The 115343-nt window shown below is 60.2% G+C and carries 92 protein-coding genes and 3 pseudogenes (2 of these 95 running past the window's edge); 40 read left to right on the top strand and 55 right to left on the bottom strand.

Going from position 1 to position 115343, the window contains the following annotated elements; all coding sequences use genetic code 11:
• From KW838_RS21085 to KW838_RS21065, 5 genes are all read left to right on the top strand, one after another.
• Window positions 1–689 carry the 3' portion of a sulfotransferase gene (locus tag KW838_RS21085; protein ID WP_218503403.1) on the top strand. Its footprint begins 481 nt before the window's first position, so 689 of the gene's 1170 nt are visible here — the last part of the coding sequence; the start codon falls outside the window, past its left edge; its stop codon occupies window positions 687–689.
• Between the two features lie 37 nt (window positions 690–726).
• Window positions 727–1515, top strand: a complete 789-nt coding sequence (locus KW838_RS21080; RefSeq protein WP_218503401.1) for an SDR family oxidoreductase — start codon at window positions 727–729, stop codon at window positions 1513–1515.
• 11 nt (window positions 1516–1526) lie between these two features.
• Complete coding sequence (locus tag KW838_RS21075; RefSeq protein ID WP_218503392.1) at window positions 1527–2501, top strand: acetyltransferase; 975 nt, start codon at window positions 1527–1529, stop codon at window positions 2499–2501.
• Between the two features lie 191 nt (window positions 2502–2692).
• Entirely contained in the window at window positions 2693–3511 is an 819-nt protein-coding gene (locus KW838_RS21070; RefSeq protein ID WP_218503390.1) for a DUF2092 domain-containing protein, read from the top strand.
• A 16-nt stretch (window positions 3512–3527) separates the two neighbouring features.
• Window positions 3528–4301: a hypothetical protein gene (locus tag KW838_RS21065; RefSeq protein WP_218503388.1), complete on the top strand. Its 774-nt coding sequence runs from the start codon at window positions 3528–3530 to the stop codon at window positions 4299–4301.
• 33 nt (window positions 4302–4334) lie between these two features.
• On the opposite strand, the gene acs is transcribed toward KW838_RS21065, so the two are convergent.
• The 9 genes and pseudogenes from acs to KW838_RS21025 form a co-directional block, all read right to left on the bottom strand.
• Window positions 4335–6290, bottom strand: a complete 1956-nt coding sequence (gene acs / locus KW838_RS21060) for an acetate--CoA ligase (protein ID WP_218503386.1) — start codon at window positions 6288–6290, stop codon at window positions 4335–4337.
• A 77-nt stretch (window positions 6291–6367) separates the two neighbouring features.
• Window positions 6368–7117 (bottom strand): methyl-accepting chemotaxis protein, encoded by a 750-nt coding sequence (locus KW838_RS29955; RefSeq protein ID WP_371317883.1) that lies wholly within the window; start codon window positions 7115–7117, stop codon window positions 6368–6370.
• A gap of 108 nt (window positions 7118–7225) precedes the next feature.
• Window positions 7226–8251: pseudogene (locus KW838_RS29950) on the bottom strand (cache domain-containing protein); the annotation flags it as partial.
• A gap of 175 nt (window positions 8252–8426) precedes the next feature.
• Window positions 8427–9947 (bottom strand): aldehyde dehydrogenase family protein, encoded by a 1521-nt coding sequence (locus tag KW838_RS21050; RefSeq protein WP_126045830.1) that lies wholly within the window; start codon window positions 9945–9947, stop codon window positions 8427–8429.
• A 75-nt stretch (window positions 9948–10022) separates the two neighbouring features.
• Window positions 10023–10850, bottom strand: a complete 828-nt coding sequence (gene phnX, locus KW838_RS21045) for a phosphonoacetaldehyde hydrolase (protein WP_218503382.1) — start codon at window positions 10848–10850, stop codon at window positions 10023–10025.
• 39 nt (window positions 10851–10889) lie between these two features.
• On the bottom strand, window positions 10890–12230 hold the full coding sequence (locus KW838_RS21040) for an MFS transporter (RefSeq protein ID WP_218503373.1): 1341 nt from the start codon (window positions 12228–12230) through the stop codon (window positions 10890–10892).
• Between the two features lie 272 nt (window positions 12231–12502).
• A complete protein-coding gene (locus KW838_RS21035) occupies window positions 12503–13669 on the bottom strand; it encodes a 2-aminoethylphosphonate--pyruvate transaminase (RefSeq protein ID WP_102700010.1) in 1167 nt (388 codons plus the stop codon).
• A gap of 256 nt (window positions 13670–13925) precedes the next feature.
• Window positions 13926–15317, bottom strand: coding sequence for an FAD-dependent oxidoreductase (locus tag KW838_RS21030; protein ID WP_007970215.1), 1392 nt, complete (start codon window positions 15315–15317; stop codon window positions 13926–13928).
• A 46-nt stretch (window positions 15318–15363) separates the two neighbouring features.
• Window positions 15364–15714, bottom strand: a complete 351-nt coding sequence (locus KW838_RS21025) for a RidA family protein (RefSeq protein WP_218503371.1) — start codon at window positions 15712–15714, stop codon at window positions 15364–15366.
• Window positions 15715–15837: 123 nt separating this feature from the next.
• Here KW838_RS21025 and KW838_RS21020 point away from each other — a divergent pair, with 123 nt between their 5' ends.
• Together KW838_RS21020 and KW838_RS21015 are read left to right on the top strand one after the other, a co-directional pair.
• Window positions 15838–16713, top strand: coding sequence for a LysR substrate-binding domain-containing protein (locus KW838_RS21020; protein WP_218503369.1), 876 nt, complete (start codon window positions 15838–15840; stop codon window positions 16711–16713).
• A 182-nt stretch (window positions 16714–16895) separates the two neighbouring features.
• On the top strand, window positions 16896–18797 hold the full coding sequence (locus KW838_RS21015; RefSeq protein WP_218503366.1) for a potassium transporter Kup: 1902 nt from the start codon (window positions 16896–16898) through the stop codon (window positions 18795–18797).
• A 90-nt stretch (window positions 18798–18887) separates the two neighbouring features.
• On the opposite strand, the gene KW838_RS21010 is transcribed toward KW838_RS21015, so the two are convergent.
• The 4 genes from KW838_RS21010 to KW838_RS20995 all read right to left on the bottom strand — a co-directional run bounded on the left by KW838_RS21010 (window position 18888) and on the right by KW838_RS20995 (window position 24223).
• Window positions 18888–21104: a DUF3604 domain-containing protein gene (locus tag KW838_RS21010; protein WP_218503356.1), complete on the bottom strand. Its 2217-nt coding sequence runs from the start codon at window positions 21102–21104 to the stop codon at window positions 18888–18890.
• Between the two features lie 39 nt (window positions 21105–21143).
• Window positions 21144–22142 (bottom strand): HupE/UreJ family protein, encoded by a 999-nt coding sequence (locus KW838_RS21005; RefSeq protein WP_218503345.1) that lies wholly within the window; start codon window positions 22140–22142, stop codon window positions 21144–21146.
• On the bottom strand, window positions 22142–23050 hold the full coding sequence (locus KW838_RS21000; protein WP_218503343.1) for a peptidyl-prolyl cis-trans isomerase: 909 nt from the start codon (window positions 23048–23050) through the stop codon (window positions 22142–22144). Before KW838_RS21000 ends, KW838_RS21005 begins: the two co-directional genes overlap by 1 nt.
• Window positions 23051–23191: 141 nt before the next feature.
• Complete coding sequence (locus KW838_RS20995) at window positions 23192–24223, bottom strand: AraC family transcriptional regulator (RefSeq protein ID WP_218503340.1); 1032 nt, start codon at window positions 24221–24223, stop codon at window positions 23192–23194.
• Window positions 24224–24351: 128 nt separating this feature from the next.
• Here KW838_RS20995 and KW838_RS20990 point away from each other — a divergent pair, with 128 nt between their 5' ends.
• From KW838_RS20990 to KW838_RS20960, 7 genes are all read left to right on the top strand, one after another.
• Window positions 24352–25980 carry a 3-(methylthio)propionyl-CoA ligase gene (locus KW838_RS20990; protein ID WP_095966225.1) on the top strand — a complete coding sequence of 543 codons (1629 nt, stop codon included), beginning with the start codon at window positions 24352–24354 and terminating at the stop codon, window positions 25978–25980.
• Between the two features lie 37 nt (window positions 25981–26017).
• Window positions 26018–28678, top strand: a complete 2661-nt coding sequence (locus KW838_RS20985) for a LuxR C-terminal-related transcriptional regulator (RefSeq protein WP_218503338.1) — start codon at window positions 26018–26020, stop codon at window positions 28676–28678.
• A gap of 541 nt (window positions 28679–29219) precedes the next feature.
• Window positions 29220–30383 carry an acetyl-CoA acetyltransferase gene (locus tag KW838_RS20980; RefSeq protein ID WP_218503328.1) on the top strand — a complete coding sequence of 388 codons (1164 nt, stop codon included), beginning with the start codon at window positions 29220–29222 and terminating at the stop codon, window positions 30381–30383.
• A 63-nt stretch (window positions 30384–30446) separates the two neighbouring features.
• Entirely contained in the window at window positions 30447–32276 is a 1830-nt protein-coding gene (locus tag KW838_RS20975) for a DUF1302 domain-containing protein (protein WP_218503326.1), read from the top strand.
• Between the two features lie 31 nt (window positions 32277–32307).
• Window positions 32308–33669 (top strand): DUF1329 domain-containing protein, encoded by a 1362-nt coding sequence (locus tag KW838_RS20970; RefSeq protein WP_218503323.1) that lies wholly within the window; start codon window positions 32308–32310, stop codon window positions 33667–33669.
• 76 nt (window positions 33670–33745) lie between these two features.
• Entirely contained in the window at window positions 33746–34822 is a 1077-nt protein-coding gene (locus KW838_RS20965) for a YCF48-related protein (protein WP_218503321.1), read from the top strand.
• 36 nt (window positions 34823–34858) lie between these two features.
• On the top strand, window positions 34859–37294 hold the full coding sequence (locus tag KW838_RS20960) for an RND family transporter (RefSeq protein ID WP_218503319.1): 2436 nt from the start codon (window positions 34859–34861) through the stop codon (window positions 37292–37294).
• A gap of 914 nt (window positions 37295–38208) precedes the next feature.
• On the opposite strand, the gene KW838_RS20955 is transcribed toward KW838_RS20960, so the two are convergent.
• The 10 genes from KW838_RS20955 to KW838_RS20910 all read right to left on the bottom strand — a co-directional run bounded on the left by KW838_RS20955 (window position 38209) and on the right by KW838_RS20910 (window position 50020).
• A complete protein-coding gene (locus KW838_RS20955; protein ID WP_218503317.1) occupies window positions 38209–39480 on the bottom strand; it encodes an anaerobic sulfatase maturase in 1272 nt (423 codons plus the stop codon).
• On the bottom strand, window positions 39480–40313 hold the full coding sequence (locus tag KW838_RS20950; protein WP_218503314.1) for an SDR family NAD(P)-dependent oxidoreductase: 834 nt from the start codon (window positions 40311–40313) through the stop codon (window positions 39480–39482). The genes KW838_RS20955 and KW838_RS20950 overlap by 1 nt, the downstream gene beginning before the upstream one ends.
• 26 nt (window positions 40314–40339) lie before the next feature.
• Window positions 40340–42703, bottom strand: a complete 2364-nt coding sequence (locus KW838_RS20945) for an arylsulfatase (protein WP_218503312.1) — start codon at window positions 42701–42703, stop codon at window positions 40340–40342.
• A 71-nt stretch (window positions 42704–42774) separates the two neighbouring features.
• Window positions 42775–43251, bottom strand: a complete 477-nt coding sequence (locus KW838_RS20940) for a 2,4'-dihydroxyacetophenone dioxygenase family protein (protein WP_095966183.1) — start codon at window positions 43249–43251, stop codon at window positions 42775–42777.
• Window positions 43252–43371: 120 nt separating this feature from the next.
• On the bottom strand, window positions 43372–43773 hold the full coding sequence (locus KW838_RS20935; protein WP_218503311.1) for a hypothetical protein: 402 nt from the start codon (window positions 43771–43773) through the stop codon (window positions 43372–43374).
• Window positions 43774–43803: 30 nt separating this feature from the next.
• Entirely contained in the window at window positions 43804–44598 is a 795-nt protein-coding gene (locus KW838_RS20930; RefSeq protein WP_218503310.1) for an SDR family oxidoreductase, read from the bottom strand.
• Between the two features lie 32 nt (window positions 44599–44630).
• Window positions 44631–45869, bottom strand: a complete 1239-nt coding sequence (locus KW838_RS20925; protein ID WP_218503309.1) for a thiolase family protein — start codon at window positions 45867–45869, stop codon at window positions 44631–44633.
• A gap of 94 nt (window positions 45870–45963) precedes the next feature.
• Entirely contained in the window at window positions 45964–47520 is a 1557-nt protein-coding gene (locus tag KW838_RS20920) for an AMP-binding protein (RefSeq protein WP_218503308.1), read from the bottom strand.
• Window positions 47521–47541: 21 nt separating this feature from the next.
• Entirely contained in the window at window positions 47542–48675 is a 1134-nt protein-coding gene (locus tag KW838_RS20915; protein ID WP_218503307.1) for a trans-acting enoyl reductase family protein, read from the bottom strand.
• 61 nt (window positions 48676–48736) lie between these two features.
• Entirely contained in the window at window positions 48737–50020 is a 1284-nt protein-coding gene (locus KW838_RS20910; protein ID WP_218503306.1) for an acyl-CoA dehydrogenase family protein, read from the bottom strand.
• 118 nt (window positions 50021–50138) lie between these two features.
• On the opposite strand from KW838_RS20910, the gene KW838_RS20905 reads away from it, so the two are divergent.
• On the top strand, window positions 50139–51032 hold the full coding sequence (locus KW838_RS20905) for an AraC family transcriptional regulator (protein ID WP_256358925.1): 894 nt from the start codon (window positions 50139–50141) through the stop codon (window positions 51030–51032).
• Between the two features lie 6 nt (window positions 51033–51038).
• Here the strand turns inward: KW838_RS20905 and KW838_RS20900 are convergent, their stop codons facing one another.
• On the bottom strand, window positions 51039–51209 hold the full coding sequence (locus KW838_RS20900) for a hypothetical protein (RefSeq protein ID WP_158248446.1): 171 nt from the start codon (window positions 51207–51209) through the stop codon (window positions 51039–51041).
• A gap of 311 nt (window positions 51210–51520) precedes the next feature.
• Complete coding sequence (locus KW838_RS20895) at window positions 51521–52126, bottom strand: class I SAM-dependent methyltransferase (protein ID WP_218503303.1); 606 nt, start codon at window positions 52124–52126, stop codon at window positions 51521–51523.
• A gap of 894 nt (window positions 52127–53020) precedes the next feature.
• Between KW838_RS20895 and KW838_RS20890 the strand changes: the two genes are divergently transcribed.
• A complete protein-coding gene (locus tag KW838_RS20890) occupies window positions 53021–53845 on the top strand; it encodes an HNH endonuclease (protein WP_218503293.1) in 825 nt (274 codons plus the stop codon).
• 43 nt (window positions 53846–53888) lie between these two features.
• The gene (locus tag KW838_RS20885; protein ID WP_146025374.1) at window positions 53889–54620 is read left to right on the top strand and encodes a hypothetical protein; all 732 of its coding nucleotides are present in this window, start codon (window positions 53889–53891) and stop codon (window positions 54618–54620) included.
• Between the two features lie 262 nt (window positions 54621–54882).
• Here KW838_RS20885 and KW838_RS20880 read toward each other — a convergent pair whose 3' ends face one another.
• Window positions 54883–56100 (bottom strand): DUF3422 domain-containing protein, encoded by a 1218-nt coding sequence (locus KW838_RS20880; protein WP_218503280.1) that lies wholly within the window; start codon window positions 56098–56100, stop codon window positions 54883–54885.
• Between the two features lie 320 nt (window positions 56101–56420).
• Window positions 56421–57236, bottom strand: a complete 816-nt coding sequence (locus tag KW838_RS20875; protein WP_256358924.1) for a PaaX family transcriptional regulator C-terminal domain-containing protein — start codon at window positions 57234–57236, stop codon at window positions 56421–56423.
• 128 nt (window positions 57237–57364) lie between these two features.
• Between KW838_RS20875 and KW838_RS20870 the strand changes: the two genes are divergently transcribed.
• Both KW838_RS20870 and menE read left to right on the top strand, forming a co-directional pair.
• Window positions 57365–59029 (top strand): isovaleryl-CoA dehydrogenase, encoded by a 1665-nt coding sequence (locus tag KW838_RS20870; protein WP_218503279.1) that lies wholly within the window; start codon window positions 57365–57367, stop codon window positions 59027–59029.
• Window positions 59030–59061: 32 nt separating this feature from the next.
• Window positions 59062–60564 (top strand): o-succinylbenzoate--CoA ligase, encoded by a 1503-nt coding sequence (gene menE / locus KW838_RS20865; protein WP_218503270.1) that lies wholly within the window; start codon window positions 59062–59064, stop codon window positions 60562–60564.
• An 88-nt stretch (window positions 60565–60652) separates the two neighbouring features.
• Here the strand turns inward: menE and KW838_RS20860 are convergent, their stop codons facing one another.
• Complete coding sequence (locus KW838_RS20860; protein ID WP_218503268.1) at window positions 60653–61099, bottom strand: hypothetical protein; 447 nt, start codon at window positions 61097–61099, stop codon at window positions 60653–60655.
• 263 nt (window positions 61100–61362) lie between these two features.
• On the opposite strand from KW838_RS20860, the gene KW838_RS20855 reads away from it, so the two are divergent.
• On the top strand, window positions 61363–62442 hold the full coding sequence (locus KW838_RS20855) for an HAD family phosphatase (RefSeq protein WP_218503265.1): 1080 nt from the start codon (window positions 61363–61365) through the stop codon (window positions 62440–62442).
• A gap of 176 nt (window positions 62443–62618) precedes the next feature.
• Here KW838_RS20855 and ctlX read toward each other — a convergent pair whose 3' ends face one another.
• The 6 genes from ctlX to KW838_RS20825 form a co-directional block, all read right to left on the bottom strand.
• The gene (gene ctlX, locus KW838_RS20850) at window positions 62619–63557 is read right to left on the bottom strand and encodes a citrulline utilization hydrolase CtlX (protein ID WP_218503263.1); all 939 of its coding nucleotides are present in this window, start codon (window positions 63555–63557) and stop codon (window positions 62619–62621) included.
• Window positions 63558–63974: 417 nt separating this feature from the next.
• Window positions 63975–64454: an Lrp/AsnC family transcriptional regulator gene (locus KW838_RS20845; RefSeq protein WP_007974731.1), complete on the bottom strand. Its 480-nt coding sequence runs from the start codon at window positions 64452–64454 to the stop codon at window positions 63975–63977.
• Window positions 64455–64466: 12 nt separating this feature from the next.
• Window positions 64467–65228 (bottom strand): ABC transporter ATP-binding protein, encoded by a 762-nt coding sequence (locus KW838_RS20840; protein WP_007986657.1) that lies wholly within the window; start codon window positions 65226–65228, stop codon window positions 64467–64469.
• Between the two features lie 56 nt (window positions 65229–65284).
• Window positions 65285–65995 carry an ABC transporter permease gene (locus KW838_RS20835; RefSeq protein WP_102700408.1) on the bottom strand — a complete coding sequence of 237 codons (711 nt, stop codon included), beginning with the start codon at window positions 65993–65995 and terminating at the stop codon, window positions 65285–65287.
• On the bottom strand, window positions 65992–66717 hold the full coding sequence (locus KW838_RS20830) for an ABC transporter permease (protein WP_102700409.1): 726 nt from the start codon (window positions 66715–66717) through the stop codon (window positions 65992–65994). Before KW838_RS20830 ends, KW838_RS20835 begins: the two co-directional genes overlap by 4 nt.
• Window positions 66718–66776: 59 nt before the next feature.
• On the bottom strand, window positions 66777–67556 hold the full coding sequence (locus tag KW838_RS20825; RefSeq protein WP_102700410.1) for a transporter substrate-binding domain-containing protein: 780 nt from the start codon (window positions 67554–67556) through the stop codon (window positions 66777–66779).
• A 565-nt stretch (window positions 67557–68121) separates the two neighbouring features.
• Between KW838_RS20825 and KW838_RS20820 the strand changes: the two genes are divergently transcribed.
• Window positions 68122–69168 carry an ornithine cyclodeaminase gene (locus tag KW838_RS20820; RefSeq protein WP_218503260.1) on the top strand — a complete coding sequence of 349 codons (1047 nt, stop codon included), beginning with the start codon at window positions 68122–68124 and terminating at the stop codon, window positions 69166–69168.
• A gap of 59 nt (window positions 69169–69227) precedes the next feature.
• Here the strand turns inward: KW838_RS20820 and KW838_RS20815 are convergent, their stop codons facing one another.
• Both KW838_RS20815 and KW838_RS20810 read right to left on the bottom strand, forming a co-directional pair.
• Entirely contained in the window at window positions 69228–69827 is a 600-nt protein-coding gene (locus tag KW838_RS20815; protein ID WP_218503258.1) for a carboxymuconolactone decarboxylase family protein, read from the bottom strand.
• A gap of 12 nt (window positions 69828–69839) precedes the next feature.
• Complete coding sequence (locus tag KW838_RS20810; protein ID WP_218503255.1) at window positions 69840–71168, bottom strand: aspartate aminotransferase family protein; 1329 nt, start codon at window positions 71166–71168, stop codon at window positions 69840–69842.
• Between the two features lie 358 nt (window positions 71169–71526).
• On the opposite strand from KW838_RS20810, the gene glnH reads away from it, so the two are divergent.
• The 5 genes from glnH to KW838_RS20785 all read left to right on the top strand — a co-directional run bounded on the left by glnH (window position 71527) and on the right by KW838_RS20785 (window position 75832).
• The gene (gene glnH / locus KW838_RS20805) at window positions 71527–72270 is read left to right on the top strand and encodes a glutamine ABC transporter substrate-binding protein GlnH (RefSeq protein ID WP_217835222.1); all 744 of its coding nucleotides are present in this window, start codon (window positions 71527–71529) and stop codon (window positions 72268–72270) included.
• A gap of 34 nt (window positions 72271–72304) precedes the next feature.
• Window positions 72305–72961, top strand: coding sequence for a glutamine ABC transporter permease GlnP (gene glnP, locus KW838_RS20800; protein ID WP_102700415.1), 657 nt, complete (start codon window positions 72305–72307; stop codon window positions 72959–72961).
• Window positions 72958–73680 (top strand): glutamine ABC transporter ATP-binding protein GlnQ, encoded by a 723-nt coding sequence (gene glnQ / locus KW838_RS20795; RefSeq protein ID WP_102700416.1) that lies wholly within the window; start codon window positions 72958–72960, stop codon window positions 73678–73680. Before glnP ends, glnQ begins: the two co-directional genes overlap by 4 nt.
• A gap of 9 nt (window positions 73681–73689) precedes the next feature.
• Window positions 73690–74739, top strand: a complete 1050-nt coding sequence (locus tag KW838_RS20790) for a C45 family peptidase (protein ID WP_218503252.1) — start codon at window positions 73690–73692, stop codon at window positions 74737–74739.
• 187 nt (window positions 74740–74926) lie between these two features.
• The gene (locus KW838_RS20785) at window positions 74927–75832 is read left to right on the top strand and encodes a MurR/RpiR family transcriptional regulator (RefSeq protein ID WP_102700418.1); all 906 of its coding nucleotides are present in this window, start codon (window positions 74927–74929) and stop codon (window positions 75830–75832) included.
• Between the two features lie 46 nt (window positions 75833–75878).
• Here the strand turns inward: KW838_RS20785 and KW838_RS20780 are convergent, their stop codons facing one another.
• Both KW838_RS20780 and KW838_RS20775 read right to left on the bottom strand, forming a co-directional pair.
• The gene (locus KW838_RS20780; RefSeq protein WP_102700419.1) at window positions 75879–76805 is read right to left on the bottom strand and encodes a LysR family transcriptional regulator; all 927 of its coding nucleotides are present in this window, start codon (window positions 76803–76805) and stop codon (window positions 75879–75881) included.
• Entirely contained in the window at window positions 76802–77776 is a 975-nt protein-coding gene (locus KW838_RS20775) for a quinone oxidoreductase (protein WP_218503485.1), read from the bottom strand. The genes KW838_RS20780 and KW838_RS20775 overlap by 4 nt, the downstream gene beginning before the upstream one ends.
• Before the next feature lie 389 nt (window positions 77777–78165).
• Between KW838_RS20775 and KW838_RS20770 the strand changes: the two genes are divergently transcribed.
• Window positions 78166–78642: a hemerythrin domain-containing protein gene (locus KW838_RS20770; protein ID WP_218503243.1), complete on the top strand. Its 477-nt coding sequence runs from the start codon at window positions 78166–78168 to the stop codon at window positions 78640–78642.
• A 266-nt stretch (window positions 78643–78908) separates the two neighbouring features.
• On the opposite strand, the gene KW838_RS20765 is transcribed toward KW838_RS20770, so the two are convergent.
• The 7 genes and pseudogenes from KW838_RS20765 to KW838_RS20740 form a co-directional block, all read right to left on the bottom strand.
• Entirely contained in the window at window positions 78909–80066 is a 1158-nt protein-coding gene (locus tag KW838_RS20765; protein WP_218473835.1) for an MFS transporter, read from the bottom strand.
• Between the two features lie 15 nt (window positions 80067–80081).
• Window positions 80082–80453 (bottom strand): ethanolamine utilization protein EutQ, encoded by a 372-nt coding sequence (locus tag KW838_RS20760; RefSeq protein WP_218473837.1) that lies wholly within the window; start codon window positions 80451–80453, stop codon window positions 80082–80084.
• On the bottom strand, window positions 80450–81778 hold the full coding sequence (locus KW838_RS20755; RefSeq protein WP_256358923.1) for an FAD-binding oxidoreductase: 1329 nt from the start codon (window positions 81776–81778) through the stop codon (window positions 80450–80452). The genes KW838_RS20760 and KW838_RS20755 overlap by 4 nt, the downstream gene beginning before the upstream one ends.
• Before the next feature lie 10 nt (window positions 81779–81788).
• Window positions 81789–82961: an FAD-dependent oxidoreductase gene (locus KW838_RS20750; protein WP_256358929.1), complete on the bottom strand. Its 1173-nt coding sequence runs from the start codon at window positions 82959–82961 to the stop codon at window positions 81789–81791.
• Between the two features lie 51 nt (window positions 82962–83012).
• A pseudogene (locus tag KW838_RS29605) lies at window positions 83013–83174 on the bottom strand (rubredoxin); the annotation flags it as partial.
• A gap of 12 nt (window positions 83175–83186) precedes the next feature.
• Window positions 83187–84632: an aldehyde dehydrogenase family protein gene (locus KW838_RS20745; RefSeq protein ID WP_218503238.1), complete on the bottom strand. Its 1446-nt coding sequence runs from the start codon at window positions 84630–84632 to the stop codon at window positions 83187–83189.
• Between the two features lie 10 nt (window positions 84633–84642).
• Window positions 84643–85833, bottom strand: coding sequence for an aromatic ring-hydroxylating dioxygenase subunit alpha (locus tag KW838_RS20740; RefSeq protein WP_218503236.1), 1191 nt, complete (start codon window positions 85831–85833; stop codon window positions 84643–84645).
• A 406-nt stretch (window positions 85834–86239) separates the two neighbouring features.
• Here KW838_RS20740 and KW838_RS20735 point away from each other — a divergent pair, with 406 nt between their 5' ends.
• Window positions 86240–87940: a BCCT family transporter gene (locus KW838_RS20735; protein WP_218503225.1), complete on the top strand. Its 1701-nt coding sequence runs from the start codon at window positions 86240–86242 to the stop codon at window positions 87938–87940.
• A 100-nt stretch (window positions 87941–88040) separates the two neighbouring features.
• On the opposite strand, the gene KW838_RS20730 is transcribed toward KW838_RS20735, so the two are convergent.
• The 5 genes from KW838_RS20730 to KW838_RS20710 form a co-directional block, all read right to left on the bottom strand.
• On the bottom strand, window positions 88041–88949 hold the full coding sequence (locus tag KW838_RS20730; protein ID WP_218503215.1) for a LysR substrate-binding domain-containing protein: 909 nt from the start codon (window positions 88947–88949) through the stop codon (window positions 88041–88043).
• A gap of 426 nt (window positions 88950–89375) precedes the next feature.
• Window positions 89376–90962 (bottom strand): GMC family oxidoreductase, encoded by a 1587-nt coding sequence (locus tag KW838_RS20725; RefSeq protein ID WP_007974772.1) that lies wholly within the window; start codon window positions 90960–90962, stop codon window positions 89376–89378.
• Between the two features lie 153 nt (window positions 90963–91115).
• On the bottom strand, window positions 91116–91937 hold the full coding sequence (locus KW838_RS20720) for a sugar phosphate isomerase/epimerase (RefSeq protein ID WP_256358922.1): 822 nt from the start codon (window positions 91935–91937) through the stop codon (window positions 91116–91118).
• 275 nt (window positions 91938–92212) lie between these two features.
• Window positions 92213–93253 carry a glycoside hydrolase family 3 N-terminal domain-containing protein gene (locus KW838_RS20715; RefSeq protein WP_218503204.1) on the bottom strand — a complete coding sequence of 347 codons (1041 nt, stop codon included), beginning with the start codon at window positions 93251–93253 and terminating at the stop codon, window positions 92213–92215.
• A 60-nt stretch (window positions 93254–93313) separates the two neighbouring features.
• A complete protein-coding gene (locus tag KW838_RS20710; RefSeq protein ID WP_218503201.1) occupies window positions 93314–94483 on the bottom strand; it encodes a Gfo/Idh/MocA family protein in 1170 nt (389 codons plus the stop codon).
• A gap of 544 nt (window positions 94484–95027) precedes the next feature.
• Here KW838_RS20710 and KW838_RS20705 point away from each other — a divergent pair.
• Window positions 95028–95894 (top strand): XRE family transcriptional regulator, encoded by an 867-nt coding sequence (locus KW838_RS20705; protein ID WP_218484848.1) that lies wholly within the window; start codon window positions 95028–95030, stop codon window positions 95892–95894.
• Window positions 95895–95990: 96 nt separating this feature from the next.
• Here KW838_RS20705 and KW838_RS20700 read toward each other — a convergent pair whose 3' ends face one another.
• Entirely contained in the window at window positions 95991–97163 is a 1173-nt protein-coding gene (locus KW838_RS20700) for a thiamine pyrophosphate-dependent enzyme (RefSeq protein ID WP_256358921.1), read from the bottom strand.
• A 529-nt stretch (window positions 97164–97692) separates the two neighbouring features.
• Between KW838_RS20700 and KW838_RS20695 the strand changes: the two genes are divergently transcribed.
• From KW838_RS20695 to KW838_RS20675, 5 genes are all read left to right on the top strand, one after another.
• Complete coding sequence (locus KW838_RS20695) at window positions 97693–98853, top strand: PotD/PotF family extracellular solute-binding protein (RefSeq protein ID WP_007974786.1); 1161 nt, start codon at window positions 97693–97695, stop codon at window positions 98851–98853.
• Window positions 98854–98970: 117 nt separating this feature from the next.
• Entirely contained in the window at window positions 98971–99906 is a 936-nt protein-coding gene (locus KW838_RS20690; protein WP_007974788.1) for an ABC transporter permease, read from the top strand.
• A 28-nt stretch (window positions 99907–99934) separates the two neighbouring features.
• Window positions 99935–100726 (top strand): ABC transporter permease, encoded by a 792-nt coding sequence (locus KW838_RS20685; protein ID WP_218503198.1) that lies wholly within the window; start codon window positions 99935–99937, stop codon window positions 100724–100726.
• Between the two features lie 5 nt (window positions 100727–100731).
• Window positions 100732–101811 (top strand): ABC transporter ATP-binding protein, encoded by a 1080-nt coding sequence (locus tag KW838_RS20680; RefSeq protein WP_007974792.1) that lies wholly within the window; start codon window positions 100732–100734, stop codon window positions 101809–101811.
• 127 nt (window positions 101812–101938) lie between these two features.
• Window positions 101939–103534: a GMC family oxidoreductase gene (locus tag KW838_RS20675; protein WP_007974795.1), complete on the top strand. Its 1596-nt coding sequence runs from the start codon at window positions 101939–101941 to the stop codon at window positions 103532–103534.
• A 667-nt stretch (window positions 103535–104201) separates the two neighbouring features.
• Here KW838_RS20675 and hisD read toward each other — a convergent pair.
• Window positions 104202–105485 (bottom strand): histidinol dehydrogenase, encoded by a 1284-nt coding sequence (gene hisD, locus KW838_RS20670; RefSeq protein WP_102699585.1) that lies wholly within the window; start codon window positions 105483–105485, stop codon window positions 104202–104204.
• Between the two features lie 397 nt (window positions 105486–105882).
• On the opposite strand from hisD, the gene KW838_RS20665 reads away from it, so the two are divergent.
• The 3 genes from KW838_RS20665 to KW838_RS20655 are packed head-to-tail and all read left to right on the top strand — an operon-like array spanning window position 105883 to window position 110020.
• Complete coding sequence (locus KW838_RS20665; protein WP_102699584.1) at window positions 105883–106608, top strand: ThuA domain-containing protein; 726 nt, start codon at window positions 105883–105885, stop codon at window positions 106606–106608.
• Window positions 106605–108392: a thiamine pyrophosphate-binding protein gene (locus tag KW838_RS20660; RefSeq protein WP_218503195.1), complete on the top strand. Its 1788-nt coding sequence runs from the start codon at window positions 106605–106607 to the stop codon at window positions 108390–108392. Before KW838_RS20665 ends, KW838_RS20660 begins: the two co-directional genes overlap by 4 nt.
• Window positions 108393–108409: 17 nt before the next feature.
• Window positions 108410–110020 (top strand): FAD-dependent oxidoreductase, encoded by a 1611-nt coding sequence (locus tag KW838_RS20655; protein ID WP_218503192.1) that lies wholly within the window; start codon window positions 108410–108412, stop codon window positions 110018–110020.
• A 67-nt stretch (window positions 110021–110087) separates the two neighbouring features.
• On the opposite strand, the gene KW838_RS20650 is transcribed toward KW838_RS20655, so the two are convergent.
• Together KW838_RS20650 and KW838_RS20645 are read right to left on the bottom strand one after the other, a co-directional pair.
• Window positions 110088–111182: a LacI family DNA-binding transcriptional regulator gene (locus KW838_RS20650; protein WP_218503482.1), complete on the bottom strand. Its 1095-nt coding sequence runs from the start codon at window positions 111180–111182 to the stop codon at window positions 110088–110090.
• Window positions 111183–111243: 61 nt separating this feature from the next.
• Window positions 111244–112371: an MFS transporter gene (locus KW838_RS20645; protein WP_102699580.1), complete on the bottom strand. Its 1128-nt coding sequence runs from the start codon at window positions 112369–112371 to the stop codon at window positions 111244–111246.
• Window positions 112372–112672: 301 nt separating this feature from the next.
• Here KW838_RS20645 and KW838_RS20640 point away from each other — a divergent pair, with 301 nt between their 5' ends.
• Window positions 112673–113944, top strand: a complete 1272-nt coding sequence (locus tag KW838_RS20640; RefSeq protein WP_218503190.1) for an MFS transporter — start codon at window positions 112673–112675, stop codon at window positions 113942–113944.
• Here the strand turns inward: KW838_RS20640 and KW838_RS20635 are convergent.
• Window positions 113941–114129: pseudogene (locus KW838_RS20635) on the bottom strand (hypothetical protein); the annotation flags it as partial. The gene KW838_RS20640 and the pseudogene KW838_RS20635 overlap by 4 nt on opposite strands.
• 106 nt (window positions 114130–114235) lie before the next feature.
• On the opposite strand from KW838_RS20635, the gene KW838_RS20630 reads away from it, so the two are divergent.
• Both KW838_RS20630 and dmeF read left to right on the top strand, forming a co-directional pair.
• A complete protein-coding gene (locus KW838_RS20630) occupies window positions 114236–114511 on the top strand; it encodes a metal/formaldehyde-sensitive transcriptional repressor (RefSeq protein WP_007974809.1) in 276 nt (91 codons plus the stop codon).
• Between the two features lie 19 nt (window positions 114512–114530).
• Window positions 114531–115343: the 5' portion of a CDF family Co(II)/Ni(II) efflux transporter DmeF gene (gene dmeF / locus KW838_RS20625; protein ID WP_218503188.1), read on the top strand. The gene runs 141 nt beyond the window's last position; only the first 813 of its 954 coding nucleotides appear in the window; the start codon lies at window positions 114531–114533; the stop codon falls past the right edge of the window.

Genomic DNA, 115343 nt, shown 5'->3' with positions numbered 1-115343 from the left:
ACGCCGAGCAGCCCGATGAAGAGTTCATGCTGATGGAACACTCGTTCCTGTGTGCCATGGACTCCTACGTCAATGTACCGAGCTATACCGCCTGGCTTGACGCTCAGGACCAGACGCAGGTCTATCGGTACCTCAAGCGAACCCTGCAGTTCCTGCAATGGCAGCAGGCACGTCGCGGCATCGAGCCTGGCCGTCGCTGGCTGCTCAAAAGCCCGCAGCACCTGCATACCCTGGAGCTGCTGTTCGAGGTTTTTCCAAAGGCGCAGGTCGTTCTCACCCACCGCGAACCCGCCAGGACCATTCCTTCGCTGGCCAGCTTTATCCATACCCTGTGGTTGCTCTACAGCGACGAGGCGGATGCCGAGGCCGTAGGAGAGCAGTGGAACCGCCGTATGGCACGTGCGTTGCGCCATGGGATGGCCGTCCGCGAGCGTATGCCCCCGGAGCGTTTCCTTGATGTGCACTTCGAAGACACCGTGGCCGAGCCGCAGGCTGTCGTCGAAAGGATCTATCAGTTTGCCGGCCTCCAATTGACGCCGCAGACCCGGTCCGCCATGGCGCAATGGCTGCAGGCAAACGGGCGTGAAAAGCGTGCGGTTCATCACTACAGCCCCGGCCAGTTCGGCCTCAGCGAAGAGATTTTGCAACGAGACTATGCCGAGTACCGGACCCGGCATATTCAAGCCTGAAACCCGTACAGCTCATAACAACAAGAGGAATCTCCCCATGCTGTTGAAAGACAAGGTCGTGATGGTCTCGGGTGTCGGCCCCGGGCTGGGTATCAAGCTGGCCATGGAGGCCGCACGCGAAGGTGCGCGCGCCGTTGCCATCGGGGCGCGGGACAAGGCGCGGCTGCTCGAGGCGCAACAACGTATCCTGGCGCTCACCCACACCTGCGAGGTGTTGTGTGTACCCACGGACATTACCGATGTCGATGCCTGTCAGCGTTTCGCCGCAAACACCCTGGAACAATTCGGGCGTATCGATGCGCTGATCAACAGCGCCTTCTCCCACGGCGGCTTCCAGTCCGTGGAGGAGGGCGACAACGCGCCATTGCGCGAGGCCCTGGAGGTCAATCTGCTGGGCTCGCTGAACATGAGCCGCGCCGTGCTGGCGCCCATGCGCACCCAGGGCACCGGCGCCATTGTCATGATCAATACCCTGGGGGTCCGCAAGCCTTACCAGGGGGGTGCCGCCTATGCTGCCTCGAAAAGTGCACTGGCTGCGACGGTGCGCTACCTGGCGACCGAGCAGGCGGTGCATGGCCTGCGGGTCAACGGCCTGGCGTGCGGCTGGATGTGGGGCGAGCCGGTCCAGGCCCTGGTCCGCCAGACCGCCGCCGCCCGGGGCGTCAGTGAGGAACAGGTGCGTGCCGAACTCAGTGCCGGGATCCCGGGTGGGCGCATGCGCACCGATGACGAGTGCGCACGCGCCGCGCTGTTCCTTGCATCGGACTACGCCAGTGCAATCAATGGCGCGCAACTGGATGCCAACGGCGGCGAAATGATGTGCTGAGGAACAGACAGATGATTGATCACTGCGCCTTTAATGGCGATGCGGATGGCCTCTGTGCGCTGCAGCAATTGCGCCTGGCCGGGGAACTGGAGCGCGAGGTGCGCTTGATCAGCGGGGTCAAGCGCGATATCGAACTGCTGCGCCGGGTCACGGCCGCTCATGGCGAGCGGGTCACCGTGCTGGATGTGGCCCACGAGCAGAATCGCGAGGATACCCGGCGTTTACTCGACGCCGGTGCCCGGGTGCGCTATTTCGATCACCACTATGCGGGTGACCTGCCGCGACACCCGGCATTCGAGTCATTTATCGATACGGCGGCCCATGTGTGTACCAGCATCCTGGTGGACAACTACCTCTCGGGACGAGAGCACCGCTGGGCGGTGGTCGCCGCCTTTGGTGATGGCCTGGCCGGTCCGGCGCGTGCGCTGGCCGAACGACACGGGTTGAATACGGAGGAGGTGGTGGCGCTGGAAGAACTGGGTCAGTTGTTGAACTACAACGCCTACGGCGACAGCCTGGAGGACCTGCATTTCGATCCGTTGGCCCTGGCCGGCGAACTGTTGCCGTACCGCGATCCAATGGACTTCATCCGCGACAGCGCGAGTTTCATCACCCTGAAAGAGGGGCACGCCGCCGACATGGCGGCAGCCGCTGACCTGGTGCCGTGGCGTGAGGGCAACGGTGCGCGGCTCTATCGCTTGCCGCCGAAGCCATGGGCGCGACGGGTCAGCGGGGTGCTGGCCAATCAATTGGCGGCACAGGCTCCGCACCTGGCCATTGGTCTGCTCAGTGCCAAGGCCAATGGCGAATGGGGGTTCAGCCTTCGTGTACCTGACGGCAGCGAACAGACGGCGGATGCGTTCTGCCGTCAGTTCCCGACGGGGGGTGGACGCAAGCGTGCAGCCGGCATCAACCGTTTGGCCGAGTCGGATCTGCCCGCGTTTGCAGAGCGCTTGCTTGCCGGTTATTCGTCTGGATGTTGCTGAGGTTGCAGAGACAGTCCGGCATGGATGCCGGATTTCACCTGCAGATTGACGCGCAGTAGCCTTTGCGCGGGTTTCTGAGCGGATTTGTTCAAACTATTTTCCCGAATGCATGGCAATCGCCCTGTAACTGAGCTTTGCTACTGAGTCTGACGACGCGCGATCGACCCGCTGTTTTCCGTGGAGAACAATCGATGCCTACCTTCCAAACGCCTGTCCGGTTGTTCTGTTTCGGTCTAGCCATTGGTCTGTTCGCGATACCCCTGCACGCCGCACAAGCTCCCTCTGCCAATCCGCCTGCGGTGCAACTGGAACCCAAGGCATTGGAGGTTCTAAAGGCAATGAGTGCCAGGCTCGCGGGCACTCAGGGCATGAGTTTCAAAGCCGTCACGACCTACGAAAAACCCAGCCGGTTAGGGCCTCCCCTGGCCTATGGCACGGTGGACCTGGTCAATGTGCAACGACCGGATCGCCTTCGTGTGTTGACGTCCGGCGACGGTCCGGCCACCGAGTTTTACTACGACGGTAAAAAAGCCTATGCCTTCGAACGTAAAGGCGACTTGCTGGCCCAGGCGGACGCGCCGCCTACCATTGATGCGACCCTGGAGGCCGCGTACCAGCGTGCCGCGATCTATTTTCCGTTTACCGACGTGATCGTCGCCGATCCCTACAAGGATTTGTCCCGGGACCTGCGCGTGGCGTTTTACATCGGCCAAAGCACGGTGGTCGGTGATACCACCACCGATGTGATCGCCTATACCAGCGACAGCGTGTTCGTGCAGGCGTGGATCGGCGTGCAGGACAAGCTGCCACGCCGGTTGCGCGCCGTGTTTCTCGATGATCCGACACGATCCCGGCATCAAGTCGATTTCAGTGACTGGAAGCTCCAGTCGGCGATGCCTGCCGATTTTTTCAGGCCTGACCACATCGAAACGGCCCACCGCATTCAGTTTGCCCCACCGCCCGATCTTCGTGCCCCGCAGGGGGTAAAAGAACCCGTGGCGAAACCCTGAACAAGGAGACTGATCCATGAACAGATCTACCTTGAAATTCGCCGGCCTGCTTGTCGCGCTGCTCACCTGCAACCAGGCAGCGGCCTGGTCCCACGCTTCCGGCTTCGGGCGCACTTACGGAGGAGGGGGCTCATGGAGTCATTCGGGTGAATACGGCTCGGCTTCGGGCGGGGGCGGCAGTTGGAGTGGCGAAACCAATCGCGGCGGCTCGGCTTCCGGAGGTGATGGGAGCTGGAGCGGCACAGGCTATCGCGGCGGCACGGCGTCCGGCGGCGAGGGCTCCTGGCACGGCACGGGCGCGGAAGGTGGAACGGCGTCGGGTGGCGAAGGTGCCTGGCATGCGCAAGGTGAAAATGGCGCTACCGCCGCCGGCTATCACGCGGATGGCTATGGCACGACGGCTTACCGCCCCCCCGTTTATGGCACAACCGCCTACCGTGCCGTGCCTTACGGGACCGCTTACTACCATCCGCCAACCGCTGTGATTGCCAGCAGTGGCTGCTACAACTGTGGCTATAACGAGGGCGTCAATCCGGCAGCCGCCGCTGCGGCCGGCGTGGTCGTCGGTGAAGCAGCCGCGACGGTCGCCAACCAGAACGCCAGCTATAACGCCGGCATGGTGGCTTCCGCACCACCGACAATGCCCATGGGCGCGACGTACGCCTCACTGCCCCCGGGCTGTGGCTTGATAAGTTTCTCCAATACCACGTATTACCAGTGCGGCAACGCCTGGTTGCGACCGTCCTTTGGTGCCAACGGGGTTTATTACACTGTCGTGCCGATGCCTTGAGTGCCGGGGGGCTCATGGATGGGGCCCGAACTGTCAGGCGACGCTCATGCTGCGGTGCGTGTTGATCAGGTTCAGCACGACGCCCGGATCCGCCAGGGTGGAGATATCCCCCAACCCTTCGTATTCGGCCGCCGCAATCTTGCGCAGAATCCGCCGCATGATCTTGCCCGAACGGGTCTTGGGCAGCCCCGGCGCCCACTGAATCACATCCGGCGAGGCAATCGGCCCGATCTCCTTGCGCACCCAGTTCTTCAGTTCCAGGCGCAGCTGCTCGTTCGGCTCCTCACCATTTTTCAGGGTGACGTAGACATAAATGCCCTGGCCCTTGATGTCGTGCGGCACACCGACCACCGCCGCTTCGGCGACTTTCGGGTGCGCGACCATCGCGCTTTCGATCTCGGCGGTGCCCATGCGGTGGCCGGAGACGTTGAGCACGTCGTCCACGCGACCGGTGATCCAGTAGTAACCATCGGCATCGCGACGGGCGCCGTCACCGGTGAAGTACATGCCGCGGAAGGTCTTGAAGTAGGTGTCGACGAAGCGGTCGTGGTCGCCATACAGCGTGCGCGCCTGGCCCGGCCACGAATCGAGAATCACCAGGTTGCCCTCGGCCTCGCCTTCGATGATGTTGCCCAGGTTGTCCACCAGGGCCGGCACCACGCCGAAGAACGGACGCGCCGCCGAGCCCGGCTTGAGGGCATGGGCGCCCGGCAGCGGGCTCATCATGTTGCCGCCGGTTTCGGTCTGCCACCAGGTGTCGACGATCGGGCAACGGGACTTGCCGACGTTCTTGTAGTACCAGTCCCAGGCTTCCGGGTTGATCGGCTCGCCCACCGAACCCAACAGGCGCAGGCTGCTGCCATCGGCGCCTTCAACGGCGGCGGTGCCCGAGGCCATCATGGCGCGGATCGCGGTCGGCGCCGTGTAAAGGATGTTGACCTGGTGCTTGTCGACGATCTTCGCCACCCGGGTGATGTCCGGGTAGTTCGGCACGCCTTCGAACAGCAGGGTGGTGGCGCCGTTGGCCAGCGGGCCGTAGACGATGTAGCTGTGCCCGGTCACCCAGCCGACGTCGGCGGTGCACCAGTAGATCTCGCCCGGGCGGTAGTCGAACACGCGCTCGTGGGTCATGGCGGCGTACAGCAGGTAGCCGCCGGTGGTGTGCTGCACGCCCTTGGGCTTGCCGGTGGAACCCGAGGTGTAAAGGATGAACAGCGCCTCTTCGGCGCCCATCTCTTTCGGCGCGCACACGGTGCCGGCCACTTTCATCAGGTCCTCGAACCAGATGTCGCGATGCTGGTTCCACTTGATGTCGCCACCGGTGCGCTTGCACACGATGACTTTCTGGATGCTGCTGGTTTCCGGGTTGGTCAGCGCGTCGTCGACGTTGGCCTTGAGCGGGATCTTCTTGCCGGCACGAATGCCTTCGTCGGCGGTGATCACCACTTTGGATTTGCAGTCGATGATGCGACCGGCCAGGGCTTCCTGCGAGAAGCCGCCGAACACCACCGAGTGAATCGCGCCGATGCGGGTACAGGCCAGCATGGCGACCACGGCTTCGGGGATCATCGGCATGTAGATGGTCACCACGTCGCCGCGGTGCACGTCCTGACCACGCAGGGCGTTGGCGAACTTGCAGACTTGCTCGTGCAGTTCGCGGTAAGTGATGTTGCGGCTTTCGGCAGGGTCGTCGCCCTCCCAGATGATCGCGACCTGGTCGCCACGCTCGGCCAGATGACGGTCCAGGCAGTTGTAGGACACGTTCAGGGTGCCGTCGGCGAACCACTTGATGTCGACATGGTGGTCATCGAAGGAAGTCTGCTTCACCGTGGTGAAAGGCTTGATCCAGTCGAGGCGCTTGGCTTGCTCGCGCCAGAAGCCGTCGGGGTTGACGACCGACTGCTGGTACATGGCCTTGTAGGTCGCCTCGTCGGTCAGCGTGTTGGCCAGAACCTCGGGACGAACGGGATACAGGGAAGCCGCACTCATCTTTCTTACCTCGGTGGAATAGTTGTTTTTGTGATCTGTTACGGGTTTGCAGCTCAAGCATTCGGGCAAATGCACATTCAAATCCGGAAGCGACTCAGTAGTTTGTCTTGCTGGCCGACGTGCTCCACCATGGCTGAGCATTGGCGAGCCTGCTTGTCCGCGCTGCCGGAGACTTCAATACTGATATCGCGGATATTGGTGGTGTTGCGGTTGATTTCTTCGGTCGTGGCGCTTTGTTCTTCAGCGGCCGCGGCAATCTGCAGGTTCATGTCATTGATGCGGTAAATGGCTTCGCGTATGCGTTCGAGGGTGTCATTGGCGGCGTTGGCATCCCCGGCCGTTTTGCTGGCCGTGTCTCGGCTCTGCTGCATGCGTGCCTGGGCATGTTTTACCCCGGTCTGCAGCTGGTCGATCATCTCGCGTATTTCCTGGGTGGATTGCTGGGTGCGCGAGGCCAGGGAGCGCACCTCATCGGCCACGACCGCAAACCCGCGTCCCGATTCGCCGGCACGGGCTGCTTCGATGGCGGCATTGAGGGCGAGCAGATTGGTCTGGTCAGCGATGCTGGTGATGACCGCCACAATGGATTCAATGCTTTGACTGAGGGTGGACAAGTCATTGATCGCATGACCGGTGGCGTCCATCTCCTCGGCCAAGCGCTTGATGGCCCCGGTAGACCGGGAAACCAGAGCGACGCCGTCAGCGGTTTCTTCGTTAGCGGCAATGGCTGCTTCGGCAGCGGTTTGTGCGTTGCGCGCGACGTCCTCGGCGGTCGAGGCCATCTCGGTCATGGCGGTGGCCAGTTGATCCAGTTCCTGCAATTGCACCTGGACGCGGTTGGCGGCCTGATCCGCTTCGTTTGAGGTTGCGGTGGTGCTCTCGCGGACCTGTTGCGAGCTGTTTTTCACGTCGCCGATGAGCGCCTTGAGGTTGTGCAGGAACTGGTTGAACTCCCCGGCGACCAGGGCAATTTCATCATTGCCGACCACGGGCAGCTGGCGAGTCAGGTCGCCTTCACCGCGATTGATGTCGGCCAGCGAGTCTTTCAGTTGTTCCAGCGGCCGCAGCAGTCGCCTGACCAGCAGGCCCAACACCAACAGGCTGAGCAGCACGCCCAGGCCGGTACCGATCACGGCCCGCCAACTCAGGGTATGGGCGGCGGCCATGACGATGTCCTGGTCCAGGACCACGCCGATGTACCAATCCATCCCCTTGAGATCGGAGAGGGGAATGAAGGACACCAGGAGCGACTTCCCATCGCTGCGCACCTCTTGAAGCTGACCGTCGAGGGGCAGGGCGCTCCCGGCAAAGAGCTGACTGTAGGGCTTGCCGTTCAGTTCGGCGTCCGGGTGGGAAATGATGTTGCCGCTTTTGCTGAGCAGGAACGCATAACCGGCCCCGCCGAAATCCAGGGTATTGATGGCATCGGCCACCGTGGTCAGGCGGATGTCACCGCCAAACACCCCGAGCAGCTGTCCCGCGTCGCTGATCCGGGCGACGGCCGAGATCAGGATTTCACCCGTGGTGGAGTCCTTGTAGGGTTCGGTCAGGACGGCTTGGCTGCGGGTCTTTCCCGTCGCATACCAGGGACGGGTGCGACCGTCATAGTCGGGTTTCGGATTCCACGCCGCCGAGTTCTTGATGGGCTTTCCATCAGCCTCAAGGGCACCGAACACCAGCTTGAATTCGTCTTTCAGAATGGGCGAATCGATGATGCGTTGGGTCGTTTGCACACTGTATTGGCGATCGATCGCCTGGGAGGCCAGGTCCATCAGATGAAGCTTGCCGTTCAGCCAGTTCTCGATCTGACGTGCCACCGCATTGCTCGATTCGGCAATGCTCGCCTCGACCTGGTGACGCAAAATGCTACGGATCTGCTCGACCTGAACCAGCGATAGAAGACTGGTGGTCACCAACAGCACACAAGCAGCCACAAGGCTCACCTTGTAACGGATTTTCATCGAGGGCTCCAAAGGGGCGATCAAGGGGAACAGAAAAGTCTCAGGTCAGTGAGGACGCCTTCGCGAGCAAGCCCGCTCCCACAGGGGGGAATGTGGACACAAGTCCAATGTGGGAGCGGGCTTGCTCGCGAAGGCGGTAGAAAGGGCGACACGGAAATCAGTGTCGCCCTCGATTTTAGAAGAAACCCAACGGATTGATGTCGTAGCTCACCAGCAGGTTTTTGGTCTGCTGATAGTGGTCGAGCATCATCTTGTGGGTTTCACGGCCGACGCCGGACTTCTTGTAGCCGCCGAACGCGGCGTGCGCCGGGTACAGGTGGTAGCAGTTGGTCCATACACGACCGGCCTTGATGGCGCGGCCCATGCGGTAGGCGCGGTTGATGTCGCGGGTCCAGAGGCCGGCGCCGAGGCCGAACTCGGTATCGTTGGCGATGGCCAGGGCTTCGGCTTCGTCCTTGAAGGTGGTGATGCTCACCACCGGGCCAAAGATTTCTTCCTGGAACACGCGCATCTTGTTGGTGCCCTTGAGCAGCGTCGGCTGGATGTAATACCCGCTCGCCAGGTTGCCCTCGAGTTTTTCCACCTTGCCGCCGGTCAACAGTTCGGCCCCTTCGCCCTTGGCGATTTCCAGGTACGAAAGGATCTTGTCGAATTGCTGCTCGGACGCCTGGGCGCCGACCATGGTGTCGGTGTCCAGCGGATCGCCGCGTTTGATTTGCAGGACTTTCTTCATCACGACGGCCATGAACTCGTCGTAGATCGACTCCTGCACCAGCGCACGGGACGGGCAGGTGCAGACTTCGCCCTGGTTGAAGAACGCCAGCACCAGGCCTTCGGCGGCTTTCTCGATGAAGGACGGTTCGGCCTTCATGATGTCTTCGAAGAAGATGTTCGGCGACTTGCCGCCCAGTTCCACGGTGGACGGAATGATGTTTTCCGCTGCGCATTTCATGATGTGCGAGCCGACCGGGGTCGAGCCGGTGAAGGCGATCTTGGCGATGCGTTTGCTGGTGGCCAGGGCTTCGCCGGCTTCTTTGCCGAAGCCTTGCACGATGTTCAGCACGCCTGGTGGCAGCAGGTCGCCGATCAGTTCGACCAGCACGGTGATGCCCAGCGGGGTTTGCTCGGCGGGTTTGAGCACCACGCAGTTACCGGCAGCCAGGGCCGGGGCGAGTTTCCAGGCGGCCATCAGGATCGGGAAGTTCCACGGGATGATCTGCCCGACCACGCCCAACGGCTCATGGAAGTGATAGGCCGCAGTGTGTTCGTTGATTTCAGCGGAGCTGCCTTCCTGGGCGCGGATGCAACCGGCGTAGTAGCGGAAGTGGTCCACCGCCAGCGGGATGTCGGCGTTCAACGTTTCACGCACGGCCTTGCCGTTGTCCCAGGTTTCGGTGACGGCCAGCAGTTCGAGGTTCTGCTCGATGCGGTCGGCGATTTTCAGCAGCGCCAGGGAGCGGTCCTGCACCGAGGTCTTGCCCCAGGCGTCGGCAGCGGCGTGGGCAGCGTCCAGGGCCTTGTCGATGTCTTCGGCCGTGGAGCGGGGGAATTCGGCAATCGGTTGGCCATTCACCGGCGAGGTGGTGGTGAAGTACTGACCTTTGACCGGCGCGACGAACTCGCCGCCGATGTAGTTGCCGTAGCGGGACTTGAAGGAAACGATGGCACCGGCAGTGCCTGGGTGGGCGTAGTTCATGATCGGGTTCTCTTGTTGTTTTGGGGTGTGACCGCCCACAGGACGGTCACTGTCAGGTGCGCAAGCCGTGCAGGGTCAGGAACCCTGAGGGGTTTCGCCACGAGCCAGGCGCGCATTGATGTCTTCAATGACGGCCGGTAGATCGATGATGGTGTCGATCAGGTAGTGCGGGCGCGAACCTTCGAACATCCTGGTGATGCGGGCGCGCTCTTCGGCCAGCTTGTCCGAAGGCAGGTCCCTGAACTGGTCATAGGTCAGCCCCAGTGCGTTGCCGGAGCAGGTCAATGCGACCGTCCACATGCCGGCACTGCGGCCTTCAAGGATGCCTGGCCAGGTGTCGTCGACCTTGACGCAGGCGGCCACATCGCTGATGCCCAGAGCGATCACGTTGGCCAGGGCCTGGGCCGGGTGCGGACGGCCATTGGGTACTTCGTCAGTGGCCACGACGTGGTCGGCGACGTAGCCGTTCTTGCGCGCCAGCTCGACGACTTTCTCCATGACCACGGCCGGGTAACCCGAGCACGAACCGATTTTCAGACCCTTGTCGCGCAAGGCATCGATCGTATCCAGGGCACCTGGAATCAGCGCCGAGTGCAGGGCGATCTTCTCGATCTGCAAGGGCATGAAGCGCTCATAGAGGGCGGTGACATCGTCATCCGTCGGCAGGCGTCCGAAGGCTGCCTGGTAACGTGCGGCGATCTGCGGCTCGTTGCACAACGTGCGGATGTGGTCCCACTTGCCCATGCCCATCGGACCCCGGGCTTCTGCCAGGGAGACCGCTACGCCAAACTCGGCGAAGGCTTCGACAAAAATCTGCGTGGGTGCAAAGGAACCGAAATCAACGACGGTGCCCGCCCAGTCCAGAACCACGGCTTGCAGTTGGGAAGGTTGTTTGTATTGCATGATGATTGCTCCAGGGAAAGGTGAGTGGGTAGTACGAATTCAAGGCGTGGTGCCGACAATGACCGGTTGTACCGGGGTCGATACCAACATCGGGTTTTCCAGTGTTTTCGGCCGGCTGTTCCAGAACGGCACCAGCATCAGGCTGGCCAGGAGTGCGGCGCCGGTGAACACCAGGAACACGGTGATGGTGTCGAAGTAACCCGGCAGCAGGCCGCCAAGGACCGCACCCACCGAACCGCAGCCGTTGACGAAGCCCGCGGCGGAGGCAGCCCCGTCCTTGCTGCCGAAGTCGATGGCCGCCGAGCCGCTGATCATCGAGTCCGGTCCGTAAAGCGTCAGGCCCATCATGAACAGCAGACCGACCACCATGTACAGACTGCCGCTTTGCATGGCGGGAACGAACAGGCCCAGGCAGACAGTGAGGACCACCAGGCTGAGCACGCAGGCCGGTATGCGGCGAGCGCCGAAGTATTTGTCTGAGGCGATACCGATGAGGATGGGGCCTACCAGACCCGCCAGTTCAAACGAGGTGGGGACGATGGCGGACGCTACCTTGCCGATCTCGGGCATGCGTTCGTAGATGATCACCGGGCCCCACAGCAGAATGGCGTAGCGCGCCGGCTTGAGCATGAAATAGGCAAGGCCGAGCACCAGCACGGTGCGATTTTTCATCACGGTCCGTATGCCGGCCCACATGCTTTCGCGGGGCACCACGACGTTGCTGACCGGTTCGATCTCGATTTCGACAGCAGGCAGGCCTACGTCTTCCGGACGGTTGCGTTGCAGTAAATAAAACAACACCGCCACCACCAGCACGACAACGGCACTGCTGATGAACGCGATGCGCCAGTCGTGATAGGCCTGATAAGCCCACCAGCCGGCAAACGGCGTGGCCACCAGACCGCCAAAGGCGTACGAGGTGCTCCAGTAACCGAGTACGCGGCCACGCTCACTGGTACTGAAGAAACTCCCGACGTTCTTGCACAGGCCCGACCAACCGGTGGATTGGGCGAAGCCCTGCACCAGCATGCAGGAGACGAAGATCGGTAGCGTGGCGTAGGTCCCCATCAGGAGCGCCGCCGCCGCCGAAATGACCAGGCCGCTGAGGACCACCACCCTTGGGCCGAAACGGTCGGAGAAGTTGCCCCACAGGAACTGGCCCACGGCATAGGCCGTCAGGTACAGGGCATCGAGGTTGGCCATCACGGCCTTTTCGAGCATGAAGTCCGGGTCTTCGCCAATGCCAAGCTTGGCCACGGAAAACGCTTTGCGGGTGAAGTAGAAGGCGGCATACGCCACCCAGGTGATCAGGAAAATCTGCACGCGCCAACGCTGGAGGGATTTCCAGCCGGTGGCGAGAGGGCTTGTCGTGTTGTTCATGGTGTACTGATCCCGTATGTGGTGCCAGACAGCGCAAATTGGTCGGTTTTTGTTTTTGTTTTCGGTGCACAAGTCTGTCCATTCGCACGACATCGACAGATGAACATGCGAATGGCATCAGGCTTTGATTCATGAATTACGCGATCGCTGACTCCTGCCCGGCGCTGCCGAGCGGTACGTCATCGAATCCATGGTTTAAAAAAAGACCCCTGCCCAAAGGTGCTACCCATTGCACCTTCGCTCGAATCGGCAGAGACCTTTAAAGGGGTCGATCAGGCCGCGGGCTTGAACATGTCCACGTCCATGGCGACCAGGCTGTCCGCGATTGCGCGGAGCAACTGGTGGACGATGTATTCGTCGATCTGGCCGATGCAGCCGATGCGGAAACTCTCGGCAACGGTCAACTTGCCGGGGTAGATGATGAACTGACGGGCCTTGAGTTCTTCGTAGAAGCGCGTGAAATCGAAGTTGGGATGTTCAGGGCTGAAGAACGTGGTGATGATCGGCGACAGCCAACGGTCTTCCAGCAGCGTCTTGAAACCCAGTTCGCGCATGCCGGCAACCAGCACGTCGCGGTTGCGGGTGTAGCGTGCCAACCGGCCGTGCACGCCACCTTCGTCGCTGTGCTGTTCCAGTGCCTTGTGGAACGCCACCACACTGTGGGTCGGCGGAGTGAAGCGCCATTGGCCGGTGCGCTCCATGTAGGCCCATTGCTCGAAGAGATCGAGGGACAGCGAGTTGGCGCGGCCTTTGGCGGCTTCCAGCACGGAACGGCGGATGATCACGAAACCGAAGCCCGGGATACCCTCGATACACTTGTTGGCGGAGGACACCACCACGTCGAAGGCTATTTCGTTCACCGTCAGCGGCACGGCACCGAAGGAACTCATGGCATCGATGATCAGGCTCTTGCCGTGGGCCTTCACCACATCGGCGATTTCACGCAGCGGGTTGAGGATCCCGGAGCTGGTTTCGCAATGGACGACGAAGACGTTGGTGATGTCAGGGTTGGCCTTGAGCAGGGCGTCCACTTCTTCGGGCTGGGGCGGCAGGTAATCGCCCTTGTCCAGGGTAATGAACGCGCGACCGAGGTATTCCAGGGTCTTGGTGGCGCGCTGACCGTAGGCGCCGTTCATCAGCACCAGGGCTTTGCCGTCACGCGGGATGGCGGTGGCCAGGGCGGCCTCGACCGAGTAGCTGCCGCTGCCTTGCAGTGGCACGCAGGCGAAGCTGTCATCCTCTACGCCAGCCATGCCCAGCAGTTTCTGGCGAACTTCAGCGGTGACCTGATTGAAGGCACCGTCCCATGATCCCCAGTCGCGCAGCATGGCTTCCTTGGTCGCTTTGGAAGTGGTCAGCGGGCCCGGGGTCAGCAGGTAGGGTTCACCCAGGGCTGGGGTTGCCAGTGGCTGGGTAGTCGGGAATTCGGCTTTGGTCATGATCTTCTCCGGCGGTGTTGTTTTTGTGGGGGAGTGATGCATGGGTTGATAAAACCATCTGGCAAGAAATAACTGAAATCGATTTATCACATGTCACAAACAAGCTGAGCTTATAAGTGGCGATGCACTTGTCCGGAGCTGGTGCAGTTCGCTGCACGCATGAATTGACAGGAAGCGGATTAACCCCGCGCGGTGCATGACCGGGCGGGGTTTTTCTGTGGGGCAACGTGAAATTTCGCCTGGAGGGCGAGGCGATTTACCCCTTGTCCGCCTTGCCGGCGGCTGCCGCGAATTTCGCCAGACGCACGTCAAGTCGACGGGGAGGCCGGTTGTGGTCTTCAGCATGCTCCTTGCGTCGAATGGCGTTACGCACCATCAATGAACCCAGATAGCGGACCGGCTCCGGCGGGAAATGCCCAAGGGGACCTTGGACCAGTGGCGAGCGCGTCCAGGGGTTGTCCACCCCGAGCACCAGCGACGACAGGATCTGCCCACCCATGTGGCACGGACCCACGCCGCTGCCGGAATAGCCGAAGCCATAGAAGACGTTGCCGCTCGCGCCCATGCGGCCGAAGAAAGGCAGGCCAGTGACCGAGCGATCGGAGGGGCCGTTCCAGGTGGCGGCGATACCGACGTCGGCAAAGTCCGGAAAGAACTCCGTCAGCGTGTTGCGCAACAGCCCTGCGTAGGGCGATGGCTGGTCGAACACGGGCAGGATGCGACCGCCGTAGGCAAAGGTGTTCCCCCCTTTGCCGAGCATGATCCGGCCGTCCGGGGTGTTGTGGTAGTAGTGCACGAAAATCCGCGAGTCGAGCACGGTGACCCCGCTGGTCAGGCCGATCCGCTCGAGCAAGTCCGGTCGCGGCTCGGTGATGATCATGTCGCTGGAGACAATGGCCACCGAACGCGAGAACTGTGGAAAGGCGCGGGCCATCCAGGCGTTCATCGCCAGCACGACCCGGTCGCAGGTCACTTTGCCGTTCGGCGTATTGACGCTGGCGGGCATGCCTTCTTCCAGGCCGGTCATCGGCGTGCCCTCGTAAATCCGTACGCCCAGTTCCAGTGCCACCCGGCGCAGCCCACGGACCAGCTTGCCCGGTTGCACACTGGCAGCCGCCGGCGAGAACCAGCCCTCGATGTGCCGGGCCGAGCCGGCCATGCGTTGCACGTCAGGTAGCGCACATTTGGCAAAAGAGTTGATGCCATGGCGCTCCAGCGCCGCGATCACCCCGTCGGTCGAGCCGACCTGGGCACGGTTGGTCGCCGTATAGAGCGTGCCGTCGAGACGGTAATCGGCATCCACCGCGTACTTTTCGCAAAAGGTGCCGATGGCGTAGATGCTCTGCTCCGACTCCTTGACCAGGCGTATCGCCTCCTTGACGCCGAACAAGCGCTCCAGGGTGAAGTACTTGGCCGACCATGACAGCGCGCAGCCGCCATTGCGCCCACTGGCGCCGGCACCGCAGATGTCGGCTTCGACGATGACCACGTCCAGCTCGGGATTCTGTTCCTTGAGCATGATGGCGGTCCACAGACCGGTATAGCCGCCGCCGACGATGCAGACGTCGGCGCGGGTGTTCTGTTGCAGCGCAGGGCAGGGCGCAGCGGGTTGATTCTTCAGGGCCTGGTCCAGCCAGTAGGGGCGCATGGGGTCATCTCCGTTGGATCGGTTCGAGGCAGGGTTGAGGACACAATCAGCCGCACGCGGCGACCACGATCATTTCCACGCGCCAACCGGGGTCGATCAGCTGCGCCAGGGTGCAAGCGCGTGTGGGGGCATGGCCTTCAGGGAAAAACTCATCCCAGACCCGGTTCAGCCCTTCATAGTCTTCGCGATGGGCGAGCAGGATGCGCACCGAAAGCACCCGCTCGCGGTGGCTGCCGGCACTCAGCAAAAGCTGCTCGATAGCGGCCAACACCTCGCGGGTCTGCGCTTCGATATCACCCTGCAGGTCCGTGGCAACCTGGCCACCGATATAAAGATGGTTGTCGTACCGAACCATGTCCGAACGGCGTTTTGTCGCAGCGAAACGTTCAATTTCCATAGGGCATTCCTGGAGGGATACGAGGGACGGCACTTGTGAAAATCATGCTTGCAGTTCACTGTTCATAAATAAAATCGATTTATCGTATGAACGAATAAGCTGAACCTATAGCAAGGTGTGCCAATGACGATTTCCCATACCCAACTCAAGGCGTTTCACGCCGTCGCCATGAATGGCAGCTTCACCCGGGCGGCCGAGCAACTCTGCCTGTCGCAACCTGCGGTATCCGACCAGGTGCGCAAGCTCGAGGATTATTACGGGGTGATGGTGTTCTACCGCGACAAGCGCCTGGTGCGCCTGACGGAAGTGGGCGAGCGCCTGTTCGGCCTGACCCAGCGCCTGTTCGATATCAGTGTCGATGCCCACGACATGCTCACGGACTACCGCACCCTGTCGACCGGGACCCTGAACCTTGCCGTGGATGCGCCGGTGCACGTCCTGCCCTATGTCTCACGCTTCTGCAGCCGTTACCCCGGCATCGATGTGAAGATCGAAACCGCCAATACCGATGAGGTCCTGCAGCGGTTGTTCAGTCACCAGGCCGACATCGCTCTGCTGGGGCGCGACATCGAAGACGATCGCTTGATGACACTGCACCTGCGCAGCGATCCCATGCTGGCCTTCGTCGCCCAGGACCATCCCTGGGCGCAACGAGCGTCTATCTGCCTGGCCGACCTGCACGACACGCCCATGGTCCTGCGCGAGCAGGGCTCGGTCACGCGCTTATCCCTGGAGGAGGAGATGGCAGCGGCGGGCCTGCACATCCGCAAGGCCATCGAAGTGGAGGGGCGTGAAGCCGCGCGCGAGGCGGTGGCGATCGGCATGGGCGTCGGGGTCGTCTCGGCCGCCGAACTGGGCTCGGATTCACGGCTTCGCGGCTTGCCGATCGTTGACTGCCGGCGGCATTTCACCGAGACATTGGTGTGCCTGCGCGCGCAGAGCACGCGGCGCATCTTGACGACCTTTTTCGACATGGTTCGAGAAGGGCTGGGCGAGTGAGGTTTATCGTTCGATCGCGCCGTTTAATTTTTACGCTTTCTTTACGGTAGGCGGTTTTGCCCCCAACGATACTGGCCGCGTTTTTTCAGACCATCCATGCGTCTGCATTTCCAATGACGCTGGCACTGGATTGCCCAAGGATGGCGTGAACTGTCTCCCCCGCAATTTGAGAGAAGCGACCCTTGAGTGAAAATGTAACCGGCGTGCATGCAGATTCCCGATCCAAAACCTCAGGAGCGGGCTTGCTCGTCGCCGCCGTTGGTGTGGTCTACGGGGACATTGGCACCAGCCCCCTCTACACGCTGAAAGAAGTCTTTTCCGGCCACTACGGGGTTCAGGTCAATCACGACGGGGTGCTTGGCATTCTGTCGTTGATCTTCTGGTCGCTGATCTGGGTGGTCTCGATCAAATACGTGTTGTTCATCCTGCGTGCCAACAATCAGGGCGAAGGCGGCATCATGGCGTTGACGGCGTTAGCCCGCCGCGCGGCAGCACCTTATCCGCACATGAGCAAGGTACTGGTACTGCTCGGCCTGTTTGGTGCGGCACTTTTTTACGGGGACAGCATGATTACCCCGGCCATTTCGGTGCTCTCTGCGGTTGAAGGACTACAGTTGGCGTTTGACGGGATCGAGCACTGGGTCGTGCCCTTGTCAGTGATCGTGCTGGTGGCGCTGTTCTTGATACAAAAACATGGCACGGCTCGGATCGGCATCCTGTTCGGTCCGGTCATGGTGCTGTGGTTCGTGGTGTTGGGTGCGCTGGGGATCTACGGGATTTTGCAGCGCCCGGAAGTTTTGCAAGCGCTCAACCCTGTTTGGGCCGTACGGTTCTTCGTGGTTCATCCGGGAATGGGTGTGGCGATTCTGGGGGCTGTCGTGTTGGCATTGACCGGTGCTGAAGCACTGTATGCCGACATGGGCCACTTTGGTCGAAAGCCGATTTCCCGTGCCTGGTTCATGCTCGTACTGCCCGGTTTGGCGCTCAATTACTTTGGCCAGGGCGCGTTGATCCTGGGAAACCCGGAGGCGGTGCGTAACCCGTTCTATTTGCTGGCGCCTGACTGGGCACTGCTGCCGATGGTCGCGCTCTCCACACTGGCCACCATCATCGCTTCACAAGCCGTGATTTCCGGGGCTTTCTCCCTGACTCGCCAGGCCATTCAGTTGGGCTACATTCCGCGCATGTTTATCCAGCACACCTCCAGTCAGGAGCAGGGGCAGATTTACATCGGCACGGTTAACTGGGCACTGATGGTCGGTGTCGTTCTGCTGGTCATCGGTTTCGAGTCGTCCAGTGCATTGGCCGCAGCCTATGGCGTCGCGGTGACGGGGACCATGCTGATCACCACGATCCTGTCTTCGGCAGTCGTCCTGCTCCTATGGAAAACGCCGCGCTGGCTGGCCATTCCCATGCTGCTCGGCTTCTTGCTCGTAGACAGTCTGTATTTCGCGGCCAATGCGCCGAAGATCTTCCAGGGCGGTGCGTTCCCGGTGATCGCCGGGATTGGTCTGTTCATTTTGATGACGACCTGGAAGCGCGGCAGAAAAATTATTGTCGAGCGGCTGGATGAAACGGCGCTGCCACTACCGCTGTTCATCAGCAGCATCCGTACGCAACCGCCCCATCGCGTACAAGGCACGGCGGTGTTCCTGACGGCCAGGACCGATGCTGTTCCTCATGCGCTGCTGCACAACCTGCTGCATAACCAGGTTTTGCATGAGCAAGTGGTATTGCTGACAGTAGTGTCTGAAGACAGCCCTCGTGTGAGTGCGGAACGGCGGTTCGAGGTTGAGGCCTATGGTGAAGGCTTCTTCCGGGTCAGTCTGCACTTTGGTTTTATCGAGGAGCCTGATGTGCCCTTGGCCTTGAGTCTCTGTCATTTGACCGAACTGGACTTCAGTCCGATGCGCACGACCTATTTCCTAAGCCGGGAAACGGTGATCCCGACCAAACGAATCGGTATGGCCCGTTGGCGAGAAAGCCTGTTCGCATTTTTGCTGAAAAATGCCAATAGCAATCTGAAGTACTTCAAGTTGCCACTGAATCGGGTAATAGAACTGGGCACACAGGTTGAGATGTAAAGAGTCATCGGATGGCCTTTTGGGGCTGCGGTCCTTTCGCGGCAATCTGCTGGCACCGATGCGTGCAGAACATCGGTGCCAGCCCCGGCGCTACTTGACCGCTTCAACCTCATAATTCACATAACCGAATTCGTTGCTGCGAGCCGCCACGTACTTGCCGTTCTGCTCGAACACCGTGGCCTCGAAAGGCGAGCCGCCGAGTGTTGTCAGCAGGTGCCCGTCCTTGATTTCATATTTGGCCGGTACGCCGAACTGACCGCCATGCAGCATGTTCAGGTATTCCCCCTCAGCGGGCGGCTTGCCATCGACGCTGGCGACCAGGCGTTGGCCGTCGGTGCCATAGACGATTTCGAATGTCTGGCCGGTGACGGTGTTGCGCACCTTGATGGTTTTGCCCACCACGAAGGTTTGCAACTGCTCGTTGGTGAGCGCTTTGGCGCCTTCGGTTTTCAGTTGATCGATGGTTTTGCCGCCAGCGACAGTCTTGCTGTCCTCGGCTGTCGGCGTGTACCAGATCGGTGAGGTCCACGCGCGTTCCTGGACGGTGGGCGAGACGTCGCCCGGTGGCGGTACTTGCAGCTTGGCCGCGTCATAGGTGCTCCAGCGCGGGGTCGGGATCTGTAGTGCGCGGGCGTAGTAGAACGCGTGCTGGGCCGGATCGAAGTCCGGATCGACCCAGACTTTTTTCAGCTCGGTGGCACCGATGGTATTGTTGTAGGTCGCCTTGGACACATCGACTGTCGAGCCCACTGGAGGGACTTTGCCGGTGACCGGATCCGGTTGGCGATCACCGGCCCAGGCGACGTCGTAGACCTTCTCGAAGGTCTGGCCGTTTTTGGTCCAGCCCTTGATGATCTGGATGCGGTCGAGGTTGCCATCGTCGGCATCCTTGACCGCCCATACCACGAAGGACGGTGCCTGTTTACCCGGTTTTGCCGGCAAGTCGCCGCCCATGGGAACGCCCTTGGCGTAGGCGGCATGCACCCAGTCTTTTTCGTTCCACAGACTGCTGTCGAAGCCCCAGCCACCAAACATGCGCACGGGGATGCGCACGCCGCTGGTGCCGTACACCTCTTTACGCTTCATGGCATCGAAGATCGATTCACGGGTGTTTTCTTCCGCCCAGACACCGGCAAGACCGGAGGTGCTGGTTTGCAGGGCGATCATGCCCGAGTTCTGTTTGCCGGAAAGCCGCGCCGCCGGGGTGCTGTCGGTGAAACCATGGGAGCCGAAGTTGTTGCTCTGCGAATAGGGAATCACCCCGTTGTGCGAATCGCTGGCGCCGACCACGCCCATCTTGTACGGGTTGTAGCCGCGGGCTTCCTGCATGGCCATGCCGTTTTGCCAGGCTTGCCTGATGTAGCTGCCGTTGAGTTTGGAGGTGCTGTTGTCGATGCCGATCAGGAAACTCATGATTTCATAATTGGCAAATTCGTCGGTTGGCGACAGTTCCGGGTGGGTTTCGGAAGTGCCCTTGACCTGGTGAATCTCCGTGAGCGATTCATTGCGCATCCGCGTTTCGGCCCACGCCGCATCGATGGGGCGGCCACGGTCATCGACGTCCACCGGAAACATCAGGCCGTTGCTGAGGTTGGCGTTGTGGGAGATCGCCAGTATTTCGTTGCCCTTTTTCCGTTGATCGTCCATCCAGCTCCACAAGTCCTCGGGTTTGCTCGAGTCGAGGGCCGTGAAGGGCAGGTCCGGCACCTTCTTCGAATCACGGAAAAACACGTTGCGGTGCATGTTCTGATTGTTCGGTGCCGAGGTCCATTCATAGGCGACGAAGGTGGTGAACTTGCCGGGCTTGTAGTACTTGTCGGCGATGGCGATGTTCTGCTGCCAGATGTTGCCAGCCACCTTCGGATCAATCAGTTCCTTGATGGGGTTGTTCAAGCTGCCGGCGATCCACTTGAACACCCGGTTGAAATCCGCCGGCGTCTTGGCAATCAGTTTTTGCGCGATGGGCAGTTTGCTGAAGTCTGATTTCGGATCGTTGGCCAGGGCGATCACGCCCACGTATTCCGAATGATCGGTCACGCCATGGAAATCCAGCGGTCGACCTTTGAGCTGCACTTCAAACCCCATCGGATGCTTGACCGGCATGCCAAGCGAGTATTGGTAGGCCTGCTCGGGATCGACCTGATGGTTGCCGATCAGGTAGGCATCGATCGACCAGGAACTGTGCGAGTGCGTCTGGCCAAAGTAAACCTCCCGGTCCGGGTTGCCCTCTGCCAATGCCAACGAGCTGACAGTGAGCACGGCGCAACCGAGCAGTGACGGCGTGCTGAAGTGTGTAGGGGTTTTCATATTCCACGTCTCCGGAATACGGCAGTGACAAGGTGAAGTTCAGGCCCAGAAGCTCGAGACTCGTTCGAAAAACCAGAAGGCCGCCAGGGTTCCCAACCCGTAGGCCGCAACCGGTCGGGCATACAGGAGCGCGGACCGTGGCAGCCGACAACGCAGCAACAGCGCTCGCAGGCACAGTACGGCGGCGACGAACATCAGCTGGCCGATCTCGACGCCGACATTGAACGTGAACAGCGCCAGCGGCAGGTCGCGCTGGGGCAAGCCGATCTGCGCCAGCGCACCGGCAAAACCAAAACCGTGCAACAGGCCAAAACAGAACGCCACCACCCATGGCCATAGGATGGTGAAGCTGACGTCGCCACGGTTCTTGCGGACGATTTCCACCGCCAGCAACAGGATGCTCAGGGCAATCGTCGCCTCCACAGGCGGGCCGGGAAGCTGCACCGCGCCCAATGCTGCGAGCGCCAGGGTAATGGAGTGGGCGAGGGTGAACGCGGTGATGGTCTTCACTAGCATCCAGCCATTTCCCACCAGCAGCAGGAGACCGAAAACGAACAGCAAGTGATCGAAGCCCCCGAGGATGTGCTGGACGCCATGGACCAGAAACGCACCGGCCACCGAGAACATTCCCGGCGTGGCAGCGATTTCTATCCAGGGTTGCGCGGGGTGGACGAGGGTGGTGGTCAGGCTGCCGTCCAGGCGCGAGACACGCACCAGCACATCGGTGATGCTCGCTTGCAGGCCGACAAACTCGATGCGCTGCCCGACCAGGCCGGCGGGACCGGCTTCAATGGCCCGGCGTTCGATCAACGAATCGTTCAGTTGGCTTTCCACCGGTTCAACGACAGTGCGCACACCTTCGGCAAACCGCAGCGCAATCGGCAAGCGCATGCCTGACAGCACTGGCGTGCGCCACAGTACGTCATAGCGCCCGGCAGCCGTTTCGTTGAGTTCCAGGTACGCGGGACGTGATTCATGGGCCATGGCGCTCAATGCCATGAGCCCGAGCAGCAACAGCAGCCAGACCCTGCGCCTCATCACGGCCGCTCCGTCTGGATAGCGGCAACGTCAGCGGCGGAGGCTGGCATTATCACCACGACTTCATAGCGTGCTTTGAGTGCATCGAAATTCGCGCGTTTCGATTCGCTGCGTTGCTCGGACAACCAATCGGACTTGACCTGTTGGGCCACGGTCTCGAAAGCCGGTGCCGGTGGTTTGGCCAGCGTATCGATCCACACCAGATGCCAGCCAAAACCTGATTCCGCAGGCCCCACCCAACGTCCCGGCGTTTGCTGGAACAACGAAACGGCGAACTTTGAACCGAAGACCCGCGCCACTTGATCCTGTGATTGCTCTGTGTAGGCGCTGTTAAACATGAACGCATCGCCTTCACCGCTGTTCCTGTCCGTCAGCCCCCTCAGCGCGGCTTGAGCCTGGGCCTGCGCATCCGCGCCGCGTTTGTCCAGGGCGAAGAACACATGATGAAAGGTCGCGAGGGGCGGCGGGGCATATTGGTCCTGATGCTGGTTGTACCAGGCCTCCAGTACACCCGGGGCCGGTTCGCGAAGTGAGGCGACATCTTCGGCGAGGAAATCCATTTTTTGCGCCAGTCGGCGGCGAATGATGGTGTCGTCTTTGTCCAGGCCAAGTTTCAGTGCTTCGCGATAGAGGATTTCCTCTTTCACATAGTCATCAATCAGGGCCTGCAACTGTTGCTCCGAGGCGGGGCGTTGCCAACGTGCCAGCCAGGAAATCGCGATCCGCTGAACAACTTCAGGAGTGATTTCGATGCGTTGCGGATCTTGATTGACCGTTGAACGGTGCAAACCTCCGTACAGTACGAAGAGTGCAAAACCGGCAACTAAAAAGTGCAGTAACGGCTGGCGCAGGCATCGTTTGATTAACGAAAGTCGAGGTTCTTTCGCTTCGCAGACGCTCAAGTTCATGACTTATTGCCCCACGCTATTCTCGAATGGTTTTCGAAACAGAGTGGAGTATTGCTGCTGGGCCGGAACTTTCCAGCGAGGTTAATCACGATAAGCACTAAGCATTAGTCGTAATCGGATTAACCCGTTTCCCGGGGGCCCCTAAGGCGAAGTGAACCGCGGGTTCGTGTCCGCAGCCTGCGCCCGGTAGGCTTTGGGCGCGCAGCCCTGGGCGTTGTGGAAAAAACGGCTGAATGCACTCAGGCTGGAAAAACCCAGCACCTCGGCGATCTGTGAAAGCTTCAAGTCGGTCTGGCTCAGGTATTTGCGGGCCAGGTCCAGCTTGGTCTGCTGCTTGATGGCCTGGAAGGTGGTGCCGCTGCCGGCCAGCCTGCGTTGCAGGGTGCGGCGGCTCTGCAGTTGATTGAGGGCGACGGCGTCCAGGGGCGCACCGCTGCTGGACAGCAGTTTGCGCACTGAATCTTCGGTTGCCGAGGCCGGGCTGCGGTTGCGGCGCTGTTGGTTTTCCCGCTGGTAGTCAAGCAGGGCGGGGCGGGAGAAGGGCTGTTGCTCGTTCAGTGGATGTGCCAGCACCTGGTGGCTGAGCAGCATGCCGTTGCACTCCTGATTGAAGAACACGTTCTGCCCGAACATCCGTGTGTAGCTGGCGCGGCTATGGGGTTCCCGGCAACGCAGCATCACGCGTTCGGGCGACCACTGCGGATACAGCGCGCCGCGCAGTTTGCGCGCGAGCAGGGCCAGGCCCAGGTGGACGGACTGGGTTTCGTCGATTCCGGCCGTCGCGGTCACTTCGTAGTGCACGGTCATTCCCAGTTCGTGTTGCTCCAGGTGCACCAGGGCACCGGACATCAACACGTGGAAGTAACGTGACAGGCGTTCGAGCCAGTCGCCCACCGTGGTCGCTTCGCTGACGATGTCGAGCAGCGCACTGCCCAATACGCCCATCCCTTGCTTCTGTGCCAGCAGCAACCCGAAGTCCTCGCGACCGGTTTCCCGGGCGGCCAGGTCGAGAAAATGCACCACCTTCGGCACCGGCAGGAGGACGTCCAGCTGGTCCAGCGACTGCGAGGCAATCGATGCCCCATGGGCCACTCGCCAGGGGTCGCCGTGCAGATCGGCGATCAGTTCGCGGGCACCGTACAGGCACATGCTGCGAATGAGATGAGTATCCATGGCACACGCCTTTGAGGATGAATGGCGCAAAGTATCAAATGATTGGCACGTTTTATCAAATAAATGCCCGGCGCCTGCGCAGAATACAACCGCCCGAACCTTACAAAAACCACAACGGAGCGATTGCCATGCTGGGTCTGATGCAGGATCACCCCTTACTCATTTCTTCGGTACTGGAGCACGCGGTGTGCTCGCACCCCCAGGTCGAGATAGCCTCGCGCCTGCAGGACGGCACGCTGCATCACTGCACGTACGCCGACATCGGCCGGCGTGCCAGACAATTGGCCAATGCCCTGACAAACCTCGGCGTGCAGCCCGGCGAGCGGGTCGGCACCCTGGCCTGGAACGGCTACCGGCACATGGAAATGTTCTACGGTGTCTCGGGCATGGGCGCGGTATTGCACACCATCAACCCGCGGCTGTTTGCCGAGCAGATCGAGTTCATCGCCAACCATGCCGAAGACCAGTACCTATTTTTCGACCTGTCGTTCGCGGCCCTGATCGAGCAGCTTGCGCCGCGACTGACTACGGTCAAGGCGTTCGTCGCCCTGGCCGAGCGCAGCCAGATGCCGCCCATCGTCGTGCCCAACCTGCTGTGCTACGAAGACCTGATCGGCGATGAACCCGAGACGTTCGCCTGGCCCTGCCTGGATGAGCGCGTGGCGGCCTCCCTGTGCTACACCTCGGGCACCACCGGAAATCCGAAAGGGGTGTTGTACTCCCATCGCTCGACCTTGCTGCATTCGATGGCCACCTGCACGTCGGACGGGTTCAACCTGTCCTCGGCCGATACGGCGCTGCTGGTGGTGCCCATGTTCCACGTCAACGCCTGGGGCATGCCCTATTCGGCGGCGATGTGCGGTGCGCGCCTGGTCCTGCCCGGCGCTGACCTCGACGGGGCCAGCCTGTATGACTTGATGCAGCGTGAAAGAGTCACCCTGGCCCTGGGCGTGCCCACGGTGTGGATGAGCCTGCAGCAGCATGTGCATAACGCCGGGCTGATGCCGACCGCGGACCTGTGCCTGAACCGGGTCGTGATGGGTGGGGCCGCAGCGCCGCGCAGCCTGGTGGAAACCTTCGAGACTCGTTTTGCCGCCCGGGTGCTGCAAGCCTGGGGGATGACCGAGATGTCGCCTCTGGGCACGGTTTGCAATGCCTTGCCCAAGCACCGCGACGCCTCGCTCGACGAGCGCATCGACCTGCAGGCCAAGCAAGGCCGGGTGTTGTTCGGGGTAAGGATCAAAATCGTCGATGCAGACGGTGCCGAGCTGCCCCGTGACGGCCAGGCGTCCGGCCATTTGCGGGTCAAGGGGCCGTGGATCGCCAGCCAGTATTACCGGGGCGAGGGCGGGGACTTGCTGGATGAACAGGGTTGGCTGGTCACTGGCGATATCGCCACCATCGACCCGGATGGCTACATGCAGATCACCGATCGGGCCAAGGATGTGATCAAGTCCGGCGGCGAATGGATTTCCTCCATTGACCTGGAGAACGCCGCCTGCGGTCACCCGGCGGTGGCCGAAGCGGCGGTCATCGGCGTGCCTCACCCCAAATGGCAGGAACGGCCATTGCTGGTGGTGGTGCTCAAGCAGGGCATGTTGGCGACGCGGGACGAGTTGCTCGGCTTTTTACAGAACCACGTGGCCAAGTGGTGGCTGCCCGACGCGGTGGCTTTCGTCGAGGCACTGCCCTATACCGCAACGGGTAAAGTGCAAAAAATGAAATTGCGCGAACAGTTCCGGGACTATCGTTTATAACCAGCGATACTTTGTACCCCAGTCCAAAGGGCCCCCCATGGATCGCATTGCACCGGAACTGGTTCTCAAGACCACGCCACCGCGAAGTCAGAAAACCGCTCACATGCGTGAGCGGCTGAGCATCGACTCCGCGGCCCTGGCGGACAAGATGGCCATTGCCGTGCAAGGCCCGGCGGGGTTCGGCAAGACGTTTCTGCTGGCCCAGTGGCGCCGGGAGTTTCTTTCCCGTGGGGCGGTGGTGGCCTGGTTGACGCTCGATGAACATGACGATGGCGTTCGATTCGCCGGGGGACTGTCCGCGGCCATGGCCATTGGCAGTGGACGGGCAACCTTTGCCGGTTTCCTGGAGCGCATGCCCGGACCCGGCCGCGACGAGATGGAAGGGCTGACCGACTGGTTGGCCGAGGTCGCGGACCTGGGGGGCGAAATCGTGCTGATGCTCGACGAAGCCGACCGGCTACCCGAAACCACTGTGCGGCATTGCCTGGCCTACCTGCTGCACAATGCCCCGGCCAACCTGCGCATCATCATGGCTTCCCGTGGGCGCCTGAACCTGCAGGTGGCCGACCTGCAGGCCCGCGGCTTCTATGTCGTCATCGGCGCGGACGCCTTGCGCCTGCGGGTGGAGGAAACCGTGGCGATCCTCAGCAGCCGCTTCGGCCATCGTATCGATCCGGACCTGTGCGTGCGCTTGCACGAAGCCACCGAGGGCTGGTCACTGGGCCTGCAACTGGCGATCGCTTCCATCGAAAAAAGCCCGAGCGTGGTCGCGGCGGTCGAAGAGCTGTCGGCAGGGACCGGTGATATACGACGCTATTTTGTCGACACCCTGATCGCCCACCTGCCCGCCGAACAGATTGAATTTCTGATCAGCATTGCGCTGCTGGAAATGTTGCATCCGTCCCTGTGCATCGCCTTGACCGGCGACGAGCAGGCCGGCCTGCGCTTGCAGGAGCTGTGCGTGGCGACGCCGATTTTTGTCGAAAGCGTGGACAGTGAATGGGTGCGTATCCACCCGCTGGCCCGGGAGTTCCTGCTGGGGCGCTATGCCAGTCTGCCCGAGACCCGACGCCTGGACCTGCATGAGCGGGCGGCCAGCTGGCTCGAGGCCCATGAATTCCTGGAGCAGGCGGCTCGTCATTACCTGTTGGCCGGGCGCACCCGCCAGGCCTATCAGATGATCGAGCAATGCCTGTACGAAATCATGTTGCGCGGGCAGTTCAGCCGGGTCCTGGAATGGGTGGAGGAGCTGCCGGCGCAGGAGGTCGAATCGCGCTCGCGCATGTGCCTGGCGGCCGCCTGGTCCCTGGCCATGAGCGATCGGCATGAGGAAGCAGTGCGCCTGGTCGCCGGTCTGCGGCAGGACCCGGCGACCGATGACAGCACGCGTTGCGAAGCAGCGATGATTGTTGCCACCGCCGCCTATTTTGCCGACCGGCCGGACGAATCGCTGGCGCTGGTGACCCCTTGGGTGGACGCATTGCCGACTGGCGAGATCAAGTTACAGGCAGTCTTCGCCAACCAGATCGCGCGCCTGACCCTGTTTCAGGGCCAACCGGAAAAAGCTCGACGGATCTTTCAGCGGGCACCGCTGTATGCCTGGAGCTCAGGCCTGGACGCCATCCGCGGTTTTGGCGAATGGGTGGTGGGCCTCAGCTATGTCAACGAAGGTCGCCTCGTGCCGGCCGAAAGAGCGCTGCGCGACTGCCTGGCTCGCGCCGAACAGGACATTGGCCGACGCAGTCCGGTGGCGGTGATGTTGGCCAGCGGACTGGCTACAGTGTTGCTCGAGCGCGATCAGTTGCAAGAAGCCGCCACGGTCCTGGCCAACCGTCTGGACGTGGTCGAGCGCCTGGCTTCTCCGGATGCGATTGTATTGGGCTTTGTCACCGCCTCTCGCCTGGCGGTCCTGCAGGGCCAGGGCCATCGTGGTTATGACCTGCTCGAGGCGCTGTTCGTGCTCGGCGAAGAGCGCGGTATTGCGCGTTTCTGCATTGCCGCCCTGGCCGAGCAGATTCGCCTGCACGCACTGCAAGGCCGGGCCGATACCTGCCTGGCATTGGGGCGCCGGCTCGATGCCCAGGTGCCGCAGGTCGCGCATGAACAAACAGGCTTGCTCGGGCCGGAACTGGCCTTGATGGTGATGCTGGCCAAGGCCTATATCGCCCATGTGCAACGTGACTGGCAAGGGATGCTGGAACTGTTGGAGCGTGCCGGTGAAACAGCCGAGCGCATTCGTCGCGGCCGTGAAATCGTGCAGATCAAACTGCTCAAGGCATTGGCGCTCCACGAGTCGGGCGGCAACGGCCTGGCCTGCCTGCGTGAAGCGATCAGCCTGGCCGAGGAAAACGGCCTGCGGCGGATTGTCGAAGACACCCATCCGCAATTGCTCAAATGGGTGCGCCAGATCCGGCACGAGGTACCCCCGAGCACTGCGCAAGACACACCACCCCCCGCGCCGGCGCCACTGGCGACCAGCACGGTGTCGCCCAGCCGGTTGCTGACACCCAAGGAACGCGAAGTCTTGCAATTGCTCGCACGTAACCTGTCGAACAAGCAGATCGCCCTGGCGCTGAATGTCGGCGAAGAAACCGTGAAATGGCATTTGAAGAACCTGTTCGGCAAGTTCCAGGCCGGCACCCGCAAGCATGTGGTGGATCGTGCCTACATGCTTGGCATCCTCGATCCAGCCAGCTGAAACCTGGTCTTTCTGCTCGCGCATTATTGCCGAGCCGCGGCGCCTCACTTAATAGATAGATCGAACAATAAGCATCTGTGGCGAGGGAGCTTGTCGGATCGCCGCACCGTCCCGCTGGACTGCGCAGCAGGCCCATTTTCAGGGCCGCTTCGCGCCCCAGCGGGAGCAAGCTCCCTCGCCACAGATGCAGTGTCCGTCAAGGCCCCTTTTTTGGGCTTTCACTGGTTTGGACCCGGACGCGGTGCCCTGTGGGAGCTGGCTTGCCAGCGATGGTCGTTAACGATTACGCGTGTGAACTGGATAAACGCGGTGCACTGGAGTCCATCGCCAGCAGGCTGGCTCCTACGGTTCTCCGCAAATGCTTGAAGAACCTTTTCCCCCCTTGTTCTTCCACCCCCCCTGACGATGGGGGGGTTGGATCGTGCCTGACCGATAGTCTGGACCTCACTTGAACCAACCCGGCCCGGCGGATCTGCCGCTTGCCGAGCGTTGCTCGAAGACAAGAGAGGATCGGCTCCAGCCGACTAACGAGGTAAGGCGTATGAGTCAAAGCGTGCTGATTGCGGGGGTGGGCATGTCTGCGTTCGTCCCGCTGGGCGCTGGCGACAGTGTCGCTGCGTTGGCGGGCAGGGCGATGCGCCAGGCGCTCGACGATGCGCGCATTGACTATGACCTGGTCGACCAGGTGTTCAGTGCCAGCGTGAGCAGCGCTGTCGGTTGCACTGAGCAGGTCCTGGCCCAGGTCGGCCTGACCGGTGTCCCGGTATTTTCCCTCGCGGACGGCTGCACGGCAGCCAGCAGCGCCTTGCAGCTGGCGCGTCACAGCGTGTTGTCCGGTCAGGCCGAATGCGCATTGGCACTGGGTTTCGAATGCATGCCGGCGAACGTTACCCACCGCGCCTTCTTTGGTCTGGACGACAGCGCGCCGCAGGCCTGGGACGGCCTCGGCCAGCCCGATGCCTGCCAGGCTCATTTTGCCCGGCGCGAGCATCCTGCCGCGCTGTTCGCGGCCCAGACCAGTTGGTTGCTGACCCGCATGGGCGTGGCCCAGAGCAGCTTCGAGCAGGTACTCAGTCAGGCCCGGAGCAAGGCCATGCTAAACCCCATGGCTGTGCTCAACCGCAGCACGGCACTCGATGGCTGGCGGGCTCGCTACCTTTGCCCGCCGGCGAGCGGGGCGGCGGCGGTGCTGCTGTGTACCCCGGGTTTCCTGGCCCGCTACGGCGCTCGCGGTGGTGTGGCCGTCAGGGCCTGTGTGCGCGGTAGCGACCTGGCCTCCGAGCAGGAGTCCGGCTGTGTGCTCGATGTGCTGGGGCGCGCCACGACCCGGCGGGTTGCGCAACTGGCGTATGAGCACGCCGGTATCGGTGCCGACGAGATCGAGGCCGTGGAGCTGCATGACCAGAGCGTCGGCGACTTCATGGTGTACAGCGCCGCCCTCGGTTTGTGCCGGGAGGAAGGTATCGACGGCTTCGTGCGCGAACGACGCAACAGCCGCGGCACCCCGGTCGATGTCTGCGCCTCCGGCGGATTGCTCGGTCGCGGCCATGCCCCGGGAGCAACGGGGCTGGCGCAAATCACTGAATTGGTCTGGCAGTTGCGCGGCACGGCGCCGTCCAGGCACGACAACGGTGTCCGGACGGCCCTTGCGCACAACGCGGCGCTGGGTCGTTCGGTATCGGTAACCATCCTGCAGCGCACCTAAGGACAGCGTCGCAGTGCCGTTTCAATGCGTTTTCATGAACCACAGAGAAGGTGAGCCCGTTAGATGAACAACAACAATAAGATCTGCCATGCAAACCTGCGTCGAGGGCTTTTGGCTACAGCAATCCTGGCCGGGATGGGCATCGCGCCCGCGCAAGCCCTGGAAATCGATACGGGCAACGAAGACCTGTCGGTGCGTTTCGACAACACCTTCAAGCTCAACTACGGCCAGCGCGTGGAAAGTGCCAACAGCAAGCTGGCCAACAGCTGGAACAACAATGATGGCAACCGCAACTTCTCATCGGGCAGTGCGGTGTCCCAGCGCCTGGACGTGCTCTCGGAACTGGACGTGGTCTACAAGCAGAAGGCCGGCTTTCGCGTCAGTGCCAACAGCTGGTACGACCATGCCTATGACAATGTCGGCAGTGCCAACGCCTCTACCAACCAGCTCAATAACGGCGTACCGGACTCACGCCATATCAGCGGTTATGCCGACCGTTACTACAACGGACCGTCTGCGGAAATCCTCGATGCCTTCGTGTTTGGCAGCACCGAGGTCGGTGACGAAACCCTGCTCAGTGCCAAGCTGGGCAGCCATACCCAGTACTGGGGCGAAAGCATCCTGGCCTTCGCCCATGGCAACAGCTATGGCCAGTCGGGCCTGGACATCACCAAGGGGCTGACAGTGCCGGGCACCGAGGCCAAGGAACTGTTCATCCCGCGCAACCAGTTGTCCAGCAGCCTGACCTTTGGCCCGGAGCTGACCCTGAGCGCCCAGTACTTCCTCGGTTGGGACGCCTCGCGCCTGCCTGAATCGGGTACTTACCTGGGGTTCAACGACGGCATCCAGAGTGGCGGGCACAACCTGTCGCTGATCGGTGGACGCAATCCACTCTTCGGTGCCCCGGGCCCCATTGGCGCCAATGAATTCCTGCGCCTGACCAACGGCCACACCTTCACCCCGGACAATCACGGCGACTTCGGCCTGATGGCCAAGTGGAGCCCGGAATGGCTGGATGGGACCCTGGGCTTCTACTACCGCAACACCTCGGACATCCTGCCCAACCTGGTCCTGCAGCCGACGGCTGTCGGCCCGGCGCAGCTGATCTCGGGCAACATCGGCAGCTACAACCAGTTCTACGTCGATGATATCGATATCTACGGCATCAGCCTGTCCAAGAGCATCGCCGGGGTCAGCGTCGGTTTCGACCTCAACTACCGCGAGAACATGCCGCTGGCCAGTGTCGCCGCCACCGTCAGCCCGGCCGCGGCCGCTGCCGGTCTGCCCGGATTCATCGGCAGTTTCGATGGCAACAACGGCGTGGCCCGAGGCAACACCGTGCATGCGGTGCTCAACGGCCTGACCACCTTCGCCGACACACCGGTGTGGGACAGCGCCTCGCTGCTGGTGGAACTGGGCTACAGCCGTTGGCTGGACGTGACCGACAACAAGCAGCTGTTCAAGGGCGAGGACTGGTACCGCGGCGTGGACAAGGTCAGCAAGGACAACTACGTCATTGGCGTCAACTTCAACCCGACCTGGTATCAGGTTTTCCCCGGCATCGATTTCTACATGCCGGCCACTTACAACGTCGGCCTCAATGGTAATTCAGCCGTCCAGATGGGGGGCAACGAAGACTCCGGAAGCTATTCGATCGGCGTTGGCATGGACGTGCACAACCAGTATCGCTTCGACCTGAAGTACGTGGACAACTTCGGTCCGTTCGATACCTGCGACCGCGCCGGCAATGCCGGCAGCCAGGGAGAAGGTGCCGTACCCGGCGCCAATGGCCAGTACAACTGCACGCCGGGGCAGGCCACTGCCTTTGGCGGTACATCGGCCCAGCTCAAGGATCGCGGCATGGTCACCTTCACCTTCAAAACGACTATCTGATCGAACGTTGCCAGGCAACAGGAGAGACCCCATGAAACTTGCCCAATCCGTATTGGCCGCAGCCCTTGCGCTGGCGGTAACCGGTGCCGCCCACGCGGCCGTATCTTCCGACCAGGCCGCCCGGCTTGGCAGCACATTGACCGGCGTCGGCGCCGAGAAAGCCGGCAATGCCGACGGCAGCATCCCGGCCTATACCGGTGGCCTGACCCAGGCGCCGGCCAGCTACCAGGCGGGCAGCTCGTTTCGCCCCGACCCCTTCGAGAATGAAAAGCCGCTGACGGTGATCAACGCCGGTAATGCTGCCCAGTACGCCGGCAAGATGACAGCCTCGACCCAGGAACTGCTCAAGCGCTTCCCGTCGTTCCGCGTCGATGTCTACCCGACCCACCGTACCGTGGCCATGCCTCAGCGATTGCTGGACAACACGGCGAAAAACGCCGTGGGGACCAAAACCACCGAGGGTGGAGTCGCCCTGGACAATGCGTTGCCCGGCGTGCCGTTCCCGATCCCCGCCGATGGCTATGAAGCCATGTGGAACCACCTGCTGCGCTATCAGGGCTTTGCGCTGAACTCCAAGTACGACTCCTGGAACGTCGACTCCTCGGGCAGGGCGACCCTCGCCACCACCGGCAACGCCTACATCGAGTACCCGCTGTACGACCCGGCCCGTACCACGGCGGCCAACGAGAGCGACGTGTTCTTCAAGACCAAGCTGTATTACCAGGGCCCGGCACGCCGCGCCGGAGAAGCCATCCTGGTGGTCGATGCGGTCAACCCGCTCAAGCAAGGCCGCCGTGGCTGGCAGTACCTGCCGGGACAACGCCGGGTGAAACTGGCGCCGGACATCGCCTACGACACGCCGAACCCGGGGTCGGCCGGCAGCTCGACCTATGACGATTCCTGGGTGTTCAACGGTGCCCTGGACCGTTACGACTTCAAGCTGGTGGGCAAGAAGGAAATGTACGTCCCGTACAACACCTACAAGTTGAACTACCACAAGGTGGCCGCAGACGTGACCACCCCCAACCACGTCAATCCTGACCTGATGCGCTGGGAACTGCACCGCGTGTGGGTCGTGGAAGCGACCCTGAAGCCGGGCAAGCGCCACATCTACAGCAAGCGCACCTTCTACCTCGATGAGGACAGCTGGATTGCCCTGGCTTCGGACGAATACGACGCCAGCGGCAAGTTGTACCGCGGCGCCTTCGCCCACATGGCCTACAGCTACGACGTGCAGGCGCCGAACTCGGACAACCACCTGTTCTACGACTTCATCACCGGTAGCTACAACATCACCGGGATGTACGGGCCGTACGGTGGTGTGAAGTACATCGAGCCGCTCTCCAAGGCCCAGTGGGCTCCGGAATCGCTGGCCGGTGCCGGAATCCGCTGACAGGACTCCATGTGGTATTTGCCATCGGGGAGAGGCCACACCTCTTCCGGTGGCTTTTTTTATCCGGGAAACAGCGATGAACAAATTCAGATGGACAGTGCTCATTGCACTGGGTGCCGCGTTGGCCTTGCCTTTCACCCGTGCGGTGGTGGCGGCGGATTTCGCCGATACCCTCGACCGGCCGGCGTTGCAGACCGACAAGGCGCTGCATGGCATTTTCACGGGACTGGCCAGTGCCGGCGGGCGCCTGGTCGCGGTCGGCCAGCGTGGCCACATTTTCTATTCGGACGATGCAGGCCTGCAATGGCGTCAAGCCAGGGTACCGGTCAGCTCTGACCTGGTGGCCGTGCATTTCCCCAGTCCGTCCCAGGGCTGGGCCGTCGGCCATGACGGCGTGGTGTTGCACAGCAGCGACGCGGGTGAAAGCTGGAGCCGTCAATTCGATGGCCGCGACGTCGGCTCGACCCTGCTCGCGTATTACCGCAAGCAGGCCGCGGCTCGGCCGGACGACGAGGCGGTCGCAAGCTTGTTGGTCGATGCCCAGCGCATGTTCGAGGAGGGCGCCGACAAGCCGTTCCTCGATGTGTGGTTCGAGAATGACCAGATCGGTTACATCGTCGGCGCCTTCAACCTGATTTTCCGTACCGACAACGGTGGCCGCAGCTGGACGCCGTGGCTGGACCGGACCGACAACCCCAGTGCCTTGAACCTGTACGCCTTGCGCCCGGCCGGCAATGAACTGTTCGTTGTCGGCGAGCAGGGCCTGGTGCTCAAGTTCGACCCAGCCAGCGAGCGTTTCAAGGCCACCCCCACGCCCTACAACGGCAGTTTTTTCGGCATTGTCGGCAAGCCCGGCGCGGTGCTGGTGTTCGGCCTGCGCGGCAACGCCTACCGCAGCGTCGATGCCGGCGCCCACTGGAACAAGGTCGAGCTTGGCCTGCCCCTGAGCATCACCGCCGGCACGGTCACTGCAGACGGTCGGATCATCCTGTTGAGCCAGGCCGGCCATGTACTGGTCAGCAACGACGATGGCGTAAGTTTCAAGCTGCAGGCGAAAAACGGCCTGGCGCCGGTGGCCGCGGCGCAAGTGTCAACGGCCGGTGCACTGGTACTGGCCGGCGCCCGCGGTCTTCGCCAGCTACCCCTCGAATAAGCCCAACTGCGTACAACAAAAGAGACAAGACACGATATGGGTACCTACGAACTCGATACGATGCCGGTGGTGCGGGAGCTCAAGGGCTTCGACGCCCGTTCCGGCAACCTGCTCGAACGCTTGATCTTCAACAACCGCCTGCTGGTGGTGCTGAGTTGCCTGGTGATCACCGTGCTGCTCGGTTACTTCGCAGCCACTCGTCTGAGCCTGACTGCCAGCTTCGAAAAAATGCTGCCGCAAAGCCAGCCGTTCATTCAGAACTACCTGGAAAACCGCCAGTCCTTGCGCGGGCTCGGCAATGCGGTGCGGGTGGTAGTGGAAAACACCGAAGGCGATATCTTCGACCCGCAGTACCTCGATGTGCTCAAGCAGATCAACGACACCCTGTTCGTGACCCCGGGTGTGGACCGTGCCTGGGTCAAGTCGCTGTGGACGCCGGCGGTGCGCTGGACCGAAGTGACCGAAGAGGGGTTTCGCGGCGGCCCGGTGATGCCCGATGCCTACGACGGCTCGGCCAAGGGCGTCGAGCAGCTGCGCTTGAACATTGCCCGATCCGGCATCGTCGGCAGCCTGGTGGGCAACAACTTCAAGTCGAGCATGATTTTCGTGCCCCTGCTGGAGAAAGATCCGGTCACCGGCCAGGCCATCGACTACCACGCTTTCTCGCGGGTTCTCGAAGAGCAATTGCGTAACAAGTACGAGTTCACCGGCGGCAATGAAACCCATGCCCGGGGCGAGGAGGGCATGGGCCCGATCAAGGTCCGGGTGATCGGCTTCGCCAAGCTGGTCGGCGACCTGATCGACGGCCTGGTGCTGGTGATGATGTACTTTGGCGCTGCTGCGCTGATCGCCACGTCGATCATCTATTTCTTCACCCGCTGCGTGCGCAGCACCACGCTGGTGATTCTCTGTTCGGTGATCGCCGTGGCCTGGCAACTGGGTCTGGTCGCGCTGATGGGCTATGCGCTCGACCCGTTCTCGATCCTGGTGCCGTTCCTGGTGTTCGCCATCGGCGTGTCCCACGGTGCGCAGAAGATGAACGGCATCATGCAGGATGTGGGGCGCGGCACACACCAGTTGGTCGCGGCGCGCTACACCTTTCGCCGTCTGTTCCTGGCGGGGCTGACGGCCTTGCTCGCCGATGCGGTTGGCTTTGCCGTGCTGATGCTGATCGACATCCCGGTGATCCAGGACCTGGCCGTCACCGCCAGCATCGGTGTGGCGGTGTTGATCTTCACTAATCTGGTGCTGTTGCCGGTGCTGCTGTCGTATTGCGGTGTCAGCCGCAAGGCAGCGGCGCGCAGCCTGCGTCAGGAAGACAAGGAACTGCGCGGCAAGGGCCTGGGCAATCTGTGGAGCCTGCTCGATCGCTTTACCGAGCGCCGCTGGGCCACCGTCGCCGTGATCGTCGCCGGGTTGCTGGCGGCGGGCGGGTTCATGGTCAGCACCCAGTTGCAGATCGGCGACCTTGACCCGGGTGCGCCCGAACTGCGCGCAGACTCCCGCTACAATCGCGACAATGCCTACATCACTGACAACTACTCGCTGTCCAGCGACCAGTTCGCCGTGATGGTCAAGACCGCGAGCGAGGGTTGCCTGAAGTACGAGACCCTGGTCGAGGCCGACCGTCTCGGCTGGCTGTTGCAACAGCAGCCGGGGGTGCAGACCACCGTGTCGCTGGTCAACGCCGTACGGCAGATCACCGCGGGTTCCTATGAAGGCAACCCTAAGATGCTGACCATCGCGCGCAATCAGGACGTACTCAACTATGGCGCGCAACAGGCCTCGGTGAACAACCCCGAACTGTTCAACAGCGACTGTTCGATGATGCCGGTGGTGGCCTACCTGGCCGACCACAAGGCACAGACCCTCGAGCATGTGGTCAGTGTCGCCGGGGCCTTCGCTCGCGAACACAGCAACGGTGAACGCCAGTTCATGCTCGCCGCCGGCAGCGCGGGGATCGAAGCGGCGACCAACATCGTGGTCCGCGAGGCCAACCGCACCATGCTGGTGTACGTGTATGGCGCGGTGATCGTGCTGTGCTTCATCACCTTTCGCAGTTGGCGCGCGGTCGTGGTGGCGGTGGTGCCCTTGATGCTGACGTCGGTGCTCTGCGAGGCATTGATGGTGTGTCTTGGCATGGGCGTGAAAGTGGCCACGCTGCCGGTGATCGCCCTGGGCGTGGGGATCGGCGTGGATTACGCGCTGTACCTGCTCAGTGTGCAGCTGGCCCAGCAGCGTGCCGGCCTGTCGTTGACCGAGGCCTACAAGAACTCGGTGGCGTTCACCGGCAAGGTGGTCGCTCTGGTGGGCATCACCCTGGCGGCGGGCGTCATCACCTGGGCCTGGTCGCCGATCAAGTTCCAGGCGGACATGGGGATTCTGCTGACGTTCATGTTCATCTGGAACATGATTGGAGCGCTGGTGCTGATACCGGCGTTGTCGCACTTTTTGCTCAGGAAGGCTCGCTGAGCTGTCTGCGATCTTTTGATCTTGATCTTGGCGGCCTTCGGGCCGACCAGGCTCTCTGTTTGCGTACCTATCCATTCCTGCGGTAACGACCGCTAATGGCTCCTCCCATACGGCGGGCTCTGTAGGAGCGAGCTTGCTCGCGATGGAGGTCAACGATGATGCGGGGAACCTGACACCCCGCGGTGCTCTCAGGTCTTTCGTCGGAACGCCGCCCGGAGCAAGCTCGCTCCTACAGAGCCCGCCGCCATCGGCCATCCATGGTCGGGGGCGGCTACCGCGGCATCCATGCCGCGGTGCCCACTACGCAGAACCTCCGCTCGGTCTCACGAGGGGGCAAGAAGATCAAAAGATCGCAGCCTTCGGCAGCTCCTACATTGACCGGGTACACCACCAATATCGTGTACGGACAAAAAAACCTGTAGGAGCTGCCGCAGGCTGCGATCTTTTGATCTTGGCGGCCTTCGGGCCGACCAGGCTCTTTGTTCGTGTACATATCCATTCCTGCGGTAACGGCCGCTAATGGTTCCGCCCATACGGCGGGCTCTTTAGGAGCGAGCTTGCTCGCGATGGAGGTCAACGATGATGCGGGGAACCTGACACCCCGCGGTGCTCTCAGGTTTTTCGCGAGCAAGCTCGCTCCTACAGAGTCCGCCGCCATCCATGCCGGGTTGCCCACTACGCAGAACCTCCGCTCGGCCTCACGAGGGGGCAGGAAGATCAAAAGATCGCAGCCTTCGGTAGCTCCTACATTGACCGGGTACACCGTCAATATCGTGGACGGACAAAAATCCCTGTAGGAGCTGCCGCAGGCTGCGATCTTTTGATTTTTGAATCCCGTTCAGGTACGCCAATTTTGCGGATCAGGGGCGTCGAGAAATCACGTCAGCAGGGAGGTGCAGTTGTGCACCCCCTTATCACGCAGGCTTGAGCGGCACGATCAGCGGGCCGTCGAAGGCCTGCATGATCAGTGAAGCGGGCTGGTCATGGCTGATCAACTGGGCCATGGCGTTCATGTAGGGCGTCAGGTGGCGGAAGTATTTCTTGTAGGCGGGGCACAGGTAGTTCAGTCCGGGTTCGCCGTTGGGCGCGGTCATGAAGCGGTTTTTCGGGCATTCACCGTGGCAGGCGAAGCGGTAGTCGCATTGTCGGCACATGGTCGGCAACGTGGTTTCCTTGGCCGCACCGAACGCCTGCTGGGCCGGGGAGGCGAGCAGGGTGGCCGGGTCATCTTCATTGAGATTGCCCAGGCGGTACTCCGGGTACATGAAGTGGTCGCAGGAGTAGACGCTGCCGTCATGTTCGACGATCGCTGCCTTGCCGCAGCGCGGGCTGAACAGGCAGACCGAAGGCGCCAGCTGGCACCAGGCCGCCAGGGCCCATTCGAAGTTCATTACATGGATGTCGCCGACGTCATGGCGTACCCATTCGTTGAAGATGGCGATGAGAAAATCGCCATAGCACTCGGGTTCGACACTCTGCGCCGTGACCACCCCGGGTTCGTCCAGGGCGTGCAGGCGCAGTTCCGGCGGGGTGGCGAAGCTCAGGCCCTGCTTGACATCCGCCGTGCCCGGAAGGCGTTCGACCACCGGGTTGAACTGGATATGCCGCACACCCTGGGCCTTGAGAAAACCATAGATTTCCAGCGGATGGTTCGCCACGTCGCGGGCCACGGTGACCAGCACGTTGAACGGCACCCCGTGTTTCTTCAGCACGCCCAGGCCAGCCATGACCGCATCGAAACTGGAGCGGCCGCGCTTGTCCGGCCGGTAGAGGTCGTGGACTTCACGCGGCCCGTCGAGGCTCAGGCCGACCATGAAACCCTCGCGGGCAAGAAAGGCACACCACTCGTCATCGAGCAGGGTGCCGTTGGTTTGCAGGGTATTGCGGATGACCTTGCCGGCGCCTAACTCGCGCTGACAGGCCACCGCCCGCTGGAAAAAATCCAGGCCCAGCAAGGTCGGCTCGCCGCCTTGCCAGGTGAACTCCACTTCGGGGCTGGGTTGCGCGGCGATGTAACCCTGGATGTACGCGCGCAACACCTCGTCAGACATGCGAAAGCGCTCTCTGGGCGGGTACAACTGCTCCTTTTCCAGGTAGAAGCAGTAGCTGCAATCGAGGTTGCAGATCGGACCGACCGGCTTGGCCATCAAGTGCAACCCCTGCACCGCGGGAGAAGCGCTCGCCATCAGAGAAACCCGACCTTGCGCGCGTCGCTCAGCACGAAGCGACGCAACAGGCTCAAGGACAGGCGACGCAGGTGGTACAGCACCTTCGCAAAGGGCCCGACCAGCAACAGGTCCTGGCTCTTTTGCACGGCGCGGACCATGCCTTCGGCGACCACCTCAGGCCCACAGCCCTTGGTCTGATAGTACTTGTGCAGTCGCGTGAGCTGGGCTTCGTCGACCGAGGGCGAGACGTTGTTGCGGGCATGGGTGATCGGCGTATTGATGATGCCGGGACAGACCGTGGTCACGCAGATATCGCTGTCGGCCAACTCCATCTTCAGCACTTCGTTGAACCCGAACACCGCATGTTTGGAGGCGGCATAGGCCGCCATCGTCGGCGACGGATACAGACCGGCCGCCGACGCCACGTTGAGCACATGGCGCGGCCCGCCGGCCTTGAGCATCTGCGGGATGAAGTGATAGCAGCCATGCACCACCCCCATCACGTTGATGTCCAGCACCCGTTGCCAGTGGGCCAGGTCGCTTTGCAGGAACTGGCCCAGGTAACCGATGCCGGCGTTGTTGATCAGCACGTCGAGCGCCCCGAGCGAGGCATGGAGCTTCTCGGCCAGCTCCCGCACGGCTTCGCTGCTGGAGACATCCAGCTGATGGATGGTGCAGCGGGAGCCGAGGGCTTCGACGTCCATTTGCACCTGCCTGAGCGCAACGAGATTGATGTCGGTGGCAATGATCCGGGCGCCACGGCGGGCGAATGCCAGCGCCGCGGCGCGACCGATGCCGGAAGCGGCGCCAGTGATCAGGACGTTCTTGTTCTTAAGTTCGGTAGTGGCCATGGAAATCTCCTGGGCAGGGCAAGGGTTCAGGGCAAGTAAGCGACATGCACGTCGTCGACCTTGCCGTTGAAAGCGAACGGCGCGCGGTCGAAGTAATCCAGGGCAACCGGCGAGCCGAGGTCCTGGGCCACGTCAAAGGTTTCGCTGGCGGTGAAGGTGAATGCCGGGGTGAACGGCGTCACGCCGCTGGCGACTTCCTGCCCCCCCAGGCGCAGGCTCAGATTGGCTGGCGCGCCCAGTTTGGTCGTGCTCATTTGGGTCAACACTTCGATGTTGGCTTTACCGGCCGGCACGCGTTCGGTCGAGCGCAGCTTGACCCGGGCAATGGCCAGGGCGTTGTACTCGTAGACCAGATAACCATCGTCCAGGTACAGGCTGACACCGCCACCGATCCCGCCCATGGCATACAGCACGCCACTGGCCTTGGCCGGCACGTCGGCGGTCACCAGTACCCGGTTGTTGCGGCTGCGCAGGTTGGGCGCGGTGAACTCCGGGAAGCGCTGGGTGCGATCGCTGAAGTTCCATTCACGTTTGTCCGTACCCGGGCGTACATCCGGGTTCATGAAGGGAAACAGACCGGCGCCGATCGGGTAGACGTGGTTGGCCTTGGCCTGGGTATCGAACTCGGCCTTCAGCTCAGCGAGTTTTTCCGGGTGGCTGGCAGCGACATCCGTGGCTTGCGAGTAGTCGTTGCCAAGGTCATACAGCGCCCACTGGTCGTTGTCCGGGTTCCAGCCCATGAACTGGGCAAACCCTTGCACCCAGGGTTTGCGCGGACCGAATACCGAGGCGATCCAGCCGTCCTTGTAGATGCCACGGCTGCCGAGCACTTCGAAGTACTGCGGGGGTTTGCGCGACTTCGCATCGGCGTCGGCAAAGGTGTAGCGCAGGCTGACGCCGTCCATCGGGTCCTGTTCGACGCCGTTGACCACCTTGGGCGCGCTGATGTCGAGGAGGTCGTAGACCGTCGGGACAATGTCGTTGACGTGGTGAAACTGCCCGCGGACCTTGGCATCGGCCTTGATCTGCTTGGGCCAGGAGACCGCCATCGGCGTGCGCGTGCCGCCGAAGTAGCCCGCCACCAGTTTGGTCCCGATAAAGGGGCCTGAACCCGCCCAGGCCCAGGCGGCGTTGTACATGCTCTCGAGTTTCGGGCCGCCGAGGGCCGACAGGCCACCGTAGCTGCCGTTGAGTACCTTGAGCTGCTGCTCCTTGGGCACTGGAATGCCATTCTGCGCCAGCAGTTCGTTGATGGTGCCTTCCATGCCTTCGGCCGAGGCCCCGTTGTCGCCGAGCACATAGAAGATCAGGGTGTTGTCGCGTTTACCCTCCAGCTCAAGCTCGTCGAGGATCTTCCCGGCCTGGGTATCGGCATGCTCGAGGAAGCCTGCGTAAACCTCCATCAGGCGCGCCTGGTATTGCTTTTGCCCGGCGTCGAGGCTGTCCCAGGCCGGCAGCTCGGCGGGGCGCGGGGTCAGCTTGGCGTCCTTGGGAATGAAGCCCATGGCTTTTTGGCGGGCGAAGGTCTGCTCGCGATACGCATCCCAGCCAGCGTCGAACTTGCCTTTGTACTTGTCGGCCCATTGGGCGTTGACCTGGTGCGGGCCGTGCACGGCACCGGGGGCCCAGTACATGAAGAAGGGTTTGTCCGGGGCGTAGGTCTTGTGGTCCTGCAGCCAGTTCACCGCGCGGTTGGCCAGGTCTTCGCTGAGGTGGTACTTGGGATCACGAGGCGGTTCGATCGGCGTGGTGTTGAGATACAGGCGCGGCTCGTACTGGGAGGTTTCCCCGGCCATGAAGCCATAGAAGTGTTCAAAGCCATAGCCGGTCGGCCAGCTGTCGAACGGTCCGGCAGCGGTGGTTTCCGACGTCGGTGTGTTGTGCCATTTGCCGAAGGCGGCGGTGCTGTAGCCGTATTGCTTGAGCACTTCGGCCATGGTCGCCGAACTCTTGGGAATCTTGCCGGTGTAGCCGTCCCAATCTGTGGCCAGCTCGGCGATCACGCCATTGCCGACCCGGTGGTGATTGCGGCCGGTCAACAGGGCGGCGCGGGTGGCCGAGCTGATGGCGGTGGTATGGAAGGCGTTGTAGCGCACACCGCTGTCGGCCACCCGGCTCAGGGTCGGGGTGTGGATGGCGCCGCCAACCGTGTCGGCCTGGGCGAAACCGGCGTCATCGAGCATGATCACCAGGATGTTCGGTGCACCGGCCGGTACATGGGACTGGGCCTGGCGCTTCTGGTGATGGGAATCCTGCAGGGTCGGCCCGGCGGTGCTGGCCGAAGGCGTCGGCGCGAAGGGCAGGGTGTCCTGGGCGCAGGCGACGGAGCTCGCCAGCAGCATGCTCACCTTCAGTGTGAAATGCCCGGTGCGCGCAAACTTCTGAATCATGGAAGACTCCTGTTCTTGTTGTTGGCGGAGTGAGTGGGGCGCCCCCCTCGGGGAGGGGCGCCGGGAATCGGTCACACCGAGAAACTGGTGATGTCCTTGGGCTGGATGTCGTTGGCCTCGCAGTAGGCCAGGTAGCGCTGCACGCTGGTCTTCCAGTTCTCGATGGCAACGATGTTGTCGTTTTCGTCCATGTACATGAGATCGCCCAGGGTGACGTTGAACGTGATCACCTCGTCGCCGTGTTCGGGCAGGCCGATGGGCGTATGGCTGGTGGCGGCCGTCTCGAACACCACGCCACCTTCAGTGGAGATCCAGTCGTGTTCGAGGTACTTCCAGCCACCCTTGATGGTGTAGACGATCACGGTGCCGGAGTGGTGGTGCTTGGGCAGGGTCATGCTGGCGGGCGCCTTGAGCAGGGTAATGACCTCGCCACGCACCGGATCGCACTTGATGTACTTGATGAGCACGTCGTCGTTGTAAGGCGCGAAAGGCACCCAGGGCAGGTCGTCGGCGTTGATGGCGGCGGTATCGATGCTTTCATACAGCATGGTGGTGCTCCTCGGATGGGCCGTTGGCGGCAGGTGGATGTTCTGAGAGGCATCGTGCGGGAGCGGGCAGAAATTACCCCCCCGGCGACGAGGGGGGTGGGCGTTGCGCACGGTTTTGAATCAGTGCAATTGCGTGAGGGCTTGCGCCGAACGGGTGCTGCTCAGGTAGCGCCAGAACAGCAGGGCAAAGACGATGTCGCTCGCCGCCAGTGTCGGCAGCGGCCAGGCAATGGTGCCCGCCAGCCAGTGGCTGGTGATGACCGCGACGACGAGGATCTTCAGCGCGATCCCCAGCACGATGTACGGGCGATAGCGCACCGGGTCGCGGCTGATCATCCAGTAGGCCCAGCCGAACATCAGCACCACGATCATGGTGATCTGGATGAACAGGCCCGTGGTCGGGGTCATCTGCAGGCCCATCAGTTGGGCCACCGGCTGCGTGGCCACCAGCAAGGGCAGGCCCGCCAGGATGTTGAAGCCGGCGGCGATACTGAACAGGGTGCGGGCGTAAGCGTTGGACATGGAGTACTCCTCGATAGGGTCGGACAAGGCTCAGCCCAGCAGCCTGAGCAGGGTGGGGTAGCGGTTGGGGAACAATCGGCTCAGCCAGAACATAGTGCTGGACTTGTTGCCGGTGATGACCCGGCGGCTGCCGTGGCGCATGCCGTGGATGATGTCGGCGGCGCAGTCGGCGGGCGGGGTCAGCAGCATCTTGTCGGCCAGGCGGGCGAACTTCGCTTCCTCCTCGCCTGCCGCCTTGCAGCGCCGGCCGGCCCGCTCGATGTTGGTCCTGATGCCGCCGGGGTGGACGCTGATGGCGCGTACGCCGCTGCCCCTGAGTTCGGCCCAGAGGCATTCGGTCAGGCCGCGCACGGCGAACTTCGACATGTTGTAGGCGCTTTGCGTGGGGTAGCTGAGCAGGCCGAACACGCTGGAGATGTTGACGATGCAACCTTCACGCTGGGCCAGCATCTTCGGCAGAAAGGCCTTGGTGCCGTACAGCACGCCCCACAGGTTGATGCCCAGTTGCCACTCGAACTCTTCGATGCTGGTGTTGGCCACGGTGCCGATCACCGTGGCGCCGGCATTGTTGATGACGTAGTGAACCGTGCCGAAGTCGCGCATGACCTCTTCGGCGTGATCCTGGAATGCCGACCAGGACGAAACATCCAGCGTGTAGCCCCGGGCCTGGCTCGCTTCAGGGAGCAATCCCAGAGTGACATCGAGGCTCGAACGGTCGATGTCCGAGAGCGCCAGCAGCGCTCCCTCCCGGGCCAGTTGCACAGCCAGTTCGCGGCCGATACCGGAGCCGGCGCCGCTGATCACCACCACTTTGTTGTTGAACATCTTGGCTACCTCTTGATTGGCAGGCAGGGCGGCTACTTGCTCAGGATGTGAATCGCCACCGCCGCTTCTTCGACGCCCTGCAGGCCGCCGCCGTTTTCCTGTATGGCATGCCGCGCGCCTTCGACCTGGCGCTTGCCGGCTTCGCCGCGCAACTGGGTCACCAGTTCATAGAGCTGGCCGATACCAGTGGCGCCCAGCGGATGGCCCTTGGATTCGAGACCGCCGGAGGTGTTGACCGGAACGCGCCCGCCCAGGGTGAATTCGCCACGTTCGGCGGCCGGACCGCCTTCACCGGGGGCGACGAAGCCAAGGTTCTCCACCTGGATGATTTCGCCCATGGCCGAGGCGTCGTGTACTTCGGCCACATGCATGTCGCGGGGGCCGAGGCCGGCCTGTTCATAGGCCATTCTGGCGGCCAGGCGCCCGACGTGGAGCTCGGGCTGATCGAGGCGACGGTTGCTGAAACTGCGGATGACGCTGGCCGCGACCTTGATGCAACGGCTCTTGTCGGCGCCGATGCGCTTGAGGCCTTCCTCGGTGCAGAGAATGGCGGCGGCAGCGCCGTCGGACAGAGGGGCGCACATCGGCAGGGTGATCGGGTAAGTGATGGGTGGCGCCGCCAGGATCTCTTCGATGCTGAAAGGCTTACGGAATTGCGAGTAAGGGTTGTGCACCGAGTGGGTATGGTTCTTCGCCGACACCGCGGCAATCTGCCGTTGCGTGGTGCCATAGGTACTCATGTGGTGCCGGCACATCGCAGCGTAGATGGCCATGAACTTGCTGTAGGGTTTGTCCGATTCACTGCCTTCGGGCACTTCGACCCCTTCGCCCATTTGCACCAGGGTCTGGTAGTTCTGTTCGGCGCGGGAGATGTCCCAGCCGGCCTCGAAAATCGAGAGGGCCTTGAGCTTGTCGGCGATGTTCATCTTCTCGGCACCGATCGCCAGCGCCACGTCGGTGGTGCCGGCCTTGAGGCTCTGCACGGCCAGGTTGAAGGCGGCACTGCCCGAGGCGCAGGCGTTTTCGATGTTGTAGATGGGGATGCCTTCGATGCCGACCTTGCTCAGTACGACCTGGCCGGGGATGGCGATCTGGCCTTGCAGCGGGCCATTGGTCATGCCGGCATAAAAGGCGATGCCCAGGTCTTCGGTGCGGCACCCGGCATCCTGCAATGCGCCATTGAGCGCTTCGCGCGCCAGGTCATCGAGGCTGCGTTCGAGGTGTCGGCCGAAGACGGTCATGGCGATGCCGGCGATATAGACGGTGCTCATGAAAATTCCTTGTGATGAGTCAGGGAAGCAAGCTGGAGGCCCGGGCCCTGCACCGGACGCAGTCGCCGATGCAGGCCAGGGCCGGTTACAGGCGTCAGATGTTTCGATCCAGGTTTTGCCAATAGGGCTGGCGCAGGTCTTTCTTCAACACCTTGCCCACCGGGCTGCGCGGCAGGCTGTCGACGAAATCGACCGACTTGGGCGCCATGACGTGTCCCAGCCGTTCCTTGCACAAGTCGATCAGTGCCTGGGCGCTGACGCTCAGGCCGGGGTTGAGCTCGACCACGGCCTTGACCGCTTCGCCCCATTTCTCGTCCGGTACACCGATCACCGCACAGTCCTGTACCGCCGGATGGCTCCACAGCACTTGCTCGACTTCGCTGGGGTACACGTTGAAGCCGCCGGAAATGATCATGTCCTTCTTGCGGTCGGTCAGGTGCAGGTAGCCTTCGGCGTCGATGTGGCCGATGTCGCCAGTGTGCAGCCAGCCGTCGATGAGGGTTTCGGCGGTCTTGTCCGGCTGCTTGTAGTAGCCCTTCATGACCAGGTCGCCGCGCACGCAGATCTCGCCGGTGGCGCCGCGTGGCAGGATCCGCTGGTCATCGTCCATGACCTCCACGCGGATCAACGGGTAGGGACGGCCAACCGATGACAGGCGCTCGTCGCTGGCCATCTGGCCGTCGACCAGGTGCTCGTCAGGGCGCAGGAAGGCGATGCTGGCCGGGGCTTCGGTCTGGCCGTAACCGCCGGCCATGATCGGGCCGAATACTTCGATAGCCTTTTTCAGCTTCTGCACCGACATGGGGGCCGCGCCGTACATCAGGTACTTGACCGAGGACAGGTCGAGCGTCTCGATGCCGGGCATTTCCAGCAGCTTGTAGATCACCGTCGGCGGCAGGAAAAACTCGGTGACCTTGTGCTGCATGATCGCGCCGAGCATCACCGCCGGGTCGGGCCGGGTCACCACGACCACCGTGCCGCCCTGGGCGGTGCACGGCACGGCCAGCAGACCGGCGGTGTGGGTCATGGGCGCGGCGGCCAGGTTCACCGGCGTCTCGCCATTGCGGTAGGCGCAGGCCAGCATGAAGTGGGCGATGAAGGTCTGCGTGCTGCGGTGCGTGTTCATCACCCCCTTGGGCATGCCGGTGGTGCCGCCCGTGGGCGAGAGCATGATCACGTCGTCCATGTCGTAGCTGACTTCAGGACGGGTCGAGGGCTGCTCCGCGCTCCAGCGTTGCAGCGACGGCGCATCGCGACCTTCGGCATCGATGCAGACCCAGTGCCGGATCTTCGGCAGCGACGGACGCAGGTCGTCGATGATCGCGGCGAACTCGTCCTGGTAGAACATCACCTCGCAATCGAACGCATCGAGGATGTAGTGGTTCTCTTGCGCCGAGTTACGCGCATTGACCGGTATCCAGGTCATGTTGGCGCGCCACAGGCCCAGGGTGCAGGCCCAGGCGGTGACGTCGTTGGCCGACCACACCGCGCCCTTGGTTTCCTTGGGCAAGCCCAGGGCCAGCAGGGTGTTGGCGATGCGACAGGACAACGCACCGACTTCCTCGAAGGTGTAGGACCGCGCGCCCTGGATATAGGCGATGCCGTCCGGGTTCAAACCCCAGCCGCGGTCGTAGAAATCAATGATGGCCATGAAGGACTCCCGTGCCGCCGATCAGAGCTGAGTGACCGTGGCCCGTGCCAGGCCACGCTCTTCCAGGAAGCCCAGCAGGTAGCGATGCCCGAATGCCTTGGAGCCGGAAGCGAAGCCGACCTTGGCGGTTTCGCCATCGATCAGCTTGATCGCGGCGGCAACCTGCAAGGCCCCGGTGGCGATGTAGGCGGTGGTGCCATGCACGGTGGCGCGCACGGCCGACAGCTGGCCGCGGCCGATGGCGGTGTCGACCATGCGCACGGTGGTGGTGCGCTCGCGCGGTGGCATGCTCGGCGTGGTCGACTGCACGATCTGCTTGAGCACTTCATCCTGATGCTCTGCCGGCAGGTGTTTGTATTCGGCGTCCCACTTCTGCCCCAGGCCATGCACCATCTTCATCACGTCGTTGTCGTAGAAGCCGACGCAGGAGACACAGGAGCGCACGCGCGGGTCGTTTTCGAAATACACCGGCAATGAAGTGCCGCCCCATGGCAGGGCAAAGACCGGCTGCAGGAAATCAGGCGAAGGAATGCTGAAGGAGGTGCCGACGGCGTGCGGGACCAGTTTCTTCTCCCACAGGTAGCATTGCTCGGCGCGGTACATCTCGAAAATGGAGGCGGTCGAACCCACGGTCACACCGGCACCGACTCCGCGCGGGCCACGGCACAGGGTCGAGGTTTCCAGGGCGTCGATGCCCGGCGTTTCCAGGGCCAGTTCGGCGGCGATTTCTGCGTAGGTGAACATGTAGGACAACGATGGCGAGACCAGCAGGCCGGCCTGGGCATAGAGATGGCCGAACTTCTCCCGCACTTCGCGCATGTAGCTTTGCTCACCGGTGGTATCCAGGTGATGGCAGCCGGCCTTGAGCGCGGCCTCGACCGTGGTCAGGCCGAATTTGACGAACGGGCCGACGGTGTTGCAGACCACCTTGGCGCCACGGAACGCCTCGGTCAGCGCCTCCACCGTGTGCTCGGCTTCGATGACTTCATAGGTGGCCGACTCCAGGCGCACCACGCGCTGGGCCATCATCTCGTGCACGCGTCCGGCATTGCGTGCCACGGCGGTGAAGGGGATGTTCTGGTCGATCAGCCAGTCCATGGTGAGCATGCCGGTGTAGCCGCTGGCGCCATAAACGACGACGGGATATTTAGCCATTTTCGTGTCTCTCTTGTTTTTAAAAGGTTGTTTTTTGGGGGGGGGAGTGGCAGGGCCGGGGTCAGTATTGCGACCAGCCTTCGGCATAAAGCTGTTGGCACAACAGGCCAACACGCATAGTGATGATGGAGTTCTCGCCGTCTTCGATCAGGGCGGCGCGGGCATCGCGGAAGATCTTCTCGATCGGGTATTCACGGGAAGTACCGGCACCGCCGAACAGCTGCAGCGCTTCATGGGCGACCTTCATGCAGGCTTCAGTGACGGTCACCTTGGCCGACGCCGTGGCGTAGGGATGGCTCTGCGGTGACAGGCGGGCGAACGCCAGGGAGCGTCGGGCCACCGCGCGTGCCAGTTCGACCTGACGCAGCATGTCGCCCAGTCGATAGCGCGTGAGCTGATGGTCGATCAGCAACTGGCCGCCCTGTTTGCGTTCATGACAGTACTGCAAGGCCATTTCGAACGCCCCGCGCGCCACCCCGGTGAACACCTGGGACATGTGCGTGCCGGCGTAGGACCAGGCCGAGGACTGGTTGCCGTAGTATTGATCCTTGCCCGCGATGGCGAAGCGCGCCGGTATCTTCACGTTGTCGAAATAGACTTCGCCCTGGGGCAGCGAGCGCTGGCCGATCTTGTCCAGCGGCTTGCCGCGCGATACGCCGGGCAGGTCCAGGGGCACGATCACGGCGACGCCGTTGGGGCGGCCGTCGGCGTCGAAAAAACCGTCGCCATAGTCGGCGGTGATGTAGGCCAGCGCCACCTGCGCCACGGCCCCGTTGGAGACCCAGGCCGAGCACTGGCCGTTGAGGACGATCTCGTCCTTGCCGACTCTGGCCGTGAGGGTGCCCTTGTTGCCGGACTGACCCTGGGGCCATTCGCGCTTCATGTCATAGACCATGATGTCGCTGCCCTTGTCCGGATGAGTGATCATCCAGCAGCCGATCTTGCCCTGGCACAGCTCCACCAGCTCCTGATTGCCCACGGCCTTTGCCATACGCAGCGGGAAACCGGCGACCGCCAGGGAAACGGCCAGGCCGGCATCGCCCCAGCCCATTTCCTCGCCAATCAGAGACTCCAGGCGCACGGCAGTTTCGGCGGGAAACTGCGTCAGCAGTTCCGGGTCCAGACCCAGCTGTGCCGCTTCGGTGAACACCGACCAGAAGGGCGAGCCGGGCGCGCAGACATCGGCCGCTTGCATCTTGTCGAGGGCCTGGCCGACCGGGCGCAGCACGTTCTTGGCGAACTGATGCACCGATTGCTGGATGGCCGCTTCTTCTTCGCTCAATGGCGTTTCAAAACCCGTCAGGCCAACGGCGGGTAACTGCAAGGTGTCGTGTAATGTGATCATTGGCGCTTGCTCATCCGGGGAAGGAACGAACCCACGCAATCGACCTCGTGGGGGCTGGAACATGGACGCCATGATTGTTCTTCCCGGGATCGACAACTCACTGGAAAAGGGGGCATATTTGTCAAAATCTGCTCATCAGGGAGCGCCGGTGACGCCGCAACAGAAAGTCCATGAAGTGTTGGGACTGCCCATGGTCGGTGGCCTGGTGTGCAACCAGATGCCGCTGTATGCCGAGCGCTATTTTCTGCACGAGACAGACCTCGACATGCCCCCGGTGGGGGTCATGACCCTGCTCACTCAATTCGGTGGTTCCCGGGTGGAAGAGGGCACGGACGAGACGTCGCGCCTGAGCACATTGCCCAGCATGTCGATGCTGATGCCGGCCCACTGCGCCACCCATTGGCGCTACTCGGGCAGCGTGGACTTCGCGGTGTTCTACATTCCCGAGCGTAGTGACGGTGTGTTTGGCCGGTTGCTGGAGTGCTGTGCCAGGACCCAGGCACCGCTGGCCTTCAGCGACGCCCTGGTCAGTGCGGCGGCCCGGCAGCTGCTCGATGAGCTGAATATGGGAAAACAGGCCGACCAGGGCTTCATGGCGCGGCTGGCGGCTGTGATGCTCGAACAGGTGTGCCGTGCGCTACGCCTGCAGACCCTGGGTTCGATCAACCCGCCGCACATTCAATTGGCGCGCCTGCAATCGGTGGTGGCTTACATGCGCGAGCATCTGGCTGAAGACTTGTCGATCCACCAGTTGGCGGCCCGGGCAGGGGTCAGCCCGGCGCATTTTCGCCGGCTGTTCGACAATGCCATGGGCATTGCACCCCACCGGTATGTGATGAACCTGCGGCTCGAGCACGCGCGCGAACTGCTCATGCAAACCGACCTGCCCATCCTGCATGTCGCGCTGGAGTGCGGTTTCAGTACACAAAGCCACCTGACAGCCGCCTTCAAGACGGCCCACGGAACCACGCCGGCCCAGTTTCGCACCCGGTCCGGCGTCGGTCGCGGCTGAGAGCGGTCAGTGCAGCGAGGCGAAACTCACCGCAGGCCGAAAGCAGGTGTATGGATGGGATTTGCACGGATCGGCGGGCAGATAACGCGATTGCAACCAGACTTCCTTGATCGGGGTGATGGTTACCAGCATCGCGGTCAGCGATGCAATGACACACAGCATTATTATTATTTTCATAGGCTCACCTGTTCGCGAACGTGAAGGGCGCAACGGATTGTCATGCGTTGAAAATAATGCAGCCGGGGTTTTGCGGCCCCCCCCCAATGTTAGGGGGGAGCGGCGGAGGGCTTCACGGTGGCTCGGCACTATCTCGAGAACCGGGGCAGCCAGATCTATGGCGGTGCCAGCGAAATGGAGGGAAAGGGGGAAGGAGAGTGCCGGCGCTGGTCGAGTACGATCGAACACCGTGTAAACATAACTCAACTAAATGGTTGTTTAGTTTAGTTATAAGAAATACTTATATAAGCGAGCAGGGCAAAGGGACGTTTCTAACCGAAAACAGCCAACCAGATCGTATGCCCACCACAAGCCGGATCTTCCGTTATTTGCTCCACAACGCTAAAACCATGGGTATTGAGCAGTGCAACATATTCATCGTGGTCCAGGCTGGCATGATAAAGCGTTTCACCCTCGAAGCTGCCCAACGCAACGCCATGGGCCGTTCCGCTGGTAAACATCAGCGCAGCACCAGGCTGGGCATGGGCCTGGAAAATCGGGAACATTCGACGCTGATCCTCAGGCGTCAGGTGAAAGAAACTGTCCCACGCCAGGATGCCTGCGAAACGCTGTTCAAGCGCCAATTGGCGCATGTCGGCCACATGCCAATCGTGCTGCGCAAAACGTTGCCGACACAAGGCGATCATCGCCGTGGACGAATCAATGCCAGACACAGCGTGTCCCGCGCCGATCAAGTAACCAGCCATGGGTTCGGCACAGCCACAGCCGATGTCGAGGACATGACCAGCCGCAACCGGCATGGCCTGGCGAAAACGATCCAGCCAGGATTGTTCGACCAGACGCCGCGAGCGAACACGATCCCATGTTTGAGCGTGACGTTCGTAGAGATCGATGATCTGATGGGCTGCTTCATGCATGAGGGAGAATCCTGGGGGGGGGATTTGGTCGAGGGATGTGGCTGGGGGTTGAAATGTACCTGGGAGACAGCCTGTGTGGAATACCTATGAGTACGCATAATGTATATTATGTTAAATCGTATGTTATGTAAGATATGTTGACGACCAGCTTGAACCACTGATCCGACAAAACCGTTTCTGACTTCCACTCTCTCGATGAGCCATGTACCAAATGTTCATGGCGAGCCTTCAAATGAGGACCTTCCAGTGAGTTTGGTTCAGAGCCGTTTCTCTTCCGGTCAGCACGTGCCGCTACTTGTGCAGGATGATCAGGCGGCGCCACTGCCCAAGCTCGTTCCATTCATCTACGTCCAGCTCAAGCTCTAGCATCGTGCATACAATACTGCCGCAGCGAATCTACCCAGCTCACTGAGTACTGCCGTCGCTTCATCATCGACCCAAACCAATTTTTCCATTTCCATTGCCGCTCCTTATCTAGCATGAAGACACTTGGCGTGTCGGGACTGTGATAACCAAAACAATGCATACATCCCGTACGACGCAGACTGCGGCAAGGCACCGGTTTTCAGACATCGCGCTTAAAGCACTTTGATCGAGCCTTTGCAAACACCCTGGCCGCCCAGAAGCTCGATGCTAAAAGGAGGTTGATGGTGATCAATCTCAACCAAGCTACGCGGCTCTCGGCCGGAGCGCCAATTGGCCGAAACTATCGTCTGCCAGTCGAGTACGGCCTACATGGACTCTTTTGGGCCATGCAGTTGCTGCTACATGGCGCTTTGATGGCCGTGTTGCCTGATGCTATAAGCGAAGCGGTACGTTGTCGACTCTGTCATGTTCTGCTGTACACCCCTACTTTCACTACTCCACCAGACAACCTAACGCGCAGGACTTCGCATGAGCATTCCTTACTACCCCAGCCGAAAAGCATTTATCGAATCCTTGGGCGCCACGTGTAAAAACTGGACTTGGAGCTGGTCGTTTGTGAATCACCAAGAGCGCAAGGTCATATTCGGCGCTTGGGACACTTATATGAACGGCGACCGTACACTCATACTCTGCGAGGGTTGGGAGATTGAGAATGGGCGTCGCAACAATGGCTACGCGCAGAGTGTCGAGCATCTCAGGTTAGTCGCCGAACAGGAATACGAGCTTCATACGTTCAAGATTACGCACTCGGACGAACGCCAGGACGAGGACGGCGTAGGCCCTGCAAAGATCAAAGAATTTGAACGATTTATCACTCGCAAATGGCTACTTCAGCAGAAAGGTCAATGGTATGCGTGTGAAGAGCCACCCATGCCTGCGATCCCCGAAGAGGTCAATCAGCCAGAGCTCTACCTAGAGGGGGCACTGCGAGAGGTAAGGGTCAACGCATACGAGCGCAATGCTCAGGCCCGGGAAGCATGCATTCGGCATCACAAGGCCGTGTGCGCAGCTTGTAAATTTGACTTCGGCTCGGTCTATGGCGAGATCGCCAAAGGGCTTATCCATGTTCATCACATCGTACCCCTGAGCACGATCGGCGCTGAATACAAGCTCGACCCAATAACCGATTTGATACCGCTGTGCCCGAACTGCCATGCAGTGGTACATCGTGGCGCCGAGGTCATGAGTATAGATAAGCTCAAAGAATGCTTAGCTGCGGCAAAAGGGGGAATGCCTGAACTAGTAGCACCCAGTAATGCGCCACGCCGCCCGAGGCCTACCCCTGCACAGTGATTTTAGGGATGTAACTCCGCCACTTTTCCCGCCCGAGGTAATAATGTCGTCATCCGTTTTAAGATTCGCTTGGTCTAAAATTCGCGACCATAAGGTAAGTAAATACGCCCTGCTCCTGATTGCTCCAGTCGTTGTAAAACCGTTGGATTTCACCCCTGCCAGGAGGCCGATCCATTTGCGGCTGAAGGGGCTCTGGGGATTGCCTTTAGTTGTTGCCGGGGTGTGGGCGGCCGTGGCCGGCTTCAGCCTGGAGTGGGCCTATGGAAATTCTGTTGGGTCTGGAGTGTCGGTTGCCGAGGCATTGAAGATCGTCGGTCGCCTCAAGAATATGACCTGGGTGTTAGTGACTGCTTCGACCGCACTCTTGCTATACATCATCAGCGTTCTACGTTGGGGATTCCACTGCGCTGCGATCCAGCTGCTGAGGAGATGGTTTCCCGATATCAGCATGCCGCACTGCCTTTTCTTTGTCGTCAATACGTCGGGATGGGGGATGTGGTTTGCCATCTACGGATATGGCCTATTTCAAGCAGTCAAATGGTGGGTCAGCGCAGGGCAACCTGCCTACGTGCCGGATGGCAGTAACTTGACCGAACCGTTGTTGCACATAGTGATTGTTTGTGTCTTGGGCGGACTGCTGCACCTCACGACCCGTAACAATACTGAAGGGATGCGAGCGCTGTACGGAGGTCACCGAGGGCTGAGCTTTTTAGTCAAGCTCGTAGGTATCCTCCTGATGTTTCTCCTCGGCAGCATTTCATTAATGCTTGGCTAGCATCAGCGAAAAAAACGACCTGCCCACCGAAGTGTGCCGTAGGTGCGCCCCTCCTCTGCAACGTGGTTTTGGAATGTAAAATGAAATGCTGACGGAGAGAAACATTTGCAAACGATACGCAGTTCATAGGGGACATTGGTGCATGCACCCTCCCCGGGTCATACACACTGCCTCCTACAATCCCGTCGAAGCTTCACCCCTTTGCCGGCGGCCGCCATGTACAGGTGGAAAAGACGCCGCAACAACATCGCAGCCCATCACCTCAATGCTCCTTAACTTTCCTGATACGCAGCACAATCAACGCAAGAATACCGATCGCGAGCGGCGCCATGACCAGCATGGCCTCTCGCGGGGTCACCTCAACGCCAAGCAGGTGCACCCCTGAGTAACCCAGCTTGAGCAAGCTGAGCAGGTAGTAAGTAATGGCAATGATCGACAACCCCTCCACTGCGCGCTGGATCTTGATCTGGGCATCGGCGCGGGCATTCAGGCTTTTCAGGATTTCCGAGTTCTGTTCCTCCATTTCCACCTGAACCCGTGCTTGTAACAGTTCGCCCAGGTTGGCCACGCTTTCGGCCAGGTGCTCCAGGCGCTGTTCGGTGGCGGTGCAGTACCTGACGGTAGGTTTGAAGCGGCGCTCGATAAATACGCCCAGGCGTTGGCAATCACCGACGTGACTTTCCCGCAGCTCACCCAGACGTTCGAACACCAATTGCGCATAGGCTTGCGTGGCACTGAAGCGGTGCCGGGTTTTCGCAGCGCTGCTCACCACTTGCGCAGAAAGGTTGGAAATATCCGCAAGCAGGGCTTTTGCATTACTGCCGTGCGGGTCGGCGTTGCGTTCGGAAAGGGTGACCAGGGTCTTGTCGAAAACATCGAGCTGCGCGCTCAAGTCCTTGGCCATGGTCAAGGATAACGAGGCCATCATCCTGTAGGTCTCGATTTCCAGCAGGCGGCGTATCATCCGGCCCTGGCGGTAGGCATTCAGGCGCCGGTTGACGAACAACATGTGGTTGTTGCCCTCCTCGCTCAGGCGAAAATCACTCCAGACCATGGCATCGCCACCGCCCACGCACGAACCGCTCGGATCCTTGAAGCCGTACCGGGACAGATCCAGGCCGGTTTCACCACGCACGACAATCTGCACCGAGTTGATCAGGGCCGGCAAATGCACTTCGACCTTTGACGCCAGCACCTCGGGCAGCGTTGTCCAGGACAGGTCATCAGAGGATGAAGTGACCACCAGTGTCAGGGTGAAAAACTCGGCATGGCGCTCCCATTTCAGTGCATGGCCATCGAGTTGGGTAATGCCTTGGGCGGCATTCAGGTCGAGGGTGCCTGGGCAGCATTGTTCAAGGAATGCATTGCACGCCTGATCGCTGCCGAGGAAGGCCAGATGAAACACATGGGCCGGCTCATCGAAATACAGTGACGGGCGCGCGTGTAGTTCGTTGTGCAGGCTTTGTCGTAACGGGTGCATGTTGTATGGCCATGTTGGAGTTGTTTTTGCCGCTTGCGATGACTGCCCAGCCGAGCCAGGTGCCGGATTTTTCGGGGCATTATCGATTGCTGTTGTTGGTGGGACAGTTTGGCGAACTCACGAGTCACGGCCAGGTGACAAACCTTGGATCGACAACAGCGAAGCCCTGCCGTCCCTGGCAGGCACTTCTCACACCGATTCCGGTGTCGGTTCTGTTACTCGCATGCTTCAGTTCAGCCAGGCAAAGGACAGACACCGTCCGAAGCGTGTTTGTCGACCTGCCATCGCTGCAGCCGGCAAGCGAAACCATCGTCCGGGTTTTATCTACCCTGGGCGAGAAAGTCGCGCCAGATCTGGTGGCCGACATCGTCATATCGCTTGACCAGCTCGCGGAAGGAACGACGGTGCGCGGAATCCACCAAAGGCTCAGGAAGCATCGGGTCGAACACGATCTGGCGCATGGCCTGGTCCCCCAGCACATACGACTCACGGGCAGCGTCCTCAATCGGCATGCCGGCCAAGCGCGCCATCGACGCCTGCAGCGTGCGTTGGCCGTCGCTGTAGGTTTTCTGTAACTCACTGGCGTCCCACAGCAAACGGGCCCGGGCGTCTCGCTGCGGATCGAACTGCTGCGCCTGGAACACCGCCGTCGAGTTTTCCACGCCCAGTGACAGCAGGCGTTCGCGTGTGTGCGCCACTCCGCCGACCAGGTTGTCAGGGCGGATAAACAATCCGTCATCCAGTTCGCGCAAGCCCACCAATCCGAATGCACGCTCTCGGGCACGCAATGCTTTGCGATCGCTGCGGCCCAGGGCCGCCGTAAGCGCCACCACCCAGCTGCCATCCCACTCACGCAGACGCGTTTCGGCCTGACGCCAGGCACCTATCTCTTCGCCCAGCGCTCTGCCGGCCTGGCCAAGACGGTAGGCGCCGCGCACGACAGTTTCGATCAGTTCGGCGCTCTGCAACCGGGCAAGCGCAACCCGTGTGTTGTTCGCAGACAGACCAAACAAAGCGCAGGCGCGCACGGCGCTGGTGACATCCAGCTCACCACCTTCGACAACCAGGAGCAATTTGAGGATCAACTGACGCGGCGTTGGCGTCGGGTTTTCGAGCTCGTCTGAAGCGGGTTCCAACAAGAATCAGTCCTCCCTTCCAGGCACGATTCGGCACGCACCTGATGAATGATCGTAAATTACAGTGATTGACATAAAAAATACATTGAGTGTAATTTTCTCCGGACCTATCACGGAGAAACCCACTCATGTCTGCCGCAACCCAGCCAAAGATCGACACCCCGTTTTCAACCCACGAAGTTTTCAATCAGCCGCAGCCGTTACCAGCTTACAACGCCTGGGACAGTGATGTCCCACTGCGCGAAGCGGTGCGAGTGAACGGCGGCGACTGGGCACAGGCACAGTTATCGGCCCATGGCGCCATGAGTGGCGGCGAGCAAATGGAGCTGGGCGAGCTGGCCAATCGCAACAAACCCGTGCTCCATGCCTTCGATCGCTATGGCCGGCGCATTGATGAGGTGCAGTTCCATCCCGCCTATCACCAGCTGATGCTCAACGCGATGCGCGGCGAGGTACACAGTTTTTCGTGGAACCACTCGGGGCAACCCGGAGCCCATGTGGTGCGCGCTGCCTTGTTGTATCTCAATGGCCAGGCAGATGCAGGCACCTGCTGCCCGCTGACCATGACCCACGCCGCCATTCCGGCGCTGTTGAACACCCCTGAGCTGGCAAAAATCTGGATACCCAAACTGACCGCCCGGGACTACGACCCACGTCCCCTGCCCGTCGAGCAAAAACGCGCCTGCACCATGGGCATGGGCATGACCGAAAAACAGGGTGGCTCGGATGTACGCAGCAATACCACCCAGGCCCACCCTCAGGCCGATGGCAGCTTCAAACTGGTCGGTCACAAGTTCTTCTTCTCGGCACCCATGTGTGATGCGCACCTGGTACTTGCGCAGCTCGATGGGCGCGTGAGCTGTTTTCTGATGCCGAGAATCCTGCCCGATGGCTCGCTCAATGCCGTGCGCATCCAGCGCCTCAAAGACAAGTTGGGCGACTGGAGCAATGCCTCCTCCGAAGTGGAGTTCCAGGGCGCCACGGCCTATCTGGTCGGTGCTGAAGGTCGCGGGGTGGCGACCATTCTGGAGATGGTCGCGCTGACCCGTCTGGACTGCGTGATTGCCTCTTCGGCATTGATGCGCCAGGCCCTGGTGCAGGCGCTGAACCACGTCAGCCAACGACATGCCTTCGGCCATGTGCTGATCGAACAACCGCTGATGCGTAACGTCCTGGCCGATCTGGCGCTGGAGAGTGAAGCTGCCGTGGCCTTCACGATGCGTATCGCCCGTGCCGTGGATGCCTCGCCGAACGATCCGCAGGAAGCGGCCTTCGCTCGTATCGCCACGGCCATCGGCAAGTACTGGATTTGCAAACGCACCCCGGCGTTCGTCAACGAGGCCCAGGAATGTCTGGGCGGGATTGGCTTTGTCGAAGAAAACATCCTGCCGCGCCTGTACCGCCAGGCACCTTTGAATTCCATCTGGGAAGGCAGCGGTAACGTGCAATGCCTGGATGTGCTGCGCTCGTTGCACAAAGACCCGGCGGTCAGTGAGGCCTTGTTTGCCGAACTGCAAAGCGCCGCAGGCCTGCACCCGCTGTATGACAGCCACCTGCAGTGGTTGCACAACGCATTCCAGGACATTGGCAACCTCGAGGCCCGAAGCCGTCTGGTGGTGGAGCGCACCGCGCTGGCAATCCAGGCCGGGCTGCTGCTCAAGTCAGGCAATAACGAGATTGCCGACATCTTCTGCCGGGCACGCCTGGGCAACGAATGTGGATTCGCCTTTGGCAGCCTCGATTCCAATGCACCGCTGAGCACCTTGATCGAGCGCGCCATGCCCCGTCTCTGAATTTGGCCATAACAATAAAAAAGGAGAACCCCATGAGCGTACATTTAGGACGTTTGCTGGCACAGCGCGCCGACTTGACGCCAGACCGAGAAGCGCTGGTTTCACCCACGGGAAGATGGACCTTCGCCCAGTTCGACGCACGCTGTAATCGCCTGGCCAATTACATGCTTGCACAGGGCGTGGCCGAAGACGATCGCGTGGCGGTCTATTCAAAGAACAGCGAATTTCTCGCCTGCGCGCTGTTTGCCGTAGCGAAGGTCGGCGCCACGTTGGTGGTACTCAACTGGCGCCTTCAGGCGCCCGAGCTGAGCTATATCCTGGCCGACAGCGAACCGGCAGCACTGCTGTTCGAGGACGCGTTCGCACCCACCGTCCAGCAATTGGTAGCTGACCGACCAGGTCTGATCCTGATCAACAAAGGTACCGAACAAGCGCCAGGCGCCTACGAGCGCATCACTGCCGATACCAACCTGGACGCTCCGCTGTTGCTGGGCCGCGGCGGCGATGCTCCGGCAGTGATCATGTACACCTCGGGCACTACCGGAAAACCCAAGGGTGCGTTGCTCTCCCACGCAGCGTTGATCTGGACCGCGCAAAGCAACAGCGCCACGCTGGAATGGAATCAGGACCACCGTTTTCTACTGATCGCGCCGATGTTCCATATCGGCGGACTTTCACCCATGCTGACCAACGTGTTCAAAGGTTGCACCACGGTGCTGCTGCCTGACTTCGACCCCACACAAGTCTGGGAGGTGATCGCCCGCGAGCGCATCACCAGCTTGATGACTGTGCCGGTGATGCTTCAGGCATTGTTGGCTCTGGCAAAAAAACAGGAAGTCGATAGCAGCAGCCTGGTTTCCGTGACCTGCGGCGCCTCGGCAGTTCCCCTCAGGCTGATCGAAGACTGCCTGGCCATCGGCGTGAAGGTGCAGCAGGTGTACGGCATTACCGAGTTTTGTGGCGCGGTGACCTTTTGGACCCAGGAAATGGGCCTCGCCCATGCCCACTCCCACGGCAAGGTGCTGATGTTTGGTGAGGTCAGAATCGTCGATCCGTCCAGCCTGGAGCCACTGGCCCCCGGCCTGGACGGCGAAGTCTGGTGTCGTGGGCCGATGATGTTTTCCGGCTACTGGCGTAATCCGCAAGCCACCCAGGTAGCTATTCAAAAAGGTTGGTACAGAACCGGTGACATCGGTCGCATTGACGAGCATGGATTTCTCCACGTGGTGGATCGCCTCAAGGACATGATCATCAGCGGTGGCGAGAACATCTACCCGGCAGAACTGGAGGCGGTGATCGCCTCGTTGCCAGGTGTCGCCGAGGTCGCCGTCATCGGCCAGCCTGATGAGCGATGGGGCGAGGTGCCAGTCGCCTTCGTCGTTGCCGCGTCGCCAGGCGCTACCAGTGAGGCCGTGATCATCGAGGCATGCCGCCTGCGTCTGGCTGGTTTCAAGTGCGTGAAGTCGGTGCAGATGATTGACACCCTGCCCCGCAGTTCGGTGGGCAAGGTTCTGAAGCGACAGTTGCTTGCATAAACCCGAGCAAGTGCCGCTGAACATCAGCGGCACTTGCGTACGCGACAGTCACGTTGGCGACGCTTGGCTGAACGATCAACGAAAACGTTCACCGAGCCGCTTGTGCGATTTCCCCGCAAAAAAGATCGACGCTGCCATCCTCAGGTGTCGTGCGCACGACAACGGAATATTGACCGGACATCAGATCCGACACAGAGACCGGGGCAACACGCTCAAACGTCCAACCTGCCTGAGCAGTACGCTGAGTGGTAATCCTGTCGTTCATCTCGTAAGCAACCGGGCCTGGCTGCTGGCAGTTGCCTCTGTTGACGAACGTGTAAATGCGCAACGGCAAAGTGGTTCCTGTCGGGACGCCAGAGATGTAGAAGTTGAAATTACTTTCGTTGTCCACGGCGGTCAGCGTCGTATTGGCGATCTGGCCGGCATTCTGCTGTGTGGCTTTCAGGGGAAGCGTCACCGACTGGGTGGATGAACGGGTACAGCCCGAGAGACTTACTGTGACCAGTAGCGCTGTCAGTGGGAGGGTGTAATTCATTGACAACCTCGATCGATTGAAGAAGTGCCGGGTGGAATATTGTGTATAGCTGATCAGCTCATGTTGCACTCCCCCGGAATGTACTTCTCGGACATGCCCATCCCGTGCCGCTCCTGCATTGAGCAATGTCTCGATCCGAGTGCAGAAACAGCAATTATTCGCAAACCCACTACACTGGATTGCGAACTGACTGCTGTAGTCATCGCCAGAGTGAGCAGCCATGTAACCGCCCATGATTAATCCATCCACCGTAGGTGAACTTCATGAATCTCATGACCCTGGCGCAGCGTACCTGGAACTCCGCAGTCACTACGACGCGCCTTTGCTCGCACGTTGAACGCCGCCATGGCGCGCCCCTCGCCGTACTCGGGCTGAGCCTGATCGCGTCGACGGCGGTGTTCGCGGCTGACCCTTTGGCATCCTGGAATGACGGGCCGGCCAAGCAAGCCATCGTGGAATTCGTCAAGGCGACCACCCAGCAAGGGGGTAGCCAGTTCGTTTCGCCAGCCGAACGCATCGCGACCTTCGACCAGGACGGCACGCTGTGGGTCGAGCATCCAGCGTATAGCCAACTGTTTTATTGCCTGAGCCGCGTTCCTGAGGTGGTCAAGGCAAAACCGGAGTTGGCCAGCGCCGAACCCTTCAAGACGGTACTGTCGGGCGACCGTGCCGCCATGGCAAAACTGACCCTCGATGACTACCTGAAAATCGCCATGGTGACCCTCAGCGGCATGCCCACGGATGAGTTCAAGCAGCAAGTTCGTGCCTGGCTGGCCGAAGCCCGCGACCCTCGCTGGAAGCGTCCTTTCACCGAACTGACGTATCAGCCAATGAAAGAAGTCATGCAGTACCTGCGTGACAATGGCTACAAGACCTACATTGTCACCGGGGGTGGTCAGGACTTCGTTCGCACCTATTCCGAAGAGATCTATGGCGTGCCTGCGGAACAAGTCATCGGTAGCGCTGGCGCAACCGAGTATGTCTACGACAAGAACGGTAAACCGCAGTTGATCAAACAACCCAAAGTAGTGCTCAACGACAACGATGCCGGCAAGCCAGAGAACATTTACCTGATGACGGGCCGTCAGCCAAACGCGGCCTTCGGCAACTCCACCGGCGACAAGCAGATGCTGGAATACACCAAGGCCGGCCAAGGCGCGCGGCTGGTGATGCTGGTGCTGCACGACGACGCCGAGCGCGAATATGCCTATGGCCCGGCTCAAGCATTGCCCGAGACCAAGGTAGGCACCTTCACGCAACCCCTTTATGACCAGGCAAAGCGAGATGGCTGGACGGTCATCAGCATGAAAAAGGATTGGAAGAAGGTATTTGCATTCGAGTGAAACACCGCTGCGGGTGAGTTCAGGTAGCAGAGGTCGCCACGGTTCGAGCCGCAGCGGCCAACGTTCCAGCTTTCGTGGACCACGGCGGCCTCGCCTACACCGGGTCCGGCTGGACCTCCGGCTCCCTGGCTAACGCGCCTTCCCCTCTCGCCCGGCGGCCGTTACCGGGCGGACCATCATCGCACCTGTTGCCGGGTGGACATTTGCCTTGGCAGGAACACCTCGGCCAGCATGCAGCGCGCGCTACCGCCACCGATGCGCTCGATGGTGTCGATGTTCACCGGTAATGGCGTTGTGTGCGTTTCGATCAAGCGACGCTGATCGGCGTCCAGGGATTGCCAGGCGGTGCGCGACATCACCAGCAGCGGCTCGCCTGCTGCGTTGTGCACCTCCAGCATGTTGCCGGCGAAAGATTCCAATTGCGCCCAATCCAGGGCGATCACCTGCTTGCCGCTGTCTTCCAGGCGCGTACGCAATGCCTGGCGTTCGGCGGGATCAGCAACCGCTGACAGGCACACCACGGCCAGGCGCGTGCCCACGCTCATCATCACATTGGTGTGATAAATCGCCACGCCTTGGCGGTCCACCGCGTTGAACGCACAAAGTTCATAGCCCAGATGGGTGACCAGTTGATCCAGTGCCCGGGCGTGGGTGCGTGTGGAATACCCGGCGTAGCAGATCCGCTGTTGCCGATCCAGGACCATGCTGCCGGTGCCCTCCAGGAAAACCTCCTGCTCTTCAAGGCTGGACAGGTCCAGCACCTGCTCGACCCGGTATTCGCCCAGCAACCCGTCGAGTACACCCTTGTCCCGCTCCAGACGCCGGTTGTGGCCCTGCATCGGGTACAGCACCAGGGTGCCATCCGGGTGGCTGCTCCACCAGTTGTTGGGGAAGATCGAGTCCGGTGTATGCGGCGCTTCGCGATCGTTGTGCACCAGGACTTCGACACCGTGCCGACGCAACGCGTCGACATAGCCATCGAACTCGGCAAGGGCCTTGAGTTGTACGTCTTCAGCAACGGTTGCCGGACGCTGGAAGCGGTTGTTCGCCGCCGTGTCGTGATTGAAGGAGAAACGTGTCGGACGAATCATTAAAACCGTATTGGTGGTTTGCATGGGCACAGGCTCAATGAGGGGCGAGAGAGGCTCATTGTCTGTTTCAAAGCGGGAAAAACCCGGTTGATTACGGCTGTTGCGCTGATGGAAACGGCTGAAGATGCCTGGTTGCCCAGCCGATTCGGTGAGGGCCGGAAAGCAAAAGATCGCAGCCTTCGGCAGCTCCTACACGGACCGTGTTCACCGCCGTTCTGCAGGAGCTGCCGCAGGCTGCGATCTTTTGATCTGGCTGAGCAGTTTGTCGATGTGTAAAAGCGGGGGGGGGGAAACGGTTGATTACGGCTTTTGAAGAATCTGCCCGATTCGGCGGATTTGGTGAGGGCCGGAAAGCAAAAGATCGCAGCCTGCGGCAGCTCCTACACGGACCGTGTTCACCGCCGTTCTGTAGGAGCTGCCGCAGGCTGCGATCTTTTGATCTTATTCCATGGTGGTCTTGACCATCGCCAGCTCCGGGTGGCTGACCAGTTTGTCGATGTGCAAATCCGGGTCGTCGAACCAGACTTCGGTCAACACCCGGTAATGCTCCATGTCACGGCAGCGCATGCGCAGGCTGTAGTCGAACGCACCGCTGATCAGGCGACATTCCAGCACCTGCGGGCAGGCGCGGACCTTGGCTTCGAAGGCCTTTTGCGCGGCGCGTCCGCTCTGGTTCGACAACGCCACCAGCACCAGCAATGACAAGCCCGGCGTCAGTTTCTTCTCATCGAGAATCGCACCATAGCCGCGAATGACCCCAAGCTGTTCCAGCTTGCGCACTCGTTCCAGACACGGCCTGGGGGTCAGGTGCACGCGCTCGGACAGCTTTTGATAGGTGATGCGCCCTTCGTGGCGCAACACTTCAATGATTGCCTGATCGATACGATCAAGCACGATCGACAGATCGCGGATATCCGCCATGTACGCCTTGCCTCACTTCAAACGACCCGATAGAAATTGCTGCAAACGTTCACTGTTCGGCCGGTCGAGTATCGTAGCATCACCCTGCTCCTCGACCCGCCCCTGATGCAAGAACAACACCTGGCTGGAGACCTGCCGGGCAAACCCCATTTCGTGGGTCACCATCAACATGGTCCGGCCCTCTTCGGCCAGTGCCTGAATCACCTTCAGCACTTCACCCACCAGTTCCGGATCGAGCGCTGAAGTGGGCTCATCGAACAACAGGATTTCCGGTTCCACCGCCAGGGCCCGGGCGATCGCCACCCGTTGTTGCTGCCCGCCCGACAGAAACGCCGGGTACTGATCGGCCACCCGTTGCGGCAAGCCGACCTTGTCCAGATATGCCCGCGCGCTCTCCTCGGCAGCCTTGCGACTCATGCCCAGGACGCGACACGGCGCCAGCACGATGTTCTCCAGCACGGTCAGGTGACTCCACAGGTTGAAATGCTGGAACACCATCGCCAGTCGCGTGCGCAAGCGCTGCAACTGCTTCGGGTTGGCGACACGCATGCCACCGACACCCTGGCGGGTGAGGACTCGCTCGCCATCCAGGGCAATGGCGCCTTCGTCCGCCCGTTCCAGAAAGTTGATGCAGCGCAGCATGGTGCTTTTGCCCGAGCCGCTGGCGCCGATCATGCTCACCACGTCCCCTGCCCTCGCGTTCAACGAGACGCCCTTGAGTACTTCGTTGTCACCAAAACGTTTATACAGATTTTCAACGGTGAGTTTGTACATGCGAATACTCCTGGAGCGGCACACCTGTCGGCGCCGCTCTGGATAAAGAATGGAAGTCAGTGGGCCGGACCGAGGAAGCTCAGCCAGCGTTTCTCAGCCAGGCGGAACGCACCCACCAGCCCGAACGACAGCACCAGGTACAGCAGACCGGCGATACCGAAGGCCTGAAATGTCATGAAAGTCGCGGCGTTGGCGTCCCGGGCGATTTTCAGGATGTCCGGGATCGTTGCGGTGAACGCCACCGAAGTCGCGTGCAACATCAGGATCACTTCGTTGCTGTAGTACGGCAGCGCGCGGCGCAGCGCCGATGGCAGGATCAGTTGCAGATACAGGCGCCAGCCACTGAGGCCATAGGCATGGGCCGCTTCGATTTCACCGTAGGGAATGCTGCGGATCGCTCCGGCGAAAATTTCCACGGTGTAGGCGCAGGTGTTGAGGGTAAACGCCAGCAAGGTGCAATTCATGGCATCGCGGAAAAACGCTTCGAGCAATGGCTGTGAACGGACCACGGCAATGCCGTAGATGCCGCTGTAGCAAATCAGCAACTGGATATACAACGGCGTGCCGCGAAAAATGTAGGTAAACAGCTGAACCGGCCAACGCAAGACGCCCCAGCGCGAGACGCGCAAGATCGCCAGGGGCAACGACAGGAAAAAGCCCATGGCAATGCTCGCCACCAGCAGCCAAAGGGTCATGGCCAACCCGGTGAGGGTCTCGCCGTCGCTGAACAGAAAGGGTTTCCAGTATTCGGCAATCAACTCGATCATCGCGCCATCCCCCGTACACCCTGGTTGTAGCGCCGTTCCAGCACGCGCAAGACACAGTTCGAAGCGCTGGTGATCAGCAGGTAAAGCGCGGCGGCCAACAGCAGGAAATCAAGCATGTTGAACGTACTTTTGCCGGCCTCCTGCGCGACTTTGACCAGGTCCGACAAACCGATGATCGATACCAGCGCCGTGGCCTTGAGCAGCACCAGCCAGTTGTTGCCAAGGCTCGGCAAGGCGAAACGCATCATTTGCGGGAACACCACGAAACGAAAACGCTGCCAACGGCTCAGGCCAAAGCACGCGGCGGCTTCCTGCTGACCGCGCGGCACACTGAGAATCGCCCCGCGAAAGGTCTCGGTGAAATACGCCCCGTAGATAAAACCCAGGGTGATGATGCCGGCCACGAATGGGTCGATTTCCATGTAGGGCCAGCCCATGGCTTCGGTCAGGGCGCTGAGCCAGCCTTGCAGGCTGTAAAAGATCAGCAGCATCAACACCAGGTCGGGCACGCCACGGATCAGTGTCGTGTAAAAAGTCGCCGGCAGATTCAACAGCTTCAGCGGCGACAGCTTGGCCGCCGCGCCGAGCAGTCCCAGCGCCATGCTCACCACAAGTGCGAGCGCCGACAGTTTGAGGGTGACCCAGGTGCCGTGCAGCAACAAAGGGCCATAGCCTTGCAGGGCCGAAAGATCGAGCCCCGGAATATTAAGGAAGGAATTCACGCCAGTCACCTGTCTTGATGCGCCCCGCTCGCTGCAACACAGCGACCGGGGCGCGAGGATCAGTTGTTGTAGAGGTCCAGGTCACCGAAGTGTTTCTGCTGGATCTGCGCGTAGATGCCCTTGTCGTGCAGGGCCTTGATGGCGGCATTGAGCATGCCTTTGAGCTCTTCGTTGTCCTTGCGCACACCAATGGCGATTTCCGACGGTACCAGCGGGTCACTGATGCCTTCGCTGTTCTGGAAGTCCGCCCCTTGTGGCGAAGTCAGGAAACTCATCTGCGCTTGCAGCTTGTCCTGGATCGACGCATCGAGACGGCCAAACACCAGGTCGGCATAGACCTGATCCTGATTCTGATAGGCCCGCAGTTTCACCCCGCCCGGCGCCAGTTTGGCCTTGGCGTAGGTTTCCTGAATCGTGCCCTGCATGTAACCGATGGTCTTGCCGCGCAGCGACTCGGCAGTCGGCAGCAGACCGGAATCCTTGCGGGTAACGATGGCAGTCGGTCCGGCGTACAGGCGATCGGTAAAGTCGATCTGTTTTTTGCGCGCGTCGGTCACGGTCATCGACGATTCGATGGCATCGAACTTGCCGGCCTTGAGCCCCGGAATCAGCCCGTCGAAATCATTGCTGACCCACACGCAGGTGAGCTTCAGCTCGGCACAGATTGCATTGCCCAGATCCACGCCAAAACCCTGTACACCGCCATCGGCCGTGGTGGATTCAAAGGGTGGGTAGCTTGGGTTGACGCCAAATCGCAGCTCCTTCCATTCCTTGGCACTGGCGCCCGTGGTGCAGCACAGCAACGCGAGTGCCGGCAAAGTCAGCCATTTGATGTTCATGTTCTTGAGTCCCGGATTATTTGGATTTATCGCGATCCGGCGCCTGCGTCGGACCACACTTTTTGACAGGGGCAGAGAGTCTTTGCGGTCTTCACCGCAGCCGTTTTTGTTGTTGTTATCGACTGGAAGCAGCCAGTCGTCGCAGTTGCACGCCATCTCAAGCGGTGAACGACAAGTGCTTGAAACGGACCGCCAGAATGCCAATTGCCGGGAGGGTGCTGGTGTCGTAACCCCCTGTTCAAACAGCGTGCCTGTGCTGAACGAAGGGGTTTCACAGCCGATTCTGTCGTCTGCTGCAAGTGACTGTTTCTCCGCTTGATGCGAGAACCACAGTCATTGCGATTGCGTTTGAGGCGGGCTTCATCTGCAAAACGACGCGTAGTAAAGGGGGCCTGACCGATTCCGCTGTGCACGCTCTGTTTTTCGACTTCTCTGGCTGTATCCAGGGTCGGTATTGGCCGAAATCTTCTCGCCATTGCCTCGACAATAAGTCCGTTGCAACTGCATGGACCACCCACAGGTAGTCCAGACCGGCCCACTAAAAAGACGCGCAAAGGAACCCAATATGACCCGTTACATTGACGTCAATGATCTGAGCCTCCTCGTCCGGGAAAAAGGCTTGCCTCGCTGCCTGATCGAAATGGCCGAATACATCCGTCAAGACTACGTACGCTGGCCGGATTTCGAAAAATGCGCGCGCCTGGCAAACCACTCACCCGAGGGTGTCATCGAGCTGATGCCCGTGTCTGATGCGGCGCTCTATGCCTTCAAGTATGTCAATGGACACCCGAAGAACACCCACAATGGCATGCTGACGGTCATGGCGTTTGGTGCCCTGGGAGACGTCGACACCGGCAAGCCTGTGTTACTGAGTGAAATGACGCTGACGACCGCCATTCGCACCGCTGCCACCTCTGCACTTGCGGCCCGCTACCTCGCCCGACCGGACAGCCGCCGAATGGCGCTCATCGGCAATGGCTCACAGAGCGAGTTCCAGGCTCTGGCATTTCATACATTGCTCGGCATTACTGAAATCAGTCTCTACGACATCGATCCAGCGGCAACGGCGAAACTGGAAGCCAACCTGCGGGCCTACCCTGCCATACAGGTGAGCGTTGCCAAAACCGTCGCAGAAGCGGTACGGGGTGCCGATATCGTGACCACGGTCACGGCCGACAAGGCCTACGCAACCATTTTAACCCCTGAGATGATCGAGCCCGGGATGCACCTCAACGCCGTGGGGGGCGACTGCCCCGGCAAGACTGAACTGCACCGGGACATCGTGGAGCGTGCGCGCGTCATGGTTGAGTACGAGCCGCAAAGCCGAATTGAAGGGGAAATTCAGCAGATGCCCGCCGACTCTCCGGTTATCGAGTTCTGGAAGGTCATCGAAGGTCAGACTCAAGGTCGCCAGCATGCCGAGCAAGTCACCCTGTTCGACTCGGTCGGCTTCGCCATCGAGGACTATTCCGCCTTGCGCTATGTGCTGGATGTTGCACGAACGCTCAACATTGGCAGCGATATTCAGCTGGTACCGGAGCTGCAGGATCCGAAGAACCTGTTTTCGCTGCTGCAGCCTTCGGCAACCGCCGATGAAAGGCTTCGGGCTTGATACTGCTCGACACTTAAAAGCGTTCACCTGGCGGCCTCTTCGGTCGGTTGTTGAGGGGCTCATTGCGATGTTTTTTGCTCTGCACTTCTGCCCTCTGCAGGCTCATCAAATGGAAGCGGTGCATCGCTATCGCGGCGAACGGCGAAGACGTTCAGGGTCATCGCCACCAGTGCGTAATAACCGAAGACCCCAATGAGTTCGACGACAGCCGGCTCGCCAAACGCTTTTACAGCGTCGGCGTAAAGCAGGTCGTCGATACGCCGTGTCTCGTACAGCGACTTGCCCACTCGATAAACCAGCAGTTCATCTGCTCGGGTGAAGGGTGGGAACCTTTGCTGACGCAATGCTTCGATGATCGGATCGGCCAGGCCGGCAGAGCGTGCGATGGGCTCATGGATCTGCCACTCGGCCTGGGATTGCCACCATGCCGCGGTGTAGAGGATCGCCAGCTCGGTCAAACGCAGTTCCAGGCGCGTCCCATAACGGCAGAATGCGCCCAGTCGCTGTGCGTGGTTGGCCAGTTCGGGACTGTGAATCCAGGCCAGAAAAGGCCCGTCGAGGTTGCCGCGCGGGCCGGTGAGGATTTCGTTGAGAACGGCGCGCTGGGCCTCGTTCATTTGTGCTTCGTCAAGGGGTGTCAGGCGCGATTGAATAGCCATGGCGATGATTCCTCAGAGACCTTTGAGCGTAATGTTCAGGGCACGCAGGAGCTTGTCGGCGAGCTCGTCCAGATGATGGTCTTGCAGAATGAATGGCGGGGCCAGGAGGATGTGATCACCGTACTGACCGTCGACGGTTCCACCCATCGGGTAACACATCAGTCCTTGTGCCATGGCGGCTTTCTTGAGCCTGGCGTGTAACTTGAGCGCTGGATCGAACGGCGCCTTGTTGTCGCGATCAGCTACCAGTTCGATGCCCTGGAACAGGCCACGCCCGCGAATGTCACCCACATGGGGATGGTTACCCAACCGGTCGAGCAACCGGGTGCGCAGTCCCTCGCCCAGCTGATTGACGCGAGCCAACAAGTTGCGCGACTCGATGGCCTGCTGCACCGCCAGCGCGGCTGCGCATGCCGTGGCATGGCCAATGTAGGTATGACCGTGTTGAAAGAACCCCGAACCCTGGGCGATGGCATCGCGGATTTTCTTGCTCACCAGCGTAGCCCCGATCGGCTGGTAACCTGCGCCCAACCCTTTGGCAATGGTGATCAGGTCCGCGGTGATCCCTTCCTGCTCTGCCGCGAACAAAGTGCCGGTCCGGCCCATGCCGCACATGACCTCATCAAGGATCAATAACACGCCGTGGCGGTCGCACACGTCACGGACGCGTTTGAAATAGCCAGGCACGGCAGCGACGGCGCCCAAAGTCGCGCCGACCACCGGCTCGGCGACGAATGCCATGACGTTTTCGGCACCCAGGCGCAGAATTTCATCTTCAAGTTCGGCGGCCAGGCGCATGCCCATTGCCTCGCCCGTTTCTCCGGTTTTCTGTTCGCGGTAGGCGTAGCAAGGGCTGACATGGCTGACGTTGATCAGCAAGGGTTCGAACTGCTTGCGCCGCCATGCGTTCCCCCCCGTGGCCAGCGCACCGAGCGTATTGCCGTGGTAGCTCTGACGGCGTGCGATCAAGTGCTTGCGCTGCGGCTGGCCGATCTCGATGAAATACTGGCGGGCCAGTTTCAGTGCCGCTTCCACGGCTTCGGAACCACCCGAGACGAAGTACACCGACTCAATCCCTTCAGGTGCCCGCGCTACCAGGAAATCCGCCAGGTCCTCCATCACCTGCGTGGTGAAGAATGACGTGTGCGCATAGGCCAATTGACCGACCTGGTTGCGAATGGCGGCAATCACTTCGGGATCGCTATGGCCAAGGCACGACACAGCAGCACCGCCGCTGGCATCGAGGTAGCGACGTCCATCGCTGTCAATCAAGTAGGGGCCATCGCCTTGAACGGCCGTTGGATAGCTTTGTGTAAGGCTGCGATGAAAGACGTGGCTCATGATCCCCTCCGGATTATTTTCGCAAATAATATGTGCATAAAATTCAATTGCAATATTTTTTTGCTCTTGCAAATCCGGTCATTCGCTGTCAATTCAGTCATAAACCCCAATTAATACGGACGCATACCTACAAATGCAGGTAGAAAGCTATTCGCAAAATTTATTTGCATTTATCTTTTTTGCACGTATATTTTGCATCAAAGCATACGTTTCGTGCGCCTCCTCTCCAGGTGGCTAGCCGGGCCTACAACAAAAACAGTGGAGTGAATCGCCTTGGATCACTCGAAAAAAAACTGCCGCTACCCCAACCGCCCCGGGCTTGCCCCGGGGTTTGTACTCACCTGAAGAGAAAACACGCATGAGAAACCTTCTGAAGGCATCACTGGCTGTAATGGCACTGGTCGGCGCATCGGGCTGCTTTGCCGCTGGCAAGGAACTGCTCGTGGCCACGGACACGGCGTTCGTACCTTTCGAGTTCAAACAGGGCAACGAATACGTCGGTTTCGATATCGACCTGTGGGCAGCGATCGCCAAGGAAATGGGCGTCACCTACAAGCTCAAACCGATGGATTTCAACGGCATCATTCCCGCCCTGCAGACCCACAACGTCGATGTGGCGCTGGCCGGCATCACCATCAAGGAAGAACGCAAACAGGCCATCGATTTCAGCGACGGCTACTACGACAGCGGCTTCCTGCTGATGGTCAAAAGCGACAATGCCGCGATCAAGGGTGAAGCGGATATCGCCGGCAAGACCCTGGCGGTGAAAAGCGGCACCTCGGCAGCCGACTATGCCAAGGCCAACCTGAAGGCCAGCGATCTGCGACAGTTCCCCAATATCGACAATGCCTACCTGGAACTGCGTACCGGTCGCGTCGACGCCGCCATGCACGACACGCCAAACGTTTTGTACTACATCAAGACGGCGGGTGAAGGCCAGGTCAAAGCCGTCGGCCAACAGATGATGGCCCAGCAATATGGCATTGCGTTTCCCAAGGGCAGCGAGTTGCGCGAACAGGTCAATGCGGCGCTGAAGAAGGTCCGTGACAACGGCACCTATGCGCAGATCTACCGCAAGTGGTTCGGCACCGATCCGCAGTAACTCCCCTGCCCTTCATTAAAAAAGAGAATTCAGCATGCATTTCCAATGGAGCGCCATCTGGGATGCGCTGCCGGTACTGCTCGAGGGCGCCAAGCTGACCTTGTGGATCTCGATCCTGGGTCTGATCGGTGGCGCCATCATCGGCGTAGTCGCGGGCTTTGCCCGCGCCTACGGCGGTTTTCTCAGCAGCCGTGTTGCGCTCGTTTTCATCGAACTGATTCGTGGCACTCCGATCATGGTGCAAGTCATGTTCATCTACTTCGCCCTGCCAATGATGGTGCCGGTACGCATCGATCCGTTCAGCGCGGCGGTGGTGACCATCATGCTCAACTCCGGCGCCTACATTGCCGAAATCACCCGCGGTGCGGTGCTGTCGATCAACCGTGGATTTCGCGAGGCCGGGCTGGCGCTGGGATTATCCGGCAGAGACACGCTGCGCTACGTCATTGCGCCGCTGGCCTTCCGGCGGATGATCCCGGCGCTGGGCAACCAGTGGATCGTCAGCATCAAGGACACTTCACTGTTCATTGTCATTGGTGTCGCTGAACTGACCCGCCAGGGGCAGGAAGTCATTGCCGGCAATTTCCGCGCGATGGAAATCTGGTCGGCGGTGGCCATCATCTATCTGATCATCACCCTGGTATTGAGTTACGTGCTACGGCGCATGGAATCGAGGTTGAAAATCCTATGATCGAGTTCAAAGGTGTCTCCAAGCACTTTGGCAGTACTCAAGTGCTGCATGACATCAACCTGAAGATTTCCAGCGGCGAAGTGGTCGTGATCATTGGCCCGTCTGGATCAGGCAAGTCGACGCTGTTGCGCTGCATCAACAAGCTCGAGGAGATTAGCGCGGGCCAGTTGATCGTCGATGGACTGGAGGTCAACAACCCCAAGGTCGATGAGCGGCTGATTCGCCAGGAAGCCGGAATGGTTTTCCAGCAGTTTCACCTGTTCCCGCAGATGACCGCACTGCAGAACGTGGCCTTCGGCCCGGTGCGGGTGCGTGGCGCCAGCCGTGCGGAAGCCGAGGCAATCGCCGCCGGGCTTCTGGCAAAAGTCGGCCTCGCCGAGCGGGCCAATCACTACCCGTCCGAACTGTCCGGTGGCCAGCAACAGCGAGTGGCCATTGCCCGTGCGCTGGCGGTCAAGCCCAAGCTGATGCTGTTCGACGAGCCGACTTCGGCACTGGACCCGGAGTTGCGTCATGAAGTGCTCACCGTCATGAAGTCGCTGGCCGAGGAAGGCATGACCATGGTGATCGTCACCCATGAAGTGGACTTTGCCCGCAAGGTCGCCACTCGACTGATCTTTATCGACAAGGGCCGTATCGCCGAGGACGGGCCACCCGCCACGCTGATCGCCAACCCTCCCAGCCCGCGCCTGCGGGAATTTCTACAGCACGTATCCTGAGGAGACGTCATGACGTTGCCCCAAATTCATATTGAAGGAGACGCGCACGCGATAGGTCATGGCCTCGGTGTCTTCGGTCGTGATGCCGTGCATCGGCACTTGCGTCCACTGGCACTCTGGCAACACCTGGCTTCGCTGGCGCAAACACCAGCCGCCGCGCAGATGCGTCAAGCCGTGCAAACAGCGTTTCCTCGTTACTGGCGGGAAATCGAAGGACTGGCCGCTGGCTTGCAGCTGCCGTTCAATGAAGTGTTCATGTGGAACTGCCGAGGTGACTTCGTTCACCCGCAAAGCGTGGATGGCTGCACTACGGTGTTCGGTCCTGCCGGCGGCGGCACGTTGATCGCTCACAATGAGGACGGCTTGCCACAACTCAGGGGAAGCTGCGCATTCGCCCATGTCAAACCCGAGTCAGGCCTGGCGTTCAGCAGCTTTGTCTATCCGGGTTCTTTGCCTGGACATACCCTGGCCGTCAACGAGCGCGGACTGGTGGCGACCGTCAACAACATTCGCCCAGCCAGCATTCCAGCCGGTATCCCTCGACAGATCCTGGGTCGCGCGACGCTTGACGCCCACACCCTCCAGGAAGCGATTGCGATAGTGACCCGGACCGACCGCGCCGGTGCGTTTCACCATACGTTCGGCCAGGCCGGGAGCCATCGGGTCGTCAGCGTCGAGGCCAGCGCCGAAGGCAGTGCCATCAGGGAAGTGCGCAGGCCGGGCGGGCATTCCAACCACCTGATCGCGCCGTCGCTGAACCGGGTCCCTCAACGCATCACCGCCAGCTCGGGCGCCCGGCAACGATGCGTTGACCAGCAGCTGCAGCAGGTACCCGGCGATCTGGATGCCGATTTGTCTTTGGGTATACTGCGCGACACTTCGGGTGGGCACCTGCCTGTATACCGCACCGCCGCCGATGATCCGGACGATGAAAACACCTTGGCCACCGGGGTTTTCCTGATCAGCGCCAGCGCTGTAAAGTGGCGGATTCATACCAGGCCAGGCACCGGCCGACCCGATATCGAGGGCGTGGTACTCAACCCTCTCGGCAAAAGTTAGCGCTATGAGAAAACAGGGATGCCCCGGAGAAAAGCTGTCCCGGGCACTCTGGTGAAAACCACGCCAGGGGAAGTCTTTGCGATGACCCCTGGCGCGGTAGAATGGCCAGTTTCCACGCGTCGCAGCACCGATTTCCCAAGCACTCAAGGTCGAGTGGCGACCGCCCAACAGCTTATGGATGCCCCTGATGACTATTGCCCCGGCAGAATTACCTGACACTTTGAATGGCCTCAAGCAATTGCTCGAAGCCATCGAACGGCGCGAGGTGGATATCGCCTTGGGCAGCAGCTCCAGACGCGTATTGATGGCACTGATAGAGTCGCCGCAACGCACCGCTGTCTCTTCGATCAGTGAGCTGGCGGAGCAACTGGACGTCAACGCCTCGACGCTGTCCAGGCTGGCACAACGCCTGGGCTATGGCGGCTTCAGCAAATTGCAGGACGTCTTTCGCCGGGAGATCACCGAAGGCAAGCATTTCTACAGTGACCAGGCCTCGCAACTGGTGGTCAATGCCGGTGACAAGGACATCCTCAATCAGTTGACTCGCCTGGGTCGCCAGGAAAGCGCAAACATCGCCAGCATGATCGAGCAGGTCGATCCCGAGGTGTTTGTCCAGACCGTCGAATTGCTTGCCAGTGCCCACCGGGTACGGATCCACGGTATGCGCCAATTCAATTCGCTCGCGCTTTTCATGTCCTACGGCCTGGGCATGTTGCGCCCGGATGTGGCGGCGCTCGATTCCAGTCGCCAGGGTGTGGCGGATGCCCTTGCGCAACTGGATGTGGGCGATGTGCTGGTGGTGTCCAGCTGCTTCCCCTACACCCCCAGCGTGCTCGCCACTGCCGAAGTGGCTGCCCGCCACGGGATCAGGGTCATTGCGCTGACCGACTCATCCAGCTCGCCGCTGGCCAAGGTTGCATTGCACAGCTTCTATGTGCCGAACCACAGCCTGTTTTTCAGCAACAGCATGTGCGCCTTCATGTTGCTGGCGCAGGCGTTGTTGAGTGCCGTTGCCAGCAAGCTGGGCGAGGCGTCCGTTTCAGCGTTGAAACATCGTGAAAGCCTGATCGACGAACTCAACGCTTCGCTGTAAGGCCGGGTCTGGAGGTCCGAGTACGATATGCACCGCTACAGCCGATTCAAATACTCCACGGCGGTGCAGGAACAAACCTTGATTCGATCCATTGTTTGAAGGCAACCACCACGGCCGTGGGGAATTTGGCCGATGGCCTGACCAGATAGACCCCACCGGCAGTGTCCAATTGCCAATCCGCAAGGACACGCAACAACCTTCCGGCCGCGATATCACGACTCATCAACCAGTCACCGGCCCCTAGTATTCCCGCATCAGCACGGGCGGCCGCCAGCAAGGATTCACTGTCATTGGCTGTCAGGTTGCCTTTCGGTGTAATCGTCTGAAGTTCGTTGCCGCGATGGAGTCGCCACTGCGGAAAAGACGCAAGGCCACTGAAGCGCAGGCAATTGTGCTTGATCAGATCCTGTGGCGTTTGGGGCATTCCGTGCTTTCGGATGTAAGCCGGCGAAGCGCACAGAATCCGGCGATGGTCGCTCAGCTTTTTGGCGATCAACCGGCTGTCTTCCAACTCGCCGATCCGTATGGCTGCGTCAAAACCCTCATCAATGATGTCCACCAGACGCTCACTGTAATCTGCGAGGATCGAGACATGAGGATAAAGCTCGAGAAACTCCGGCAGCATCGGACCTAGCCAACGCCGTCCCATCGCTGCCGGTAATGCAAGGCGCAAAGTACCTCGAACTTCGCTGGCGCCCTTCGCCGCTTGCTGCTGCGCTTCATTCATCAGCTCGATGGCAGAGCGCAGACGCTGCTCCAGTTGGGCACCGGCTTCAGTGATTCGCACCTGCCGGGTCGAACGCTCCACGAGCCGAACGCCGAGGCGCTTTTCCATGGCGGCGAGTCGTTTCGAGACGACAGTCGGGTGTCGCTGTAATAGCCGACCCGCCCCGACAAACGAGCCTTGGGAGGCAACGGCCAGGAACGCAGCGATCTCGTCACTGGACTGACTGGTCAGAACATCAATATTCATGGTTTTAGAATGATCGCTCCCGATGAACGCCCCGACTCCAGGTCGGCATGTGCCCGTGCTGCGTCAGCCAGCGAGTAGCTTGCCCAGATCCGGGGCTTGATGATACCCGCACCTATGGCGGCCAACACATCCTGTGCGCGCTCCTGGTACTCAGAGGCGCTCGCCGTATGGGCGGCCAACGAAGGACGTGTCAGGAACAACGAGCCTTTGGCGTTGAGCGTGGACAGTTCCACGGCTGAAGGCGCCCCGGAGGAAGCGCCAAACGACACCATCAGACCCCGTGGTCGCAGACAGTCCAGAGAAGCCTGGAAGGAAGCGCGCCCTATGGGGTCATAGACAACGTCGACCTTTCTGCCCTCGGTGAAACGAGCGACCTGCGATGCCAGGTTGTCAGCGTCAAACACCAGGACTTCATCGCAGCCCAACGCTTGAGCTTTTTCGACACTGGCCGGCTTTGAAACGACGCCGATTACCGTCGCACCCAAGTGCTTGGCCCACGGCACCATAATTTCCCCCAGCCCACCCGCTACACCGTAGAGAAGAATGGTTGTGCCCTGCCCCACGGGATAGGTGGCCTTCAACAGGTACTGCGCAGTGATGCCCTTGAACATGACGGCTGCTGCATCAGCAAACGACAATGCATCCGGAATCCTGACCAGCCGCTCAGCCGGAAAAAGCCGGGCCGAAGCATAGGAGCCAACAGGGCCGGTGGCATAAGCGACGCGATCTCCAACCTGCACGTTGCTGACACCGGCACCCACAACGGCGACACGCCCAGCGCCCTCCAATCCCAGTCCGGATGGCAACGCAACGGGCACCGCGCCCTTGCGTTGAGTCACGTCGAGGAAGTTGACCCCAATGGCTGCCTGCTCAAGCCAGACTTCGCCGGGTCCTGGCGATTGTTCGCTCAGTGTCTCCAGGTTCAGTACTTCAGGATTGCCAGACTGGTTGAATCGAATCGCAGAGACCATGGTCATTTCCCCTTCAATCGGAAGCTGCCTTCACACAAGTGCCGCCAGTGTGAGTACTGATCTCCTGACGAACAAGGTAGGCTGATTGCAGATCATTAATGCACAGCTTGCAGCAATAACCTCACAGATACCACGCGTAACTGCGTGGTCATCAGACCGCTCTACCTTTTGCACCCGCCCCTTCAGTGAATCGCCTCTGCTATCTGCAATGCTCAAATCGCCCTTTCTTGCAGACTGCACGCCCCAGTGGAAGAACACGGATCGCAAGTCCTTGTTTACCGGCGTATTGGCTGGCCGATGCCCTTGGCACAGGAAATGCGATAGCTATCGGCACGCCTCAATGCCACACCCCGTTGAGGCTCAATTCCACGCTAGCTGAGGCAGCCAACATGAACGCGATTGACCTTCTCAAAGCCGATCATCAAACCGTGAAAGCCATTCTTGCTCAATTGAGCGAGTCGACTGATAAAGCGATCAAGAAACGCACTGACCTCCTTGATAAGCTGGAGATGGAGATTTCCATCCATACAAAACTGGAAGAAGAAATCCTCTACCCAGCCTTCAAGGCGGCAGGGACCAAGGAGCAGGACGTCTTGTACTTCGAAGCGAAGGAAGAACATCGCACCGTCGACTCGCTGGTATTACCGGATCTGAAGCAGACTGATCCGGGCACACCGGAATTTGCCGGGCGAGTGAAGGTCGTCAAAGAGCTGCTGGAGCACCACATTGATGAGGAGGAAACCGAAATGTTTCCTCAGGCGAAAAAACTATTGGGAAAATCCAGGCTCGACGACCTCGGCGAGCAAATGGAAGCGATGAAAGCCAGTTGCAAAAAGGAATGGGCCGCAACCCATATGGCGGCCTGACGCCTGCCCGGACACAAAGCCCGGTACAGCCGTAATGCTGTTCAGTTAAGCGAGAATGATCCACTGTAGGAGCGAGCTTGCTCGCGATGGTCGTTAACGATGCCGCGTGTTTACTGACTAAACGCGGCGCTCTTGAGTCCATCGCGAGCAAGCTCGCTCCTACAGAATCCTTAACTGAACAGTATTACGGTACAGCCGGGCTTTGCCTGTTTATCCAACGGCAGGGTTGGGAGATCCTCAATGAACAATCGCCGCTCACCTCCCCCTCACGGTACTTGCACGACAGCCACTGGAACGCGTTGCCTGTCACTGACCAGGCAAGCAACCAGCGCCGCCACGCCAATGGCAAACAGATAAAGGGCTTGCCGTCCCAAATGCTCCATCAATGCACCTGCCACCAATGGCCCGATGGTCGCGCCGATACCGAACGTCACCAATAACACTCCAGCTACCGATACACGCAGTTGGGGCTCCAGATTGTCATTGGCATGAACAACGCCCAATGGGTACAGGCAGAACTGCAGGAAACCTATGACGGCGCCCGCCAGCATGACCCAGCCCTGTCCCGGTGCCTGCAAAAAGGCCAAGGGCAGGTAAGCGATGCACAGCAAAACGGCAGTGAGGCGAATCAGGCCTACGCGGGAAAAACGGTCCGACAGCTTGCCCAGCGGCAATTGCGCAAACAGTCCGGCCGCAATGCTCAGGGCCATGAACTGGCCAACCTGCGCGGGGGTGAATCCCGATTGCGCTGCGAAGATCGGGGTCAATCCATAGAAGCAGCCATTGAGCAATCCCGACGCCAGGACAGTGCCCAACGACTGCGGCAGACGACGGACATATCGCATGAAGCTGACCCTGTCCTGGCTGATCGGACTGGGCTGCATGCCCCGGTGCATGGCCATCGGCACCAGCCCTATGGCAAAGGCGATGGCCACGCCGGACAACACCAAAGTGTCGAGCCCATTGCCCAGGCCCAGCAGCAGTTGTCCCAGCATCATCCCCACGTAGCTGGCCACCATGTACAGCGACATGGCACCGCCACGACGATCCCCCGGCGCACAGTCGTTGAGCCAGCTTTCGATGACCATCAGTTGGCACATCATCGCTACACCGACCACGAACCTCAGTGCCAACCATAGCGTCAGCGAATCGCTCAATTGGTGGCTCAGTACCGCCGTGACAATCACCCCCGCACTGACCACGAAGGCCCGCACATGCGAGATCCGGCCAATCAGCCAATACCCGATCCGCCCCCCGAGCACCATTCCCAGCGCATTGGCCGCCATGAGTGCACCGCCCCAGAACTCTGCGACACCGGCGGCGTCCAGGCGCAAGGCCAGATACGTCATCAGCAGGCTGGACCCCAACTGCATCAGCAGAGCTGCAGCGTAAATCGTTGCAAAAACCTTGGTGAGCGCAAACATGTTCAGTTTTCCGGATCAGACGAGGCCGTGACGTTGCTTCCAGTCACCGGGATGCACGACATAGCCAAACAGTGCGTGTCCGCCATAGACGAGCTCGGTGCCTTCGGGTATCCAGAGCAATTGCCCTGGCGTTACCCGGTACAGTTCACCGTTCGCTCTCAGTTCGAAACAGCCTTCAATAACGAAAATGACCTCGTCATAAAGCAGCGTCCAGGCGACCTCGGCGCCCTCCCACCGCGCAAAGCCAATCCCCAGATGAGGCGACACGTCATTGCTCAGGGCTCGGGCAACGCTGGCGCCCCCCGGGGGGCCACCGCGATGCACAAAGTCCAGGTCCCGGTGGTCGACCAGCATCACCGGCTTTCTGTCAGCAGGCGCCTGGGTCATAGTTCGCGCCTGCTGTTCCACGCCGCCCAGCGGATACGTGAGCGCACGCCCAGCCCCAGGAAGGGTTCCGGCGGATTGCGCGAAGGCATGCCCGTCACGGACTGGATGTCATCCAGACGCTGAGAGTCGGCGCCCACTACTTTATCCGCCAGCAATGTCCCGGAGATGGTGCCCCACGCAGCCCCTACTCCGTTGTCACAAGCCGTCGCGAAAACGCCGTCGTCGAGCTTGCCGAAGAAGTTGGTGAAATTGCGCGAGATCGCGTAGACCCCGCCCCAGGTGTGTGTGAAGGGAACATGGGCAAGCTGCGGATAACGGGCGTGAAAAGCCGCGCAATGATCCTCGCGGACTTTCAGGCGGATCGAATCATTGATGCTGCGCCCGTAGCGTGGCACGTGCTTGTAGGTATTGCGGATGATGAGACGACGATCCTGGGTCATCCTCACCGTGGTGCCGGCGTGGTCGGCAGGCGTCAGCCCCCAGTCGGCCTGAACGCCAACAGAGGCCATCTCGGCGTCGGTGAGCGGACGCGTCCAACTGGCAAATGTCATCACCGGCAACAGCCGATTGCGCAAGTAACCAAACTCCTGGGTGAAGATGCTGGTACCCAGCAGCACCTTCGGCGTGCGGATCAAACCCTCTTTACCGTTCAGGATCCAGTTCCCGCCGGCGTCCTTCTCCAGGCGCTGGATGGGCGACTCCTCGAGGACTTCTACGTTCTGCGGCAGTGACGCGCCCAAGCCGCGCACCAGTGCCGCCGGCTGCATGAGGTAGCAACCGGGGGTGAAGATGGCGCGGCTGTAGTAGTCGGTCCCCAGTACACAGGCCAGTTCCTGGCGTTCAACCTGGCGATAAGGCTCGCCCAGGTCGGCCAGCAGTTTCTCGAAATGGTCGAGGTAGGCCAGACCACGCTCACCCACCGCCCCTTGGTACTTGCCGGCATGGGACCACTGACAATCGATGGCGTGGCGACCGACCAGGGTTTGCAGTTGATCGATGGCCGCGCGGTTAAGCCCCAGCAGGCGTTGCTTGTGCTGTGGGTCAGGATGCTCCAGGGCAAACTTGTGCGGCAGATCGATGACGAACCCGGAGTTACGCCCCGATGCCCCATAACCGACTCGCTGGGCATCGACCAGGAGAATGCGCGACTGTGGCATGTGCTCGGCCAACCGGCGTGCGGCGGCGAGACCGGCGAAGCCGGCGCCGATCACCACATAGTCGGCCTTTTGTTCACCGGTCAGGCGCTTGGCCGGACGCGGTTCGGGCAGTGCGGCGTACCAGCCACAACTGTGGTCATCATGAGGCAGGTTAACGATACTGTTCATGGGTCAATTCTCAAGCCACATGCTGTGGGGTGTCCTGGCAGTTCTGCAGCCAGGCATTGCGTTTTTGTTGGGCTTGCCGCCCGAGCAGGACGAAGCCGCGCAAGGCGCCATCGTTGTCACGGAAGGCTGCGCTCAGTCCGTCCCCCGTCGCGTCGCAGTGCCATTGCCCCGCACAATCGACGGGTGGCGGGAGCAAACACAAAGGGGCCGCCGGCGTCTTCACCGTCACCGGCGCGAGTGGATAGGTCACTGTCGTCGGCTGTCCGGACAAGGTCCTGGCCAGGGCGCGTATGCCCTCATTGATCGGCGCGAGGTAGGGCAGCAGTTGCCCATCCACTTCGATGCAATCGCCCAAGGCATAGATGCCGCTTTGCGAAGTCTGCAGGTGCGCATCGACCTTGATGCCTCGCCCGCACTCAAGGCCCGCGGCTTGCGCCAGCTCCACGTTAGGCCGCAGCCCCACTGCCGACACCACCAGGTCCGCATCGAAGTGCTGACCATCGGCCAGTTCCAGTCGATAGCCGTTCGCGCCCTGTTCGATACGTTGCAAGGTCGTGCGCAAATGCCATTGCACGCCCAGACCGGACAACGCCTGTTGCAGTTCTAGGCCCGCCGCTTCCGGCAACAGGCGCTCCATCGGCCATTTGCCCAGACCGATGACCCGAACCTGATAGCCGCTGCTCGCCAGGTCGTTGGCGAACTCACAGCCAATCAAACCGTCCCCCAGCACCGCAACGCTGCGCACACCGTCGAGGCGCTCACGGAACGCCCGGTAATCCTGCAGGTTGTTGACGCTCAGCAACGCATCGGCACAGCCCTCGATGGGCAGGCGCAGCGGCGAAGCCCCGCTGGCCAATACCAGCTGGCCGTACTGCATCTCGCCCAGATTGGTATGAAGTCGTCGCGCCACAACGTCGATTCGTTCGACCCGGCAGTGGCTATGAATCCGGATGCCCAATCGCTGTTCCAGCGCCATCGGACTTTCCGTCGCCAGGGCCTCGGCGCTGCGACCTTGGGCCAGCGCGATGGACAGCGCCGGCTTGGAATAGAGATGCCCACAGTCCTGGGTCAGTACCCGGACATCGAGTTGCGGGTTGGCTTTGCGCAGTGCCTGAGCCAGGCCATAGCCGGCATGTCCGCTGCCGATGATGACCACTGGCTGGGCCGGTGAAACCTCAGCCATGGCCTGCTTCACAACAACCGGGGCAACGGCCGCGACCTTGACTGGCTCGCTGATTTCGATCATCTCGAAATCGGACTTGCCCACCTTGCACTCGGGGCACAGCCAGTCTTGTGGCACATCTTCCCAGCGGGTCCCGGCAGCGATGCCGTCGTCGGGCCAACCCAGGGCTTCGTCATAAATCAGGCCACAGATAATGCAGAGCCACTTTTTCATGCTGATGCCTCCTCACTCGCCCGAGATGCGCACGGCCAGGTTCTTGGTCCTGACGTAGCTGTAGAGCGCTTCCTGGCCTTTCTCCCGACCGAAACCGGAGAGGCCTACGCCGCCAAACGGCGTTTCGATGCCGCCGGCGTACCACTCGTTGATGAACACCTGACCCGCACACAGTCGTCGCGCACAACGCAGGGCGCGATTGAGGTCTTGAGTGAACACACCGGCGACCAGGCCAAATTCGGTGCCATTGGCAATGCGAATGGCCTCCTCTTCGGTATCGAAGGCAATGACCGCCAGGACCGGGCCGAAGACTTCGGTCTGGGCAATATCCATGTGCGCGGTGACGTCGCGGAACACCGTCGGCGCCATGAAATGCCCCCGCAGCCCGCTGATCGCCTCACCGCCGGTGGCGACCACGGCCCCCTCCTCCTCGGCACGCCGGCAGATGGCCTCGATGCCCTGAAGCTGACTGGCGCAAATCACCGGCGTCAGGTCCGGGTTGTCCTGGCCAAGGCCGATGCTCAGACTCTCGGCCATCGCCACCACATCAGCGATCACCTCGTCATACAGCGAACGATGCACCAGCAGGCGCGACATCGCCGAGCACACCTGACCGGCATTGAAGAAGATGCCGTTGCGCACGCTGGCCAGCAGTTGTTCGCGATCGGCATCGGGGAACACCAGCGCAGCAGACTTGCCACCCAGTTCCATGACGCTGGGAGTCGCGTGCTCGGCGGCGGCCCGCAGGATGCTCTGCCCCGTGGCGACGGAGCCGGTGAAGACAATCTGGTCGACCTCACGATGCCCTGCCATGTAGGCCCCCACTTCCCGGCCGCGGCCACAGATCAGATTGACCGCCCCCCGTGGCAAGCCCGCACGTTCGATGGCCTGCAACAGCACACACAGCCCCAGCGGCGAAATCTCCGGCGACTTGATCACCACCGCGTTACCGGCCGCCAGGGCCGGCGCCAGCGAACGGGCGCAGATGGACACCGGAAAATTCCACGGCACGATCTGCAGCGACACGCCCATCGGGTCGTAGACCGTGAAGTCCATGTAGCCGTTGCCCAGGGGAATGGATGTGCCTTCGATCTTGTCGGCCATGCCGGCGTAATACTCGAAGTAACGCGCGGCCTCGACGAATTCGTCACGGGCATCGCGCAGGCTCTTTCCATTTTCCTGACACAGGACCCACGCGCCCTCTTCAGTCACCGCGCGAATTTGCGCGGCGATTTCCAGCAGCCAGGTCACCCGTTGCGCAGGGCGCGCGCGGGTCAGCTCACCACTGTCGGCACAGCGTCGCGCCGCTTGCAGCGCGCGCTCTGCGTCGGCCACTCCAGCCTGGGCGATAGTGGCGACAGGTTCCGCCGTGCCGGGGTTGTTGACGGTAATGTGCTGCTCACTGTCGGTCCAGGTGCCGTCGATGAAGTTCAGCCAGTGCGGTTGGATCGAATGCATGCTCATCTCCTCACACGCTCTCGGCGCAGTCGAGCAGCTGACGCGCCGCCCACTGGTGGAAGAAATGCGTCGGCAAATCCATTTCCGGAGAGAACGCACCACCGCCATAGCCGGGAGAGTGACGGCCCTTCTGCATGCCTTCGACGGAAGCGATGTCCTCGGCAAACACCACGCGCCAGGACTGCATGACAGCGTCACGCGCCGCTTCGAAACGGTCATCGAGGGCCTCGTCGCCGACGTAGAAAAGACGCAGGTGTTCGACGGTTTTTCCGGGGGCAATCGGCTCCAGCATCATGGCAAAAGCATGGTCGGCCTGAATGCCCAGCAAGACGTTGGGGAAGAACGCTACGTATTCTGCGGTGCGCAGGCGATCCCGCGGCCACGACGGGAACATGGGCAAGTGAGTGCCGGCGACGTCGGACAGGTTATAGGCATGGCTGCCCTGGCCGGCGAACTGATCGAAGATGATGTTGTAGTGGTCTTCCAGGCGCGAATAGCTGTTCAGGCTCGGGTGCACCCATGGCAAGTGGTAAGCCTCGCAGTAGTTTTCCACCGCCAGTTTCCAGTTGCAGTTGACCTCGATGCTGACCGCACCACTGTTGGGCTCGCGGCGCATCAGGTCCATGCCGTCGGTGCCGAGGAATTGGGTCCAGCGCTCGGTGAGCGGCGCGAGCTGCTCTTGCAGGTCCGGCGCGTCAGCCGACAGGTTGATGAACACCATGTCCATCCAGATCGCGCTGCGCAAGGCTTTCAGGCCATGCTTCTCGCAGGCGAAGCGCTCGTCCTTGTGCTGATTGATGCCGCCGACATGGGGCGTACCTTTGAGGCCACCGTTGAGGTCGTAGGTCCAGGAGTGGTAGGGGCAGCGAATCACGCCCTGCACTTCACCCGCCTGCTGCACCAGCTTCACGCCACGGTGACTGCACACGTTGTGGAACACCTGGACCAGGCCTTCGCGGTTACGCATCAGTAACAGGGGCAGTCCCATGAAGTCCACCGGCTTGACGTAGCTGTTGCCCGGCAGGTCGCTGGCGAAACCGACGCACGCCCAGTTGCGACCGAGCACGTGATCGCGCTCCAGGTCGAAATAACGTTGCTCGGTATAAAACTCATTGGTCAGGCCATGGGCCTCGTGGATCGGAGCCAGGACAGTCTCAAGGGCGTGTGTCGGGATGAGGCGGGTCGCGGTCGTGGAAGTCATTATTGTTTTCTCTTGCTGGCACGAAAGGAAATGCACGGCAGGTCTGGCCTGCTGCATGACGGCGAGTTTCGGCAAGAAGAGGAAGCCTCGACAAACGATTTTTACTGCGCTTATTAGTGACTATTAATCATCAATAGACGCACCATGCTTTGCTGATACGGTTCAGTAAAAGATGGGGTTTTGAGTGTTTTTGCGCGCCTCGGCATTAATGACCAGAAGTCATATATTGATGAGGATAAATGAGTTGTCGGCGGCCCCTGTCTCCACCATTTTGTTGCCACATCCCGAGCCTGCCTCGAGATCACCCTGAGGAGTCGATGACCGGCCGCTGGCACCCGCCAATGACCGCCCTTCCCCTCACCCGGCGAAACCCTCAACCCTTGAACAATAATAAAAGGGGAAAAAAATGCGTGCAGAATCGGGCCTTCTCAAAGGTCTCAACCCGAATGTAACCCTGGCTTCGATCACAACCGTGGTCCTGTTTGTGCTGTTCTGTGCGTTCATGAACGAGCAGGCGGCCAAAGCGTTTGAAACCGCGTCGACCTTCATCCTGACCAACTTCAAGTGGTACTACCTGGCACTGCTGAGCGCTGTGCTGTGCCTGCTGCTGTACATTTCCGTCAGCCGGTTCGGCACCCTGAAACTGGGCGCCCACGACGACCAGCCAGAATTCAGTTTTGGTTCCTGGATCGCCATGCTGTTCAGTGCGGGCATGGGCATCGGCCTGATTTTCTGGTCGGTCGCCGAACCCATGCTGCACTACGCCGACAACCCGTTCTCCAAGGGGTTGACGGATGAGGCCGCGAGCATGGCCATGCGTATCACCCTGTTCCACTGGGGCCTGCATCCATGGGCGATCTTCACCTTGATCGGCCTGAGCCTGGCGTACTTCGCCTATCGCAAGGGTCTGCCCCTGGCGCTTCGGTCCCTGCTCTACCCACTGATTGGCGACCGGATCTACGGCTGGATCGGGCATGTCGTGGATATCATGGGCGTGGCGATTACCGCCTTCGGCGTGTCCCAATCCCTCGGCCTGGGCGTTGCACAAATCAACACCGGCCTGCACCAGGTGTTTGGCGTGCCGGTCAGTATCGGCCTGCAGCTTTCGATCATCCTGGTGGTCACGATCATCGCCTCCATCTCACTCCTGGCAGGCCTGTCCAAGGGAATGAAACGGATTTCGACACTCAACATGTACATGTCGATCCTGTTGATGCTGATTGTCCTGGTGATCGGGCCGACCCGTTACATCCTTAACCTGATGTTCGAATCCACCGGGGACTATGTCCAGAACCTGGTCGGTTTGAGCCTGTGGATGGACACGCAGAAAGACACCCAATGGCAAAACTGGTGGACCGCCTTCTATTGGCCATGGTGGATGACCTGGGGGCCATTCGTGGGGTTGTTCATCGCGCGGATTTCCAAGGGGCGGACCATTCGCGAACTCATCGTCGGTGCTTTGGTGGTGCCTACCCTGGTCACCATCCTGTGGATGTCCGTCTTCGGTGGCGCCGCGTTGAAGAGCGAGCAAACCGAACGCCAGCAATTCCAGAAAGCAGCCGCAGCCACTGAACAGGTTCAGGAACAGGCCACCTTCGAAGGCGGTACGATTCTGCTGGCGACCAAGAAAGAACCCACGGCGGCCATGTTTACCCTGCTCGGAAAACTGGACGGCCCCGTGATCGGTGGCGCGCTCTCCATCTTCGTTTGCCTGCTGCTCGCCGTGCACTTCGTGACCACGGCCGATGCAGGAACTCAGGTCCTCTGTACGCTGAACGCGATGGGAAGCACCAATCCACCTAACTGGATCAGGTTGCTCTGGTGTGTGCTGGAAGGTGGTGTCGCGGCGGGACTGCTCCTGGCGGGAGGGCTCAAGGCCATTCAGATGGCGAGTATCGCCGCAGGCCTGCCCATTGCAATCCTGATGATGGTCATGAGCTACACACTGATTCGCAGCCTGCGGGCGGAAGCCTTCGGCGACCTGCCTCACTTGCCTCCCGCTCGCCTGCCCATTCCGGAGCACACCCGGGAAGCGTTCTCGCAACGTGGCGGCCCCTTGCCGGACGGTTCCGGGGAATCCTTGCTGACCGCCAGAAAAGCCAGCTGAAACCAGTCGCTGTGACCTGTGGAGACAGGCCACAGCGACTATTGAATGAAAAACGCCGTCAGCCAACCGCTGACGGCGTTTTTCTTTTCTGGACCTTGCCTTATCCCTGGACGGAAGGGAGTCCCATCAGCCAGTCGCGAAACAGCTTCACGCTGTGTCGTGGGCCACGGGTACTGAGTGGTTCCAGCAAACAAAACTGGGCGTTTGTCTGCAGCACCAGATCGTTTGGCCGAACCAGCGCGCCCGTGCTCAGTGGTTCGTCGACCAGATTGTTCCAGGCCAGAGCCACACCCTGCCCGCTGATGGCCGACTGGATCAGCATGCTGTAGCTATTGATGTTGATCCGGTGTTTCGGGGCAACGGGAGCACGCTCCAGGCGCTTGAACCATTCCAGCCAGCCGATCCAGTCCCGCTGGGAATCCTCAAGCCATAGCCAGGTGCAGGAAGCCAGCCCTTCAATCGAAGACAGCTGGGGATGCTTGGCCAGGTACGACGGACTGCACACCATGAAAATCTCTTCCGAGAACAACGGCGTAACGTCCAAGCCTTTCGGTGAGGCACTGCAGTAATACATCGCCAGATCGCAATCGAGCTTGGCGTAGTCCTTCACATGATCGATCGCAATGATCCGTAGATCGATCTCTTCATGCTGGCGTTGAAACTCGGCAACCTTGGGTAAAAGCCAGAGCGATGCCATGGCCGTGCTGGTGGCAACGGTCACCTGCTGATCCCCGCGCCATTGCCGGATTTCCCCCGTGGACCGGGCCAGACTCTGAAGACAGTCGCGAACCGTCTCGTGGTATTGAGCACCGGTCGGCGTGAGGTTGATGGTACGGGTTGTCCTCTCGAACAATGTCTTGCCGAGATAATCCTCCAGCAACCGAACCTGACGACTGATCGCGCCCTGCGTGACATTCAGCTCTTTGGCAGCGAACGTAAAACTCAAGTGGCGGGCTGCAGCCTCAAAGGCAATCAAGCTGTTGAGGGGCGGAAGAGGCTGAATTTTCAAGGCGTTTACACCCACATATTCTTGTTTTTACCGAGTCGCGCCATTCTAGTGATTCGCACGCGGTCAGGCGCAGGTTTTATGCGTGGACCGCTATATTTACGCCGTGTTTTTTCGCTTCGTAGAGGTCGGGGGGGATTTGTACCTTCGATTGAGCAAAAACGACCCAAGGGGTGCACGCCATGCACAGCTTGTTTTATGCAACAGCCCAGTTGACCAGAGTTCGCGTACGCCCTGTTGATTGGCTGGAGCCCCCTCGTGCTGCACAGGCATCCCCCCTCGAACGCCAGGCAGGCATTTGCGGAGGGCTTCTGCTTTTCGCGATGGGCGTTTCGTTCTTGCTGTGGTTACTCGGCAGCTAGACCCGCCCCCGCAAAGCACAGCAAGCAATGGTTGCCCCATGACTGCCACGCTTTGCGGCGTGCCAGCTTAGTGCCCGTTTTTGATCATGTCCGCGGCCTTTTCGCCGATCATGATGCACACCGAGTTAGGGTTCCCCGAGATCAGCGTTGGCATGACCGATGCGTCGGCAACGCGCAACCCTTCCATACCATGCACCCGGAGATCCGGGCCCACTACCGAAAGCTCATCCACTCCCATGCGGCAAGTGCCGGATGGGTGCAGCGCGGCGTGCGCTTGTTCGTGACAGAATTTTTTCATCTCTTCCCGGGACCGGACCGCCACGTCCGGTACATGCCGCCTGGCAATGAATGGTTTGAAGGCGGCCTGGGACATGATTTGCTCACCCACCAGGCAACCATCCACCAGGCTTTCAATATCGTAAGGGTCGGAGAAATAGTTAGGCACGATCCGCGGAGGTGACATCGGGTCGGCTGAATAGAGCTCGACATAGCCTCTGGACCGTGGACGTATCTGCCCCAGGTTCAGCGTGCATCCATTGCCACCGGGAACAGAGTCAACGCCCTCCTCGATGCCTGCACCCACGACCATGAAGTACTGGATATCGGGATGGGTTGCCGCCTTGTCACCCCACCAGAAGGCCCCGCCTTCGATCAGGTTTGACGCCGCCGGACCTTGTCTGAACAACGCGTATTGCAAACCGGCCATCATTTTCCAAAGCGGCTTCTTGTACTTGTCGTAGCTATGCGGGCCCGTCAGTTCATACACCAGAGACACTTCAATATGGTCCTGAAGGTTCTGGCCGACACCGGGCAAGTCTTTGATCACTTTGATGCCATGTTTATCCAACTGTGCGGCCGGACCAATACCGGACAACATCAACAGTCGCGGCGAGTTGATGGCGCCGGACGATAAAATGATTTCCTTGTCGGCGTGCATTACATGGCGCACGCCCTTTTCTATGTATTCAACACCAATGGCTTTGCTGCCTTGCGTCAAGATACGGATGACGCGACACCCCGTCTTCACCGTCAGGTTCTTGCGCGATTTGGCGGGTGCCAGGTACGCCACTGCGGCACTGCTGCGAAAGCCGTTTTTGGCGGTGATTTGATACAGCCCGCACCCCTCAGGCTTGCCCGAATTGAAATCTTCGTTGTACGGCAATCCGTGCTGCTGGCAAGCGCGAAGCCATACTTTGGTCAATGGATGGACATTGATCGGATCAGAAACGCCCAGCGGCCCACCAACGCCGTGGGCTTCATTGCAGAAGCGCTCGTTGTCTTCGGCCTTTTTGAAGTATGGGAGTACATCATTGTAGGACCAGCCGGTGGCGCCCTGCTCCGCCCAACCATCGTAGTCGGCCGGGACACCGCGGATGTAGATCATCGCATTGACCGAACTTCCGCCTCCCAGCACGCTGGCCTGGACCATCGTCGGCGTCTCGGTCCGGCGTTGATCTTCGGTAGGCTCCCATGCATAGCGTTTGAGCAGCGGGCCTTGCGCAGTCTTGTAGTAGGCGCCGGGAATATGGATATAGGGGTTGCGATCGCGCGGCCCCTCTTCGAAAAGGACGACGGATGCTGTTGCGTCTTCGCTCAGCCTCGAAGCCACGGTGCAACCTGTCGATCCGCCTCCGATTACGATAAAATCCACCATTACGACCTCAGATCTTTTTAGTATTGAGAACAAGGCTGCCGGGAGCGGTGGCAGCCAATAGAGACTGGCAAGCGTTGACTTGCCCCTGCTCAATCACGAGCAGGCCGAAATCAAACTTGAAAAATTTTTTTGGATCTTGTTGAAGAAAGCTGTTTATCGACCCACAAGCCGGGTCAATAGTGACTTCAACTCTTTGGCGACTTCGTAGCTGTTCTGTTGTTGCTGCTTCTTGCAAAACAACTCACAACTCCACCAGCCCTGGTACCCGGTTGCCTTCACTGCGGCAGTCCACTCGGCAAGGTTCAAGACCCCGCTTCCCGTTGGCACATCCCTGAGGATTGCTTCGTTCGCAATGCCACCTTCGAACGGCAGCGAGTCACAAACATGCACGCCGTAGATCACGTCTTTGTTCATCCTGGCAATGTCTTGCGGTTTCACGCCTGAGGTAAAGCAATGCCAGTAGTCGATGACCATCTTGACGTTATCGCGCTCGGTGCGATCAATCAGCTGAAGTTGATGGTCCAGGCTGTTCAAGGGGGTCCAGGACAGCGCTTCAAGATAAAGAAGCACGTCATACTGCTTTGCCAGGTCAGCCAGCAAGGTGAGGTTCTTGGCGGTCAAGTCATACTGAGTCGCTTCATCAAAACCCAGCAAGCCGGAGTAATACGTGCTCTTGCCATGATGCTGAAAATCGATCACGGCCTGAACATTGATTGGCCCGGTGAGCACCTGCACACCTTTTGCACCTGCCAGGTTGGCCAATTGAAAAAGTCGCTCAGCCTCTTTCAGCAAGTCTTCGCGTTCGGCTCCCTGGCGCTCGATATCCCTCAGGTAACCAATGCCTGTGACAGGCACGTCCTTGAGCAGGTTTTTCAGTTCCGCTTCGGTGTAACCGGCCTGCAGCCAGGCTTCCAGTTTTGCGCTGTTGATCTCCAGCGCATCGAAACCCACGGTCTTTGCGATGTCGATGTCCATCGCCAGGGTCGAGTGCTTTGCAACTGTGGAATGCAGGGCCAGGATATTGTTTTGGGTTTGCATATGACGCTCCTACCGTTGTCATTCATTGTAGAGCGATCGGATTCAGGTAGAGATTTCGCAGCTACGCAAAATGCGGCGCAAACTGACGCAGTCAATGCGTCAGGTTCCGATTGTCGACCACTCAAGCGTTTGAAAGCCGGTTGGCCTAGGCCTGATGACCAGATCAAGCAACACTGGAAACAGCACGCTCAATGCCTCGCTTTCATTTGTGTTCATGACTTGTCCTGGCTCGAAGCGTTCCGGTCGGTGGTTGCATTGGCCAACGCCCGAACCTTGACCGCGGATGCCAATAGCGCCCGGCGGTCGAGTACACCCTCATGGACGGCCGCAACAATCGCGTCGGCGATGGCATCAAGGCCGGATTCACTCGACACCAGCAATAGATGCGCGCCTGCCGACAGTGACGCAACGGCTGTGTCGGTAATGGAATGTCCCCGGAGGATGGACACCGCATCGAGGTCATCGGAAATGATCAAGCCTTCGAAACCAAGGGTGTCGCGCAAAATGCCGATGACTGTTGACGAGGTGGAGGCCGAATGTTCCGGGTCGAGCGCCGCAAACACCGCGGGGCCCGGCATCACCGCTTTGACACCGGTGGCAATGACTTCCTTGAAGACCTCAAGGTTGTCATGCAGCAACTCCAGTGGCCCGGGAACCGTGGCTTGGGCAATCGCCGGGTCCTCTTCAGTGACGTAATGGCCAGGAAAATGTTTGGCCGTCGCAATCACGCCGGCCCGTTGAACCCCGCGGATAAAGGCACAGGAAACCCGGCTGACCTCGACCGGGTCGGCGCCCAGGTGTCGATTGAGTAGCCATGGATTGGCGCCGGTCACCACGTCGACAATCGGTGCCAGAAACAGGTTAACCCCCAGGCTTCGTGCCGCCTGGGCCATCTCGAAGCATCGCTGTTCGATATCCTGCGAACTCAGCGCCTTGAGCTGCGCTCTCGACGCAATGGCAGGAACCAATTGATGAAGGCGTTCGATGCCGCCGAGTTCCTGGTCCACCGCAATCAGTACCGGCGCCCCAGCCAATGATGCCGCTTGCCGCGCGATGTTGACGAAGTCTGCCTGGGTTTCCGCACTCTTTCGCACCTCGCTCATGGCTCTGCCCACGTACTCCTCCCGTGTCTCCCCCAGCAAAAGGGAAACGCCACCTCGGCTCAGATAACGACGGACGTTGTCGTCCAGGTGCAAATCCCCGAACGCGGGTAGCAGTACCGAATATGCAGCTCTATAGAGTTCACCAGACATCGATTTTCCTCAGTTCCGTAGTGTTGAGCGGAGCGCTTGTTTTTAAAAAGCGTGCAGGTGTCAGTTGTGTGGAAAAGGCACCCAGGCGCGCCGTCGGCTGGACTCGACGCACGCCTGGGACAGGCCGACGCCGCGCACGCCTTGATGGATGTCGGGTAGCGGGATGCTGGTCGCGGTGCGCCAACCTGCGCCGGCATCGAGTGCCTCGGCGAAGTCGGCGTAGAGAACGGCAAGTGCTTCCAGGTAACCCTCGGTATTGCCGGCGGGCAAACTGCTGAAGTTCAGCGTCTGGGCGGCATTGTCGCTCTGGCCTCGGCGGTAGATTCGCTCTGCGCCGTCAATTGGCGCAAACCGAAGTGTTTCCGGAGTCTCCTGGCACCATTCGATCGACGCCTTGCTGCCGATGATCTTGAAGCGCAGACCATTACGGTGGCCGGGGGCCGCGAAACTGGCCCACAGCAAACCGTCCACGCCGCCTTCATACTCCAACTGCACCACACAGGTATCGTCCAGTCCCCAGCCGGGTACGACCGTGGTCAACTTGGCATTCAGGCTTGTGCAGCGACGCCCGCACAGAAACTCAAGCATGTTGAAGGCATGTGTGCCGATATCCCCCACGACACCGGTCGGGCCGGCCTTCTCTGGATCACCGCGCCAGGCAAGACTTTTGCTCAACGTCGAGACACCCGGCGCCAACCACTCCAGCAGGTACTCGACATACATGAAGCGAATGTCGCCAAGCTCCCCGGCCTGTATACGGCTGCAGGCATCCCTGACCATGGGATAGCCTTGATAGGTATAGGTCAGCGCGAAAAACGTATCGTGCTGATCGGCAATACTCGCCAACTCAATGGCTTGCTGGGGGCTGTTGACCAACGGTTTGTCGCAAATCACCGGGATACCCGCCCGCAAAAACAACCGGCAAGGTTCAAAGTGCAGGTGGTTGGGCGTGACGATGACGACCGCCTCTATGGGATCGGGTCGACGTGACTCGGCAACGGCCATGTCCTCGAATGACAAGTAAGTCCGCTCCGGCTGGAGGCCAAGTGCCTCGCCCGCCTCTCGGCATTTGTCGGCATCCGAGGAGAAGGCACCGGCAACGATCTCGAAGCGATTGCAAAGACGCATGGCCGCCCGGTGATAGCTGGCGAAGTAAGCGCCCTGCCCGCCGCCAACCATGCCCACCTTGAATCGCCTTTGCCCTGGAATGTCGCCGGTTAACCTTGCCATCGCTTAAAGACTCCAATAATTGACACTGACTTTGCGAATGCGCGGAGTGAAGTATCGATTGCGAACTTTCTTTGCACCATTTCGCACACTATCGATACATGACGCGGACTGAAGCACTCGCCATTGCACAGGCAAGCCGGGGCTTTGTTTGTCATCTGGAGTGCCCTTTCAAAGCCGACGGCCAATATCTGTTACCCAGGGCCGGGTGAAGTGTTACTTATCGGCCTTGCGCGTACCCAATGGTGGTTCTGACACATCATCCTGGGCCCCCGGAGGTGTGGCTTTTCCCGCCGGTCAGTACAGGGACACGCCGCTAAGCGCTTACAATCTGACGCATTGACTGATATTAACGGGTTGAACTTAAATACCCTGAGCGGGCATGGAACATGCTTGATTAAATCGCTGATAATTCAAGTATTTAAGCTAGCACGAAGTTATACGACCGATTATTTCGATAACTGATTTATAACCTATATAACCTTCTGCTCTTAACCCCTGGCCTACATCGAGATAAAAAATGCCCAGCCGAGGAGATTCGCCCCCCATGTCGTTAAGTTCTGCCACCTCGCACCCTGAGCGACAACAGGTTCGCAGCGACTTGCAAGCCAACGTGCAAAAGAACCTGAGTACGCTGGTCGAGTCTTGCCGCTCGGTTGCAGACATGTGCCGCAAAGTTGATGTCAATCGCCAGCAGTTCAACAAGTACCTGGTGGGCCAGCACGTACCCTCACAGAAAATCCTGCAGAAGATCGGCCGGTATTTCATGATGGAGGCCGAAGACCTTTTCCGGCCGCCCGCCGAGTTCAAGAAATTTTATGAGGGTTACGAAAACGAACTACCGACAGACTTGCGGGCCTCGGCGCAATTCAATCATTTCCTGCCCCTGGCGAAGCAGTCGGCGGATCTGCTTGAAGACTATCTGGGCGTTTATTACCGGTACCACAACTCGTCCATCTATAAAGGCCGCATCCTGCGTTCGGTCACCTGCCTGTACCGGACCGACTCAATGGTCCAGTACGTCACCGTAGAACGCTTCCCCTTGCTCGATGGCAGCGGAAAGATCGGCTACTCGTTCACTTATCACGGTTTCTGCCTGCTGCTGGGTGATCGCCTGTTCATGGTCGATTTCGAGGGCAAGCAACGTAACGAAATGACGTTTTCGATTCTCACGCCGCAGCATCGCCGGCCGATCCGCTTTCTCTACGGATTGGTCACCGGGGTGGCGTCGTCTTCTTTCCGCCAGCCCTTCTCTACCCGAATGGCCTTGGGGCTGGTGGACAAAGGCAAGATCCGTAAACACCACCTGCGCAATGCAACCGCTGTGCTTCCCAGCGATCAGTCATTACCGCTGGAAGTGCGCGAATACATGACGGGCGATAACGCCACTATCGTCTGGGGCGGTCAGGATTAAGACGGTTGAAAGGCGGTCCCGTCGATGTGCCCGTCGATGATCGGCGGGGCGTCGACAGCGGCGCAGGATGGCGTGACTACACTCATGAAGGTTTAATCAGGTTTCACGCGAACTGCGCGCAGTAATAATTTCCACCAACGAAGGCCCCTTGCTGTTCAGTGCCTTGATGAAGGCTGGATTGAGTTGCGAAGCATGCTCGACTCTCCACGCTTCAAGACCAAAGTTTCTGGCGATGCCCGCGAAGTCAGGCGAGTAAGGCTTGCCGTCCGGCAAATTGAATTCCCCGGCCCGATGCTGCCCCGCAAGCGAAACCTGCACATCGCTCAACGACTCAGGCCCGCTGTTGTTGAACACCAGGAACACCACGGGAAGACTGTGCATCACGCACACCGCCATCTCCTGCATCGACTGCAAAAAATCCCCGTCACTTACGGCACACACCACTTGACGTGCCGGCATGGCGAGCTTCGCGCCAATGGCTGCCGGAACTGCCCAACCCACCGCACCGACGCCAGCGGTGCAAAAATGACCTCGGTGCTGATAATCCGGAAACATCTCGCCGACTATTTCCTGGAGACTCTGCGTCCCGACCATCAGAATCGCATCCTCTTCCAGGCCCGATCTCAACTCCGCCATAGGTCGGTGAACCATCAGAGGCGGGATGTCGCTGGCGCTGTTCGCTCGCAAGGTCGCAGGTGACAAACTGGCGTCAACCGAGGCGCTCTGAACAGCCGCCGGAATGTCCAGGCTTACAGGGCCGATGCGACCACTGAACATCGTGTCGAAGGACTGACGCAGGGTCTGTGGCAATTGTTCAATCGCCGAAACCCGCACATGCTCTTTTGTGATGCCAGTGGCGGCGAATTCAGGCCGGTCATCGCCGCGATCGGGGTTCCCCCCACTGATCACCAGCATGGCCGAGCGATCCACCAAAGCAACCGCGATCCCGCCCAAGGCTTTCGAAAGACCCAACGGAGCCGGCAGGAGAACAGCCATCGGACGACCGCAGGCACGAAAGTAGCCGTCGGCAAGATGGACTGCACTTTGCTCCTGTATGACATGAATGAACGGGATGTCGGAGCCAGTGTTCAGCAATGCTTCCACCAAGGCCCACGAACCATCACCCGGCATGCCGGCAACATAGTCGACACCGTTCGCTTTCAGCGCTTTCGCAACAATCTGACCACCCGTGAGCTTCACAGAAAAACTCCCATCGAATAGACGCTGGCGCAAGGGCGGATGCACCTTGCGTCGTCTCAAGACCTTCATCGGAGTATTCCCCTGGAACAAACACCGCTCAATTTCGCACCCCCCGCAAAAGAGACGCACATTGACGCAGGTGAATGCCGCCCATCCCCCGCTTTGGCGGGACTATCGTTATCAGTAGCCTGCTGCGCCGATTAGGTCACTTTGATGCGTCAGAGTGCGTCGCTTTTAAAGGGGCTGCGAAATTGAGTGCCCTGCTCGCCAGGCCAATACTCGATCCATGAAAACAACAAGCCGAGCCTATCAAGCGCTGGGCGTGCCACGTGAAGGCTTCACCTTGATATCCAGGGAAAGTGGCGCGCTACCAGCCAAGGAAGAGTCGATCGGACCAGTGGAGGCCAACTGCGCAATGCCCTGTTTACCAGGCAGCACCGCGCCACAACCTCCCCAGCTGCATGGAAACAATGCTGGCCATAACTCTGCCGATTTACATGACCGCATGCATAGGGACGTGTCCGGCTAAACCCGCCGCGCCCACGCCAATGCAGGTCGCCAATTGTTAGCAAACAACCACCCTAGGCAGGAACTCAAAATGAAAAAAGAAAGAGAGACGGGTTATGGATCAACTGGCATCAAGCTGGATTCGATCAGCCTGAACCGGCGCACCTTTATGCTGGGGGCTGCTGCATCTGCCGCGGGGTTGTACATCAGTTCGTTCGTACCCAGTGCATTTGCCGCGTCCTCCGGCCATTTGGAGATTCTTGGGTGGGAAGGTGAAACCGGTGATGCGGAGCTGGCCGAATGGCGCAAACAACGTGGCATTACCGTACGTTCCAGCTATGCCAGCAACCAGGACGACATCACCGCGCGGCTGGCCGGCTCCGACCCCGTCCAGCTCGACCTGACCATGTACGCACTGGGCTACGAGACCATCTATCAGGAAATGGGCCTGCTCAAGGCGATCGATACCTCGAAAATCCCCAACTACTCCGCCGAAAATACCGTCCCGCTTTTCTATAAAGGCAGCCGCTGGTACTGGGATGGCAAACAATGGGGCATCCCGCTGTTGTGGGGCATGAACACCATCGTCTACAACCCTAAGAACGTGAAGAAACCCACCGAGTACAAAGACCTGCTCGACCCGAAATTGAAGGGCCGGCTGACCTTTGTCGATGACGGCACTTCCAACTGGTCACTCATCGCGATCATTGCCGGTTACGGGGACAAGTTCCCTAACCTGACCCGCGCCGAATTCGACGACGCCTTCGAAAAACTCAAACCGTATCGTGATCAATGCCGAGTCTTTGCTGCCTCCTCGGGCGATGCGGTTTCGCTGTTGGTCTCGGGCGAAGTCGACGCGGTATTTTCGGCGTCGGCCAACACCCCAAGCGAGACCAAGAAGCGCGGCGTAGTCACAGAACTATCAGTGCCCAAGGAAGGTGCTGCCCTCTGGTGTGACGCCCTGTTCATACCCAAGACCGCCAAGGACGTACCGCTCGCGCTGGAGTTCATCAACAAGACGCTCGAGGCCGATACCCAGGCGAAAATGGCAACCACGATGTTCTCTGGCGTGGTCAACAGCAAGGCTGTGCCGCTACTCCCCGAAGAGCTGAGAAACACCTTCGACTACGCGAACCTGGACAGCTTTTTCGAGAAGTCGAAGCTCTACGGCCAGCCGCCCCTGAGCTCCGACAAGTACGTGACCTATGCTGAATGGATCGATCAGTGGGCGAACTTCAAAGGCTCGTTCTAACCACCTCGGCTATCCGGTGAGGTGAAAGAACGGCTTGAGTGTGTACGAGAGAGCGGGTGCTTGCGGGCACTCACTCCTCTGCTCGTTATCGAAACAAAAAGCAAAGGCACAATAATCATGAACGTAGTCAACAACAGCGAGCCCATCCTCCTCGATGACAGGGATTCAAAGGCTGGCAAACACGTGAAAATCGACAAGAAAACCCTCAGCGGGTATTTGCTGGCGTCGCCTCCGCTGTTCTTCCTGGTGGTGTTCTTCCTCATTCCGTCGCTGCTGCTCCTGGTCGCGAGTTTCTGGACCTCCAAGACCTTCAGCATGGAACCTGCGGCAACCCTGGCCAACTACGCCAAGGCATTGAGTGCCACCGGGTTCTACGACTCGTTATGGATCGCCTTGCAGAATGGCTTCTGGACCGCGGTGCTGTCGACGGTCATCAGCGCCCCGGTCGCCTACTACATTGTTTACCGCACGCGCTCCAATGCCGTGCTGTACCTGGCCCTGGTCTCCTGGTTCTCCAGCTACCTGGTGCGGGTCTACGCCTGGCGCTCGATCCTGGGCACCAACGGTGTGATCAATTCCACGCTGATGCACATGGGGCTGATCGATCAGCCGCTGGAATGGCTGGTCTTCAGCAAGTTCGCAGTGGTGTTGACCCTGGTGCACATTATGCTGCCCTTCACCCTGCTGCTACTGGTGTCGGGTTTGCGCGATATCAAGAGGGACTATCTGGAAGCTGCTGCGGATCTGGGTGCCGGCGGCGCCACCATCCTGTGGCGGGTGATCGTGCCGATGGCCCACAAGAGCATCGTCAGCTCGTTCATGTTCACCTTCGTCCTTGCCGCCAGCGACTACGTCACGCCCCAGCTCTTGGGCGGCCGAGACGCCATGACCACAGGCCTGGTGATCGCCAATCAGTTTCGCTCGGTCGGTAACTGGCCACTGGGGGCTGCGATGGCGTACTTGCTGCTGCTGGTTTTCATGCTGGTCTATGCGCTGTTGCTGGGAGTGTTGCGGGCTGCAAACCTGGCACCCGGCAAGCGTTACCACGACTGATGACCGCCCATAAAAAAGGTAACTCGCCATGATCAGGCTCTTCACTTACGTCTACATGCTGTTTCTTTATGCGCCCATCGCGATCATCGCGCTGTTCAGCCTTCATTCGTCGGCCTCGCTGTCATTCCCGTTCGAGGGCTTCTCGACCCAATGGTACGAGGCGCTGTTCAGCAGTTCGGACTTCATGACGGCTTTGACCAACAGCGCAATCGTCGCCGCGGGCTCGGCCATTCTGACCACCTTGCTGGGAACGTTCTCGGCCCTGGCGCTGATGCGCATGAAGGGCCGGTTCAAATCCGTCTTTGCCTTCATGAACTTCGCCCCCATCGCCTTGCCCGGTTTATTCCTGGGAATTGCACTGGTGATTTTCTTCTCGCTGATTGGCCTGCCACGATCACTGCTGACGGTGATCATCGGCCATACGTTGTTCACCTTTCCATTCTTCGTCGAGTCCGTACGTTCACGTCTTGAGTACTTCGATCTCTCGTTCGAAGAAGCTGCACGTGACTTGGGCGCGTCACCGCTCAAGGCGTTCTGGCTGGTGACGCTGCCCATTATCGGCCCGACGATTGCGGGTGCGGCGATCCTGGCGATTGCCCTCTCCCTGGACGAATTCCTGATCACCGTATTCGTCACCGGCAGCGACACCACGTTGCCACTCATGATTCTTTCGATGATGCGCCGCGCCGTCAGCCCAACCATCAATGCCGCCTCGGTGTTCATGCTGGTCGTGACCATTGCCATCATTGTCATTGCCGGCCTGGTCATGACCCTGCGCCGTCGTCGTCTCGAACTTGAACGTGCAGAAACTGCAGAGTAATCGCCATGACCAACAGTATCGAACTGACCGGAATATCCAAGAGCTACGGCAATCTGACTGCCCTGGGCAAAGTCGACCTGACCGTAAAGCGCAACGAAATCCTGACTTTGCTGGGTCCCAGTGGCTGTGGCAAAACCACACTGATGCGCATCATCGCGGGCTTCGAAGAGCCGACCACCGGCAAAGTCGTGATCGACGGCAAGGACTCCACGGCGCTGGCGCCGGAACATCGCCCCGTCAACATGGTGTTTCAGAAGTACGCCCTGTTCCCGCATCTCGATGTCTTCGACAACGTGGCTTTCGGGTTGCGTCTGAAAAAGAAACCGCGGGACGAAATCAAGCGCGAAGTGACCAAGGCACTGGAGCTGGTGCAACTGGAAAACTTCAAGAATCGCTGGATCTCCGAGCTCAGTGGCGGCCAGGCACAACGCGTCGCCCTGGCTCGAGCCCTGGTCAACCGCCCCGCCGTGCTGTTGCTCGACGAGCCGCTGGCGGCACTGGACCTGAAGATTCGCCACCACATGCTCAACGAGATCAAACGGATCCACGAAGAGACCTCGACCACTTTCGTTTACGTCACCCATGACCAGGACGAAGCGATGATCCTCTCTGACCGGGTGGTGCTGCTGAACAAGGGTGGCATCGAGCAGATCGGTGGACCACAAGAGATGTACTGGTCGCCACGCACGTTGTTCGCCGCGAAATTTTTCGGCGACACCAATATCGTCAACGGCACCTATGGGCTGGGTGATACCAGCAGTGGTTATGTCGAGCTACCGTTCGGACGCTACGCACACACGGCCAAGAACAGCCTGAGTGCCGGACCGGTCAATGTCTCGATCCGTCCCGAAACCATCGGCCTTGAGCCTGCACTGGGCAACCCGCTGGCCAACGGGGCCTTTGCCGGGAAAGTCAAAGACACGTCGTTTATCGGCAACCGGGTCATTTACCGTGTCGCCGTAGCCGGCGGTACCCTCGACCTCAAATGCCAGCAGTTGCCCACCCCCGGCAGCCTCACGCTGCCGCCCGGGGCGGATGTCGCCCTGACCTGTAAACCGGACAGTTTCGTGGTGATACCTGCCTGAACAGCTTTCGGTTGAACGACGATCCCTGCGGCATTTCGCGCAGGGTCTGACAGTAGCCTCAACGCTGGATCAGCTCTTCACCAAGAGCCTGATCCGGCGTTTTTTTTGACCTGCACGGTGAACAATAATGGTCCAATATATCGTGGTCGGGGGTGGGTCAGCCGGATGCGTCATTGCCGCGCGCCTGAGCGAAGATACCCAAGCGTCAGTCGTGCTGCTGGAAGAAGGGCCGAGGGACACCCATCCGTTTATCCATCTCCCGGTGGGATTCTATAAAACCAGCCAGGGAAATCTGGTTGAACGCTACCCCTGGGAGCCCCCAGCCGGTTATATCGGCGCGCCGAATCCGACCATGGTGCAAGCCCGGGTGCTCGGCGGTGGGAGTTCAGTCAACGCCATGGTGTACTTGCGCGGGCAACCTGCCGACTACGACAGTTGGGCCGATGGCGGTGCCCGGGGTTGGGCCTACAAGGACGTACTACCGTTTTTCAAAAAATGCGAAAGCAATGACCGCTTCAGCAACGACGCCCATGGCACCGATGGCCCGCTCGGTGTCTGCGATCAACGATTTACCCATCCTTTGACCAAACTCTGGCTACAGGCCTGCCAGCAGGCAGGGTTGGCCTACAATGCCGATTTCAACTCCGGTGTGCAGGACGGTTGCGGGTTGTATCAAATCAATGCCCGCAACGGCTTGCGATCGAGCACCTCGGTCGCCTATTTGAAGCCGGCGCGACGGCGCCCCAATCTGACGGTGAGAACCCACTGCCGGGTCTTGCGAATCCTGGTCGAGAACGGTCGCGCCACGGGCGTTGAGTACCTTGAGAAAAACCGGCGCCATGTCTTGAGGGCCGATCGTGAAGTGATTGTCAGTGCCGGGGCAATCAACACGCCAAAGCTGTTGATGCTGTCGGGTATCGGGCCGGCCAGTCACCTGCACGACAAAGGCGTCAAGGTAATCCATGACCTGCCAGGGGTCGGGCAGAATCTGCAGGACCACATCGAAGTGTCGCTGATCAATGAATTGCGTCGCCCCTTGAGCTATGACAAGTACAAAAAACCGCACTGGAAGATCGCCGCCGGCTTGCAGTACGCATTGTTTCGGCAAGGCCCGGTAACCTCCAACGTGGTCGAAGGTGGCGCGTTCTGGCGTACTTCCCTGGCCGAAAATCGTGCGGACGCCCAGTACTGTTTCATGGCCGGGGCTGGGGTCGAGGACGGTGTAGGTTCCGTCCCTGGTGGCAACGGATGCACCTTGAATGTGTGTCAGACCCGCCCCCGTTCAAGCGGTTTCCTGCAACTGCACAGCGCAGATCCCATGGACTTGCCCCGCATCGAGCCCAACTACCTGACCGACCCGCTCGATGTGGAGTGCATGGCCCAGGCCACCGAGTTTGGTCGGCACATCATGTCCCAGGCCGCATTGGCCGGCCACATTCAGCGCGAGCATGTGCCCGCAGAACCGTTACGCACAGGTGATGACTATCGGCGATTCGTGCGCCGACACGCCCACGCTGCACTGCATCCGGTAGGCACCTGCAAGATGGGTACGGACGCCATGGCGGTGGTGAACAACGATCTGCGTGTACACGGGATCGATGGTCTGCGGATCGCCGACAACTCCATCGCGCCGAGCTTGTGCTCCAGCAACACCAATGCACTGGCAATCATGATCGGCGAGAAAGCGGCTGATCACATTCAGCGTGCTGATCAGTCTCTGTAGGAGCCTGGGCGCGATGGCGGCACCTTCGACGCCATCGCGGCCAATTTCCTGCCGGTGGCTCAGACCCGTAGAATCGATTGAATCAACCCGCCAGCACGCCCATTTCGTCCCGTCGTTCAACGCTGTGTCGCGGGATCAGATCGCCCCGCCATTGGCCATCCCGGCATCCATGCCGGGCTGCCGACGGCGCAGATCCTGCGCTCGACCTCTTGAGGGGCGTGCACCGCAACAGCACCGCGAGGCGAGCTAACGCTCGACCTTGGTGGTGCACGTGTTTCCCAGAATTCCGTGAAGAAAAAAAGGTTCTTCACGCATTCCCGGGAAACTGTAGGAGCCAGCTTGCTGGCGATGGACTCAAGTTCGCTGCGTTTATCCAGTTTATACGCGTTATCGTTAACGACCATCGCCAGCAAGCTGGCTCCTACAAGGGGTCGTGCCCACGCTCAAACCAGTGGAAGCCCCAAAAAAAAGCCCCCCAATCGGGGAGCCTGAAAACACTTGGAAAAGCGGTAAGAGTGACCAGCAGTACCGAGAAACGACCCTTTCTCCCGCTACCCGCTTGCCAAGTGCTGCAACTAACCAGGCGGCCTGGTGAGATCCGCCGGTTCGATGTTCAAAAAAGAGCGCTGTCACGCCGACAAAGGTTGCGCTCTATAAACGGGAGAAATCAGACAGCCTGCTTGTAACGGCGAATGCGGATATCCGCCTGTTCCTTGTGCCCGGCAAAACCTTCCATGCCGCACAGGCGGGAGCAGTACTCGCCGACCAGCACAGAGGCTTCATCAGTCAGGACACGCTGATAGGTGCAGGTCTTGATGAACTTGCCAACCCACAGGCCGCCGGTGTAACGCGCAGTCCCGGTGGTCGGCAATGTGTGGTTGGTGCCGATCACCTTGTCGCCGTAGGAGACATTGGTCCGCTGCCCGAGGAACAGCGCGCCGTAGTTGGTCATATGCTCCAGGAAGTACAACGGGTCTCGGGTCATGACCTGGACGTGTTCGGAGGCAATGCGGTCGGCTTCCTGGACAAGTTCATCCACGGTGTCGCACAGGATGATCTCGCCATAGTCACGCCAGGCGACGGAGGCGACGGGGGCGGTCGACAGAATGGCCAGCTGGCGCTCGATTTCCGCCGGCAGGGTTTCTGCCAGTTCGGCGCTGTTGGTCAAAAACACCGCTGGTGAGTTGACGCCGTGCTCGGCCTGGCCCAGCAAGTCTGCGGCAATGATTTCTACGTCGGAACTGTCATCGGCTATCACCAGTGTCTCGGTCGGGCCGGCAATCAAGTCGATGCCGATTTTGCCGAACAGCTGGCGCTTGGCTTCGGCGACAAAGGCGTTGCCAGGCCCGACGATCATATCGACCGGCTTGAAGTCATCGGTCCCCAACGCCAGGGCAGCAATCGCCTGAACGCCGCCGACACAATAGATTTCATCGGCGCCGGCGAGGTACATGGCCGTCACGATGGCCGGATGAGGCTTGCCGTCGAAGGGCGGCGCGGCTGCAACCACACGCTTCACGCCAGCGACTTTAGCCGTCAGGACACTCATGTGTGCCGATGCCAGCAACGGATATTTGCCTCCGGGGATGTAGCAGCCCACCGAGTTCACCGGAATGTTGCGATGCCCAAGGATCACACCCGGGAGGGTTTCGACTTCGACATCGTGCATCGAGGCTTTCTGTACCTCGGCAAACCGACGGACCTGTGCCTGCGCAAACTTGATGTCGCCGATTTCCTGTTCCGAAAGACTGGCAACGCACGCGGCGATTTCTTCGTCGGTCAGGCGGAAGGTCGCAGGCTCCCACTTATCAAATTTCTTCGAATACTCCCGAACGGCTGCATCGCCGTTCTTGGCGACATTGGCAATGATCTGCTCGACCGTATCGCGCACTTGCAAAGCGATTTCGGCTTGGGCTTCGACGGGCTTACTTTTTTTCAGATAACGAATCATCAATATGCTCCAGGTGGTTCTTGATGCACGCAACATGCACTCAGCATTGGCAAACATCTTTTCTCACCCCCCCTGCTCCGGGCAATTTCGCAGCCGCCTTATTGCTGACGCGATCTGACGCAGCACAGACGCAAAGTTGAAGCACTCCTGACAGCCCCGCCCCTCTGCCACGGGCAATCCCGCTTATTCGTATAACCTTTTATTCTCAAAAACGACGTGAACAAAACTGTTCCGCAGCCTGTAGTAATGAACGCTAGCTCGACGCCACTCCTATTCTAATGGGTCATTTCATTAAAAATCCGATCAAGGCATTGACAGCACGATTTTGAGTGATAGCTTAAATAAGCGGTTATACGTATAACCTAATAATCACACCCAACTTAAGAGGTGACCAACCGTGAGTCGAGTCTTGTATCTATACGGGGGTTGGCCCGGCCATTTCCCCTATGAAATCGCCGGGTGGGCCCGGACCGTTTTCCAGGAGCTGGATTTCGACGTCGAAGAGTCGACAGACATCTTCACATTGGACAGGGATTTGACCGGTTATGACCTGATCGTGATCGGCTGGAACAACGCGGTCACCACTGAAACGCTGACCACCTCGCAGGAAAATCGCCTACTCGAAGCGATCGAAAGCGGCACCGGCCTGGTGGGTTGGCACGGTGCGGGCGCGGCCTTTCGCGCAAGCCTCAAGTACCACTGGGTACTGGGCGGTTCCTTTCTCGAGCATCCGATGGGCGAAGGCTTTCCCCATCCGTACCAGGTCAACGTCATCGACCGCACCCACGAAGTCACTCAAGGCGTCGAGGATTTCGAGGTGCGTTCCGAGCAGTACTACATGCAGGTCGACCCGAACATCCATGTGCTCGCCGAAACCACCTTCGACGGCAACCCGTTCCCGTGGATCAAGGGCCATCGCAGCCCGGTCGCCTGGGTTCGCCAGTGGGGCCAGGGACGCGTGTTCTATCACTCGATCGGACACGACACCAGCAACCTCGCCGACCCGAATATTCGCCGCCTGACCAAGCAAGGCCTGAACTGGGCTACGCGCGGGCGAGCTGAAAATCAAGGCAAAACCACCGCATCCACCCCGCTTTCATCAACCCAAGGAGTCCTGTCATGAGCAAATTGACCGGCAGCCAGATCGTGGCACAAACCCTGAAAAACTACGGCGTCGAGTATGTCGCCGGCATTCCCGGCCACGGCATCTGGACACTCACCGACGCCTTCCTCGAAGAAGACTCGAAACTCAAGTTCATCCAGGTCTTCCACGAACAGAGCGCCGTGCATCTGGCAGATGGTTACTACCGCGTGGCCGGAAAGCCGATGGCTGCGGTAACCTCCATCGGCGCCGGGGCCGCCAACACCGTGATCGGCATGGCCACCGCGTTCACCGACTCCACCAGCCTGATGCTGATCACTGGCGGGCCACCCACGCACATGCGTGGCCACGGTCTGCTGCAGGAACTGGAACGCTACACCGACAACGACTTCCCTAAAATCGCCGAGGCCGTGACCAAGCGGCACTGGGTCGCGACGCGCGTTGAAGAGTTGCCGTTCATGATGCATCGGGCCTGGAGCTCGATGGTCACCGGTCGCCCAGGTCCGGTCCATCTGGAAATCCCGATGGACGTCCAGGCCGAGGCCGCGGAAGTGACCCTCCACGCCCTGGAAGAACGTACGCCGATCGGCAAATGCTTCCCGGATCCGGCGGCCACTGCTCGCGCCGTTGAAGAATTGCAATCCTGCAAACGGCCGGTGCTGGTCATCGGTGGCGGTGTCATCACGGGCGAAGCCAGCGCTGAAGTGCTCGCCTTGGCCGAGGCCTGGCAAATTCCGGTAGTCACCACCTGGAACGGCAAAAGCGGCTTCCCGGAAGACCACCCGTTGTTCGCAGGTAGCGTCGGCCAGACCGGCACGATGTGCGGCAACAAAGTGGCCTCGACGGCCGATGTGATCATCGCCGTAGGTTGCCGTTTCACCGACTGGTCGTCGTCCAGTTATGCCAAGGGCGTGACTTTCGCCATTCCGCCGTCGAAGTTGATCCACATCGACATCGACCCGCACGAAATCGGCAAGAACTACCCCGTTACGGTCGGTATCTGTGCAGACGCCAAGCACGCGCTGGCTCACATCGTCGAAGGCCTGAAAGGCCAGACTGTCGATCGCGAAGAGTACCTCAGCGATCTGCGCGGCTATCAGGACGAATGGGAAACCAAGCTGGCCGGTCGTCGTGACTCCGACCGCTTCCCGTTCACCTCGCAACGTCCATTGGGCGCGTTGCGCAAGATTTTCCCGCGGGACACCATCGTGGTGGTCGGCTCCGGCAACACCCAGGGCGCGGTCAAGCAGACCTTCCCGGTCTACACCCCTCGCACCCACCTGACCTCCGGCGGGTTCTCCTCCATGGGTTGGGCCGTGCCTGCCGCCATCGGTGCCAAACTGGCAGCACCGAACCAGCCGGTGGTGTGCATTCTGGGCGACGGTGACTTCCTGATGACGTCGCAGGAAATTGCGATCTGCGTGACCAACAATATTCCGGTCGTGTTCATGATCCAGAACAACGCCGGGTACATGTCGATTCGCGGTGGCCAGCGCAAGCAAACCAGCCGCCATATCGGCACCGAGTTCAACCATCCGGACGGCACGCCCTATAGCCCGGACTTCAAAGCGGTGGGCGAAGCCTTTGGCCTGAAGTCCTATCGTGTGGAGCGCCCGGAAGACCTCGAACCGATCCTGCAGGAAGCCCTGGACTTGAACGCGCCGGTGTTGATCGAAATCCCGACTGACCGCGACGCTGCTGGCCCTTGGGTACCGGGTTGGTGGGACTTCCCGATTCCCGAATACATCACTGACGAACGTCAGGACGAGTACTGGGAAATCCGGAACTCCGAACAACACCTATAAGAACTGGAGCGGCTCAAATGAGTGATGCATTGATTTCGCATCATGCAGAGCTGAATCCACAATCGGGGGCGTCGCGCGAACCGCGCGCCCTCGACGTGGTGACACCTGATGCTGATGGCAATATCAATTGTGATGTGGTGATTATCGGCTCGGGCATGGGTGGTTCGACCTTTGCCCATGCGCTGCGAGATAGCGGGCTGGACGTTGTGATCGTCGAGCGCGGTGATTTTCTGCCACGAGAAATACAGAACTGGAGCACCGAATCGGTCTTCGGGCAAGGCCGTTATCGCAATGCCGAGCAATGGCTGGACGAGTCAAACCAACCCTTTTCGCCCGGCGTGTTTTATTACGTGGGCGGAAACACCAAATTCTATGGCGCGATGCTGCCGCGGTTTCGCGAAGAAGACTTTGCCGAAATCCAGCACGCCGAAGGCGTCTCTCCGGCTTGGCCGATCAGCTATGCGGATCTGGAACCCTGGTACGCCGAGGCGGAAAAACTCTACCGGGTACATGGCCAGGCAGGCGTCGATCCCAGCGAACCCTGGCGCTCAGGCCCCTACCCACAACCGGCGCTCAAACATGACCCTGCCCTGGCTTCCCTGGAGCAGAGCATGCGCCGGTCCGGGCTCAAGCCTTTCGTGATGCCTGCGGCCGTGGACTATGGCAATGGCGGTGACTGCGTACTGTGCTCAACGTGCGACGGTTACCCTTGCCTGCTGGACGCCAAGGCTGACGCCGAGGTTTGCGCATTAAGGCCCGCCTTGCGCAGTGCAACCGTCAGGCTGTTGACCCGCACCACGATCCAGCAACTGAAAACTGCTGCAGACGGGCGGACAGTCACTCAAGCCCACGGTCTGATCGATGGTCGCGCAGTGACGCTGCGTGCCAAGCGCTTCGTGCTGGCCTGCGGGGCGGTAAACAGCGCCGCGCTGTTACTCAAGTCGGCAAACGAACAGCACCCCGAAGGCCTGGGCAACAGTTCAGGGCAAGTGGGTCGCAACTACATGGTGCACAACAGCACGTTCATGCTGGCGATCGACCCTCGACGCAAAAACAAGGTGATCTTCCAGAAGACCCTGGCCATCAACGACTGGTACAGCGCCGGTGCGCACAACTCGTTTCCCTTGGGTAACGTGCAGATGCTGGGAAAAATCCGCGAACCCATGATCACCTCCATGCGTCCGTGGCTGCCGAAGTTCGCCTCGCGCTACATCACCGATCACAGCGTCGACCTGTACCTGACATCGGAGGACCTGCCAACCCGGGAAAACCGGGTCACGTATGACGCGCAACGCGGTGCGATCAAGGTCCATTGGAAACCCAATAACCTGAAAGCCCATGAAGGCCTGGTGACCAGGACCAGCCAGGTCATGCGGGCGGCAGGCTACCCGCTGATCCTCAAAGCACGCATGGGCATTGCCACCAACTCGCATCAATGCGGTACGGCGGTCATGGGCAAGGACCCGGTGTCGAGCGTGCTGGACCTCAATTGCAAGATGCATGACCTGGACAATGTCTGGGTGGTCGACAGTTCTTTCTTTCCGTCATCGGCCGCGGTCAATCCGGCACTCACCATCGCCGCCAACGCCCTGCGGGTCGCGGCGAACTTCAAGCAACTGGTGCAATGAATGGCATGACATGAAGCCGAAGGCTGCGGTCGCGCTGGGTCACCGCAGCCTTATTCATCGATTGGCGTTAAACGTCCTGCACCTTGAGCGTCGAACTGCGCACGATCAACTTGGTGGCGAATATCTTCTGTTCAGGTTCCAGCGGAGTATCGGCCGGTGCATTCAACTGCTCGGTCAAAAGCCTTGCCGCGTAGACACCTTTCTCGACGATGGGTTGGCCAATGGTGGTCAGGCCCAGTTGCACCGCCTCGGGAATATCGTCGAAGCCAATCACCGAAAGGGTTTGTGGAACCTCGCGATTGAGCGCATGGGCGGTTTTCATGCAAGCGATCGCCATGACGTCCGAACAGGCCACCACCGCCGTGACGTCGCTGGATGTCAGCAAGGTAAAGGCAGCGGTTTGCCCGGACGTCGAGTCAAGACCGCCGGCCTCTATGATGCTCAAATCCTCGAATGCCAGGCCGGCTGCACTTGCCTCTTCCACGTAGCCGGTCAGCCGCTCCCTGACGATACGCTCACTTGCACTCTTGAAACGGTGCCGGTCGATGGGGCCGCGGTATCCGTCCGGGTTAAGACGGTCAATGATGACCCCTATCTTGCGATGCCCCAGATCCAGCAAGTGACGCATCTGCGCACGTGCGGCACCCCGGTCATCAATCCCGACAAAAAAAGAACCTTCCACCAACGGCGAATCGATCACCACAAACGGAATGTTCTGTTTCACCACGGCCAGCACGGCCGGGTGGTCATCGGGCAAGGTCGAGATAATCAAGCCATCGACCAACCCGCGCAGCGCAAGGCTGCCGTGATTCGCTGCCTGTGCCCGGCCGACAAAACGGTTGTTGTTGAGCGGGAACAACGTCAGCGCGACGTTCTCCAGTTCCCCTACCTCGCTGATCCCTCGCAGCAGGGCAACAGTGCAAGGGTCGGCGAACGCCAGGGACAACTTGTCCATCATCATCAACCCGATCGCCCCGATCTTGCCTGATCGAAGGCTACGCCCAAGCACATTGGGTCCCGGGTAACCCAGTGACGCCGCTACGGCAAGGATATGCTCACGCTGGGCCTCGGACAGTTTGGATGGGCGATTGTAAGCGTAAGACACCGCGGGCTGGGACACCCCCGCCGCCAGTGCTACATCTTTCATTGAAACGGATGCCATCGCTTGCTTCCCAACCTTTTTGAAACCTCGTGAGAGGTCAGTGAAAAAAAACGCCATGCACTCAGTGTAACCGTTGAGGTGAAACCTTCGGAACCAGTCGAGTGGCACTGAAAATGATCGCGATCATCAACGCGGCAACAGCGAGCAACGCCAAGGGCAGGCTGCTTGCATGGGCGACGAAGCCAATGGCTGCCGGCCCCATCAAAATGCCGAGGTAGCCCAGGCTGGTGGCGGCGGCAATGGCCAGCTCACCAGGCATTGTCTTTTGGGCACCTGCCAGCGACAAGTAAACCGGAGCGATGTTGGCCAGACCTGTGCCAATCACCGCAAACCCCACGAGGTTCAACAGCCAATCATTCGCCAACACCACCAAAGCGAACCCCAACATGACCACGACTCCACCGCCAATGAGCACCACCCGTGGCCCCAGTTTCAGCAGTATCCGGTCACCGTTCAATCGGCCCAGCGCCATCATCACCGCAAACACTGCGTAACCCAGCCCGGCCAGGGAATGCTGGACACCTCGCTCGTCAGCCAGGAACACCGCGCTCCAGTCGAGAATCGCGCCCTCCGCAAGAAAGGCGAACAGGCAAAGCATACCCAGCAGTAAAACCTTTCGGGTAGGCCTGACAAATATCGGGCTGCCTTCGTCACCGCTGCGCCCCAGCAACTGTCGGCCATGCGTCAGGACGAACGCGACCAGGATCGCCATGACCGCACTGCTTGCCATCAACGGCGTGGCGCCCAGCCACAACAAGGCGGTGATACCGGCAGCACTGACAATCGCGCCGAGGCTGAACAGCCCATGGAAACCGGACATCAGTGAGCGTCCCGTCGCGCGTTCCACCATCACGCCCTGAACGTTCATCGTTACGTCGACCGACCCGCACCCTGCCCCGAAAACGGTCAGGGCGAAAATCAAACCGGCGAAGGAGTGAGTCGTCGCCAACAAGGGCAAGGTCAGCAACACCAGCGCAATACCCACGTGCATCGTAAAGCGACAACCCTTGCGCGCATTGAGAATACCCGCCAGCGGCATCATCACCAGCGAACCCAAGCCAAGGCACAGTAACAACAGCCCCAGGGCCGCGTCGTCGATCCCCGCTCGCGTGCGGGCATAAGGTACCAACGGAGCCCAGGCGCCCATGCATAACCCCGACAACAGGAACGTCGATCGATAGGCCAGCATATGAGGTGTAGCGCACGGCAGTAGCAATTCCTGAGATGACACGGAAACCCCTGTGCTCGGATCAATTTGAGTTATACGTATAACCCATAATAACCCGTTCGGCCACAGGATCCGTTCAAAACCAACAGCCTCGTCACACATGACTACATGCTTTACGTCGCCTGAATTGAGAATAGCCACGAAAAAGTTGACATCAATCTTGCCACCAATGTTATTTTTGAATGGAGTTATACGTATAACTCTTGCCTTACTCAGCTTTTGCATGAACACCCAACAAAAACAACAGGGACAATGCAGCGTGATGAATAACGTTCAAAAAACACCGATCCCCACTCGCATCCGCAAGGCGCGAATCGCGACGTTCCTCGGATTCATGATGATCGGCGCCATGATGTACATCTGGTCAACCGGGGTGAGTGTCTTCAGGACGCAACTGGGTTTTACCGGTGAACTGGGTGATGCGAACTTCGGCCTGATCGCACTCGGGGTCGGCGTCGGCTCAGCGGCGGGAGCGCTGCTGGTAGGCCGCCTGCTGGACACCTTCGGCGCTAAACCGGTAATCACCGTGTGCGCCCTCGCCTACCCCCTGTCCATTATCCCGCTGGGTTTCGTCAGCGGTTTCTGGTTTGCGATGTGTTTTGGCGTTGTGCTGGGCTTGCTGCGCGGCGCCCTGGATACCGCATTGAATGCCCATGGCGTTCAAGTTGAGCGGTTTTACCAGCGCTCGATCATGTCCGGCTTCCATGCGTTCTATTCGCTGGGTGGTTTTCTGCTCGGGATGGCGTGCAGTTGGCTGACGGGTTTCTACACCGACAGCATAAAAGTGCCATTTACCGTGCTGGGCATCGCCATGCTGATTGTCGGCTGTATTTTCAGCCGGTGGCTGCTGGGCAAGCATGACGTTCCAGACGCATCATCCGACGACTGGCAAACAGACGCTCAGTCCGCTGATGAAATCGGCAAGGGTCCATCGACCAGAACGCTACTGGTGATGATTGCACTCGGCGCTCTGCTGCTGGGCAGCATGATGGGTGAAAACGCGATTGCCGACTGGGGCCAGGAGTACATTCGCCGCGAGTTCTCAACATCGACTTCCACCGCGGGCATGGCGGTGTCGATATTCGTCGGTGCGGCTTTCATCGGGCGCCTGTTCGGCGACCGTCTGGCGGCGACCTTTGGTAACGCTCAAGTGGTTTTCGCATGCGGGACGGTCTGTGTCCTCGGCATGACCCTCACCATCGTCGGCGGCACGGCCGTTACCGGCATCCTCGGCTTCGCGTTGTTCGGCCTCGGACTTTCCTGCATCGCGCCACTGATGATTTCCGCCGCCGGGCGCCGGGACCCGCAACATGCAGGCCGCAACATCGGCATCGTCAATTGCATCGGCTTCTCGGGCATGCTCGTGGGACCCGCCGCCATCACCGTGATCGTCAGCCATTTCGGTCTGGATTCGCTGATGTTTTTCCCGTTGATCATGCTGGGCCTGTTAGCCACATTGGGCCCACTGCTGATGAGAGCGCCAAAAATCGACAAGCGCGTAAAACAGTCCGTCGCCAGCAACACCAGCGCCTAGATCATCGGTGAACTGCTGGCAATACGCAGTGCCAGGCCTTCATAGGCATCGAGGGTGATGGTGAATTCGCCCTCGACCCCTTCGTTGATGATGTCGACCACCGGCCCCGGCGCAGCGCTGGGCAGATGCAGGGTTTCGGTGATCGCTGTCGCGCCAAAGTTCAGCGCGGTAACTTGTGTGCCTTTAACTGTTAATGCACATGGCCGAAGAACTCGCGCAGAAAAAGTAGTGCATAGGTATAGGGGGTATGCCTATCATGCGCAAAGCATAGGTAGAGGGGGTATCCATCCAATGGGCCATATCGCAGCAAACAAAGACGATCTTCTCAAGCGTGTAAAACGTATCGCCGGACAAATCCAGGCCGTTGAACGCGCATTGGAATCGGATCTCGATTGCGCCAGGACACTGCACCTTGTGGCCGCCACTCGCGGCGCCATCAACGGTTTGATGGAAGAAATCATCGAGGACCACGCGCGCGAGCATGTCGCGAACCCTGCGCTGAGCGAAGCAGAGCGCAACAAGGGCGTCGAAGAGTTGCTTGAAGCCATTCGCCGTTACTCCAAGTGAACGCATCCAGGTAGACATCATGAGCAGCCCCCCCATCAACTACAGGCACGACCACGTGTTCCTTGGCCCGGCGCACGACGAAAATGCCAGGCGTACGCTTTGGGTTGTGGCACTGACCGTTGTGATGATGATTGGCGAGATTACCGCCGGGTACCTCACGGGCTCGATGGCGCTACTGGCCGATGGCTTTCACATGGCAACCCATGCCGGCGCATTGGGCATCGCAGCGGCCGCTTACGGATACGCAAAACGCCATGCCTACAGCCAGCGCTACAGTTTCGGTACCGGAAAGGTTGGCGACCTGGGCGGGTTCGCCTCGGCGCTGATCCTCGGTATGGTCGCCCTGGGCATTGGCGTTGAGTCTGTCATGCGCCTCTTGCAGCCAACGGAAGTTCAGTTCGGCACCGCGACGCTCATCGCGATTGCCGGTCTGATCGTCAACGTCGTCAGTGCCCTGCTGCTGGGCTACGATCACAGTCATGGGCACAGTCATGGGCACGATCATGATGATCACGGCCATGCCCATGCCCATGCCCATGCCCATGCCCATCACAGCAATGACAACAACCTGAAATCCGCCTACGTCCACGTCATCGCAGACGCGCTGACTTCGGTGCTGGCCATTGTTGCACTGCTCGCCGGCCGGTATCTGGGCTGGGTATGGCTGGACCCGGTGATGGGCATCGTCGGCGCCATCGTTATCGCGCGTTGGGCCTGGACCTTGATGGGGACCACCGCAGGTGTGCTGCTCGATCAGACCGATGCGCAGGTTGCCGAGGAAATCCGCGAACGGGTCGAGAAACCGGGGGATGCCACCATCACGGACTTGCAC

This window comes from Pseudomonas sp. PDM27 (assembly GCF_019219205.1).
In the GTDB taxonomy this organism is placed as follows: domain Bacteria; phylum Pseudomonadota; class Gammaproteobacteria; order Pseudomonadales; family Pseudomonadaceae; genus Aquipseudomonas; species Aquipseudomonas laurylsulfatiphila.
The sequence above is the reverse complement of the archived record's forward strand: the minus strand, read 5'-3'. Positions and strand labels throughout refer to the sequence as shown.

Bases quoted from the DNA above. Each gene is read 5' to 3' on its own strand.
- KW838_RS21080 (WP_218503401.1), top strand. From the start codon at position 727: ATGCTGTTGAAAGACAAGGTCGTGATGGTCTCGGGTGTCGGCCCCGGG.
- KW838_RS21075 (WP_218503392.1), top strand. From the start codon at position 1,527: ATGATTGATCACTGCGCCTTTAATGGCGATGCGGATGGCCTCTGTGCG.
- KW838_RS21070 (WP_218503390.1), top strand. From the start codon at position 2,693: ATGCCTACCTTCCAAACGCCTGTCCGGTTGTTCTGTTTCGGTCTAGCC.
- KW838_RS21065 (WP_218503388.1), top strand. From the start codon at position 3,528: ATGAACAGATCTACCTTGAAATTCGCCGGCCTGCTTGTCGCGCTGCTC.
- acs (WP_218503386.1), bottom strand. From the start codon at position 6,290: ATGAGTGCGGCTTCCCTGTATCCCGTTCGTCCCGAGGTTCTGGCCAAC.
- KW838_RS21050 (WP_126045830.1), bottom strand. From the start codon at position 9,947: ATGAACTACGCCCACCCAGGCACTGCCGGTGCCATCGTTTCCTTCAAG.
- phnX (WP_218503382.1), bottom strand. From the start codon at position 10,850: ATGCAATACAAACAACCTTCCCAACTGCAAGCCGTGGTTCTGGACTGG.
- KW838_RS21040 (WP_218503373.1), bottom strand. From the start codon at position 12,230: ATGAACAACACGACAAGCCCTCTCGCCACCGGCTGGAAATCCCTCCAG.
- KW838_RS21035 (WP_102700010.1), bottom strand. From the start codon at position 13,669: ATGACCAAAGCCGAATTCCCGACTACCCAGCCACTGGCAACCCCAGCC.
- KW838_RS21030 (WP_007970215.1), bottom strand. From the start codon at position 15,317: ATGCGCCCCTACTGGCTGGACCAGGCCCTGAAGAATCAACCCGCTGCG.
- KW838_RS21025 (WP_218503371.1), bottom strand. From the start codon at position 15,714: ATGGAAATTGAACGTTTCGCTGCGACAAAACGCCGTTCGGACATGGTT.
- KW838_RS21020 (WP_218503369.1), top strand. From the start codon at position 15,838: ATGACGATTTCCCATACCCAACTCAAGGCGTTTCACGCCGTCGCCATG.
- KW838_RS21010 (WP_218503356.1), bottom strand. From the start codon at position 21,104: ATGAAAACCCCTACACACTTCAGCACGCCGTCACTGCTCGGTTGCGCC.
- KW838_RS21005 (WP_218503345.1), bottom strand. From the start codon at position 22,142: ATGAGGCGCAGGGTCTGGCTGCTGTTGCTGCTCGGGCTCATGGCATTG.
- KW838_RS21000 (WP_218503343.1), bottom strand. From the start codon at position 23,050: ATGAACTTGAGCGTCTGCGAAGCGAAAGAACCTCGACTTTCGTTAATC.
- KW838_RS20995 (WP_218503340.1), bottom strand. From the start codon at position 24,223: ATGGATACTCATCTCATTCGCAGCATGTGCCTGTACGGTGCCCGCGAA.
- KW838_RS20990 (WP_095966225.1), top strand. From the start codon at position 24,352: ATGCTGGGTCTGATGCAGGATCACCCCTTACTCATTTCTTCGGTACTG.
- KW838_RS20985 (WP_218503338.1), top strand. From the start codon at position 26,018: ATGGATCGCATTGCACCGGAACTGGTTCTCAAGACCACGCCACCGCGA.
- KW838_RS20980 (WP_218503328.1), top strand. From the start codon at position 29,220: ATGAGTCAAAGCGTGCTGATTGCGGGGGTGGGCATGTCTGCGTTCGTC.
- KW838_RS20975 (WP_218503326.1), top strand. From the start codon at position 30,447: ATGAACAACAACAATAAGATCTGCCATGCAAACCTGCGTCGAGGGCTT.
- KW838_RS20970 (WP_218503323.1), top strand. From the start codon at position 32,308: ATGAAACTTGCCCAATCCGTATTGGCCGCAGCCCTTGCGCTGGCGGTA.
- KW838_RS20965 (WP_218503321.1), top strand. From the start codon at position 33,746: ATGAACAAATTCAGATGGACAGTGCTCATTGCACTGGGTGCCGCGTTG.
- KW838_RS20960 (WP_218503319.1), top strand. From the start codon at position 34,859: ATGGGTACCTACGAACTCGATACGATGCCGGTGGTGCGGGAGCTCAAG.
- KW838_RS20955 (WP_218503317.1), bottom strand. From the start codon at position 39,480: ATGGCGAGCGCTTCTCCCGCGGTGCAGGGGTTGCACTTGATGGCCAAG.
- KW838_RS20950 (WP_218503314.1), bottom strand. From the start codon at position 40,313: ATGGCCACTACCGAACTTAAGAACAAGAACGTCCTGATCACTGGCGCC.
- KW838_RS20945 (WP_218503312.1), bottom strand. From the start codon at position 42,703: ATGATTCAGAAGTTTGCGCGCACCGGGCATTTCACACTGAAGGTGAGC.
- KW838_RS20940 (WP_095966183.1), bottom strand. From the start codon at position 43,251: ATGCTGTATGAAAGCATCGATACCGCCGCCATCAACGCCGACGACCTG.
- KW838_RS20935 (WP_218503311.1), bottom strand. From the start codon at position 43,773: ATGTCCAACGCTTACGCCCGCACCCTGTTCAGTATCGCCGCCGGCTTC.
- KW838_RS20930 (WP_218503310.1), bottom strand. From the start codon at position 44,598: ATGTTCAACAACAAAGTGGTGGTGATCAGCGGCGCCGGCTCCGGTATC.
- KW838_RS20925 (WP_218503309.1), bottom strand. From the start codon at position 45,869: ATGAGCACCGTCTATATCGCCGGCATCGCCATGACCGTCTTCGGCCGA.
- KW838_RS20920 (WP_218503308.1), bottom strand. From the start codon at position 47,520: ATGGCCATCATTGATTTCTACGACCGCGGCTGGGGTTTGAACCCGGAC.
- KW838_RS20915 (WP_218503307.1), bottom strand. From the start codon at position 48,675: ATGGCTAAATATCCCGTCGTCGTTTATGGCGCCAGCGGCTACACCGGC.
- KW838_RS20910 (WP_218503306.1), bottom strand. From the start codon at position 50,020: ATGATCACATTACACGACACCTTGCAGTTACCCGCCGTTGGCCTGACG.
- KW838_RS20900 (WP_158248446.1), bottom strand. From the start codon at position 51,209: ATGAAAATAATAATAATGCTGTGTGTCATTGCATCGCTGACCGCGATG.
- KW838_RS20895 (WP_218503303.1), bottom strand. From the start codon at position 52,126: ATGCATGAAGCAGCCCATCAGATCATCGATCTCTACGAACGTCACGCT.
- KW838_RS20890 (WP_218503293.1), top strand. From the start codon at position 53,021: ATGAGCATTCCTTACTACCCCAGCCGAAAAGCATTTATCGAATCCTTG.
- KW838_RS20885 (WP_146025374.1), top strand. From the start codon at position 53,889: ATGTCGTCATCCGTTTTAAGATTCGCTTGGTCTAAAATTCGCGACCAT.
- KW838_RS20880 (WP_218503280.1), bottom strand. From the start codon at position 56,100: ATGCACCCGTTACGACAAAGCCTGCACAACGAACTACACGCGCGCCCG.
- KW838_RS20870 (WP_218503279.1), top strand. From the start codon at position 57,365: ATGTCTGCCGCAACCCAGCCAAAGATCGACACCCCGTTTTCAACCCAC.
- menE (WP_218503270.1), top strand. From the start codon at position 59,062: ATGAGCGTACATTTAGGACGTTTGCTGGCACAGCGCGCCGACTTGACG.
- KW838_RS20860 (WP_218503268.1), bottom strand. From the start codon at position 61,099: ATGAATTACACCCTCCCACTGACAGCGCTACTGGTCACAGTAAGTCTC.
- KW838_RS20855 (WP_218503265.1), top strand. From the start codon at position 61,363: ATGAATCTCATGACCCTGGCGCAGCGTACCTGGAACTCCGCAGTCACT.
- ctlX (WP_218503263.1), bottom strand. From the start codon at position 63,557: ATGCAAACCACCAATACGGTTTTAATGATTCGTCCGACACGTTTCTCC.
- KW838_RS20845 (WP_007974731.1), bottom strand. From the start codon at position 64,454: ATGGCGGATATCCGCGATCTGTCGATCGTGCTTGATCGTATCGATCAG.
- KW838_RS20840 (WP_007986657.1), bottom strand. From the start codon at position 65,228: ATGTACAAACTCACCGTTGAAAATCTGTATAAACGTTTTGGTGACAAC.
- KW838_RS20835 (WP_102700408.1), bottom strand. From the start codon at position 65,995: ATGATCGAGTTGATTGCCGAATACTGGAAACCCTTTCTGTTCAGCGAC.
- KW838_RS20825 (WP_102700410.1), bottom strand. From the start codon at position 67,556: ATGAACATCAAATGGCTGACTTTGCCGGCACTCGCGTTGCTGTGCTGC.
- KW838_RS20820 (WP_218503260.1), top strand. From the start codon at position 68,122: ATGACCCGTTACATTGACGTCAATGATCTGAGCCTCCTCGTCCGGGAA.
- KW838_RS20815 (WP_218503258.1), bottom strand. From the start codon at position 69,827: ATGGCTATTCAATCGCGCCTGACACCCCTTGACGAAGCACAAATGAAC.
- KW838_RS20810 (WP_218503255.1), bottom strand. From the start codon at position 71,168: ATGAGCCACGTCTTTCATCGCAGCCTTACACAAAGCTATCCAACGGCC.
- glnH (WP_217835222.1), top strand. From the start codon at position 71,527: ATGAGAAACCTTCTGAAGGCATCACTGGCTGTAATGGCACTGGTCGGC.
- glnP (WP_102700415.1), top strand. From the start codon at position 72,305: ATGCATTTCCAATGGAGCGCCATCTGGGATGCGCTGCCGGTACTGCTC.
- glnQ (WP_102700416.1), top strand. From the start codon at position 72,958: ATGATCGAGTTCAAAGGTGTCTCCAAGCACTTTGGCAGTACTCAAGTG.
- KW838_RS20790 (WP_218503252.1), top strand. From the start codon at position 73,690: ATGACGTTGCCCCAAATTCATATTGAAGGAGACGCGCACGCGATAGGT.
- KW838_RS20785 (WP_102700418.1), top strand. From the start codon at position 74,927: ATGACTATTGCCCCGGCAGAATTACCTGACACTTTGAATGGCCTCAAG.
- KW838_RS20780 (WP_102700419.1), bottom strand. From the start codon at position 76,805: ATGAATATTGATGTTCTGACCAGTCAGTCCAGTGACGAGATCGCTGCG.
- KW838_RS20775 (WP_218503485.1), bottom strand. From the start codon at position 77,776: ATGGTCTCTGCGATTCGATTCAACCAGTCTGGCAATCCTGAAGTACTG.
- KW838_RS20770 (WP_218503243.1), top strand. From the start codon at position 78,166: ATGAACGCGATTGACCTTCTCAAAGCCGATCATCAAACCGTGAAAGCC.
- KW838_RS20765 (WP_218473835.1), bottom strand. From the start codon at position 80,066: ATGTTTGCGCTCACCAAGGTTTTTGCAACGATTTACGCTGCAGCTCTG.
- KW838_RS20760 (WP_218473837.1), bottom strand. From the start codon at position 80,453: ATGACCCAGGCGCCTGCTGACAGAAAGCCGGTGATGCTGGTCGACCAC.
- KW838_RS20755 (WP_256358923.1), bottom strand. From the start codon at position 81,778: ATGAACAGTATCGTTAACCTGCCTCATGATGACCACAGTTGTGGCTGG.
- KW838_RS20750 (WP_256358929.1), bottom strand. From the start codon at position 82,961: ATGGCTGAGGTTTCACCGGCCCAGCCAGTGGTCATCATCGGCAGCGGA.
- KW838_RS20745 (WP_218503238.1), bottom strand. From the start codon at position 84,632: ATGCATTCGATCCAACCGCACTGGCTGAACTTCATCGACGGCACCTGG.
- KW838_RS20740 (WP_218503236.1), bottom strand. From the start codon at position 85,833: ATGACTTCCACGACCGCGACCCGCCTCATCCCGACACACGCCCTTGAG.
- KW838_RS20735 (WP_218503225.1), top strand. From the start codon at position 86,240: ATGCGTGCAGAATCGGGCCTTCTCAAAGGTCTCAACCCGAATGTAACC.
- KW838_RS20725 (WP_007974772.1), bottom strand. From the start codon at position 90,962: ATGGTGGATTTTATCGTAATCGGAGGCGGATCGACAGGTTGCACCGTG.
- KW838_RS20720 (WP_256358922.1), bottom strand. From the start codon at position 91,937: ATGGACATCGACATCGCAAAGACCGTGGGTTTCGATGCGCTGGAGATC.
- KW838_RS20715 (WP_218503204.1), bottom strand. From the start codon at position 93,253: ATGTCTGGTGAACTCTATAGAGCTGCATATTCGGTACTGCTACCCGCG.
- KW838_RS20710 (WP_218503201.1), bottom strand. From the start codon at position 94,483: ATGGCAAGGTTAACCGGCGACATTCCAGGGCAAAGGCGATTCAAGGTG.
- KW838_RS20705 (WP_218484848.1), top strand. From the start codon at position 95,028: ATGTCGTTAAGTTCTGCCACCTCGCACCCTGAGCGACAACAGGTTCGC.
- KW838_RS20700 (WP_256358921.1), bottom strand. From the start codon at position 97,163: ATGAAGGTCTTGAGACGACGCAAGGTGCATCCGCCCTTGCGCCAGCGT.
- KW838_RS20695 (WP_007974786.1), top strand. From the start codon at position 97,693: ATGAAAAAAGAAAGAGAGACGGGTTATGGATCAACTGGCATCAAGCTG.
- KW838_RS20690 (WP_007974788.1), top strand. From the start codon at position 98,971: ATGAACGTAGTCAACAACAGCGAGCCCATCCTCCTCGATGACAGGGAT.
- KW838_RS20685 (WP_218503198.1), top strand. From the start codon at position 99,935: ATGATCAGGCTCTTCACTTACGTCTACATGCTGTTTCTTTATGCGCCC.
- KW838_RS20680 (WP_007974792.1), top strand. From the start codon at position 100,732: ATGACCAACAGTATCGAACTGACCGGAATATCCAAGAGCTACGGCAAT.
- KW838_RS20675 (WP_007974795.1), top strand. From the start codon at position 101,939: ATGGTCCAATATATCGTGGTCGGGGGTGGGTCAGCCGGATGCGTCATT.
- hisD (WP_102699585.1), bottom strand. From the start codon at position 105,485: ATGATTCGTTATCTGAAAAAAAGTAAGCCCGTCGAAGCCCAAGCCGAA.
- KW838_RS20660 (WP_218503195.1), top strand. From the start codon at position 106,605: ATGAGCAAATTGACCGGCAGCCAGATCGTGGCACAAACCCTGAAAAAC.
- KW838_RS20655 (WP_218503192.1), top strand. From the start codon at position 108,410: ATGAGTGATGCATTGATTTCGCATCATGCAGAGCTGAATCCACAATCG.
- KW838_RS20650 (WP_218503482.1), bottom strand. From the start codon at position 111,182: ATGGCATCCGTTTCAATGAAAGATGTAGCACTGGCGGCGGGGGTGTCC.
- KW838_RS20645 (WP_102699580.1), bottom strand. From the start codon at position 112,371: ATGCTGGCCTATCGATCGACGTTCCTGTTGTCGGGGTTATGCATGGGC.
- KW838_RS20640 (WP_218503190.1), top strand. From the start codon at position 112,673: ATGAATAACGTTCAAAAAACACCGATCCCCACTCGCATCCGCAAGGCG.
- KW838_RS20630 (WP_007974809.1), top strand. From the start codon at position 114,236: ATGGGCCATATCGCAGCAAACAAAGACGATCTTCTCAAGCGTGTAAAA.